The sequence below is a fragment of the Bacillus sp. HNG genome, from assembly GCF_003400205.1.
Classification (GTDB): domain Bacteria; phylum Bacillota; class Bacilli; order Bacillales; family Bacillaceae_L; genus Ferdinandcohnia.
In genome coordinates, this window is record NZ_QUQV01000003.1 from 57672 (window position 1) to 173014 (window position 115343).

Annotated in this window: 113 protein-coding genes, 1 other RNA gene, 3 pseudogenes and 3 other annotated features (2 of these 120 cut by a window edge); of the genes and pseudogenes, 16 read left to right on the forward strand and 101 right to left on the reverse strand. The window is 37.6% G+C overall.

What is annotated here, in order from left to right:
- The 3 genes in view from DZB84_RS06935 to DZB84_RS06945 are tightly spaced (at most 60 nt apart) and all read right to left on the reverse strand, a layout consistent with a single transcriptional unit that may run on beyond the window.
- Positions 1-1889, reverse strand: the 5' portion of a protein-coding gene (locus tag DZB84_RS06935) for a DNA internalization-related competence protein ComEC/Rec2 (RefSeq protein ID WP_116351545.1). The gene continues 484 nt to the left of window position 1, outside the view; 1889 of the gene's 2373 nt are visible here — the first part of the coding sequence; it begins with the start codon at positions 1887-1889; its stop codon lies off the left edge, out of view.
- Complete coding sequence (locus tag DZB84_RS06940) at positions 1852-2421, reverse strand: ComE operon protein 2 (RefSeq protein WP_116351546.1); 570 nt, start codon at positions 2419-2421, stop codon at positions 1852-1854. The genes DZB84_RS06935 and DZB84_RS06940 overlap by 38 nt, the downstream gene beginning before the upstream one ends.
- Positions 2422-2481: 60 nt before the next feature.
- A complete protein-coding gene (locus DZB84_RS06945; protein WP_116351547.1) occupies positions 2482-3087 on the reverse strand; it encodes a helix-hairpin-helix domain-containing protein in 606 nt (201 codons plus the stop codon).
- 100 nt (positions 3088-3187) lie between these two features.
- Between DZB84_RS06945 and comER the strand changes: the two genes are divergently transcribed.
- A complete protein-coding gene (comER, locus tag DZB84_RS06950) occupies positions 3188-4021 on the forward strand; it encodes a late competence protein ComER (protein ID WP_116351548.1) in 834 nt (277 codons plus the stop codon).
- A 156-nt stretch (positions 4022-4177) separates the two neighbouring features.
- Here comER and DZB84_RS06955 read toward each other — a convergent pair whose 3' ends face one another.
- The 8 genes from DZB84_RS06955 to DZB84_RS06990 form a co-directional block, all read right to left on the reverse strand.
- Positions 4178-4921, reverse strand: a complete 744-nt coding sequence (locus DZB84_RS06955) for a class I SAM-dependent DNA methyltransferase (RefSeq protein ID WP_116351549.1) — start codon at positions 4919-4921, stop codon at positions 4178-4180.
- Positions 4918-5274 (reverse strand): ribosome silencing factor, encoded by a 357-nt coding sequence (gene rsfS / locus DZB84_RS06960; RefSeq protein ID WP_116351550.1) that lies wholly within the window; start codon positions 5272-5274, stop codon positions 4918-4920. Before rsfS ends, DZB84_RS06955 begins: the two co-directional genes overlap by 4 nt.
- Positions 5275-5510: 236 nt before the next feature.
- Positions 5511-6089, reverse strand: coding sequence for a bis(5'-nucleosyl)-tetraphosphatase (symmetrical) YqeK (gene yqeK, locus DZB84_RS06965; RefSeq protein WP_116351551.1), 579 nt, complete (start codon positions 6087-6089; stop codon positions 5511-5513).
- A complete protein-coding gene (locus DZB84_RS06970) occupies positions 6079-6648 on the reverse strand; it encodes a nicotinate-nucleotide adenylyltransferase (protein WP_116351552.1) in 570 nt (189 codons plus the stop codon). Before DZB84_RS06970 ends, yqeK begins: the two co-directional genes overlap by 11 nt.
- Before the next feature lie 20 nt (positions 6649-6668).
- Positions 6669-6968, reverse strand: a complete 300-nt coding sequence (gene yhbY, locus DZB84_RS06975) for a ribosome assembly RNA-binding protein YhbY (RefSeq protein ID WP_116351553.1) — start codon at positions 6966-6968, stop codon at positions 6669-6671.
- Positions 6962-7807: a shikimate dehydrogenase gene (gene aroE, locus DZB84_RS06980; protein WP_116351866.1), complete on the reverse strand. Its 846-nt coding sequence runs from the start codon at positions 7805-7807 to the stop codon at positions 6962-6964. The genes yhbY and aroE overlap by 7 nt, the downstream gene beginning before the upstream one ends.
- A gap of 41 nt (positions 7808-7848) precedes the next feature.
- Positions 7849-8958 (reverse strand): ribosome biogenesis GTPase YqeH, encoded by a 1110-nt coding sequence (gene yqeH, locus DZB84_RS06985; RefSeq protein WP_116351554.1) that lies wholly within the window; start codon positions 8956-8958, stop codon positions 7849-7851.
- Position 8959: 1 nt separating this feature from the next.
- A complete protein-coding gene (locus DZB84_RS06990) occupies positions 8960-9478 on the reverse strand; it encodes a YqeG family HAD IIIA-type phosphatase (protein ID WP_116351555.1) in 519 nt (172 codons plus the stop codon).
- Between the two features lie 408 nt (positions 9479-9886).
- Between DZB84_RS06990 and sda the strand changes: the two genes are divergently transcribed.
- Positions 9887-10027, forward strand: coding sequence for a sporulation histidine kinase inhibitor Sda (gene sda / locus DZB84_RS06995; protein ID WP_116351556.1), 141 nt, complete (start codon positions 9887-9889; stop codon positions 10025-10027).
- A 68-nt stretch (positions 10028-10095) separates the two neighbouring features.
- Here sda and DZB84_RS07000 read toward each other — a convergent pair whose 3' ends face one another.
- Positions 10096-10875: a phosphatidylserine decarboxylase gene (locus tag DZB84_RS07000; RefSeq protein WP_116351557.1), complete on the reverse strand. Its 780-nt coding sequence runs from the start codon at positions 10873-10875 to the stop codon at positions 10096-10098.
- Positions 10876-11028: 153 nt separating this feature from the next.
- Between DZB84_RS07000 and pssA the strand changes: the two genes are divergently transcribed.
- A complete protein-coding gene (gene pssA, locus DZB84_RS07005) occupies positions 11029-11568 on the forward strand; it encodes a CDP-diacylglycerol--serine O-phosphatidyltransferase (RefSeq protein ID WP_116351558.1) in 540 nt (179 codons plus the stop codon).
- A gap of 203 nt (positions 11569-11771) precedes the next feature.
- Here the strand turns inward: pssA and DZB84_RS07010 are convergent, their stop codons facing one another.
- A complete protein-coding gene (locus DZB84_RS07010; protein ID WP_116351559.1) occupies positions 11772-13565 on the reverse strand; it encodes a M3 family oligoendopeptidase in 1794 nt (597 codons plus the stop codon).
- A 183-nt stretch (positions 13566-13748) separates the two neighbouring features.
- On the opposite strand from DZB84_RS07010, the gene DZB84_RS07015 reads away from it, so the two are divergent.
- The 5 genes and pseudogenes from DZB84_RS07015 (at position 13749) to DZB84_RS07035 (ending at position 20128) form a co-directional block, all read left to right on the forward strand.
- A complete protein-coding gene (locus DZB84_RS07015; protein WP_116351560.1) occupies positions 13749-15302 on the forward strand; it encodes a spore germination protein in 1554 nt (517 codons plus the stop codon).
- Positions 15303-15305: 3 nt separating this feature from the next.
- A complete protein-coding gene (locus DZB84_RS07020; protein ID WP_116351561.1) occupies positions 15306-16415 on the forward strand; it encodes a GerAB/ArcD/ProY family transporter in 1110 nt (369 codons plus the stop codon).
- Positions 16390-17646: a Ger(x)C family spore germination protein gene (locus DZB84_RS07025; protein WP_116351562.1), complete on the forward strand. Its 1257-nt coding sequence runs from the start codon at positions 16390-16392 to the stop codon at positions 17644-17646. The genes DZB84_RS07020 and DZB84_RS07025 overlap by 26 nt, the downstream gene beginning before the upstream one ends.
- A gap of 345 nt (positions 17647-17991) precedes the next feature.
- Positions 17992-18366, forward strand: a pseudogene (locus DZB84_RS07030) (sigma-70 family RNA polymerase sigma factor); the annotation flags it as partial.
- A gap of 235 nt (positions 18367-18601) precedes the next feature.
- Positions 18602-20128 (forward strand): recombinase family protein, encoded by a 1527-nt coding sequence (locus tag DZB84_RS07035; protein ID WP_116351563.1) that lies wholly within the window; start codon positions 18602-18604, stop codon positions 20126-20128.
- A gap of 97 nt (positions 20129-20225) precedes the next feature.
- On the opposite strand, the gene DZB84_RS07040 is transcribed toward DZB84_RS07035, so the two are convergent.
- Positions 20226-20471 carry a hypothetical protein gene (locus DZB84_RS07040; RefSeq protein ID WP_079509837.1) on the reverse strand — a complete coding sequence of 82 codons (246 nt, stop codon included), beginning with the start codon at positions 20469-20471 and terminating at the stop codon, positions 20226-20228.
- A 233-nt stretch (positions 20472-20704) separates the two neighbouring features.
- Between DZB84_RS07040 and DZB84_RS07045 the strand changes: the two genes are divergently transcribed.
- Complete coding sequence (locus DZB84_RS07045) at positions 20705-20887, forward strand: hypothetical protein (RefSeq protein WP_048009494.1); 183 nt, start codon at positions 20705-20707, stop codon at positions 20885-20887.
- A gap of 130 nt (positions 20888-21017) precedes the next feature.
- Here the strand turns inward: DZB84_RS07045 and DZB84_RS07050 are convergent, their stop codons facing one another.
- The 6 genes from DZB84_RS07050 to DZB84_RS07075 all read right to left on the reverse strand — a co-directional run bounded on the left by DZB84_RS07050 (position 21018) and on the right by DZB84_RS07075 (position 24297).
- The gene (locus DZB84_RS07050) at positions 21018-21263 is read right to left on the reverse strand and encodes a hypothetical protein (protein WP_079509838.1); all 246 of its coding nucleotides are present in this window, start codon (positions 21261-21263) and stop codon (positions 21018-21020) included.
- Between the two features lie 860 nt (positions 21264-22123).
- The gene (locus tag DZB84_RS07055) at positions 22124-22768 is read right to left on the reverse strand and encodes a hypothetical protein (RefSeq protein ID WP_116351564.1); all 645 of its coding nucleotides are present in this window, start codon (positions 22766-22768) and stop codon (positions 22124-22126) included.
- Positions 22769-22844: 76 nt separating this feature from the next.
- Positions 22845-23108 carry a hypothetical protein gene (locus DZB84_RS07060; RefSeq protein WP_116351565.1) on the reverse strand — a complete coding sequence of 88 codons (264 nt, stop codon included), beginning with the start codon at positions 23106-23108 and terminating at the stop codon, positions 22845-22847.
- A 1-nt stretch (position 23109) separates the two neighbouring features.
- On the reverse strand, positions 23110-23316 hold the full coding sequence (locus tag DZB84_RS07065; RefSeq protein ID WP_116351566.1) for a hypothetical protein: 207 nt from the start codon (positions 23314-23316) through the stop codon (positions 23110-23112).
- 85 nt (positions 23317-23401) lie between these two features.
- The gene (locus DZB84_RS07070; protein ID WP_116351567.1) at positions 23402-23998 is read right to left on the reverse strand and encodes a hypothetical protein; all 597 of its coding nucleotides are present in this window, start codon (positions 23996-23998) and stop codon (positions 23402-23404) included.
- A 71-nt stretch (positions 23999-24069) separates the two neighbouring features.
- Positions 24070-24297: a helix-turn-helix transcriptional regulator gene (locus DZB84_RS07075; RefSeq protein ID WP_079509844.1), complete on the reverse strand. Its 228-nt coding sequence runs from the start codon at positions 24295-24297 to the stop codon at positions 24070-24072.
- A gap of 769 nt (positions 24298-25066) precedes the next feature.
- On the opposite strand from DZB84_RS07075, the pseudogene DZB84_RS07080 reads away from it, so the two are divergent.
- A pseudogene (locus tag DZB84_RS07080) lies at positions 25067-25453 on the forward strand (sigma-70 family RNA polymerase sigma factor); the annotation flags it as partial.
- 621 nt (positions 25454-26074) lie between these two features.
- On the opposite strand, the gene DZB84_RS07085 reads toward DZB84_RS07080, so the two are convergent.
- From DZB84_RS07085 to DZB84_RS07175, 19 genes are all read right to left on the reverse strand, one after another.
- A complete protein-coding gene (locus DZB84_RS07085) occupies positions 26075-26215 on the reverse strand; it encodes a YrzI family small protein (RefSeq protein ID WP_116351568.1) in 141 nt (46 codons plus the stop codon).
- A 356-nt stretch (positions 26216-26571) separates the two neighbouring features.
- On the reverse strand, positions 26572-26805 hold the full coding sequence (locus tag DZB84_RS07090) for a YrhC family protein (RefSeq protein WP_116351569.1): 234 nt from the start codon (positions 26803-26805) through the stop codon (positions 26572-26574).
- Between the two features lie 141 nt (positions 26806-26946).
- Positions 26947-28080: a bifunctional cystathionine gamma-lyase/homocysteine desulfhydrase gene (locus tag DZB84_RS07095; protein ID WP_116351570.1), complete on the reverse strand. Its 1134-nt coding sequence runs from the start codon at positions 28078-28080 to the stop codon at positions 26947-26949.
- Positions 28081-28082: 2 nt separating this feature from the next.
- A complete protein-coding gene (locus DZB84_RS07100; RefSeq protein ID WP_116351571.1) occupies positions 28083-29006 on the reverse strand; it encodes a PLP-dependent cysteine synthase family protein in 924 nt (307 codons plus the stop codon).
- Between the two features lie 259 nt (positions 29007-29265).
- Positions 29266-29964: a 5'-methylthioadenosine/S-adenosylhomocysteine nucleosidase gene (gene mtnN / locus DZB84_RS07105; RefSeq protein WP_116351572.1), complete on the reverse strand. Its 699-nt coding sequence runs from the start codon at positions 29962-29964 to the stop codon at positions 29266-29268.
- A gap of 22 nt (positions 29965-29986) precedes the next feature.
- The gene (locus DZB84_RS07110) at positions 29987-30631 is read right to left on the reverse strand and encodes a class I SAM-dependent methyltransferase (RefSeq protein WP_116351573.1); all 645 of its coding nucleotides are present in this window, start codon (positions 30629-30631) and stop codon (positions 29987-29989) included.
- Positions 30632-30785: 154 nt separating this feature from the next.
- Positions 30786-31520: a YrrS family protein gene (locus DZB84_RS07115; RefSeq protein WP_116351574.1), complete on the reverse strand. Its 735-nt coding sequence runs from the start codon at positions 31518-31520 to the stop codon at positions 30786-30788.
- Positions 31521-31607: 87 nt separating this feature from the next.
- Positions 31608-33383, reverse strand: a complete 1776-nt coding sequence (locus tag DZB84_RS07120) for a peptidoglycan D,D-transpeptidase FtsI family protein (protein WP_116351575.1) — start codon at positions 33381-33383, stop codon at positions 31608-31610.
- A gap of 88 nt (positions 33384-33471) precedes the next feature.
- Positions 33472-33948 carry a transcription elongation factor GreA gene (gene greA, locus DZB84_RS07125; RefSeq protein ID WP_116351576.1) on the reverse strand — a complete coding sequence of 159 codons (477 nt, stop codon included), beginning with the start codon at positions 33946-33948 and terminating at the stop codon, positions 33472-33474.
- 163 nt (positions 33949-34111) lie between these two features.
- A complete protein-coding gene (gene udk, locus DZB84_RS07130; protein ID WP_116351577.1) occupies positions 34112-34747 on the reverse strand; it encodes a uridine kinase in 636 nt (211 codons plus the stop codon).
- Position 34748: 1 nt separating this feature from the next.
- Positions 34749-36026, reverse strand: a complete 1278-nt coding sequence (locus DZB84_RS07135; protein ID WP_116351578.1) for a peptidase U32 family protein — start codon at positions 36024-36026, stop codon at positions 34749-34751.
- 23 nt (positions 36027-36049) lie between these two features.
- Entirely contained in the window at positions 36050-36979 is a 930-nt protein-coding gene (locus DZB84_RS07140; RefSeq protein ID WP_116351579.1) for a peptidase U32 family protein, read from the reverse strand.
- Positions 36976-37626 (reverse strand): O-methyltransferase, encoded by a 651-nt coding sequence (locus tag DZB84_RS07145; RefSeq protein WP_116351580.1) that lies wholly within the window; start codon positions 37624-37626, stop codon positions 36976-36978. Before DZB84_RS07145 ends, DZB84_RS07140 begins: the two co-directional genes overlap by 4 nt.
- 131 nt (positions 37627-37757) lie before the next feature.
- Positions 37758-38897: an endolytic transglycosylase MltG gene (gene mltG / locus DZB84_RS07150; RefSeq protein ID WP_116351581.1), complete on the reverse strand. Its 1140-nt coding sequence runs from the start codon at positions 38895-38897 to the stop codon at positions 37758-37760.
- 182 nt (positions 38898-39079) lie between these two features.
- Complete coding sequence (locus tag DZB84_RS07155) at positions 39080-39367, reverse strand: DUF1292 domain-containing protein (RefSeq protein ID WP_116351582.1); 288 nt, start codon at positions 39365-39367, stop codon at positions 39080-39082.
- A 14-nt stretch (positions 39368-39381) separates the two neighbouring features.
- A complete protein-coding gene (ruvX, locus tag DZB84_RS07160; RefSeq protein WP_116351583.1) occupies positions 39382-39798 on the reverse strand; it encodes a Holliday junction resolvase RuvX in 417 nt (138 codons plus the stop codon).
- A gap of 5 nt (positions 39799-39803) precedes the next feature.
- A complete protein-coding gene (locus DZB84_RS07165; RefSeq protein ID WP_010678229.1) occupies positions 39804-40070 on the reverse strand; it encodes an IreB family regulatory phosphoprotein in 267 nt (88 codons plus the stop codon).
- A gap of 147 nt (positions 40071-40217) precedes the next feature.
- Entirely contained in the window at positions 40218-42851 is a 2634-nt protein-coding gene (alaS, locus tag DZB84_RS07170) for an alanine--tRNA ligase (protein ID WP_116351584.1), read from the reverse strand.
- Positions 42852-42904: 53 nt separating this feature from the next.
- Positions 42905-43124 (reverse strand) — a binding site (T-box leader).
- A 60-nt stretch (positions 43125-43184) separates the two neighbouring features.
- Positions 43185-44255 carry an AI-2E family transporter gene (locus DZB84_RS07175; protein ID WP_116351585.1) on the reverse strand — a complete coding sequence of 357 codons (1071 nt, stop codon included), beginning with the start codon at positions 44253-44255 and terminating at the stop codon, positions 43185-43187.
- Positions 44256-44380: 125 nt separating this feature from the next.
- Here DZB84_RS07175 and DZB84_RS07180 point away from each other — a divergent pair, with 125 nt between their 5' ends.
- Positions 44381-45313, forward strand: coding sequence for a nuclease-related domain-containing protein (locus DZB84_RS07180; RefSeq protein WP_116351586.1), 933 nt, complete (start codon positions 44381-44383; stop codon positions 45311-45313).
- Positions 45314-45890: 577 nt separating this feature from the next.
- On the opposite strand, the gene DZB84_RS07185 is transcribed toward DZB84_RS07180, so the two are convergent.
- The 9 genes from DZB84_RS07185 to DZB84_RS07225 form a co-directional block, all read right to left on the reverse strand.
- A complete protein-coding gene (locus tag DZB84_RS07185) occupies positions 45891-46022 on the reverse strand; it encodes a YrzQ family protein (protein ID WP_116351587.1) in 132 nt (43 codons plus the stop codon).
- Between the two features lie 24 nt (positions 46023-46046).
- Positions 46047-46235 carry a hypothetical protein gene (locus DZB84_RS07190; protein ID WP_116351588.1) on the reverse strand — a complete coding sequence of 63 codons (189 nt, stop codon included), beginning with the start codon at positions 46233-46235 and terminating at the stop codon, positions 46047-46049.
- Between the two features lie 31 nt (positions 46236-46266).
- A complete protein-coding gene (locus DZB84_RS07195; RefSeq protein WP_116351589.1) occupies positions 46267-46743 on the reverse strand; it encodes a PRC-barrel domain-containing protein in 477 nt (158 codons plus the stop codon).
- 104 nt (positions 46744-46847) lie between these two features.
- Positions 46848-49256: an SF1B family DNA helicase RecD2 gene (recD2, locus tag DZB84_RS07200; protein ID WP_116351590.1), complete on the reverse strand. Its 2409-nt coding sequence runs from the start codon at positions 49254-49256 to the stop codon at positions 46848-46850.
- A 20-nt stretch (positions 49257-49276) separates the two neighbouring features.
- Positions 49277-49939 carry a tetratricopeptide repeat protein gene (locus DZB84_RS07205; RefSeq protein WP_116351591.1) on the reverse strand — a complete coding sequence of 221 codons (663 nt, stop codon included), beginning with the start codon at positions 49937-49939 and terminating at the stop codon, positions 49277-49279.
- A 97-nt stretch (positions 49940-50036) separates the two neighbouring features.
- Entirely contained in the window at positions 50037-51149 is a 1113-nt protein-coding gene (gene mnmA, locus DZB84_RS07210; protein WP_116351592.1) for a tRNA 2-thiouridine(34) synthase MnmA, read from the reverse strand.
- An 11-nt stretch (positions 51150-51160) separates the two neighbouring features.
- Positions 51161-52303: a cysteine desulfurase family protein gene (locus tag DZB84_RS07215; RefSeq protein WP_116351593.1), complete on the reverse strand. Its 1143-nt coding sequence runs from the start codon at positions 52301-52303 to the stop codon at positions 51161-51163.
- Between the two features lie 51 nt (positions 52304-52354).
- Positions 52355-52768 carry a cysteine metabolism transcriptional regulator CymR gene (gene cymR / locus DZB84_RS07220; protein ID WP_116351594.1) on the reverse strand — a complete coding sequence of 138 codons (414 nt, stop codon included), beginning with the start codon at positions 52766-52768 and terminating at the stop codon, positions 52355-52357.
- A 12-nt stretch (positions 52769-52780) separates the two neighbouring features.
- Positions 52781-53452, reverse strand: coding sequence for a YczE/YyaS/YitT family protein (locus DZB84_RS07225; RefSeq protein ID WP_116351595.1), 672 nt, complete (start codon positions 53450-53452; stop codon positions 52781-52783).
- A gap of 165 nt (positions 53453-53617) precedes the next feature.
- Between DZB84_RS07225 and DZB84_RS07230 the strand changes: the two genes are divergently transcribed.
- Positions 53618-54919: a replication-associated recombination protein A gene (locus DZB84_RS07230; RefSeq protein ID WP_396232373.1), complete on the forward strand. Its 1302-nt coding sequence runs from the start codon at positions 53618-53620 to the stop codon at positions 54917-54919.
- A 28-nt stretch (positions 54920-54947) separates the two neighbouring features.
- On the opposite strand, the gene DZB84_RS07235 is transcribed toward DZB84_RS07230, so the two are convergent.
- Positions 54948-55901, reverse strand: a complete 954-nt coding sequence (locus tag DZB84_RS07235) for an ABC transporter permease (protein WP_116351597.1) — start codon at positions 55899-55901, stop codon at positions 54948-54950.
- On the reverse strand, positions 55894-56814 hold the full coding sequence (locus DZB84_RS07240) for an ABC transporter ATP-binding protein (RefSeq protein ID WP_116351598.1): 921 nt from the start codon (positions 56812-56814) through the stop codon (positions 55894-55896). Before DZB84_RS07240 ends, DZB84_RS07235 begins: the two co-directional genes overlap by 8 nt.
- Positions 56815-57098: 284 nt before the next feature.
- Between DZB84_RS07240 and DZB84_RS07245 the strand changes: the two genes are divergently transcribed.
- Entirely contained in the window at positions 57099-57770 is a 672-nt protein-coding gene (locus DZB84_RS07245; RefSeq protein WP_116351599.1) for an RsfA family transcriptional regulator, read from the forward strand.
- 26 nt (positions 57771-57796) lie between these two features.
- Here the strand turns inward: DZB84_RS07245 and DZB84_RS07250 are convergent, their stop codons facing one another.
- From DZB84_RS07250 to DZB84_RS24850, 5 genes are all read right to left on the reverse strand, one after another.
- On the reverse strand, positions 57797-58561 hold the full coding sequence (locus DZB84_RS07250) for a tRNA threonylcarbamoyladenosine dehydratase (RefSeq protein WP_116351600.1): 765 nt from the start codon (positions 58559-58561) through the stop codon (positions 57797-57799).
- A 199-nt stretch (positions 58562-58760) separates the two neighbouring features.
- A non-coding RNA gene (gene ssrS / locus DZB84_RS07255) (6S RNA) lies at positions 58761-58952 on the reverse strand.
- A gap of 226 nt (positions 58953-59178) precedes the next feature.
- Complete coding sequence (gene aspS, locus DZB84_RS07260) at positions 59179-60948, reverse strand: aspartate--tRNA ligase (RefSeq protein ID WP_116351601.1); 1770 nt, start codon at positions 60946-60948, stop codon at positions 59179-59181.
- Between the two features lie 11 nt (positions 60949-60959).
- Complete coding sequence (gene hisS / locus DZB84_RS07265; protein WP_116351602.1) at positions 60960-62228, reverse strand: histidine--tRNA ligase; 1269 nt, start codon at positions 62226-62228, stop codon at positions 60960-60962.
- Between the two features lie 234 nt (positions 62229-62462).
- Positions 62463-62724 (reverse strand) — a binding site (T-box leader).
- A 92-nt stretch (positions 62725-62816) separates the two neighbouring features.
- Positions 62817-62993: a hypothetical protein gene (locus DZB84_RS24850; RefSeq protein ID WP_189655176.1), complete on the reverse strand. Its 177-nt coding sequence runs from the start codon at positions 62991-62993 to the stop codon at positions 62817-62819.
- 318 nt (positions 62994-63311) lie between these two features.
- Between DZB84_RS24850 and DZB84_RS07270 the strand changes: the two genes are divergently transcribed.
- Positions 63312-65099 (forward strand): N-acetylmuramoyl-L-alanine amidase family protein, encoded by a 1788-nt coding sequence (locus DZB84_RS07270; protein ID WP_116351603.1) that lies wholly within the window; start codon positions 63312-63314, stop codon positions 65097-65099.
- Positions 65100-65172: 73 nt separating this feature from the next.
- Here DZB84_RS07270 and dtd read toward each other — a convergent pair whose 3' ends face one another.
- From dtd to DZB84_RS07305, 7 genes are all read right to left on the reverse strand, one after another.
- The gene (dtd, locus tag DZB84_RS07275; RefSeq protein ID WP_116351604.1) at positions 65173-65619 is read right to left on the reverse strand and encodes a D-aminoacyl-tRNA deacylase; all 447 of its coding nucleotides are present in this window, start codon (positions 65617-65619) and stop codon (positions 65173-65175) included.
- Positions 65620-65633: 14 nt separating this feature from the next.
- Complete coding sequence (locus DZB84_RS07280) at positions 65634-67823, reverse strand: RelA/SpoT family protein (protein WP_116351605.1); 2190 nt, start codon at positions 67821-67823, stop codon at positions 65634-65636.
- A 225-nt stretch (positions 67824-68048) separates the two neighbouring features.
- Complete coding sequence (locus tag DZB84_RS07285; RefSeq protein WP_116351606.1) at positions 68049-68561, reverse strand: adenine phosphoribosyltransferase; 513 nt, start codon at positions 68559-68561, stop codon at positions 68049-68051.
- The gene (recJ, locus tag DZB84_RS07290) at positions 68561-70915 is read right to left on the reverse strand and encodes a single-stranded-DNA-specific exonuclease RecJ (protein ID WP_116351607.1); all 2355 of its coding nucleotides are present in this window, start codon (positions 70913-70915) and stop codon (positions 68561-68563) included. The genes DZB84_RS07285 and recJ overlap by 1 nt, the downstream gene beginning before the upstream one ends.
- A 77-nt stretch (positions 70916-70992) precedes the next feature.
- Entirely contained in the window at positions 70993-71889 is an 897-nt protein-coding gene (locus tag DZB84_RS07295) for a cation diffusion facilitator family transporter (protein ID WP_116351608.1), read from the reverse strand.
- 129 nt (positions 71890-72018) lie between these two features.
- Positions 72019-74265, reverse strand: a complete 2247-nt coding sequence (secDF, locus tag DZB84_RS07300; RefSeq protein ID WP_116351609.1) for a protein translocase subunit SecDF — start codon at positions 74263-74265, stop codon at positions 72019-72021.
- Between the two features lie 150 nt (positions 74266-74415).
- Complete coding sequence (locus DZB84_RS07305) at positions 74416-74697, reverse strand: post-transcriptional regulator (protein WP_189655191.1); 282 nt, start codon at positions 74695-74697, stop codon at positions 74416-74418.
- Positions 74698-75017: 320 nt separating this feature from the next.
- Here DZB84_RS07305 and spoVB point away from each other — a divergent pair, with 320 nt between their 5' ends.
- Positions 75018-76580, forward strand: a complete 1563-nt coding sequence (gene spoVB, locus DZB84_RS07310) for a stage V sporulation protein B (RefSeq protein WP_116351611.1) — start codon at positions 75018-75020, stop codon at positions 76578-76580.
- A gap of 23 nt (positions 76581-76603) precedes the next feature.
- Here spoVB and DZB84_RS07315 read toward each other — a convergent pair whose 3' ends face one another.
- Complete coding sequence (locus DZB84_RS07315; protein WP_116351612.1) at positions 76604-77269, reverse strand: DUF421 domain-containing protein; 666 nt, start codon at positions 77267-77269, stop codon at positions 76604-76606.
- A gap of 205 nt (positions 77270-77474) precedes the next feature.
- On the opposite strand from DZB84_RS07315, the gene DZB84_RS07320 reads away from it, so the two are divergent.
- Positions 77475-77858 (forward strand): TIGR04086 family membrane protein, encoded by a 384-nt coding sequence (locus DZB84_RS07320; RefSeq protein WP_116351613.1) that lies wholly within the window; start codon positions 77475-77477, stop codon positions 77856-77858.
- Between the two features lie 39 nt (positions 77859-77897).
- On the opposite strand, the gene yajC is transcribed toward DZB84_RS07320, so the two are convergent.
- The 38 genes and pseudogenes from yajC to DZB84_RS07510 form a co-directional block, all read right to left on the reverse strand.
- Entirely contained in the window at positions 77898-78158 is a 261-nt protein-coding gene (gene yajC / locus DZB84_RS07325; protein WP_116351614.1) for a preprotein translocase subunit YajC, read from the reverse strand.
- 42 nt (positions 78159-78200) lie between these two features.
- Entirely contained in the window at positions 78201-79340 is a 1140-nt protein-coding gene (gene tgt / locus DZB84_RS07330) for a tRNA guanosine(34) transglycosylase Tgt (protein ID WP_116351615.1), read from the reverse strand.
- A gap of 55 nt (positions 79341-79395) precedes the next feature.
- Positions 79396-80421: a tRNA preQ1(34) S-adenosylmethionine ribosyltransferase-isomerase QueA gene (queA, locus tag DZB84_RS07335; RefSeq protein ID WP_116351616.1), complete on the reverse strand. Its 1026-nt coding sequence runs from the start codon at positions 80419-80421 to the stop codon at positions 79396-79398.
- 26 nt (positions 80422-80447) lie between these two features.
- Entirely contained in the window at positions 80448-80639 is a 192-nt protein-coding gene (locus tag DZB84_RS07340) for a DUF2905 domain-containing protein (RefSeq protein ID WP_116351617.1), read from the reverse strand.
- A 7-nt stretch (positions 80640-80646) separates the two neighbouring features.
- The gene (gene ruvB / locus DZB84_RS07345; RefSeq protein ID WP_116351618.1) at positions 80647-81648 is read right to left on the reverse strand and encodes a Holliday junction branch migration DNA helicase RuvB; all 1002 of its coding nucleotides are present in this window, start codon (positions 81646-81648) and stop codon (positions 80647-80649) included.
- 13 nt (positions 81649-81661) lie between these two features.
- Positions 81662-82264 carry a Holliday junction branch migration protein RuvA gene (ruvA, locus tag DZB84_RS07350; RefSeq protein ID WP_116351619.1) on the reverse strand — a complete coding sequence of 201 codons (603 nt, stop codon included), beginning with the start codon at positions 82262-82264 and terminating at the stop codon, positions 81662-81664.
- Between the two features lie 386 nt (positions 82265-82650).
- The gene (locus DZB84_RS07355) at positions 82651-83178 is read right to left on the reverse strand and encodes an intercompartmental signaling factor BofC (RefSeq protein WP_116351620.1); all 528 of its coding nucleotides are present in this window, start codon (positions 83176-83178) and stop codon (positions 82651-82653) included.
- 173 nt (positions 83179-83351) lie between these two features.
- Positions 83352-84254: a YhcN/YlaJ family sporulation lipoprotein gene (locus DZB84_RS07360; protein WP_189655177.1), complete on the reverse strand. Its 903-nt coding sequence runs from the start codon at positions 84252-84254 to the stop codon at positions 83352-83354.
- A gap of 1742 nt (positions 84255-85996) precedes the next feature.
- A pseudogene (gene safA / locus DZB84_RS25625) lies at positions 85997-86174 on the reverse strand (SafA/ExsA family spore coat assembly protein); the annotation flags it as partial.
- Positions 86175-86333: 159 nt separating this feature from the next.
- Complete coding sequence (gene pheA, locus DZB84_RS07370; RefSeq protein WP_116351622.1) at positions 86334-87188, reverse strand: prephenate dehydratase; 855 nt, start codon at positions 87186-87188, stop codon at positions 86334-86336.
- Between the two features lie 13 nt (positions 87189-87201).
- Entirely contained in the window at positions 87202-87642 is a 441-nt protein-coding gene (locus DZB84_RS07375) for an ACT domain-containing protein (protein WP_116351623.1), read from the reverse strand.
- A gap of 122 nt (positions 87643-87764) precedes the next feature.
- Complete coding sequence (obgE, locus tag DZB84_RS07380) at positions 87765-89051, reverse strand: GTPase ObgE (protein ID WP_116351624.1); 1287 nt, start codon at positions 89049-89051, stop codon at positions 87765-87767.
- Between the two features lie 33 nt (positions 89052-89084).
- The gene (locus DZB84_RS07385) at positions 89085-89624 is read right to left on the reverse strand and encodes a sporulation initiation phosphotransferase B (RefSeq protein WP_116351625.1); all 540 of its coding nucleotides are present in this window, start codon (positions 89622-89624) and stop codon (positions 89085-89087) included.
- Positions 89625-89788: 164 nt separating this feature from the next.
- Positions 89789-90082 carry a 50S ribosomal protein L27 gene (gene rpmA / locus DZB84_RS07390; RefSeq protein WP_010678277.1) on the reverse strand — a complete coding sequence of 98 codons (294 nt, stop codon included), beginning with the start codon at positions 90080-90082 and terminating at the stop codon, positions 89789-89791.
- A 27-nt stretch (positions 90083-90109) separates the two neighbouring features.
- Positions 90110-90436, reverse strand: coding sequence for a ribosomal-processing cysteine protease Prp (locus DZB84_RS07395; protein WP_116351626.1), 327 nt, complete (start codon positions 90434-90436; stop codon positions 90110-90112).
- 11 nt (positions 90437-90447) lie between these two features.
- A complete protein-coding gene (rplU, locus tag DZB84_RS07400) occupies positions 90448-90756 on the reverse strand; it encodes a 50S ribosomal protein L21 (RefSeq protein WP_116351627.1) in 309 nt (102 codons plus the stop codon).
- Between the two features lie 17 nt (positions 90757-90773).
- Positions 90774-90853 (reverse strand) — a sequence feature (ribosomal protein L21 leader region).
- 72 nt (positions 90854-90925) lie between these two features.
- Positions 90926-92395, reverse strand: a complete 1470-nt coding sequence (locus tag DZB84_RS07405; RefSeq protein WP_189655178.1) for an Rne/Rng family ribonuclease — start codon at positions 92393-92395, stop codon at positions 90926-90928.
- Between the two features lie 59 nt (positions 92396-92454).
- A complete protein-coding gene (locus tag DZB84_RS07410) occupies positions 92455-93321 on the reverse strand; it encodes a M50 family metallopeptidase (protein ID WP_116351629.1) in 867 nt (288 codons plus the stop codon).
- Positions 93314-94090, reverse strand: a complete 777-nt coding sequence (locus DZB84_RS07415) for a M23 family metallopeptidase (protein WP_116351630.1) — start codon at positions 94088-94090, stop codon at positions 93314-93316. Before DZB84_RS07415 ends, DZB84_RS07410 begins: the two co-directional genes overlap by 8 nt.
- A 211-nt stretch (positions 94091-94301) precedes the next feature.
- Positions 94302-98687, reverse strand: a complete 4386-nt coding sequence (locus DZB84_RS07420; RefSeq protein ID WP_116351631.1) for a S8 family peptidase — start codon at positions 98685-98687, stop codon at positions 94302-94304.
- A gap of 646 nt (positions 98688-99333) precedes the next feature.
- Entirely contained in the window at positions 99334-100134 is an 801-nt protein-coding gene (gene minD, locus DZB84_RS07425; protein WP_116351632.1) for a septum site-determining protein MinD, read from the reverse strand.
- A gap of 2 nt (positions 100135-100136) precedes the next feature.
- Positions 100137-100829: a septum site-determining protein MinC gene (gene minC, locus DZB84_RS07430; protein WP_116351867.1), complete on the reverse strand. Its 693-nt coding sequence runs from the start codon at positions 100827-100829 to the stop codon at positions 100137-100139.
- 69 nt (positions 100830-100898) lie between these two features.
- Positions 100899-101408 carry a rod shape-determining protein MreD gene (gene mreD, locus DZB84_RS07435; RefSeq protein ID WP_189655179.1) on the reverse strand — a complete coding sequence of 170 codons (510 nt, stop codon included), beginning with the start codon at positions 101406-101408 and terminating at the stop codon, positions 100899-100901.
- The gene (mreC, locus tag DZB84_RS07440) at positions 101405-102268 is read right to left on the reverse strand and encodes a rod shape-determining protein MreC (protein ID WP_116351634.1); all 864 of its coding nucleotides are present in this window, start codon (positions 102266-102268) and stop codon (positions 101405-101407) included. The genes mreD and mreC overlap by 4 nt, the downstream gene beginning before the upstream one ends.
- Positions 102269-102350: 82 nt before the next feature.
- Positions 102351-103367: a rod shape-determining protein gene (locus DZB84_RS07445; protein ID WP_116351635.1), complete on the reverse strand. Its 1017-nt coding sequence runs from the start codon at positions 103365-103367 to the stop codon at positions 102351-102353.
- Positions 103368-103589: 222 nt separating this feature from the next.
- Entirely contained in the window at positions 103590-104261 is a 672-nt protein-coding gene (gene radC, locus DZB84_RS07450; protein ID WP_189655192.1) for a RadC family protein, read from the reverse strand.
- Positions 104262-104411: 150 nt separating this feature from the next.
- Positions 104412-104978, reverse strand: coding sequence for a Maf family protein (locus tag DZB84_RS07455; RefSeq protein WP_116351637.1), 567 nt, complete (start codon positions 104976-104978; stop codon positions 104412-104414).
- Between the two features lie 214 nt (positions 104979-105192).
- A complete protein-coding gene (locus DZB84_RS07460) occupies positions 105193-106284 on the reverse strand; it encodes a hypothetical protein (RefSeq protein WP_116351638.1) in 1092 nt (363 codons plus the stop codon).
- 364 nt (positions 106285-106648) lie between these two features.
- Positions 106649-107461 (reverse strand): PRC-barrel domain-containing protein, encoded by an 813-nt coding sequence (locus tag DZB84_RS07465; protein ID WP_116351639.1) that lies wholly within the window; start codon positions 107459-107461, stop codon positions 106649-106651.
- Between the two features lie 77 nt (positions 107462-107538).
- Positions 107539-108858, reverse strand: a complete 1320-nt coding sequence (locus DZB84_RS07470) for a hypothetical protein (RefSeq protein WP_116351640.1) — start codon at positions 108856-108858, stop codon at positions 107539-107541.
- Positions 108859-108883: 25 nt separating this feature from the next.
- Complete coding sequence (locus tag DZB84_RS07475) at positions 108884-109672, reverse strand: hypothetical protein (protein ID WP_116351641.1); 789 nt, start codon at positions 109670-109672, stop codon at positions 108884-108886.
- Between the two features lie 2 nt (positions 109673-109674).
- On the reverse strand, positions 109675-110346 hold the full coding sequence (locus DZB84_RS07480) for a hypothetical protein (protein ID WP_116351642.1): 672 nt from the start codon (positions 110344-110346) through the stop codon (positions 109675-109677).
- A gap of 2 nt (positions 110347-110348) precedes the next feature.
- Entirely contained in the window at positions 110349-111320 is a 972-nt protein-coding gene (pilM, locus tag DZB84_RS07485) for a type IV pilus biogenesis protein PilM (RefSeq protein WP_116351643.1), read from the reverse strand.
- 10 nt (positions 111321-111330) lie between these two features.
- A complete protein-coding gene (locus DZB84_RS07490; protein ID WP_116351644.1) occupies positions 111331-112083 on the reverse strand; it encodes a prepilin peptidase in 753 nt (250 codons plus the stop codon).
- A gap of 63 nt (positions 112084-112146) precedes the next feature.
- The gene (locus DZB84_RS07495; protein ID WP_116351645.1) at positions 112147-112584 is read right to left on the reverse strand and encodes a prepilin-type N-terminal cleavage/methylation domain-containing protein; all 438 of its coding nucleotides are present in this window, start codon (positions 112582-112584) and stop codon (positions 112147-112149) included.
- A gap of 138 nt (positions 112585-112722) precedes the next feature.
- Positions 112723-113928 (reverse strand): type II secretion system F family protein, encoded by a 1206-nt coding sequence (locus DZB84_RS07500; RefSeq protein ID WP_116351646.1) that lies wholly within the window; start codon positions 113926-113928, stop codon positions 112723-112725.
- Positions 113921-114967, reverse strand: coding sequence for a type IV pilus twitching motility protein PilT (locus tag DZB84_RS07505; RefSeq protein WP_116351647.1), 1047 nt, complete (start codon positions 114965-114967; stop codon positions 113921-113923). The genes DZB84_RS07500 and DZB84_RS07505 overlap by 8 nt, the downstream gene beginning before the upstream one ends.
- Before the next feature lie 13 nt (positions 114968-114980).
- Positions 114981-115343, reverse strand: partial view of a GspE/PulE family protein gene (locus tag DZB84_RS07510; protein ID WP_116351648.1) — the 3' portion only. Its footprint extends 1293 nt past the window's final position; the window shows 363 of its 1656 coding nt (coding positions 1294-1656); the start codon falls outside the window, past its right edge; it ends in the stop codon at positions 114981-114983.

Here is a 115343-nt window from a genome sequence, read left to right on the forward strand (position 1 = left end):
TTCTCTTGGCTAGCATCATTTTTGTTTTTTCCTAGGACTATTTCCTTAATCCTTATATCTTCTAGAAGACCTTGCGCACCCCCAATATGATCTTGATCGCCATGTGTAACGATTAACTTATCTATACTTCTTATCCCTTTTGCTTTTAAAAAAGGAATGATGATGTTTTGTGCAGTCGAAAATTGGTTCCTTCTAATTTTCCATTGTTCTTGTTCAAATGGAATCGTCCCCCCAGTATCAATTAAATAAACCCCTTTCCTAAAAGGAAGTTCAATATAGATGCTGTCTCCTTGCCCAACATCAATCATTGTGACTTCTCCGTATGGATTTATGTATGGTGTGATAATATGGAGCAATAAAACCACTATTGGTGCAAGAAGTGCCCGTTGAAAAAGTACTTTCTTCCTCTCCCAACAAATTAAAAAATAAAAACAAGCACCACAATACAAAATCATAAGGACGAGCCCTGGCTTCCCTAATGTTAATACGGAGAAAGAAAATTGCGAGAACCAAACAGTGACGTGATTTAATAATTCCAGAAGCCACGTAAGAATGGTAGCAAACATTTCACCGATTGGTTCAAATACTCCTAGTAAAACCACTGTGAATAATGCGAAAGGCAAAATTATCATTGAATATAAGGGGACATACAGCATATTTAATGGCAAGCTTAACAATGAAAACTCAAAAAAGTGATAAAGTAAAATGAGCAAAGAGGCTATTTGTGATAAGAATGAGACAGCGAATAAGGAAGCAAGCGTATTAGAATAGTGTTTAAATATTGCTTTGGAGGATAGAATCAAGGATGCGCTCACCATGAAGGATAATTGAAAACCGATGTTAAATAAAAAGTACGGGTTAATTGCAAGCATAAAAATGAACACAAAACTAATCACATCTAACATACTACCCTTTTTCCACCATAAGATTGACGCAAATAAAAGCATACACATTAGCACTGAGCGAATAACAGAAGGTGAACCTCCAGCAATCACGATATAAGCTGGCAATAAACATAAGAGGAGAATGGATGTAGACTCGCGTGTGACTCCAAATCGAATACATAAAAAATAAAACATCCCCGTCATAAGGCTTACATGAAGCCCTGATATGGCTAAAAGGTGGATCAAACCTAAAGATTGATATGAATTTACAATTTCATTCTCTATATTCGTTCTTTCTCCATAAATTAAAGCTTGGATAATCCCTGCAGTCGACCCATCAAAATGAGAATCGATCTGATGAATTCCAGCTTCACGGATTTTTAGTAGCCAGCGACCTAACGACCATTTTTTCTGTAAAAAACACTTTTCAGGAGTTAGCGTGTTTGCCTCGAAAATCCAATGGATTTGTTGAGCATATAAATACTTCTGATAATCAAATGAATATGGATTTCTTGACACCTGTGGTTTTTTGAGAGTCCCGTTAAAGGTACATACTAACCCCATTTGTACTGATTGGCTAAGTTGAATTTTTTCTAACTCTGTTTGGATGTAGTAAACCATAAGTAGCTTTTCATTCTGTGAAGTGTTTACAATGACGGAAAATTTATCTCCATTGATATCAGGGGAATCAACAATTTCGGCTTTGATTGTTTTTGTGGTAGGGGCTAATGTTGTTTGATTAGTAGAGTCAATGAGAATGAACAAGCACATGAAGAAAAATAAAGTGAACAAACTGAGGACAATGAGCGAGAAATGGTGGCGGAAAATGATAAAACCTAATAAGAGGAGTGTGAGGAGGATACTAAGCCAAGAAAAAGAAGTATAGGGGACTAGTATACCCAAAACTGAAAAGAAAGCAAGATAGACAAGCCTTCCTTGTACATAATCCCCATAGTTCCTGATTACATTACCCAATATTTGAAAAAAGTGTGGCAGCCTGCTCATGCAATGCCCTTATTTCTTTATCATCCGCACCAGATTCCGTTATTTTCTCAATTAATTGATTAACAAACTCTAATTTTTCTTTTGAATTTAGGTCAATCACCATTTCTTGAAGTGGAACCTTTTGTACTTTTACCTTTGATTTCTCCAACAGTTCAATTGCGTATGGATGGTTTTTATAATCCTCTGCATAATAAACTACTTTAATTCCTGCCTGAATAATTGCTTTTGTGCATTGGAGACAAGGAAAATGCGTAACGTAGATCTCAGCATTTTCTGTTGGTACTCCAAACTTCGAACATTGCAATAACGCATTCATCTCAGCATGTACAGTTCTTATGCAATGATTGTCTACCACATAGCAGCCCTCATCAATGCAATGTGTTCCGCCTGATACAGACCCGTTATAACCCCCTGCAATAATTCGCTTATCACGAACAATGGTTGCTCCAACCGTTAATCGTGTACATGTACTTCTTAAAGCAAGTAAATGGCTTTGCGCCATAAAATACTGATCCCATTTAATTCGATTCAAATCTTCCCCATCCCTTCAACAAAATCTTACAATTATTTTATCGGTATCTCCCATAAGTCGTCAATTTAATTTAAGTTCGTCTTTAATCTTCTCAAAGGATTTTTCACCAATCCCACTCACTTGAAGTAGATCCTCAAGTTGTTTAAAAGGTCCATTTTCTTCCCGAAATGCTATAATTGCCGCTGCTTTTGATGGCCCGATGCCTGATAATGTTTCTAGTTCTGCTTGAGTTCCATCATTTAGCGATACCTTACCATCATTTTGTTGTGATTGACTGCTTATCTCCAATTCGATGTTCTCACCAATACGCGGAACATAGATGACCATTTCATCCTCCACTCGCTCGGCTAAATTTACTTGTGTTTTGTTTGCATCTTCAGTAAACCCTCCAGCCATGTCGACGACATCTTTGATCCTCATACCCGCTTGCGCCTCAAATACTCCCTCATTAAACACAGCACCCTTAATATCTACTAGAATGACCGTAACTTTCTCTTCTACAACATTTTTATCTTCAACAACTGACTCAAGTAATAACTCCTCTTCTTCAATGCTTGGCTCTGCTTTTGTTTCATGTCCAAAAATGCGATAGAACGCAATAAAAATAACAAGACAAATTCCACAAACCATAAACATTAATTTTATTTTTTTATTTTTTAAATTCATGATTTACCTTCCTTCTTTTTAGCTTAGGCAAATTGCAATCATATTTTGGGTTGGAATCACATATGGTGTTAGGAGAATAGTCTGTAAAGGAGGGACGAACTTGAATATAGGGTTTATTGGTACAGGAAATATGGGGAAAATTTTAATAGAGTCCTTTGTAGAATCTCTTGCTGTTCCGCCTTCAAAGTTAACCATTACAAATCGTACAATTGAAAAAGCAATAGCTATTAAGAACTCTTTACCAGATATTACGGTAGCAGCTACAAATGATGAAGTTGTAAAAGGCTCTGATTTAATATTCATTTGTGTGAAGCCTTTAGAGATTCACCCCCTTTTACACCAATTATCTTCTTCCTTAACAAGTAATAAATGTATTGTTTCAATTACAAGTCCTATTTCTGTTGAACAGCTTGAATCACTTGTGAACTGTCAGGTCGCTAGGATCATTCCAAGTATTACCAACCGTGCACTAACGGGTGTTTCCTTATTTACTTTTGGCAGGAGCATTAGCAGCCGGTTTAAGGAGTATTTAGAATTCCTTTTCGAACAAATTTCCACTCCGGTTCACATAAATCATGAGATCACAAGAGTTGCATCGGATATTGTTAGTTGCGGTCCTGCGTTTTTTACTTATTTGCTGAGAAGGTTTGTAGATGCAGCGGTAAGGGAAACGAAAATCACGGAGGAGCAAGCAACAAATTTAGCAAGTGAAATGATTATCGGTATGGGTAAACTACTTGAAAAGGAAATGTACACATTACCCACACTCCAGTCAAAGGTATGTGTAAAAGGTGGTGTTACTGGAGAAGGAATTAATGCAATGGAAGAACATATTGGTGAATTATTTGAAGAATTGTTTAGGAGCACTCATAGAAAATATGATGAGGATATTTCGGAGGTAGCTAGACAATTTAACGAGACTCCATCTCGCTAAATATACCACTTCGATTATAAAAGCACAAGCCAAACCCTGACAGAAGGCGTTTTTTGCCTTCCAAAGCGTTTGGCTTGTAACCTCGAGCTAATGGTTCCTATGTTTGACATTTGTAATTCTAAATCAAAAAAGGGCAGAGATTTCATCTTCTGGCCCTTATTTCTTTGCAGTTATTAAAATTCGTTCTGAGGTCTCCTGAACATTATCTGTAAAATCAGCACAAATATCTTGTACACGAAAACCTGTTTGTCCTAGCCAATTTCGATATGTTTCAATCGGAAAGGTACGCTGTTCGTGAAACTCGTCAAACCTTGTATAATCTTCATTATGTTCATTTTTTACAAAAAAGGAAAGTTCATGCTCGACACTATGAGGATGCTCCCCACTAAAACAATTCCAAATAAAACTGACCTTATCTTCAACACTTACAAACGGTCCGTTCATAAAAATGGAATCTATTTTATACACGGAATGGACATCGAATAGAAATAGACCATCTTCTTTTAAAAGCTGAAATGTATTTGCAAAGGTTTTCTGAACCTCTTTTTCGGTCTGTAGATAGTTTAGGGAATCACAGAAAATCACAATCAGATCAAACGGCTCAAACCCTGAGATATCCAGCATGTTTTGCTGGTAAAATTCAACTTTTACACCGGCTTCCATTGCCTTGTGATTAGCAACCGTCAGCATATCTTCTGAAAGATCGACCCCGACAACCTCAAAACCTTCTTGGGCAAGTCTAATTGCAATTTCTCCCGTTCCACAGCCAATATCAAGAACCCGCAGGCCACTCTTTTTAGGAAGTTGTGTTACTTTTTCCTTTACAAATGAAACCCAATGCTCATAATCTACATCACGCATCAGTTCATCATAGATATAGGCAAATTCACCATAGCTCATAAACTTAGCACATCTTCAACTGTTTCCGTAGGCGCATCTCCCCAAAGACGTTCTAAATTATAATAGCTACGTTCGTCTTTATGGAAAACATGGACAATGACATCTCCAAGGTCGACAAGAACCCATCTTGCTTCATCAAATCCCTCAAGACGCTTAATATGAATACCATTTTCATCAGCTTTATCTTTTATCTCACGAGCAATAGCTTGCACCTGTTTTTCAGAATTTCCGTGGCAAATAAGAAAATAATCGGCTACCAATGATAACCCCTTCATATTTAAAGCAATGATATTTTCTGCGCGTTTATCGTCAGCTGCTTGAACTGAAAATGTTAAAATATCTCGTTCATTCACCTAGAATTCCCCCTTTTTTAATTATCAAATGCGCCTTGGCGTATTTGCGCCCGATTTTTTCAGGCCCACAAGACGTGGGTCACAAAGACGTTGCCACAGGAGGTGGCGTTCTTAGTCTTTGATCTTACGACTCGAAAATTTCCTTTGAAAAATCGCGGCATCCGCCGGAGGCTTAATTTTATTCAGCATGACTTAACCTACAACTTAATTGGTTACCCAGATTGCAAATATTCCATCTATAAACGTTGTGAATTTTGGCTGGATAAAATTAATGAATTATATGTTCTCAATGTATCTGGATAGATTGCTTGACTTTTTTTGGCTAAAAACATGATTGTATTACTTAGTGCATAAATAAGCGCATTGTCTAAATCCTGTTTTGCGAGTTCTCGACCTTCTTCTACACCTGGAAAATGTCTTCCTGGCTCTATATAATCAGCTACAAAAATAACCTTTTCAAGGAGGGTCATTTTTTCACGTCCAGATGTATGGAAACGAATTGCATCTAAAATTTCCTCATCCTCAATTCCTACTTCGGCCTTTACAAGATAGGCTCCAACAGGTGCATGCCAAAGCTCTGTATTATGAATCAATAAATCGGAAGGCATGTGTTGGTTGATGATGATTTGTTTCATTTCATCTTTAGGTCTAAACTTTGCATAATCATGAAAAATGGCTGCAATTTCGGCTTTTTTTACATCTGCATGATAGCGTTTTGATAGTTCAATTGCCGTCTCCATCACACCAAGTGTGTGCTGATAACGGTGCTCTGTTAACTGTTCTTTGACTATCTCTAAAGCCTTTTCACGTTCCATATAAATGCTTCTCCTCTATATAGTTTCGTACTTTTTTAGGAAGTAAATACATTGTATTTCCCTTTTCTGATAACCTTTTTCGAATCATCGAAGACGAGATATCGAATTGTGGGATATCCACTTCTGTAATGGGATATTCTGTAGGAAATGAATAACCTGGTCTTTTGACTCCAACAAATGTAACCATATCAACAAGTTCATCAATTTTATGCCAATGTGGCAGATATTCGACCATATCTCCCCCAATGATAAAATAAAACTTTGTATCTTTATATTTTTCACGTAATAATTTAATGGTGTCGTATGTATAAGAGGGTCCTTCTCTTTCCAGTTCAATCAATTGCAATTTAAATTTTGGCTGATCGGAAATGGCAAGAGAAAGCATTTCAACCCGCTCCTCATCGGTCACATAACTTTTACGTTCTTTATGTGGAGGGATATGGTTAGGCATGAACCATACTTCAGAAAGATTTAATCTTGTTAATATCTCCGATGCTATGAATAGATGACCAATATGAGGTGGATCAAATGTACCACCGATGATTCCAATATGGTTCATTTATTTCCCTCCAACAAAGCCTATTTTGATTTTGGAAGCTCTAATTTCTTGTTTTCTTTTGATTCTTTGTAAAGCACAATTGTATTTCCAATGATCTGAACGAGTTCAGCTTTTGCACCCTTACTTAGCTCTTCGGCTACCGTATCACGGTCGTCCTCACAGTTTTGCAGGACACTGATTTTTAATAACTCACGCGCTTCAAGTGCGTCACTAATTTGTTTAATCATATTATCATTTACCCCGCCTTTTCCCACCTGAAAAATCGGGTCTAAATGATGAGCTTTCGAGCGTAAAAAACGTTTTTGTTTTCCTGTTAGCATGTTTTTCCTCCTAATAGCCTTGTTACAAGCCTTTCCATTCTATCTGTATCCGGAAACAATCCTGTCCATTTTTCAAATGCTAGGGCACCTTGATAAACAAACATTCCAATTCCATTTTGGGTAATTGCTCCACGTTTAGCGGCTTCCTGTAGAAGCTTTGTTTCAAATGGATTATAAATAATATCACTAACAATCGTTTTTGGAGTGATATTTTCAAGTGAAAGAGGCATCTCATCAACATTGGGATGCATTCCAACAGAAGTCGTATTGACGATCACTTGATATTTTCCTAAATCCGCTTCTGCCTCTACAAATCCTAATGCTTGCGAATCAACTGGGAACTTACAATCATCTTTAATTGATTTCGCTCGCTCAACCGTACGATTAACAATATCGATATTTTTCACACCCATTGCAGCTAATGAAATAAAGATCCCTCTCGCTGCACCACCAGCACCGATTATCAATACTTTAGCAGAACTTAATTCTTTATTACTAATCACTCGATTTAACGAACGGATAAATCCAGTTCCATCTGTATTATATCCAATTAATTTTCCATTCTCGTTGACAATCGTATTAACCGCGCCAATATTTGCCGCAACCTCTTCAACTTCATCTAAATATTCAATGACATCAATCTTATGCGGAATTGTGACATTAATACCTGCTATTCCAAGTGCTTTTATCCCTTCAATTGCAGCATTTACTCCATCTTGCGGTACGTGGAATGCATGGTATCTAGCCTTAATCTTATAATGTTCAAAAAGATCATTATGCATCATTGGTGACATTGAATGGGAGATTGGACTTCCGATTACCCCATAAACCTTTTCCATTTCCTCACCCGTAAACATCATTTTTTTTCTATTTCGTCATACTAGATTAACGACTTTCTTACAATTACTCCAACACCCTTTGGAAAATGAGCGACAACCTTCGTATTGGGTACGTTAATCGTTACCCAGCCCAAGCCAGAAAAAACAACGTCTGTCTTCGCTTCTTTAATCATATATTCATGGGCAACTAGAGGTGGGAATTCATCTAGTTCATTCTTTCCTGGTGGCTGTAATAACTCACCTTTATGGTTATCATATAATTCATCCGCATTTTCAAGCTTGGTTCGATGGATATTCAATAAATTAGAGAAATGACAAACAAATGACTGCCTGTCCCCACTTACAAAATCAAATCGGGCTAATCCACCAAAAAACAAGGTCTGTCGTTCATTTAATTGAAAGACTTTTGGTTTAATTTCTTTTTTCGGCGTGATTACCTTTAAGTCTTGTTTTGAAACAAAATGTGCCATTTGATGGTGATTAATGATACCTGGAGTATCAAACAAAGAGTGCTCATCATCAAGTGGAATATCAATGATATCTAATGTTGTTCCAGGAAAGTGTGAAGTCGTAATGATGTCTTCCTTCTCCCCACTGAATTCCTTAATTAAGCGGTTTATAAATGTTGATTTTCCCACATTTGTACAACCAACTACATATACATCTTTTCCCTCGCGATAATGCTCAATCGCATCTGCTACCTCTTCAATTCCAGTGCCTTTTTCTGCACTAATTAAAAAGACATCAACAGGCTTCAGTCCCAGTTCGCGGGATGATTCTTTCATCCAGTTAATGAGTTTCTTAGGCTTCACGGATTTCGGTAGCAAATCGACTTTATTACCCACTAATAATATATTGTTGTTGCCTACAAAACGATGAAGACCTGGTAACCAACTACCATTAAAATCAAATATATCAACAATTTTCACTATTAATGCATCTGTAGAACCAATTCCGTGTAGGATTTTTAAAAAGTCATCATCCGTTAACGAAACATCTTGTACTTCATTATAATGTTTTAATTTAAAACATCGTTGACAAATGACTTTATCCTTCTCTAAAGAAGAAGGTGGTGCATATCCTAATTTTGTTTTGTCTACCGTTTGGATTTCAACTCCACAGCCAATACAGCTAATCTTTTCTTGTTCCACTCTATTTATCCTCCCAATAAAGCATCCCGCGACGCTTCATCCAACTCAGTATTCTTCTTTCTGCAAAGCGATTAAACTTTGTGAAAAATCCATCTGTTTGCGCAACAGGAACAACTAGAATGGTATGTAAGCCACAGCGGTTACCACCTAATACATCAGTAAGGAGCTGGTCACCAATCACAACAACCTCATCCTTTTGTAAATTCATTTCCCTTATTGCACGTTCAAAAGCTCGTATCAAAGGTTTTCTGGCCTCATAAATAAACGGAATTCCTAAAGGATCAGCAAATTCTTTTACTCTTGGCTCATGATTATTTGAGACAATTGTAACAGTTATGCCATTTTTCTTAAGGTCATTAAACCATTCTACAAGCTCAGGTGTTGCACTTGGACGGTCCCATTCAACTAATGTATTATCTAAATCAGTTATTACCCCTTTTATTCCTAATTCCTTAAGCTTACTTGGAGAAATCTCAAAAACGGATTTCACATGTTCATTTGGTAAAAATTTCTTTAACAATATGTTTACACCTCACCGGACTTCTTCCTTATCTATACCTATCCTATCATAACGGAATAAAGCTATTTTCACAAAATCTAATACGTCAAATTTCGTCATAGATTTTGCAGTTTTAATAAAACAAAAAAAGTTTTCGACAAAAGTCAGTAAATTTCAACAGTTGTGGATAAACTTATACACATTTTACACATTGATATACATAGATTTCCAAAAATTATAAACAAAATACTCACAAGTTATCCACTATTCCCTGTGGATAACAGAACGGTTGTTCTATTATTTTTTTCGTGATAGAGTTATCTTACCAACTAAGAATAACGTATTAGTATATGACAACAAAAGATGAAAAAGAACGAATTACGCTTATAAATTTTTAGGAGGTGAATAGCCAACTTTTGGCTCAATGCTATGAAAAAATTATCAGATGACTTGTTAATTGAATCTTATTTTAAAGCTATAAAATTAAAGTTAAGTTCTGATTTTATTCACCTTATTGAAACTGAAATTAAACGAAGATCATTAGGACATAGGATTAGAAATATATCATAATGTATGATATTTGTAAAAGAGCCGCTTGAGGCTCTTTTTTTCTTAATGTCTAACTCCAGGCACCTTTCTTAGTTAAGTGTACCTAAGACTTCACCCATTTTAATATTAATAGATGAACTAATTTCAGGGCTAATCGTAAAACGATCTTTTTCAAATAATAGAATTACGGTTGAACCAAATGAGAAATACGCGATTTCCTCCCCTTTTTTCACAAAGTCACTTCTATGGGTTGTTTCTATACTATTGACAAACATTGCTCCCACCTTGACCACAGCAACATATGAGTTATTTGCGCGTATTTCTGTTATTTTCCGATAATTTTTGGATAAAGGGTCTTTTCCATATTTTAACCCGAGACGATTGACCGGATACGATTTCCATCCCAATTCCCATTGCTTTGTGATGACTCCAGAAATTGGACTATGAATTCGATGATAATGGCTTGGACTTAAATATAGAATAACGAAGGTACCGCCTATATATTTATCGAGTGAATCTTCATCTCCAAGCATTTCTTGAATGGAATAATGTTTATTTTTTACAATCATTTCCTTATTTGCGGTAATCATACCGGTCTCTTCAATAACAGCATCGACAGGGCTGGTAACTGTATTTTCGTTTGAATCTATGCGTCTGCTGTCTATTTTCAGCTGTCTAACAAAAAGGTCATGAAGGGTTACAAAATCAGATAAGTTTTTTTCCATTTCTGCTTGGTTAATATTGTATATTTTCGCATAACTCGGAATAAGTATAGCACTAACTCTTGATTGTGAAAATTTTCTTAAAAGCGCCGAAGAAAGGCGATGGTTCGTTAATTCTATAAAGAAACGGTAGAGCCATTTCTGCAAATCTAATTCCCCCTAAAAAATACAATTTCTCTTTGACTATACACATTTGAACGAATAAAATAAGATTATTAAAGCAATACTATCTTATTTTATTGATTTTTATTAGCTATTACAAAGACTTTTTAAAAATACTCTAAAGAAAGGAGTGAAGAAATGTTTTTATTAGATTATATAGATTCAACCCTAAAAAAGCTTAAAACCCAAACCGCCAATATACTTACATTAATCAACCTTAGCTTAGGTGGTTTTTCCATATTATTTGTTTTAAAAAATGAATTAAACTTAAGCTTATTACTTATCTTTTTAGCTGCCCTTGCCGATCGTTTTGATGGAATGGTTGCAAGAAAGTTTCAAATCGAATCAGAGCTCGGAAAACAACTTGACTCGATGTGTGATATTATATCATTCGGAGTTGCACCTGCGCTTCTTTTATACCAAGGGATCATCTATGAGTTCGGTGCCCCAGGGATGTTTTTCACCGTTTTCTATATCGGATGTGGAGCTTTTCGTTTAGCAAAATTCAATATTAGTGACAATAAAGGCTTCTTTGTAGGCTTACCAATAACAGCTGCTGGCTGTCTATTAACGTTAAGCTTCCTAGCAATCCCTTATGTATCTCCACAATTTTTCATTTACCTCATCATCATTCTTTCTTTCCTTATGGTTGGAACATTTAAATTAAAGAAAGTATAAAAAAACCTATCCACTCTTTTTCATGTGGATAGGTTTTTTTTAAAAAGACAAGAAAGTATAAAATTTTTCAAATAGTTTTCGTTGTCTAGCTCAAGGCGCCATCGGCTCTTTGGTCTAAGCCAATCGCTTCGGAAGGCAAGAAGCGCCTTCTGTCAGCGCTTGTCTTATGCTTGACGCCGATAGGCGGGCGCCTTGCGCTTTTCTTATTTCGTTAACTCTAAAAATTCTTCTACATCTTTAACAGAAAGCTTTACAGCCTTTTCCCAGAAATCACGTTTTGTTAAATCAACGCCTAAATGTTTGGCAGCGAGGTCTTCCACCTTCATGCTTGCTGTATCCTTTAGGAGTGCGATGTACTTCTCTTCATAGTCTGTACCCTCTTCTAACGCCTTTGCATAAATTCCGAGAGAGAATAAATATCCAAACGTATATGGGAAATTATAAAAAGGTACACCTGTAATATAGAAATGCATTTTGGATGCCCAAAATTGAGGATGATATTCATTTAATGCCCCACAATAGGCTTCCTTCTGTGCTTCGAGCATTAGTTCATTGAGACGTTCTGTACTTACAATGCCTTGCTTCCGCTCCTCATAAAATCTTGTCTCAAATAAGAAGCGAGCGTGAATATTCATATAAAAGGCAACACTTCTTTGAATTTTATCCTCTAATAAAGCAATTTTTTCTTCTTTGGACTTCGCATTTTTTACAGAAGCATCCGCGACAATCATTTCCGCAAAAGTCGATGCAGTCTCTGCTACGTTCATGGCATAGCTGCGGTTTAATGTATGAACCCCAGCCATTGCATGCTGATGGAATGCATGGCCAAGCTCATGAGCAAGAGTCGACACATTTGAAGGTGTTCCTGAGAATGTCATAAAGATTCTTGATTGATCACTTTCAGGAAAGCTTGTGCAAAAACCTCCAGGACGTTTTCCAGGTCGATCTTCGGCTTCAATCCAACTATCTTCAAACGCTTTTTGTGTAAATGTAGTAAGCTTAGGACCAAACTTACTAAATTGTTCTAAAATAAATTCAGCACCTTCTTGGTAAGTTACCTTGCTTTCCGTTTGACCTACAGGTGCATCAAGGTCGTACCAACTTAGCCCTTCAAGACCTAATAACTCTCCTTTGCGGTTTAAATAGTCCACAAACGGAGCTTTATTTTCAGTAATAACAGTCCACATCGTGTCGAGCGTTTCTTTAGACATTCTATTAATATCAAGCGGCTCCCCGAGAACATTTTCCCATCCACGTGCTTTATATACATTTAAACGGAACCCACCAAGATGATTTAAAGCTTCACCTATATAATCAGAATGCTTCTCCCATGCTTTTTCCCATTGCCCAAACATTGATTTACGGACATTGCGGTCAGAGCTTGAAAACTTGTTAAAGGCTTGGCCGACTGACAGCTGTTTTGTTTCACCATTTTCTTCAAATGGTATCTTGATATTACCAACGACCATATTATAGAGCTGACCCCATGAATGGTATCCATCAACACCTAAAGCATTTATTAAGCTTTCCTGTTCTAGAGATAGTTTTCCTTTTGCTCTTGTTCTTCTTTCCTCCAAAACATATGATAATTCATTTAAAGGCTCTTCCGATAAAAGTTCATCCCATACCGATTGCTCGATAGCGACGAGCTTTTGATCAAAGGCGGTTAAAATAGATTGAAGCTCACTACTCAACTGCGTTGTTTTTCCTTGTAACAGGCTAGCACCACGGTCAGATGTATCCTGAGCTGTTAAACAACTTACAAACGCTCCTGCTTGACGAAGCTTTTTAAAAGCGGATTGAAATGCATTCAATATGTGCGCTAACCCTTCTTTATCCTTTACATTTGAAGGAACTTGAAATTGGTCTACTAATGCATTAAATTCAGTTAGTTCCTTCTGTAATGCCTCCAAAAAGGACTGAAAAGCTGGTGAACTGCTTCCACCTTCAAAAAATACATCTAAATCCCATTGTTGCTCATATGTACGTGTGCTCACACTTATTTCCCCCTTCTTAATTATTTAGACTCACTAAATAATTCACATCATTCATTATAAACGGATTTTAAAAAAACTTCTATCATTTTAGATATTTCAAAATGAATTCCCGTCTTTTTTCTTTATTTGCATTAAATTCCACTTTTAGTGGCAAACTTAGGAAAAAGCTCGGAGCTGTCTGTTATGAAAAAGCACCCTATCCAAAATTATCTCGACAAATTTAAAAGTTCTAAATTAGATCCCGAACAATATCCTGAAAAATCTGCTGCAGAGGATATTAAAATCAAGAGTCAAGAAATTAATCAAGATCTTCAAATGAACATATCAACATTAGAGAAACTTTATTCACTTCCAGAAAACAATGATGTGAAAATCCATAATTTTATTATAAATGGATTGAATAAAATAGCAGCCGTCTTGTTTATTTCAACAATTACCGATGTTGATATGATTAGTGAGCATGTTCTTGAACCATTGTTACGTAATGAAGATCCAGAAAAAGAAGTTCAAAATATCATTCAGGTTCAATCATTTACTGAAGTTCAACTAATGGAAGATATTGTGAATGGTGCTAATCAAGGAAACACAATTTTACTTATTGATGGTGAAACAAAAGCTTTTGTAATAGGAACGGCTAAGTTCCAAAGTCGATCAGTTGAAAAAGCTGAAAATGAGGTTGTCGTTAAAGGACCAAAGGAAGCCTTTAACGAAAAAGCGGATACTAACATTTCATTAATTCGAAAAAAAATCAGGAGCGAAAATTTAATTGTCGAAAGTACAATGATTTCAAAACGCTCAAACAATGAACTTTTCATCCTTTATATAAAGGATCTTACCAATGAAAAAATGATAAAAAACATTAAAGAAAGAGTTAGTTCATTAGATGTCGACGCCATACAAAATCTTTCACTTTTGGAACAATACATCGAAGAAAGACCGAAATCAATCTTTCCTAGTACTTTATATACCGAAAGACCTGATCGGGCTTCTTCCTTTTTAGAGGATGGATATGTCGTTTTACTAATGAATAACTCACCAGCTGCTTTAATACTCCCCGCTACTTTTTGGTCCTTTATACATAACCCTGAGGACCACTATTTGCGTTTTATATATGGAAATTTCATTCGAATTCTACGAGTATGTGCCTTATTTATAACAGTATTTGGATCTGCGATATATGTTTCCATTACCAACTACCATTCTGAAATGGTTCCGACTGATCTTTTATTAGCCATTTCTGCAACACGGGAAAAAGTTCCCTTCCCGTCCCTTATTGAAATATTAATGATGGAAATTGCCTTTGAGTTAATAAGGGAGGCTGGACTCCGAGTTCCTAATCCAATTGGGCCAACAATCGGGATTGTCGGAGCATTAATTTTAGGACAAGCAGCAGTTCAGGCGAATATTGTTAGTCCAATTGTGGTCATCGTCGTGGCATTAGGTGGACTATGCTCATTTACACTAAGTGATGTAAGCATGAATTTTGCCATTAGAATTATTCGATTTGCTTTTATACTATCGGCTGGTTTATTTGGTATTTATGGCATGACAGCTTTGTTTACCGTGGGAATCATTTATATGGTATCACTAAAATCTTTTGGCGTTCCTTACTTATCACCAATGTCACCTAAATACATTTCTTCTAACGATACAATTATTAGAAAAATGATCAAAAGTGAAAGAATTCGTCCGGGTTATTTAAAACCAAAGGACGTCATAAAAAAGGCAGAGGAATAGGCTATGGAGCAATCAAGAGGAAAAATTGGGATAAGAGAATACGTAGCTATGGTCATATTAGTTGTTGGTGTGAAACTTTCAGATGACACACCCTCCATTTTAGTTGGATACCTAGACAACGCGTATTGGATGGCTCCTCTTATTATGGGAATGGAGTCGATTATTCCAATCTATTTGACAATCAAAGTCATTACAGCTTATAAGAATAAAAATTTGCATGATGTCATCCGTCACCTATTTGGTAAATATATTGGAACAGTTTTATCAAGTATTCTATTACTTACGTCTTTTATCAGTTTTACTTATGATTCAGCCATTTATGTGGATATCATTGGTACCATGTATTTTACACAAACCCCATATTTGATTATTTATACTGTGTTAATGTTTGTTTGTGCATATTGCGCCAAAAAGGGCATTGAACATATCGGTACTATTTCGTGGTTAGTGCTGTTCTATATAAAATTTTCATTAATCATCGCCCTACTTTTAGCACTGAAAGAAAGTAGCCTTGCCTTTATTTTCCCAATTTTAGGTCCAGGCTCCTTAGAGGTAATAAAAAAGAGCACTACACATGTATCCCTGTTTACGGAGTTTTTTTTTATGGGATTAATTGCACCCTATCTTGTATCCGCTAAGGCGTTTAAAAAAGGGACTTGGATTGCATTCGTCATAATTGTGATTGAAATAACATTAGCATTTCTTATCTATTTATTTGTATTTGATTATGAAGGTTTAAAAATGCTTGATTATCCTTACCAGGAGTTAATCCGCTTGATTAGATTGGGATTTCTAACAAATATTGAGACGTTTTTCTTTCCATTTTGGATTATAGCTGCATTTATTCGGTTTACTGTTTACTTATATTTGGTTTGCGTATTTTTGGGAGGGATTTGTAATATCAAAAACTTTGAATACTTACCCCCTACAATTGCCACAATTATCGTTATTTTAGGGTTAGGTCCTGAAGCTCCTACATTTACTGTCTTTAAAATACGAGAAACTTTATTACACATCCTAAGTCCTATGTTTCTATTTTTTCCTATCCTTATGTGGTTAATAGCAAAAATCAAAGGGGATTTGAAACATGAAAAGACAAGCCAAAATAATTAAATTTTCCTTCCTTTTTACAATTCTATTCATTTTGGTAGGTTGCTGGGATAAACAGGAAATTGATGAAAAAGCGTATGTGCTTGGGATAGGTCTAGATAAATCCGATGTTAAAGGATTTTTAAAAATCACGTATTTAATATCAAATCCAGAGGCTGGATCAACACAACAAGGTGGCGGAAGCAATGAACCCTCACATGAGATTATCACGTTGAATGCCTCAAGTTTTATTCAATCGGAAAACTTAGCAAATGCCGTAATCGCGAAGTCGATTACATATGATATATTAGACTTCTTTGTAGTCTCTGAAGAGCTTGCAAGGGATAAGGATTTTATTCGATATATCTATGATGGAACGAAGGACCGTGATGTTAGACGTGATACAAAACTTATTGTTTCAAAGGAAGAGGCTAGTACATTTATCGAACGAAATCAACCTAAGCTTGAAACAAGAAGACATGAGTATTTTGAAACGATTTTTAACAATGCAACTAAAATCGGCTTTATACCAAATTCTGAAATCAACAATTTTTTCAGAATTACAGAAGCAGATGCTGATCTTTATATTTCTGCCTATGCCACGACGGAACAGGACAAGAGTACAGCAAAGAGAAATGAGGATGATGATTTAATCGCAGGTAAAATGAAGGTAACTGGAAAAACAAACCCTGCTCAGTTTCTTGGTTCTGCAGTCTTTAAAGAGGGACAAATGATTGGAATTCTTTCAGTTCAAGAAACTCGAATAACCCAAATGTTAAATAAATGGATGTTAAAACCTAGCTTTTTAGTCACTCTTCCCGATCCATTTATGAAAAATTACTGGATAACGGCACGTTTCACACAAATAAAACCTCCAAAGATCACGGTGGATGTTTCGAAACCGGCACCAAAAATCATTGTTAATCTTCCAATTGAAGCTGCAATTTTAACAGACCACAGCATGGTCAATTATGCGGATGAGGAAGAAAAGAGAGAAGAATTAAAGAAGCATATTTCCAATGGCTTTGAAAGGAGAATTAATGATTTAATTAAACGAACACAGGAAGAATTTGAAGCAGATCTTTTTGGCTTTTCACTATTTGCTAGGAAGCATTTCTTAACCATTCCACAGTGGGAAAGCTATGATTGGATGAAAGCATATCCGACTGCAGATATTAGCGTAATAGTCGATATTAGATTTGACGAATTTGGGCGACAATCGAAATTACCTAGTTATGAAAGGATAAGAGATTAAGCGATGAATTAATTTATTTACCTGATGATGACAATCATTTTTGCCTATACGACCGGGTTCTCCATTACCCTCTGGAAGGTTAAGAACAAACCCGGTTCAATCGTTGTTTTTGGATTAGCGTTGATTGTAGCTGTTGCACCTTTTTTTACGATTTTAAAATAGAATAATCCTATAAATTAAGGCTGATGATGTAGTGGAAAATGGTCTTTTTTACTATCATCAGCTTTTTTCTATCGGACAGACACAAGCAAGCACCTTTCCTCATAACATTAAGTAATGGGCAAATGCCTAGATCATGTAGTGTACTAAACATACATACACTACGATTTATGTGGAGGTGAGCGAATGTCTGGACTGTTAGCAGCATTAGGTTATTTTGTAAAAGAATTATTATTTTTAGTATCCTATGTGAAAAATAATGCTTTTCCTCAACCGTTATCATCTTCTGATGAGAAGAAATACTTACAATTATTGGCCGAGGGGAATGAACATGCTCGGAATGTGTTGATTGAACATAATTTAAGGTTAGTCGCTCATATAGTTAAAAAATTCGAAAACACTGGTGAGGACACAGAGGATCTGATTTCAATTGGTACCATAGGGTTAATCAAGGCAATCGAAAGCTATTCTCAAGGTAAAGGAACAAAATTGGCTACGTATGCTGCACGCTGTATAGAAAACGAAATTGTAAAGTCAATAGTGTTGCGTATCACTTCGAAACAATCATTTCAAAAATATTTCCTCTTAACGTCACAATAACCGTTTTCACACAACACATTTAATTGTGAAGCAACCAAGAAATTGAAAACGGGAGGGACGACACCAATGAGTAAAAAAGGTTATATCTCCGCAAGTAAATTTCACTCCGAATTCATAAGAAGCGACGCAACCGACCGACTAATTGCTAATTGCTATAATGCAATTAAAGAAAAAATTAGAAGGGAACGACGGAACAATGATTGCACTATACGCACGGGTATCAACCGAAGAACAAGCTAAAAGCGGGTATTCACTTCAAGACCAAATTCGCCAATGCCGTGAAAAGGCGGGCAAAAATGCGGAATGTATTGAATACGTGGACGACGGCTATTCGGGGGGATTCCTTGAACGTCCGGCACTTTCAAAATTGCGGAATGACCTTCGGGAAGGACTAATTGACAAAGTTATTGTCTATGATCCCGACCGTCTATCACGGAAACTTGCGAATCAATTGATTGTTACGGAAGAAATCGAAAAACGGGCAAAATTAATCTTTGTCAATTCCGAATACAAGAATACACCCGAAGGAATTTTGTTCTACCAAATGCGGGGGGCATTCTCGGAATTTGAAAAGGCGAAAATCAAAGAACGTATGACTAATGGAAGACGTGCAAAGGCTCGCAAGAACAAAGTAGTCAAAGACGTCAAGGTTTATGGATACAAGTTCAACAAGGAATCGCAAGAACTCGAAATCTATGAACCCGAAGCAAAGATTGTTCGATTGATTTTCGAACTATTTACCGACCCACGGGGGCGGGTACAGGGTATAAACGGAATCGCCCACTATTTGACCGACAAAGGTATTCCGACCAAAAAACGAAAAGGCGTTTGGCATAGGCAAGTAGTCCGCCAGATTCTTATGAATGAAACCTACACGGGTGTATTCTATCACAACAAATGGAATACGGAAGGAATGCTCGTCAACAAATACAAGGATTCAGACGACGAAAAGGTTTCAATGACCTTACGACCTAAAGAAGAATGGATTCCCGTCGAAGTTCCTGTGATTATCGAAAAGGAAACATTCAAGTTTGCCCAAAAGTTGTTGAAGGAATCACGACGTCGTTGGGCTGGTACTTCAAAGAACAAATATCTTCTTTCGGGATTGGTTCGCTGTGGCGATTGTGGCAATACCATGACGGGGCGACGGGCGAAGAATTGGGGAACTTACGTCTTTGAATATTCCGACGCCAAGAACACCGCAGGGGCAAAGCATAAGGGTTGTGGCAATCGGGTCAAATGCGAAGACCTTGACGCTTATGTATGGAATCATTTTGTCAATGTCATAACAACCGAAGGGGAATCGGCATATTCCGAAGTCGCCGCAACAACCGAAACCCAAGATTCAATTCCATTCGAAGAATCGGAATTACAACGCATTGAAGCCGAACTCATTCGTATTAAATTGGGTCGGAAACGTCTTCTTGACTTCATGACAAACAATGCCGATATTGTGGACGAAGAAGATATTCGCAATCAATTGAAAGAGTTAAAAGAAAAAGAAGATCACTTGTTGAAGTTGAAGGAAGAAACCGCTGCTTTACTTGAAGAACGGAAAAACAACGAAGTCAATGACGAAATTCGGGCAAAGGCGGTTGAACGATATTTTGAAAACGAAAATCCCGAATCTATGTCGATTGAAGAAAGGCAAGAACTACTTCGAATGTTATATCGGGAAATTCGGGTATATTCAAACGGAAAAATTGACTTCATTTCATTGTAGGACGTTCCAATTAGAGGAGCGTCTTTTCTTTCGAACAAAAAACCGCCTTTCGACGGTTCAAAAAATCAAGTATAGCCCCTGTTAGTTGAAGATAACCCTACATATCTGAAATAGGTCTAATAGAAATATTCACATCATCAATGTCATTTTCGTTAGATACCATTCCGAATATCCTACAATTACCGCATTTTTTACATTCAAACATATATCTGATTTCCTCGTTATACTCATTTCCGTTTTCTTCGCTTTGAAATTCTATTTTTAGAGTGCTTTTATGCCATTGATTATCGGAACATAAATCACATTTAAATTCCTTACCCCAAATTTTTACTTCGTATAGCATTGAAAAGACACCTCTCAATTTTTAACAATCGCTTATAAGTTCAGATAATTCAGATGTTTTCATTCATTCTTATTGAACTCAAGCACCCGTTAGTTTAAGTGTATTTATTCACAAACTTAAGACCTTATTAGACACCTGCCTGTTTCCTTTCTATACGTCCGTCCTTTATTTGTTGGTATAAATTTAAATGCGGTTACAGATAATATCCCTATAACAAATTAGGGGGTTATGAAATGGAAGGAGCAACCACAAGTAATAATGGAATGAGCACTTCTAATAAACTAAACCTTTCAGGTCTTGGTGTTGGAGCAATTGTACTAACCACTCTTTATACTGCTGTTTTAGCTTCGCAGTTAATGGCTACCAAACATAAAGTCGATTACCTTTATTACAAAGAAATAACACAAAATAAATAGCTTATTATAGGCGGTGTTTTTTCACCGTCTTTTATTATACATAAAACAGCAATTTGAGCTAAACTGCCCTGTTAGTTGAAGAAGAATGTCTAATCTGGTGAAAAAACTCTACTTAGACTCTATCCTACGGTTATTCAACTAACTTCGAATAACCTCGTTTCCCCTTGACGACCCTTTTGTCGTCCTTTCTTAATCCCCACATAACGTGATTGATCTCACCAAAGCGGATGCCGAATTTCTCATATATGTAATCAGAAATTTCTTCGTGTGATACTTCCACACCTTTGCCTTTCTGCCGCATGAACTCAATTATTGCGGGTTGGATTTCTTCCTTTCCAACCGTTTTTCTTCCATTTAGATATTCGTTCTTTGGCATAATGGACTCCCCTTTCATATTTTTGTAATATTATAACATATCCTATCTACGATTGGTCGCTCGTTTGAAGGACGTTCCGTGACGTGTAGTGACCCGATATTTCAAAATTGTTGTGTATATTCTGAAAGCGTCTTCCTCCGCCAAAAAGACCCCCCGTCCCCCCGTGGGTGGGGTCGAATATTCCGTCCATTTCTTTCTGTGCTTGTGTGTAAAGCGATTGAATTCATTCCGAATAGTTATTGTCTTGGGATTAAATGTCGTTGACCATAAGGCTTATGTATGGTCTTGCAAAGATATAGCAATCGTTGTATAAACATACGGAAGACAACACGTCATTACAATTACTATCTTATGGACAAACCTATTGCTATTCGTCATATAATACAGATTACACGACCAATCGTATTTTGACGTTTTCAACAAATCCCTATAAACAAAGGGTTTGTCGATTTCGATTCGTCGTATATCAAAAATGTATTTTTATCATTCGTCGTATAATGCGAATATGTCCACTTGTATCATTACAAAAACGGCTGAATCCATTACGACTGAAAGTATTTTGCCGATTCCTTCCCGTGTAAATTTCGGACATTTCGGAACGCATAAAGCAATGTTTACGAAGGAATCAATCCCTTTCGTTCGGTTCACTTTGTATTGAAAGCAATGTCACTTTTGGTATTCGTGTGACATGGCGAAAAGCCGTTCAATCCCTTGTGCGCCAACACTTTAATACAGTAAAGAAATGAAGCGAGATTTCTATAATCGGACATATAACGACAGGTTTGCGGCTATTTTACGAAATCAATCTACACGGACTTCATATGTATTAGGAACGACGTTCTTGTCGTCCCAAGTTCAATTTAAAAATGACCTTTCGATTTCAACCAATTCATTCGTATTTGTTCCAATCGCTTTAATTCCGCCTTGACCGCTTTGACGTATGCTGCACGGGCATCTGATTCTGTTTCAAACGTCCCAATATGCTTTCCACAAACTCCAACCTGGTATTTACCGCTTGACGTCTTCGTAAATCCTTTTGCATGGTTCAATTTATATTTCAAACAATTCTCACGGTCGGTAACCACTTCAAGGTTTTCGTCCCGATTATCAAGAGTTTGTTCGTTTTTATGATTGACTTGAATTGACATTCCCGTTTCTTCGAAAAATCCGTTGTATTTGGCAAGTTCCTGACGCATGATGAATCTATGCAATTGTTCCTTTCTTCGAATTCCTTTCCCAACGGCGATATTTGCGTAAATTCCATTGTTCCCTAAGAAAGCGGCGACTTTTCCTTTCTGCAATACTTCCGACAATCTATGCTTCGAAATTAGTGTTTCCCGCCCGTCCTTCAAGAATATTGTGACACTTCGGTCGTCGTTGAACTTGAAGTCATTGAATCGGCGACAACCGTGCAAACCGTTCTTTCTCTTAATATAATTCAACAATTTGACCTCGTTTTCATTTATTGGTTCAAATCTAATATTTCCATCAGCTTCAACAAACATATTGATGACCTCCTATCCCAAGTTCGTTTTGGTGTGTTCATTTTGACCAATCAAAAAGACGCCCCGAAGGACGTCCTTACATCTTTAATTCGATTGTTGTTAATTCTCCACTTTTTTCACGTTCCTTCTGCTGGCGGATCTGCTCGTCGTACATTCCAATTGCAATTAAACAAATTGGTGGAAGATTGTGTCCTTCATTAAGCAATTTACGCCAATACTCAATTTGCTCGACGTTATGCTTTTCATTTTTCTTAGCTTCCTCGACTATCTTCTTTGACTTCGGACTTTCCGCATAACCTTTCGCAATTTCTTCTAATGCTTTACGTTGTGAATATGCCATATTAATTCAACCCCCTTTTATCTCGTTCAAGACGTTCCTTTGCCCGTTCCAATCCCTTAGGTCGTGCGATACGGACTTCGGTTGTAGATACGCCAACTTCTTTCGCAATATCTTCAAGCGACTTACGTTCACGTTTCATGCGAAGAATCATATCAAGCGTTTTCACTTCATATTCAGTCTGTTTCACTAACATTTCGAGTGCCGTCATTTCGATACACCACCAAAATGTTTTTCAATTATGACCAATGACCAAACTGCAATCAAAAAATGAATCATTGCAAGAACATTCATAATTACTTCACCCAAGCGGGAACACGACCGCTGGAATATGCTCTTTCTTGCGTTTCAGTTTTTAATCCAAGACAAAATTCTTCGGGAGTATAATCCTTTGGTGAATAGACTTTTCGTTCATTAATAGTTCGACCATACTTTTCGGTAGGAATCCCTAAGTCAAACAGCGTTTTGTTGTATTCTTGATTTACATTCCCGATTTCGTTCTTAATTTGACCAAGTTCGGCTAATTGCTTCAATAATTCATTTCTTGCAGCAATCACGGATTCAACCTTTTTATCATATCGGGATTGGATTTCCTTCAACCGTTTTTCACGGTGTTCTTTTGCGAAAGGAACAAACTTTTCAACCGCTAATTTTTTGCGGACTGCATAGGCACGTTGAAGAAGTTCGGTTGTTTCGGCAAGTTCAGATTTCTTTTCGTTCAACAATTCCTTTGCTTGTTCAACGTCCGATCCTGATACAATCCCAAGAAGTAATTGTTCGGTTGAATCTTCGATTGCTTGCGTTAATTCAATTACTTGATTCGTCAATTCGTCTTGCTTGTTTTCCAATTCTTGAATTTTAGACTTGACCGCTTCCAATTGTTGCTTTGACATAGATCAATTCCCCCCTTTGATATACGGGACGTTTTGTCCCGATTAAATTTTTAGTTCAATTTTGATTTTTTTCATTCACTTTCAAACCTACGCATGATTTTCAAATTGCGAATTGCTTCGATTTCTTCTGGCTTAACGTTGAATCGGTAAATGATTCGTTGTTTAAGTCGTTCGGAAATTGGCATTTTGTCTGATTCAATAAGCGAAATCATTTGTTGAGATACGCCAACTTCACGGGCAAAATCGCCTTGATTCAGTCCAAGATTCGTCCGCAATGCTTTGACAACAAATCCTTCCATACGTTCAACCTCCTTTTAAATTAGTAAAAAACAAGTTCTTGACCAAAAAGAAATGTCCCGCCAATAAGACGGGCAATCGCACTACTGCACGCTGCTTCGATAGGTCAAATCGAACTTGGGTCGGCAACCAATATTCAGTTGTAAAAAAGCGGATTCCCCCGTTAAAGAACCCGCTTCTAATTATCAATTGTTCTAAATCGTCCCTTGTAAGTTACAATTGGACTAAATTCGTAAAAAACAAGATAGAATGTATAAAAAAATGCGACGGTCACGGTAAAAAGCTCGCAACCAATCGCATTTTCTCAGAGGAATAACCGATTGTATGTCAATGCCGCATACGGAAACGGCAAGGATTAATTTTATGTATTTTCGTTTAATCTTCTTTGACTTCTATTTCGTATTAACGTTTACTTCGTAATTTGCGACAATATTATCGAATCTATATTGCGAATATCTTTGTCGTTATCTAATTAACTTTGTCACTTATGTTCCAAAGTTAAGCAAGCTTTGCTTGCACCGTTCTTGAGGAACTTGATTTTTAGTTCCGAAAGAATGGTTACTATCAAGCGAAGTATTGTATCGAAGTTTCGTTGAAACTAACGAAATACTAACGTTATCTAAGCGACTTCTACTTCGTAATTCAACCGCAAAATCCCTTGACAAGCGTCATAAATACGATTTAACACAATTTTAATATTTCTGTAACATTTTTGTAATATTTATTTGCATAACTTCGAAAAACTTGTCCTTGACTATGCACACATTTGACATTAGAATCGAGATCCTAATGCACCTAAGAGCTTTAAAGAAGACGAAAAAGGATGTTTCTCTGCATGATCCGATTGGTCAGGATAAAGAAGGCAATGAAATTAGTTTAATTGATGTTTTGAAATCAGAAACAGAAGATGTGATTGAAACAATCCAACTAAATATGGAACTTGAGAAAATCAAAGAATATATTGATGTTCTTGATGACAGAGAAAAAGAGGTGATTGTGGGTAGGTTTGGACTTGATTTATCAAAGGAAAAAACACAACGTGAGATTGCAAAAGAGTTGGGCATCTCAAGAAGCTATGTATCACGCATTGAAAAGCGTGCCTTGATGAAAATGTTCCATGAGTTTTATCGGGCAGAAAAAGAAAAAAGAAGATCATAAGAAAAGCGCAAGGCGCGCAGCCTTAGGCGACAAGCATAAGACGAGCGCTGACAGAAGGCGCTTCTTGCCTTCCGAAGCGATTGGCTTAGACCAGAGAGCCGATGGCGCATGGAACTAGACATCGAAAACTACGTAAAAAAAGTTTTTTTAAAAAAGGTGGATTGCACATTTATTTGCAATCCACCTTTTGCTTTATTTTATAAATCAACACTTACTTCAGTTCCAATAATTATTGCAATAACAGACGTGATCACAAGCCCCATAACGATCATAAACATCTTTATCATCCTCCATCAAAGAGATGTACTTCTTACTTTTACTTTACCACTTACATACTGTGTAAACGTTATCCACTTTTGAACATTGTGTTAAAGAAATTTGACAAAATTAAGGCATTCATACAAAGCAAAAGGGCGCCCTAGTTGGCGCCCCTATTGCTGACTATTTATTATGCTTTGTAAATAAAATGGTAAAAATCAGTACGTGAACCGATAGCATTCGTAACTCCTCCTATCATTCAAATTCGTTAGGTGGAATCCTTCTCCACAGATAACCAAGCTACAATCGGACAGATTTTCATTAACATTTTCATTCTCCTCTCTTCCTTTTATTTTTTGTTGATTAGAATAAGCGCATCATTGAATATTGACGTTCCTTCATTTCTTCCATAAGCTTATTGACTCTTTCCTCACGTTGATACTCTTCAATTGATTTTTCACGCTTTGAAATCGAGATCGTTAAAAAGAATAAATTGATGGTCATTATTTTTCACCTCCTTAATTAAAAAATCGGGTAAATCTGTGTAGGAAAAAAAGACATAAAAAGGCCACAGGCATACTAGTCCTGTGGCGTTAAATGGCATAATAAAGCCACAGGCGAACTATTCCACCTGTGGCATGATTAACGTATCTTAAATTAAAAATTAATCACCGGTATGGTCGAATAGATTGTTACATATGAAGTTTTTGTGTTTGTCATGTCAATAGATACTTTCATCATTTTATTCGACCTCCTTTTAAAATTAATTTTTTCCTACTGTGGTAATTATAACCAATATCGCTACTTATGTAAACACTTTTTTTGTAAAAAAAATCCTTCACCTTAATTTAGGTGAAGGACTATTGTTCTTCGAATTGTTTTTTATATTTAGTAACTAATAAGAAAAAGGTAAACGACAAGCATAAAAGAATGAAAGTTGAACCCATCATTATATAAATTTGAAACGGAGAACGTTCCTCCGGTATGATGACCCCGATATATAAAAATACACTTAGCACAAGAAGGATGTAACCGTAGTTAGTGAAATCTTTGATTTTATTACGCAGGTTTTTAAATTGTTTATCTTGATCCATCTTGAATCACACCTACCTAACTAGTAAACTTCCATCCTATGATAACATACATTGAAAGTGCGAGTAGAATGTAAATTTTAGCAGTATCATTCAACAAAAAATAAACCTCCAACCTGGATTTAGGCTAGAGGCAACACTTTATTATTGTAAGCTTTGTTCAAGATCTTCAATTAGGTCTTCCGCATCTTCTAAACCTACTGATATACGGACAAGTCCATCACCTATACCTAGTTCTTCTCGACGATCTTTTGGAATAGAAGCATGTGTCATTTTTGCAGGAACAGAGATTAAGCTTTCAACAGCCCCAAGGCTTTCTGCCAAAGTAAAGTATTTAACCTTACTTAGTAGCTTATCAGCATTCTCAGCACTCCCAACATCAAAGGAAACCATTCCACCAAACCCTTTTGCTTGAGCCTTAGCGATTGCATGATTTGGATGTGTCTCTATACCCGGATAGAACACCTTTTTAACCGCAGGATGGTTTTGAAGGAAATCCACAATTTTTCGTGTGTTTTCTTCATGCTCCTCCATACGGACTCCAAGTGTGCGTATCCCACGAATCAATAACCAAGAATCCTGTGGACCAAGTACCCCACCTGTTGAGTTTTGAACAAAATGTAAGTCCTCACCTAATTTTGCTGAATTTACAACAACAAGACCTGCGACTACATCGCTATGCCCACCAATATATTTGGTTGCACTGTGTAGTACGATATCGGCACCAAGTGCAATTGGATTTTGCCAATATGGAGTGCTAAAGGTGTTATCTACAATGGTTAAAAGATTATGCTTTTTGGCAATTTCAGCAGCACCCTTAATATCTGTAATTTTTAATAACGGATTTGTTGGTGATTCGATATAAATTGCTCTCGTATTTTCACGAATTTCACCTTCAATATTTTCAAGGTTGCTTGTATCAACAAAAGTTGAATCAATGCCTAAGCGATTAAGAACTTTTGTCATCACCCGATATGTTCCACCGTATACATCATCCGTTAAAATGACATGGTCACCGCTGTTAAACAACATCATTACAGCCGTGATTGCAGCCATACCAGAGCCAAATGCAAATCCTCTTTCTCCACCTTCTATATCCTTTATCAATTCTTCCAGGGCATGTCTTGTTGGATTTCCAGTTCGTGAGTATTCAAACCCCTTATGACCGCCGATTCCTTCTTGTTTATACGTACTAACTTGGTAAATTGGTGTATTAACTGCACCAGTCTGTGGATCTTCGCCTACTCCACCGTGGATAAGTAGCGTTTTACGTTTCATTCCTATATCCCACCTTCATATATTTTTTTGCTTAAATAACGCTCACTGCTATCTGGAAAGATCACAAGGATGTGAGATCCAGGCTTTGCTTGTTCTGCTTCTATTAATGCCGCATGAAGGGCAGCACCAGATGAGCTACCAACAAGCAATCCTTCCAAACGTGCCATTTCCTTCACCCGGTTAAAAGCATCCTCATCCGAAATGGTGTGAATGGAATCGAAATAGGACGTATCCATATAGCCTGGAAGAAATTCCATGCCAATCCCTTCTGTTTTATGTGGTCCAGATTCACCACCATTTAAAATGGATCCAACTGGCTCAACAATCACTGTTTTTATGGAGTGATTCATTTCTTTTAGATACTTCGCTGTCCCCATAAACGTCCCACCAGTCCCAGCACCAGCTACAAACATATCAATTTGTCCATCAAGCTGTTGCCAAATTTCTGGTCCAATCGTTTTATAATAAGTATCTGGATTAGCTGGGTTTGCAAATTGCTGTGGACAATAGGAATTTGGTATTTCATTAAGAAGCTCGTTTGCCTTCTCAATCGCCCCCGTCATCCCGGCCTCTGTTGGCGTATTGATGACGGTTGCCCTTAATGCCTTCATTAATTCTTGTTTTTCAGTGGAAAACTTCTCTGGTACACAAAGAATCACTTTAACATTGCGGTTGATGGCTGCAAGTGCAAGTCCAATCCCAGTATTCCCAGCAGTAGGTTCAATGACTGTTCCTCCTTCGGTTAACTGACCCGTTTCAAAAGCATGTTGAAGAAGTTCGACTCCTAATCGATCCTTGATACTTCCGCCGGGATTAAAGAATTCAAGCTTTGCAAAAAGACGAACCCCATTTCGTAATGGAAATTTCGTAATTTCTACTATCGGAGTATTTCCGATTAGCTCATGAACATTTCGATACACTTGCATGACAAATCCCCCTAATCAAATTAGCCTTGGCGAATTTTTAGGCCCACACGAGGTGGGTCATAAAGACATTGCCACAGGAAGTGGCGTTTTTAGTCTTTAACCTTATTCCTCGAAAGTATCCATTAAAAAATCTGTGGCATCCGCCGGAGGCTTGGGCCCACACGAAGTGGGTCACTCAGATGTTGCCACAGGATGTGGCGTTATTAGTCTGAGTTCCTTAATTTCGCCAAGGTTCATTGGCGAATAAAGTTATAATGATTTATTTATTTATTTCCTCTACCATTCGTTCAACAACTTTAGAAGAATTTACTGCAGCGGTTTGCAGGAACTGTTCAAACGACACATCTGATTCTTTACCTGCAATATCAGATAAGGCACGAATGACAACAAATGGCACATCAAATTGATGACATACCTGTGCCACCGCAGCTGCTTCCATTTCCACTGCATATAAATCACCAAATTTTTGACTAACAAACGAAACACGTTCAGGGTCATTCATAAAGGAATCACCTGTTGCAATTAATCCAGTTACAACCTGAACATCTGTGATTCCTTCTCCACTTTTTTCGGCTAACTCAATTAGTTTTTTATCAGCTTTAAATGCAGCAGGCAACCCTGGTACTTGCCCATATTCATAATCAAAAGCAGTAACATCTACATCATGATGTCTAACCTCTGATGAAATAACAATGTCACCTACATTAAGAGTTTTTAAGTGCCCACCTGCTGAACCGGTATTCACCACATAATCTGGTTTGAATTGCAATAATAAAATCGTTGTTGAAATTGCGGCATTCACTTTACCGATCCCAGACTTAAGTAAAATCACATCATAGCCATTGAGTGTTCCAGTGTAGAACACACTTCCAGCAACTGTAGTTTCCTGTTTATTTTCAATTTTCTCCCGTAAAATGGTTACTTCTTCATCCATTGCTCCGATAATTGCTACTTTCATAAGTACGTATCACCTTTCATTTTTACTGTTTTGTCGCCTCCATCACCCATACAAAATGATTAAAACGTTTAAATTCAACGATAAAACCATTTTGTTTTGCAATTTCTTTTAAAACAGGAATAGTTGTGTAATATTCCGTTTCTAAATCATTTGCTAGATTCAAGAAGCCTTTTTGTGTTGCGGACTCAATCGTCATTGTATATTCTTGTTTATTTTCGAACATCGTATCCGCAAACACTATTTTACCACCTTTTTCAAGAATGTTTCTATATTGCGAAAAAGCTTGGTTTTTCTCGATATCATTCAAGTGGTGGAAGGCATACGTACTAACGATTGTATCAATTTTATCATCAGGTTTTTTAAAATCGATAAAATCCCCATCTTCAATTGTTAAAGAATAGTTTTGAAGCTTTTCCTTCGCAATCTCTCGCATGGGTACGGAGGGTTCAACACCATATACTTTCTTATTGTCGTCAAGTAGTTTTTGAGTCAGGTTGCCAGTGCCCACTCCAAACTCCAAAACGGTGAGACCGGATTTTTGTACAACATCATTTAGAATATCGTCATATCGTAAAAACACTTCTTGATATTCCACATCATTTCCAGTTACTGTGTGATCATATGAGTTTGCCCAACCCTCAAAAACCTCTAAAAACTCTCGCCCCATTTTTTCTCACTCTCCACCATAATATATTATTCCTATCAGTATACTATGAATTTAAAAAAGAACTGTTCTCAATTTACCATATTCATCTTATTTTTTCAATTCATCTTCTTTAAAAAAAAGGCACAAAAAAAACGCAGGATTACCTGCGTTTTAATTAATCACTACCATTTTCATCAGGTTCTGATTTTTTATAGTCTTTGTATGTCGGAGTGTCATTTTCCTTTAATTCTTCAATTTTTGTTGGTTTCCATCCTTCATTCGGAATCCAATCTAAGTAAACTTTTTGAACTTGTTTTGTAGTTTTTGAAGAAACAGTTGCAGTAATGGAATTTTCTCCATTTCTTCCTAACCACCAAACGACCATATCTGAACGATCAAAACCAGTTGCATAACTTGCGGCCATCTCCATTTCATTTCGGTCAACCGAGTCTTTCGTATAATCAATACTATGAGGCTCCGCCTGTGTAGTACCAATTGGTTTCCACGCTGGATTAACAATTGATTTCAAGATATTTGATTCCGGGTCACCCTCAGTTTCAACAACAGCTTCATCAGATTCTGGTTCTTTTTGCTCATTGTTCGTTTCCTCAGTTGGTTTTTCCTTTGATGTTTGATCATCCGATTTGTCAATTGTTTGTTCTTTTTCTTGCTCTTTATCCTGTGAATCATCCGAGGCCGCTTTTCCCTCATTGTCTGCGGGTTGGTTCGTTTGATTTGAAGACACAGATTCATCTACATTTTTGTCTCCAAAAATGAGCTTTCCACCAAAAAAGACAATCAAAACCACAACAAGGACAATTAAAATATTTAAAATTCGATTTACCTTTTTTCGTTTCGCTCTTCTTTCTGATCGAGGCCCTTCATATAGTTTGTCTAAATCATACCCCATTTTACAGTACCTCCTAAAAACGACTTACTCATTCAACTATCTTCTTATTCTAGCATGTGTGAACGAAAGGTTGAAGAGATTTCTTTATTAGTCGTTCGATTTGGTACCTTTTTCCTGTTCAATTTGATATATTCCTTTGACAATTTCATAAAAGATTGAATTGGCCACAGACTGAGAGCCTGTCTGCTCCAAATCGACTACTACAAGTGCGTATTTAGGACTTTCAAACGGAAAATATCCGGCAAACCAACTGTTAACAAGGCCAACTTCTCCTTGTTTTTTTCCTGTTTGAGCTGTTCCTGATTTACCGGCCACTTGATAAGGGAGGTCGGCAAACCGTTGTCCAGTTCCAGATGTAACCACTCCACGAAGCAATTCCTGGAGTCTGCTAGCTGTATAGGGTGCAATCTTAGGTCCTTCCATATCCTGTTTTGAAAAAGAAAATAAGGTTGTACCGTTTTTATATAAAACGTCACTAACAGTTCGAACTTCTTTTTTTGAACCTCCACGTGCAATGGTTGCCATCATATTCGCGATACCTAATGGTGTTACCCTCACATCCTTTTGCCCAATCGCAGTCTGAGCAATCGCCTTCGGAACATTTTTATCCTTTTCATCCGTCCAAATTCGACCATTATATTCATTTGGAATCTGCTTGAAATCCTGAAAACGAAACACATCGCCATTCCAGCCAACTGGTCCAAGTAAGCCCAGCATTTCGGAATACTGTTCAATTACATCTTGGTCCTTCTGTAACATCTCTTGCGCCAGGGTAGCAAATGTGTAATTACAGCTTTTTGCAAAGCTGTTATGGAAATTTAGCATCCCATGTGGATATTCGGCTTGCCCTTCCCCATACAAATCTTTGTCGCAATTAAACATTCTATCATTTGAGATTTGCTGTTGTTCGATTGCAGCTGCAGCAATTACCGTCTTAAAGACAGAACCAGGAAATTGTGGCATGATCATTTGATTTTGGGCACTGCCATCCTCAAACGGATTAGACGAATTAATATCTGGTTTACTAACCATGGCAAGTAAGTCATTGGATTCTACATCAAGTAGGACAATTCCGCCTTTTTTCAAACCATTCTTATCAAGAATTTCTTCCGCCAAAAGTTGTAAATCTTTATCCAAGGTTGTTTGAATGGCGACCGGGTAATATGGATTTGCAGGCGCTGTGTATTTAACATCAATGCCAAATAAAGGTCCACCGTCCCCTGCCACATGATATAAAAGTTTCGCCTCTCCTTCCGGCAAAAGGAATTCATCAAACGTAGATTGCAAACCAGTAATTCCTAGTTTTGTATTCTGAGGTAAATAGGTTTTCTCAGGATAACGCTTTTGGAATAAATCCTTATTTTCTCTTATTAGCCCAATTAAATGTTCTGCAATATCATGATCAAGTTCATATTGACGATGGACTGCAAAGACACCTGGAATTTGGAGATTGTTAATTTTGTTCATCTGCGTTTCAGTTAATTCTACGGGCTTGTCTCCACCAACGATTACCGGTTTTTTAGCATCCTCAATTTCTTTTTTTAAGGAAGTTGAGGAAATATTTACGATTTCTGCGACTTCCTCAGCTGGCCATTCAATGTTTTTTAAAAAAGGAAACAATACAAGTGTTGGATAATATTCATGGGTTAATGCTTTTTTATTACGGTCGATAAATCGCCCACGGCCTTGGTCTATTACAAGTTCTTGTGTTCGCTGCGTTACACTCGCTTCAATTAAATTTATATCATGATTCGTAAAGGATTCAGTACTCACGAGTTGCAATTGCATAAGTCTGCCGATTAACCCTGTTAAGGTTAAAAGGATAACGATTAAGATGATAATTGCACGTTTTTTAATTACCATAGAAAAACACCTCGTCTACAGTTTCGACGAGGTGTCATACTATTTATACCTATAGAGATTGTTCAAAATCCCTGTAAAAGTGACAATATTAGTCAATTTTTGTTATTTCAACAAGCATATCTCCACCTGGAGTTTGAACCGTTACTTTTTCTCCAACATGTTTTCCAAGTAGGCTTTTTGCGATTGGAGAGTCATTTGAAATTTTACCTTCAAACGGATCGGCTTCGGCACTTCCCACAATCGTGTAGGTTTCTTCTTCCCCATCCGGAAGCTCAATAAAGGTTACTGTTTTTCCTAATGAAACCTTACCAGCGCTGTCCGCATCTTCTTCAATAATTTTTGCATTTCGAATCATATTTTCAATTGTTGTAATACGTCCTTCAACAAATGCTTGTTCATCCTTCGCTGAATCATACTCTGAGTTCTCAGAAAGATCTCCAAAACTTCTTGCTATTTTAATACGCTCTACAACTTCTTTACGCTTTACTGTTTTTAAATGTTCTAATTCCTGCTCTAATTTTTGTTTTCCTTCTAATGTCATTGGAAATACTTTCTCTACCATAATCCCTTCACTCCTTGTAGTCGTTACAATCCCCCTGTGATTGCTTTACATATGTAGTACGAATTGTTTTCTTTTTAGTATAGTAAGGAAAGGAATGGTAGGGAATTTCTACCATTCCTTTCCTTATAATTTGTACTATCATAACATCGTTTTCTCTGTTATGTTATTACAAAATGACATTTTGTTCAAGAATTGTTTGAATTTTTGTTACCATTAAGTCAATTGCAACGTGATTTTGCCCACCTTCAGGGATGATGATGTCGGCATATCGCTTCGTTGGTTCACAGAATTGATTATGCATTGGACGGACCACCGTTTCATATTGCTCAATAACAGATTCCAACGTTCGACCACGATCTTTAATATCCCGTAGCATTCTCCGGATAATACGGATATCGGCATCAGTGTCAACGAATAGCTTTATATCCATTAAATCTCGCAGTCGTTCATCTTCAAGAACGAGAATTCCCTCTAAAATAATAACATCCTTTGGTTCAACGTGAATAACTTCAGAAGACCTTGTATGAAATTTATAGTCATAAACCGGCTTACTTATACCTTTGTAATCAAGAAGATTTTTAATATGTTCAATGAGTAAATCATTATCAAAAGCTAACGGGTGGTCATAATTTGTATTTAATCTTTCTTGAAAAGGCATATGGCTTTGATCTTTATAATATGAATCTTGCTCGATCATTAAGATTGAGTGACCCGTAAAATGCTCAAATATGGCTTTTGATACACTTGTTTTACCAGATCCTGAGCCTCCAGCAATGCCAATGACAATTGGCTTCTTGCTCATCTTACTTCCCCTTTCGCATCATGTTTTTCGGATATACAGGCTTGTCTACTTTAAACGAAACAATTTGCAATGGATGTTTTGCAGCATCAATCTTGTTTCCGTCCTCATCCCAAATCGCCTCAACTGTTTGTGTAAAGTTGTCAATTTCAGGGCCGAAAAACTCAACCTGGTCTCCTTTTTTAAAGTAATTTCGCTGCTGTAACGTTACAATCCCTGATTCCTTATCATAGTCTAACACCAGACCAGCAAAATCATAAGTTGTTTTTTTACTATGAGTGCCATACATTTGTTCTTTTACACCAGGAACTCCTTCAAAGAAGGCAGGCGCAGTATCACGATTCGCACATTTATCAAGCTCTTTAAGCCACTCTTCATTGATGACAAAATTGTCAGGGTCGGCACTATATGCATCGATTACTTTTCGATAAACACTTACTACCGTTGCGATATAGTGAATCGATTTCATTCGTCCTTCGATTTTTAAACTGTCAATTCCCAATTCAATCATTCGTGGAATTGATTCAATAAGCTTTAAGTCTTTTGGACTCATCGCAAAAGGTGCGTCCTTTTCATCAAATAGGGCTACTTCATTTTCACTTTCATCTAATTTGAATAAATCGTAATCCCATCTGCATGACTGGCAGCAGCCACCACGGTTGGAATCGCGAGCTGTCATATGATTACTTAATGTACAACGACCAGAATAAGCAATACACATAGCACCATGTACAAATGTTTCGATTTCGATATCGACCTTTTCCTTCATTTCTTTAATCTCTTCAGCACTCGTTTCACGTGCTAGCACGACACGTTCTAACCCTTCTTCCTTCCAAAATTGAACAGCCTTCCAGTTGGAGAGGGATTGCTGTGTGCTTAGATGTACTTCCATTTTTGGAGCGACTCGTTTACATGTTTCAATAATAAGAGGGTCTGCTACGATGATACCTGAAACTCCAGCTTTTTCAAGCCCCATTAGATATTCATCTATTCCATCCATGTTTTCGTTATGGGCATATATATTTGTAGTCACATAGATTTTGGCACCATATTTGTTAGCGAATTCTACACCTTCTGCGATTTCTTCTAGTGTAAAATTATCAGCGTTGGAACGTAGTCCATATTCTTGACCACCAATAAAAACAGCATCTGCACCATAGTGAACAGCAATTTTTAATTTTTCCAGGTTACCTGCAGGTGCAAGCAATTCTGGCTTCTTGATAATTACACGCTTGCCGTCTACTATTTTTGAAATCGGTTCTCTTTCAACTGCTGTTGACATGCATTTTCCTCCTCTTTGTCTGATCAGTAGACCGTTTCTTTAAAGTAGAAACCTGTGTCTAGTGGGCGATTGATCGGTTGAAGTTCTTCAAGTTGCGCTAATAGATCATCCTTGATGTCCTCATATTCATCACGATTTTCTACACATAAGTCTATTGCTTTTCGATAAATTTTGGTTACTTCAAGGAGATATTCAGACGATTTTAAAATCCCTTCAATTTTAAAGCTGTCAACACCAGCATCAATCATTTCTGCCAATTCATCGATAATACAAACATCATTCGGGCTCATAATATGTGTGCCATTTTCATCTTCAAAAATCGGGTATTTATTGTTACGCTCTTTATCAAATAAGAACATATCTTTTTCTTTTTTGCGGTTTTCGATCGCCATCACATTGCCTTGATATTCAAAATAGTTTCCAACTAGTGATCGCTTTGATTGGAACATACACATCATGCCATGTACTTGAACCTCAATTTCAACCTCAGCATTTTCTTTTATTTCAACTATTGCATCCATATTTAATTCACGAGCAAGCACGGCACGCTTTGCACCTTTTCTTCCCCAGTAATTACATGTATACCAGTTTGTCGCAGTCGTTTCAGTATTCCAGTGAAGCTTCATTTCTGGAGCAACCTCACGGACAGTCATTAGTACTGCTGGGTCTCCAAACACAATTGCATCTACGTTACTATCCCGTAAGAATGCGATATAGTCTGCTAACTCATCCACTTTTTCATTATGGTAAATGGCATTCATCGCAACATAGATTTTTACATCATGAGCATGGGCAATTTCAACCGCTTGAACGATTTTCTCTCGATTAAATTCCCCTGCAAGACGTAACCCATATCGTTGTTCACCTATTATAAACGCTGTTGCCCCAGCCTGAATCAATGGTTCAATATCTTCTACACATATAGGCGTGACCAGAAGTTCTGGTTTCTTCATTCCTTAACACCTCTTCTTTTACTTAATGCAACCCCATCCCCTACGGGTAAGATGGTCGTTTGATAATCTGGGTGTGCGAGAAGCCACTCGTTATACGATTTAATCTTTGTTACGAGATTTCGAATTCTTTTATTCTCGATTTCTTCCTCCGCCACAAGCCCTTTAAATAGTACATTATCAGTCACAATTAAGCCATCCTTTGAAAGACATTTTTCATAGATGTCAAAAAAATGTCGATATTGGCCTTTTGCTGCATCAATAAAAATACAATCAAATTCACCATGTTTTTTTATTTCGTCTGCAACTTCTAGAGCATCTCCAAAAATCACTTCGATTTGGGAGCTTGTCCCAGTACGTTCAATGTTTTCAAGGGATTTTTCATATCGTTCTGCGTCCCTCTCAAGAGATACGATTTTAGTTCCAGGTAGTGCCTGTGCCATCCGAATTGCAGAATAACCAATCGCAGTACCAATCTCGAGAATTTGCTTTGGTTGAGATATTCGCAGTATTTGAAGCATTGTTTCAATGCCAACTAGTTCCATAATTGGTACATTATTTTCTTTAGCATAATGTTCAATTTCTTCAACGATTTCGTTCCTTTTTGGAAGCAGGGCTTCTAAATATTGGGTTATTTTACTTGATAACAAGAAAAAAACCTCCATTTCAATATGGTGGTGTGAGAAATAATATAGTCTTTTGTTTTTGTATGATAATAATTTTGCAAAGTTTATTTTATCATAAAAGAAAAGGGAACGCCATATTGCGTTCCCTGGAAACGTTACTCTTGTTGATTTGTAATATATTGTGCTTTTTTGGCATTATGTTCTTCCAATGTCTTCGAGTAATATACTTCCCCTGTTGGGGCTGCTAGGAAGTATAGAAAATCTGTTTCAGCAGGGTTTAGTGCAGCTGATAAAGATGATTCTCCGGCATTGGCAATAGGACCTGGTGTTAAACCTTTAATTTTATAGGTGTTAAACGGTGAATTCACTTCAAGATGATCGTATAGCACGCGCTTCTTATGCTCTCCTAATGCATAAAGAACAGTCGGGTCTGTTTGAAGTGGCATATCAGTATCTAAACGATTATAAAACACGCTAGAAATTGTCTCACGGTCTGTTTGTGCTGTCGCTTCTTCCTCTATTAATGAAGCCATGGTTAATAGTTTATGAGTTGAATCAATATACTTATTTCCTTCCATAAGCCCTACATATTTTACGAGAATTTTTTCCGTTTGATCTAGCATTGTTTCAACAATTGATTCAATTGAAGGCTTTTTCTCGTAAAACGGATAGGTAGCAGGGAATAAATATCCTTCAAGTGGATGTTTAATATCCTCGTTTAATATTTCTTCCGTTAAGATGCTTGGATATTTACTGATTAGACTACGAACATACTCAGTATCATCCATTTTATTTATGACTTCCTCTTGTGTATAGCCTGTTTGTTCAGCAATAATTATTGCAATTTCCTCAAGCTGTTTTCCTTCTGGGATTACCATTTTAAAAACTGGTTCACCCATAAAAATTCCGGATTTCAAACTTTCAATAATTTCATCAAAGTTCATAGATTGATTAAGCGTATATTCCCCAGCCTGAAAACCAGATTCATTTTTAAACTTTGTGTAGTAACGAAATACCTTTGCATTTTTTACAACATCATGTTCCTCAAGAATTCGGGCGATTGCTGTTGGTGATGAACCGATTGGGATAGTAACCTCGATAGGTTCTTTGTTTGTAGGGTCTACTGGCTCAAGTGCTGATTTTATATATAAATAGCCTCCGCCGATTATTCCAGATATAGCTACTAGTAATATGATAAAAATGATGAATACGATCTTACGGATTGTTTTGGCTTCACTATGCCGTTCTTGTAGATTCTTTTTATATAACTCTTTTTTCGAATCGTTATCTGACATGTATCGTAAATCCTCCCCTCACTCGAATTATTATACTACATTTTTTTATCTAATTCGTCAATTTTAGGAAAGAATTCACTAGAATTTTGTAGTTTTTTCTAAAAAATCTAGTTGTTTTTAAGTAGTTGGGGGCTATATGGGGAGAAGTTTTTGGGAAAAAGAAAAAACAGCGCGCGGCTGTTTTATTCTTCTCCTTCTTCATCAAGGAATGTATTTAACATTTCTTCAACAAGATCCCATTCTTCTTCTGTCTCAATAGGTTGAAGTTCTCCATCTTCTCCATCCTCAGATGGGCTAAAGCTTGAAGCGTGAATCTCGATATCTTCTTCATCCTCATTTTCATCACTAACTGGATAATATAGGACATAAGACTTTCCAAATTCTTCTGACTCGAATGTAAATAATACTTCACAAAGAATTTCATTTCCTTGTTCATCAATTACCGTTATTTGCTTTTCACCATGTTCCATGTAAATCCACCTCATTAATTTTTACTATCTAGATACCCCTGAAGAATCATGACTGCGGCCATTTTATCGATTACTTGCTTTCGCTTTTTTCGACTTACATCTGCGGATAATAAGACCCGTTCGGCTGCTACTGTTGAAAGACGCTCGTCCCATAAAACAACCGGTAATCCAAATTTCTCATTAACCATATTAGCAAAATGCTGACTAGCCTCGCCACGAGGTCCAATTGTCCCGTTCATATTTTTCGGTAAACCGATAACAACCGATTCTACCTCATAATCCTTGATGATTTCACCAAGACGTTCTAAACCAAACTGCTGACGTTCTTCATTGATCTTAATTGTTTCAATGCCTTGAGCAGTCCAGCCCATTTCATCACTGACGGCGACACCGACTGTTTTTGAGCCGACGTCTAAACCGAGAATCCTCATTCGTTTTACCCCTCACGATGGATCTTTAAGTATGATTTAACTAGCTCCTCAATTATTTCATCTCGTTCAAGCTTGCGGATAATATTCCTCGCATCATTATGACGTGGAATATATGCAGGGTCTCCAGATAATAAATATCCAACAATTTGATTGATTGGATTATATCCTTTTTCTTGAAGAGCATCATAGACATTGAATAATACTTCATTTACATTTGTTTCAACTGGTTCCTCTGGAAAGTTGAATTTCATTGTTTTATCAAATGAGCTCAAGTTCTGCACCTCACTCTTTAGATTCTGATGTTTGAATCCGGGCATGTAAATCTTACCATTCATTGTACACTAATCACAACTAAATAGAAACAAGAAGTGACAATTTGTATCATCCTTACAACTAGGATGATACAAATTTGTTGATTTTTAGATATTTTTTACCCATTCTTCTACAAATTGCAATGCTGATTCGAGCTGGTCTGGATTTTTACCGCCTGCTTGGGCCATATCCGGGCGGCCACCACCACCACCGCCACATCTAGTTGCAACTTCCTTAATTAGTTTTCCAGCATGGAATCCTTTTTCAATCAAGTCCTTTGTTACTCCTGCCGTTATGTTTACTTTATCATCGTTTACAGAACCTAAAACAATTACTGCTGAACCCAGCTTTTGTTTTAAATCATCAACCATTGCACGAAGATTATTCATATCTTGGGCATTTACCTTACTATATAAAACTGTTGCACCATTAATTTCTTTGGCTTTGTCGACAAGGCTACCTGCTTCAATATTGCCAAGCTTCGCTGAAAGTGATTCATTTTCACGATGTAAATTACGAATTTCATGCTGTAATGCTTCAATTCTGCTTGAAACTTCAGCCGGCTTTGTCTTAAAAAGATTTGCCGCTTCATGAAGCATTTTAACTTGGTCATTGATAACATGGTATGCTGCTTTACCAGTTACGGCTTCGATACGGCGTGTTCCTGCCCCAATACCTGTTTCAGAAACAATCTTGAATAACCCAATTGTAGAAGTGTTCGGTACATGGCATCCACCACAAAGTTCCAAGCTATAGTCGCCAACCTGAACGACACGTACAATTTCACCATATTTCTCACCAAATAGTGCCATAGCCCCCATCGCTTTTGCTTCCGTTAATGATTTATAATCAATATTTACAGGGATGCTGCTCCAAATTTTTTCATTCACAATTGATTCAATTTGCTCAAGCTCTTCAGGCTTGATTTGACCGAAATGGGAGAAGTCAAAGCGTAAACGATTTGAAGTTACGAGTGAACCCGCTTGGTTTACATGAACTCCAAGGACATCCTTTAATGCTTGATGTAAAAGATGTGTTGCCGTGTGGTTTTTAATAACACCACCTCGGTTTTCTTGGTCAACCTTGGAATGTAGTTGGTCACCTTTGGCTAGACTTCCTTTTTCAATCACAACACGGTGAAGATTTTGACCATTTGGTGCTTTCTGAACGTCTTTTACAATCAGCCTTGTTTTTTCATTTTCAATGGTACCTTCATCAGCGATTTGTCCACCACTCTCGGCATAAAAAGGTGTTTTGTCTAAAATAAGTTGAATTTCTTCACCCTCGTTTGCCTTCTCAACTACTTCTCCATCTTTTACGATTACAAGAACGGTTGATTGTGCTTCAAGTTCATCATAACCAACAAACGTACTTTCTATTTTTATTTCCCCAAGAACACCACTTTGGACTTGCATGGAATCGACATCTTGACGAGCAGATCTAGCTCTTTCACGTTGGTTTTCCATTTCGCGTTCGAATCCATCGTGATCCACCTTCATGCCTTCTTCTTCAGCATATTCCTCTGTAAGTTCTACAGGGAAACCATACGTATCATACAAACGGAAAACATCAACACCAGCAATGGTGTCACTACCTTTTGCTTTTTCCTTTTGAATAACAGTAGATAAAATAGCTAGTCCATCATGTAATGTTTCATGGAAGCGTTCCTCTTCTGTTTTCACAACTTTTTGGATGAATTCTGTTTTTTCTTTGACTTCCGGATAAAAATCAACCATGATTTCCCCTACAACAGGAACAAGTTCGTACATAAACGGACGATTAATTGAAATCTTTTTTGCGTAACGAACAGCACGTCTTAATAATCTTCGAATGACATAGCCTCTTCCTTCATTGGATGGAAGTGCTCCGTCACCTACCGCAAATGTAACTGTTCGGATGTGGTCAGCAATAACCTTGAATGCCTCATCTTTTTCGTTTTCTTGTCCATATTTTTCACCAGAAATGGACTCTGTTGCCTCAATAATTGGCATGAATAGGTCTGTATCAAAATTGGTAGGCACATTTTGAATAACAGAGCACATTCTTTCAAGACCCATACCTGTATCAATATTTTTCTTAGGAAGTGGAGTATATGTACCGTCTGGGTTATGGTTAAATTGTGAGAACACAAGATTCCAGATTTCTAAATAACGTTCATTTTCTCCACCTGGATATAATTCAAGATCATTCGGGTCATTCCCAAATTCGTCACCGCGGTCAAAGAATATTTCTGTGTTCGGACCACTTGGACCTTCACCAATATCCCAGAAGTTTCCTTCTAAACGAATAATGCGCTCTTCAGGAATTCCAATTTTTTCATTCCAAATTTTATGTGCCTCATCATCTTCCGGGTGGATTGTAACGGAAAGTTTCTCAGGATCGAATCCAATCCAGTCTTTGCTTGTTAAGAATTCCCATGCCCACTCAATTGCTTCTTCTTTGAAATAATCACCAATTGAAAAGTTTCCAAGCATTTCAAAGAAAGTGTGGTGTCTTGCTGTTTTCCCTACATTTTCAATATCATTTGTACGAATGGATTTCTGTGCATTACAAATCCTAGGGTTTGCGGGAATAACACGTCCATCGAAGTATTTTTTTAATGTAGCTACACCACTATTGATCCAAAGTAAAGATGGATCTTCATGTGGAACTAAGGAAGCACTTGGTTCAACAGCATGCCCCTTTGATTTAAAAAAATCTAAAAACATTTGTCGTACTTGAGCTGATGTTAATTGTTTCATTTTATAACCTCCAATATCATTTTAGACATAAAAAAATACTCTAATCCCTAAAAAACAGGGACGAGAGTATGCTCGCGGTACCACCCTGATTATGGACGTCAAAAAATAAGACACGTCCATCACCTTCGTATATTGATAACGGTATTCACCGGTAGGTTTTCCTACACTCAGGAGTAGCGTTCTGTTACCCTTCATCCGAAATTCCTCTCAGCCATGGAAATTCCTCTCTGGTTCGATGGTCCTGTAACATACTGATTCCTTCATTGTTTTCGTTTGTAATACATCATTTCTTGTCAATTATATTCAAGTCAAAAATGTTTGTCAATCCTGGTGCTATTCCTTACGAATAACAGTAAAATGCTGCTTGGCATGGATGATAAATACCTTTAAAATAGCCACAACCGGTACGGCGATGATGAGTCCTACAACCCCACCTATTTCTCCACCTAATAAAAGTGCCGCAATAATTACAATGGGATGTAGTCGTAGGCTTTTTCCTACAATCATGGGTGACAGCAGGTTTCCTTCAATAAATTGAAGTCCGAAAACGACAATGATAACAATAATCACCATCTTCATTGATATTGTGGCGGCAATTATGACTGCAGGAATGGCACCAATAATCGGTCCAAAGTAAGGGATAATGTTTGTAACCCCAACAATACTTCCAAATAACAACGGATACTTCATTCCAGATATCCAAAAAGCCAAGGACGCTGTTGTACCGACAAGCAGACATACGATGAGTTGCCCCCTTATATAATTCCCCAATGACTCATCAACATCTCGAAAAAAAAGCTGCCCCGCTTTTCTTAGCTTTCTAGGAGTCATGTACCAAAGCGCTTTTATCATTTGGTCATGGTCCTTTAACATATAAAAAACAATGAACGGAATGATTGCAATAATAAAAATGGAATTGAGGAGAGCTTTTAAAAAGTAAATCGTCCTCGAAAGCAGATAATCTACATAGTTTTCAACTGAATTTAGCAAATCATCAAGCTGCGCGTGAACAAAAGCTGGAAGCTGTGATGTTCCTGATTCGATTTCTTTTAACCAACCCCTGTACGTTTTACTGAATTCAGGAAAACTTTCGGCAAGATCCCTAAGCTGCCCAAGAATAACCGGTATTCCTTTATATATTCCGATTCCAATTCCGCCGAAAAAAAGGAAATAGATAAGTAAGATAGCGAGTGATTTCGGAAGCCCTCGATGGTTGAGTTTGTCTATAATCGGATGAAGCAAATAGGTGATAAAAACAGAGATGATAAAAGGAATTAAAAATGTTTTTAAGAGTGACACAATCGGGAGCCAGATCGGAGCCAATTTTAAAAAAATATAAATTGTCAAAAACGCTATTAATAATAGTGATATTCTAAAAATCCATTTGACTCGATTTTCATTCAACTGTTCTCACTCCCCTCACTAGTAGTTTTTGGATTCTAAATGGTTTTATACAGACGAGGTGTTGGTAGATTGCATTGTAAAAATACTGATTATTTTGTAAAATGTTGTTGAGAGGTTGTGGTTATTTGATTATTAAATCACGTGGTGAAAATGATGAATTAGAGCTATTTCGCTTTTTACGGGTTCGCAAGAAATTAGATGTTGAGGACGAAAACAGTTTTGCTTATCTCGAAAAGGGCTGGCTCGGTGAAAAACAATTTGACAATTTGCTTCTAGGTCTTCCAAATGAATGCCTCATTTTGAACAACCTTCTCCTAAAAGTAAACAACACCTTATTCCAAATCGACTCCCTGCTAATCACACAAAAGAAAATAAACATTTTTGAAGTGAAAAATTACGAGGGAGATTATTTCTTCAGAAATGACCGCTTACACATGATTTCTGGTAAAGAGATCAAAAATCCGCACATTCAAATAACCCGCAGTGAATCATTATTTAGACAACTTCTCCAAGAGTTACGATTTAATATCACAGTTGAATCTCAAGTAATATTCATAAACCCTGAGTTTTATCTATACGAGGCTCCAGTTAAAGCACCATTTGTATTTCATGCACAACTCGTTCGTTTTTTGAAAAATTTAGATGAAATCGTTTCAGCTTCTACGATTTCTGGGAGTCATATGCGATTTGCGGAAAAATTAGCTTCGTTGCATATCACCAAAAATCCCTATTCCCGGTTGCCAGCTTATACATATGAAGAGTTGGAGAAAGGGATTGTGTGTCGGGGAGGGTGTGGATGTCTTGACCTTGAAGATACAAATAGACATACTTTAATTTGTAAAAACTGTGGGTTTGTTGAGGACAAAGAGTCAGCAATTTTAAGGAGTATAGAAGAGTTTAGGTTTCTTTTTCCTGAAAAGCGAATAACTGTAGACGTTATTTATAATTGGTGTAAGGTAATAAAGTCTAAGAAAGTAATACAAAAATTACTATCCAAGAATTTTGATTTGGTTTTGTTTGGTAGAGGTTCTTATTACGTAGATAAAATGAAAAGATAAGATTGTGAATGAGGGCGGCTTCAGTGTTAATAGCAAGCCCTCTCGTTTTACCTGGTTCGCTGTCTCCTAATTTCACCCAAATGAATGCTTCTTTCTTGCCTTACCTAGTTTGCAATCTCCTAATTTTATCCAAGCGCATGCCTTTTTCCTGCCTTATCTGGTTCGTCATCTCCTAATTTTATCCAAGTGCATGCCTCTTTACTGCCTTATCTGGTTTGCAATCTCCTAATTTCACCCAAGTGCGTACCTCTTTCTTGCTTTACCTGGTTTACCATCTCCTAATTTTATCCAGGTATATACCTCTTTCCTACCTTACCTGGTTCTCAATCTCCTAATTTCACCCAAGTGCGTACCTCTTTCTTGATTTACCTGGTTCACCATCTCCTGATTTTATCCAGGTACATACCTCTTTCCTACCTTACCTGGTTCTCAATCTCCTAATTTCACCCAAGTGCGTACCTCTTTCTTGATTTACCTGGTTCACCATCTCCTAATTTTATCAAACTCACACCTCTTTCCTGCTATTTTTACGTGTGACATCAAAAAACCCCACAACCGTGGGGTTTTCCCTTACATATCAAAACATTTTCGTAATTCGTTTACGCATTTTTTTCATGTTGCGGGCAGACATAACATCTGTTCTTTGCATAATTCCGTATGCCGCAGCACCTAGACCCATCGTGATTAGAGAAGTCATAGCTCTATTCATAACCTCTTCACTCCTTGTTTAGGATTACATACTGATCCTTCTATCGTCGTCAGCAAACAGATCATCCAACGAACTGAGCGTGCCATCTTCCTCTACCTGATGTGTGAATATTTGTCCTTTATTTATAGATAACTCGATAAAACATCCCCAGCAGTAATATTGGTTAACACCAATTTTACCGATATCCTTACTTTTACAATTTGGGCACTTCACAGGGTACACCTCACATCATGGAATTCCTAAGTTAAACATCAACGACGATGACATCTTCGCCAATTTTTAAAGGTTTCTCGGTTTTAACAACCTTTTTTCCTTCAGTAATATCAGCAAAAAAGCCATCCGTTACTTCATACCCTATAATCGTGCCCACTTCTTCTGAAAAATATACATCTTCAAGTAAGCCTAATTTTTGTCCTTCAGCAGACAATAATGGCTTTCGGAATAATCCATGATGGGTGTGTAAAAAATAAGTCGGTGTATCGGCCTCGTGATCTAGATGCTCAAGCATCTGCACATCCGAAACCATGATACCATCATCTCCTATGGCAGAGATGCTTTGGATGGGGACTACTCGATCTCGTTCAAATAGTCCTTTTCCTTTCATAATCAAGGCATTTACCTTACCATCTGATGTGATACAAAGATCAGCAACTCGACCGATTACCTCGGCAGAATTTTCATCATAAATCGGTAAATTCTTGAGTAGTGAGAATGTCCGCAAAGATAATCGCCACCTTTCCGAACATTACTTATCATTTACTTTCAGGCATTTAGTCATACTGCACAAGAGTTACCAATAGAAAAAAGCCGGGGGTCCCCCGACTTTTATTCAGCCTCCAAAAAATCATAAGGTGATATGCCCGCCATCCCGATATTCGGATCTGTTTGAAAAAGCATATCATAATAGGACAAAGCCTCTTCAGGCTCCGAATCAGACTCTGTGCCACCTTCCATGATACCAAAGGTTGCTTTTAATTTTTCGCATAAGGTAGTTTGGCGGTTTGTATCATTCGCACGTTGAACACCTTGGCGTAAGGCATCATCTTCACCACAAAGGATTAAAAAGTTTTTAGCTCTTGTAATGGCTGTGTAGATCAAATTTCGGCGTAACATTCGATAATACCCTTTAACAATCGGTAAGATGACGATTGGAAATTCACTACCTTGTGATTTATGGATCGAACAACAATAGGCATGTGTGATTTGATTTAAGTCTTGTTTTGTATAGGTAACTTCATTTCCTTCAAAATTGACAACAACCATGTCCTGTTTTTCTGTGTTTTCTTTTGCATAAAAAATTGATTCAATTTCACCGATATCTCCATTAAACACATTATTTTCAGGCTGATTAACTAATTGGAGTACCTTATCTCCCCTACGGTATGTGATATCTCCATATTTTAGTTCGCGCTTCCCATGTACTGGTGGATTGAAAAGCTCTTGCAGCATGACATTTAAACTGTCGATCCCTGCAGCACCACGATACATGGGTGCCAAAACTTGAATGTCCCTGACAGAGTAACCCTTCTTTTTCGCATTGTCAGAAACCTGTCTGACAACCTCGAGAACCTGATTTTGATAACATTTTATAAAGGACCGGTCTTTTTTAGGCGCAGAAATATCTTGTGGCAGATTGCCTTTTTTAATTTCGTGAGCTAATTCGATTATCGAAGAACCTTCAGATTGTCGATAAATATCTGTCAAACGTACTGTTGGTAAAACGTCTGAAGCCAATAAATCCTTTAGAACTTGTCCAGGACCGACCGATGGCAACTGGTCTTCATCCCCTACTAAAATGACTTGAACATGCTCTGGTAGTGATTTAAATAACTGATTGGCTAACCAAATATCCACAATTGAAACTTCATCGACGATCAACAATTTACCACTAATGGGGTTGTCTTCATCATGGCTAAAACCTTCAACACCGTTCCATCCTAACAACCTGTGAATGGTGACAGCTGGAAGTCCGGTTGATTCACTCATTCTTTTTGCCGCTCGACCAGTTGGTGCAACTAAAACAACAGGAAAAGGATTTTCAGAATTATAATCCTTCGGGTCCAAAGAGCATCCATGCAACTCCCCGTATAATTCAACAATTCCTTTAATGACAGTTGTTTTTCCTGTACCTGGGCCTCCTGTTAGCAGTAACATTGGCGACATTAAGGCTTTTTGAATCGCATCTTTTTGTGAAGGTGCATATTGGACTTTAATTCTTTCTTCAAGTGCACCCAGTGCTAATAAAAATTCTGACTCTGGAAAAATATCTTCGTATTCGGTTTGTTCCATAATCCGCTTAATATTGGTGACGAGTCCTTTTTCTGAAAAATAAAGGGACGGAAGGTAGACCTTGTCCTCTTCTATGACAAGTTTGCTTTCTTCTGTTAAGTTAATCATTTCCTTTGAAATATCGGTCGCAATGACTTCTTCTCGGGAATTTTGCTCTAATAACTGTTGGACCCGCGTGATTAAATCTTCGACTGATAGATAGACGTGTCCATCTTGCAATGAATCTTGTTCAAGTATGTATAAACAACCCGCTTTGATTCGATTTGGGTGGTTTCCAGATATTCCCAATTGACGTCCTAATTCATCGGCTCTTCCAAACCCGACTCCTTCTATATCCTCGACTAATTTATAGGGACTATGTTGAAGAATTTCAAGGGTTTGCTCTTTATACATTTGGTAAATTTTCATCGAAAGCTGAGGTCCAAATCCATATTGGGAAAGGCCAATCATAATTTGTTCAAGTCCTTGGTGTTCTTGAAGGGTATCGTATATCTCCTTCGCTTTGTCCGCTGAGAGCTTATCAACCTCCTGCAAGATGGCTGGATTCGCAATAATTTTTGATATGGCCCCTTCCCCAAGTGTTTCAACAATTTTTTCCGCTGTCTTTTTCCCGATTCCTTTAAAAAGATCACTTGAAAGATACTGGACGATGCCTTGTTTTGTGTGGGGAATTTCTTTTTGGAATTGGTCGACGTGAAACTGGATCCCAAATCGTGGATGCTCTTTTAAGCGGCCAAAAAAGATGTAGGTTTCATTTTCATGAATGCGAGGGAAATACCCCGTTACAACTGCTTCTTTTTCATGATAATCTTCATTAGTCTCTTGAAGCCTAATACGAACAACAGAGTATAAATTTTGCTCATTATGAAATATAGTAACTAAATGAGTACCCTTCATGTATTTACGTTGTTCATTAAATAAATCTAAAGATTCCTGTTGTTCCACAAGTATTCCCTCCCTATCATTTATTCGCTTAAAGCTTCACTGACAATTTTCTTTCCATTTGCAGCCAACATATGGTCTGGTTGAATTTCCAATGCTTTTTCAAACATGTTGAGTGCTTTTTCATAATCATTTTTAAAGCCAGCATAAGCTACCCCTAAATTATAATAAGCATCTGAATGTTCTGGTTCTAGTTCGATGACACGATTAAATGTTTTAATTGCTTCATCAATAACTGATTCTCCCGCTAAGCAAAGTCCGTATTGGAATAAAGCATCCACATCTTTTTCGTTTAACTCAACTGCTCGTTTCATATAAGGCATTGCAAGCTTTGGTTGACCTAACTGATTCAAAGTCATACCTAGCATAAAATAAGTATCACTATTGTCGACTCCCGCTTTTAGAGCTTTTTCGAACATATCCTTTGCCTTGATAAAATCATCTTGGTTGTAAAGAAGGCTACCAATTCCGTAATAAGCAGTTCCCATTCCCTCATCAAGCTCTAGTGCTTTGGTAAAAAAAGCAATAGCTCTTTCGGGATCTCCAACAGCTGATAAAAGATTACCGAAATTTATATAGTAAATGGGCTCTTTAGGATTTTCTTCGATTGCTTGTGCAAAGCATTTTGCTGCTTCCTCGTATTTTCCCTCTTGCATATATTCAATACCTTGTTTATTTAAATCCAATGATATTCAACTCCAATTAACTTTTGTGCAGTTCATATTATAACACAGGAAAACCCCAACCCTAAATATAGAGTTGAGGTTTGAATGAAGTTTCACTTTATCCAACATATGTTAGACGTTCGCCATTTTTAAAGACTTTATCAATCGTGGCACCACCAAGGCATTCATCCCCATTATAGAAGACAACAGCTTGTCCAGGCGTAACCGCTCGAATTGGCTCGTCGAAAATTACTTTTACTGTATTTTCGTCAACCTTTTGTACTGTTACAGCATTATCCTGTTGGCGATAACGGAATTTCGCTGTACATTTAACATCTTGCTCTGGTTTGTTATCTGATACCCAGCTGACATTGGTAGCTAAGATGGAATCAGAATAGAGGTATTCATTATGGAAGCCTTGGTCAACATAAAGAATATTCTTCTTAAGGTCTTTCCCAATGGCAAACCATGGTTCGCCGCTTCCACCAATACCAAGTCCGTGACGTTGACCAATCGTATAATACATCAAACCGTCATGCTTACCTTTTACTTCTCCAGAAAAGGTCACCATATCACCCGGTTGAGCAGGCAAATAATTGCCTAAGAATTCTTTGAAATTACGTTCACCGATAAAACAAATCCCCGTACTATCTTTTTTTGTAGCGGTAGCAAGGTTTGCTTCTTTTGCAAGCTCTCTCACTTTTGGTTTTTCGATATTACCGATTGGAAACATTACTTTTGATAGCTGTTCCTGGGTTAGCTGATTTAGAAAATAGGTTTGATCCTTATTTTCATCGACTCCACGAAGCATTTTATATTCTCCGTCTCTAAATTCAACACGTGCATAATGCCCAGTCGCTAAATAATCCGCACCAAGTGTTAAGGCATGCTCTAAAAAGGCTTTGAATTTGATTTCTTTGTTACACATGACATCCGGATTTGGCGTTCTACCTGCTTTATATTCATCTAAAAAGTAAGTAAACACTTTATCCCAATATTGTTTTTCAAAATTGACCGCATAATAAGGAATACCGATTTGATTGCAGACCCGGATTACATCCTCATAGTCTTCTGTTGCTGTACATACGCCATTTTCATCGGTATCGTCCCAGTTTTTCATAAAAATCCCGATGACATCATAGCCCTGCTCCTTCAATAATAGCGCCGCAACAGATGAGTCTACTCCACCAGACATCCCAACAACCACACGGGTATCTTTTGGTTCTTTCATGTTTCCACCTCCTATTTCGTTAATCGTTTGACAATTTTTGCTGTTTCTAATGCAGCCGTTCTTATATCTTCAAGGGTGTTTCCAAGACCGAAGCTAAATCGGATTGACGAAGTAATTCGATCAGAATCTTTACCGAACATAGCTACAAGTACATGTGATGGGTCAATCGAACCAGCCGTACAAGCAGACCCGCTTGATGCGGCAATCCCAGCCAAATCAAGGTTGACCAACATGGACTCAACATTCGTTCCAGGAAAATAGATATTTAATACATGTGGCAATGACTTTGATAAATCGCCATTAACTTCAAAACTTACATCTTGTTCCTTTAAGACAGAAACAAAAGTCTGTTTAAATTCCTGGTATAACGAATTTTTTTCACTCATCTTTCGTTTTGCTAATTGAACAGCCGTTTGTAGCCCGGTGATTCCAGCAACATTTTCCGTACCAGCACGACGTTTCTTTTCTTGTTCGCCTCCAAATAATAGTGGCGCCACTTTATTACCTTCCCTCATAAATAAAAATCCGGTTCCTTTAGGACCGTTGATTTTATGAGCTGAAACGGAAAGAAGGTCAATTTTGTACTCATTTACATCTATATCAACCAGTCCATATGCTTGGACGGCATCTGTATGAAATACTGCCTGATGGTCTTGAAGAAGTTCGCCAATTTCCTTAATCGGTTGAATGGCACCGACTTCATTGTTGCCAAACATAATTGTGACAAGAATGGTTTCTGTCGTAAGGGCTGCCTCAACATCACTAACAGAAATAAGTCCAGCCTCATTAACCGGCAAATACGTTACTGTGTAGCCTTGTTTTTCGAGGTGTTCACAAGTATGAAGGACAGCGTGATGTTCAATAGCAGACGTGATAATATGTTTGCCTTTTCCATGCATCGCAAAGGCCGTTCCCATTATGGCTAAATTATCGGCTTCGGTACCACCGCTTGTAAAAACAATCTCATTTGGCTTTGCATGAATGCTATCGGCAATTGATTGTCTTGCTTCATCAACGGCATGTCGACCTTTTCGACCGAAATAATGAATGCTTGATGGATTGCCAAAAATCTCCGTCATGTATGGGAGCATACTCTCCACAACATCAGGGTGCATGGGCGATGTAGCTGCATGATCCAAATAAATATGTTGCATCAATGCGCCCTCCTTTTTTTAAAAAGTACCTATGATTATGCCATGTTTTTCTTAAATATAAAACATATATGCATCATTGCCATCGCTATAGCTTGCGAGGTCTTCAAGTGTTGTATTGTCTAACACTTCTTTAACAGCGTCTCTTATTCTTATCCATAATTCCCTTTTAGCTGGCTCTTCATCCTCTAAAACCTCTACAGGGCTAATAGGCCCCTCTAGAACAAGAATAACGTCACCCGCTGTAATTTTGGTTGGTTCGTCCCCAAGAACATAGCCGCCATAAGCTCCGCGAATGCTTTTCACCAAGCCTGCATTGCGTAAAGGAGAAATTAATTGCTCTAAATAATGCTCAGAAAGCTCATGTTTTGCTGCAATCGATTTTAATGAGATCGGTCCTTTTCCATGATTCTTTGCAAGTTCTATCATGATTGTCAGACCATATCTGCCTTTTGTTGATATTTTCATTACATCACACCCCTAATTACTAAAATGATTCGCTTCAATCACTGGTGCTTTATCCAGTTTGCGTTTTAATCCATCATGCATTTTCTGACATTGTGGCAATGCAAAACCTGCGATATACCCAATTCCTACACAATATACTAAAGTTCCTACGAAAACAGGACCACCTAACAACCAACCAATCGTTAATACAATAATTTCCATTCCAAAACGAATATATTGCACTTTCCACTTAGAAATTTCAGTTAGTGCTAACATCAAACTATCCCTTGGACCTGCGCCCACCTTTGCGGAGATATAAATTCCCATTCCATAGCCATTAATAAGGAGCCCTAACAGCAACATCATCAGTTTCCCGATAAAGGTTTCAGGTGTAACGAGGAACGGAACCATCATGAACATATCTATAAAAATACCCACCGATATCATATTTAAAAAAGCACCGATTTGAGGCAGTCGCTTTAATAAAAATGAGGAAAGAAACAAAATAAAAAAGCCGACAATGATCGACCAGGTACCAATGGTAAGACCAATTTGTTTATAAAGTCCGATATGCAAAACGTCCCAAGGGGATGCCCCAAGATCTGCTTTGATAATCATGACAATCCCTAAAGACATAATTAACAAGCCGATAAAAAAAGTTGACCATTTCAACATTGGGTGGTCTAAACTAGTCTGAACTCGCATTCTCTCACTCCGTCTCTCATGTCTCTACATGCTGTATCTCTCTCTAATTACTCTAAACTCACGACATTATATCATAAATTGCATTGTATTTGAATTTATCAATCGCAAAACGTATGATAAAGTTGGAGTATCGACTCTGACTGTTTAGATAAGGGGATGAATCATTTGCTTTTTGAATCACTTATCGAAGCACCTTTATCGTATCGAATGCGCCCGAGACATATTGAAGAAATTCTTGGACAAAAGCATATTATCGGTAAAGATACGGCTTTATATAAAATGATTATGAATGGACATGTTCCCTCGATCTTACTCTATGGGGAACCAGGTATTGGAAAAACATCGATCGCAACTGCAATTGCCGGAACTGTTGATATGCCCTTTATCTCAATTAATGCCACAACAGCAGGAAAAAAGGATATCGAGGATGCTGTTTCGACTGCTAAGGCGGAAGGGAAATTGATTTTGTTTATCGATGAGGTCCATCGTTTTAACAAAGCACAACAGGATTATCTACTTCCACATGTGGAGCGAGGTCTCGTTTCGTTAATTGGGGCGACAACTGAAAATCCATTTCATGATGTAAACCCAGCGATTCGCAGTAGATGTGGACAGATTAAAGAGCTTCGTCCTTTAACCAAAGAGGATATAAAGGAATTAATTCAACGTGCACTTAAAGATTCAGAACGTGGTCTTGGGCATTTGCAAATTTCAATAAGCGAGGAAGCAATTGACCTGATTTCATCTTCTACAAAGGGTGATGCAAGGTCTGCAATGAATGTTCTAGAGGATGTCGTGTTAGCTTCTAAAACCAGAGATAGTGACGAGGTTGAAGTAGATATAGAGCTCGTAAAGGAATGTGTAGAAAATAAGGGTTTCTCCCACGACAAAGACGGGGATCTTCACTATTCTTTATTATCCTGCCTTCAAAAGAGCATCCGGGGTAGCGATGTTAACGCTGCTCTGCATTATTTAGCAAGATTGATTGAAGGTGGAGATTTAGTATCGATTTGTAGAAGATTAACCGTTATTGCCTATGAAGATATTTCAATTGCTGCACCCGAAGTTGGAGTGCATACTGTAGCGGCTTGTCAGGCGGTTGAGCGACTAGGGCTGCCTGAAGCGCGAATCCCACTGGCAAACGTCGTGATTGAACAGTGTTTGTCACCAAAAACAAACAGTGCGTATAAATCTCTTGATAAGGCGATTGAAGATATTCGAAAAGGAAATATCGGGGAGATCCCTGATCACCTCCGTGATGCGCATTATAGTGGGGCGAAAGTGCTTGGACATGGGATAGGATATCTTTACCCACACGATTACCCGAATGGCTGGGTAAAGCAGCAATACTTACCAGACCTTTTGAAAAACAGAAAATACTTTAAACCAAAAGAAAATGGACAAGAAAAATATTTTTCAAAAGTATATGACCGGCTTGAACAACTACAAAAAGAGGGGGAGAAATAGACTTTACTATTTCTTCCCCCTTTTTGTTTTATGCAGCAACATCACGTTTCGTAAAGACAAACCACGTAAGTGCATTAAAAATGACAAAATAGATGATTAACATGATGATCGAAAATTGCATGGTCATTCCCTCAACTAATACATATCCAGTGAGGTATTGAGATAAATCTGTGTTCGCAAATAGGATATATTTTGCCCAATCGAACTTCATAGCCAAGAGAGCTGTTGCATTTACACCTGCAAACATTAGGAAGATTGCTAATCCAATCGCAAGTCCACTATTTCTAAAAATGGTGGAAATCATAAAAGCAAATGTTGACATCATGATTAAGTTTATTGATTTTAATCCAAAGATCCCTAAAATATGAGAAACCATATGAACTTCTTGTACTGCACCATCTCTATATACAAGATGTGGAGTCGAACCGTCAAACCCAAAGAATATACTTCCTATTAAAAATGATGTAACAAAAAGTAGAACCAAGGAAAATAACGCAAATAAGATAGTTGCCAAATATTTTGATAGAAGAATCTTTGATCTTGATACAGGTCGGATTAACAATAATTTAATCGTTCCCCATGTAAATTCAGAAGCAACACTGCTTGCACCGACAACAATTGTAAATAAGGTGATTAACGAAACAATTTCCGCAGCATATCCCATATAGGTCCAAATCGACTTAGAATTGGTGGTTGGAGCTATATCATGTTCAAGGCGGTATTCATTAATGGCAAGTTCTTTTTCAAAGGTATCCCTTGCTAACTTTGGATAATCTTCATTCTCAATATTTGCTTTCAACATTTCGCTGTCTTGTTGTACACCCTGTTTCCAATTTTCATCCACAGAATCTGGAGCTGTTGCGTTCGTGAAGATGCCGACAACTAGTGCTGCTCCAATCAGAATTATTAGCATGATCCACGTTGATACACGACGGTAAATTTTCATATTTTCATTCTGAATAAGTTTGAAGATATTACCCAATTCCACTACCCCCTGTTACCTCTAAGAATCGATCTTCTAGTGATTTCGAAAGCTGCATAATTCCATATACCTGAATCTCATTTTTTACAAGACTAGCATTTATTCTTGGAGTCATTTCTTGATCTGTTAGAATTTCGATTCCTTTTTCTGTTTGTATTACTTCAAGCGCTGGGTATTCAGTTGATAGAATTGATAAAGCTTTTTCTACATCATCCACTTGAAATTGAACACGAATGCTAGCTTCTTCACTCACGAATTCCGTAACCTTCTGCACACCCACTAAGCTACCATTTTGAATGATTCCAATACGGTCACACATCATTTCCATTTCAGAAAGTAAGTGACTGGATACAATAACAGCAAGCCCTTCTTCTCTTGCAAGCTTCCTGACATAATCACGAACCTCGCGAATACCTGCAGGGTCCAACCCATTGGTTGGTTCATCTAGGATCAAAATGGACGGGCTATGCAAGAGTGCTTGCGCAACTCCTAAGCGCTGTCTCATTCCCAGTGAATATGTTTTCACCTTATCATGAATTCTTTTTTCAAGCCCAACTAATTTTGTTACTTCAAGAATTCTTTCTTTTGTTACCCCTTTTACCATCCGAGCATAATGAACAAGGTTTTGATAGCCTGTTAAAAACTTATACATTTCCGGGTTTTCAACAATGCCCCCAATATGCTGTACAGCTTGTTCAAAATTCTTTGCAATATTTGTCCCTTTTATTATGACTTCGCCATCTGTAATAGACATGAGTCCAACTAGCATCCGAATAGTAGTGGTTTTTCCGGCACCATTTGGTCCTAAAAAGCCAAAAACTTCTCCTGGATATACATCAAAGGTGATTCCCTTAATAATATCTTTTCTACCAATCGTCTTTTTAACATTTTTCAATTGTAAAACTGGTTGCACATTTTCTCCTCCTTACAGTTTGTGAGATTTGAATTTGCTAAAATCTCATTCACATCTTCTGGATTATGCGATATTACTACCTACGTATTATAAATGAAAAAGTTCCCATTTTTTTAGGTTATGAGAAAACTTCACATACTCTTTACATTGCAAATCTCAGTCATAATACGCCTTTAGCTGTAATTTTTTTCCTCAAAACTATTAATGTATAAAACAAATTTAACGTGGTCATGCTAGATATAAAGAAAAAATCTAGCATTTAAATTTAATAGGGAGTTGGTATTATGAAAGTGAGACAAGATGCATGGTCACATGAGGATGATCTCTTATTAGCAGAAACAGTTTTACGCTACATTCGTGAAGGTGGAACACAATTAGCCGCATTCGATGAAGTCGGCGATAAATTAAATCGTACATCAGCAGCATGTGGGTTCCGATGGAATGCAGAAGTTCGCAATAATTATGAGCAAGCAATTGCAATTGCGAAAAAGCAAAGAAAAGAAAGAAAACGAGCACTTGAAAGAATGAACAAAGAAAATGAACAAGCAATTGAAAAACCAGTACTGAAAGAAACATTTAAAGAAGAAACACCTGCACCACAATACGTGGAAGAGGTTTCGGCCGAGTTAATCCTATCGTCAAACTCCATTACACTTGATGATTGTATTTCTTTCTTGTCGTCCTTACGCAGTCATGATCTTCTTTCAAATCAATTGGAGATGGAGAATAATCGTCTACGTCGAGAAAATGAATCTTTAAAGCAGCAAACAAAAGAGCTTGAGAAGAAGCTTGAAAAATTATCTGACCAACAGACTATCATTCAAGAAGACTACCAAGCACTTGTGCAAATTATGGATCGTGCAAGACGCCTAGTCATGTTCGAAGATTCAGAAGACCGTAACTCTCCTGCTTTTCGGATGGACAAAAACGGAAACCTTGAGCAATTGGCAAAATAAAAACGTGGCCACCTGGCCACGTTTTTTTATTCGTCCTTTACTCTTTTGATCTTAATGTCTTTTAGCAATTCGCGAACAACAAAACTTGCCATAATCAGTCCACAAGCAGATGGTACAAATGCATTTGAAGACGGCGGCATTTTCGCCTTTCGAATTTTAGCATTTTCATCCGTGATTTCCTGACGAATATCTTCCCGAATCACAATTGGACTTTCATCAGAAAATACGACAGGGATTCCTTTGCGAATTCCTTCTTTTCGTAATTTCGTACGAATCACCTTTGCGATTGGGTCGGTATGTGTTTTGGAAATATCCGCAATCATAAAACGCGTTGGATCCATTTTATTTGCAGCACCCATACTTGAGATGATTGGAATATTTCGTTTTAGGCATTCTTTCATAAGATGAATTTTATACATAATGGTGTCTGAAGCATCAATGACAAAGTCTAAGTCATAGCTAAAAAATTCCTCATATGTTTCTTCTGTATAAAACATTTTAAGTGCAATTACTTCACATTCAGGGTTTATGTCAGCAATTCGTTCTTTCATAATGTCTACTTTTGACTGACCAACTGTAGAAAGTAAAGCAGGTAATTGTCGATTAATATTTGTGATATCAACATTGTCCTTATCAACAAGTATTAAGCGTCCTACTCCTGAACGCGCAAGCGCCTCGACTGAGAAGGAACCAACGCCACCGACTCCAAGAATAGCCACTGTACTATTCTTAAGGATCTCTACGCCAGTTTTTCCTATTGCTAATTCATTTCTTGAAAATTGGTGTAACATCTCTTCAACTCCATCGGGTATCAAAAAATAAAAGTTTCCTGTATTTTAACCAGAATAAGAATATAACATACTCCGCCTAAATTCAAGAATTTCTATATGAAATTAAGTATTTTTTTAAATGAATTTTCTTATAAAAGGTAAAAAAACCCTGTTTACAAATAAGTAAACAGGGATTCGTTTATTTATGAGGTGAATCTGTAGAAGTCCCAATCGTGCCGTCGATGCCTTAGTTTTGAACCCGCTCTCCGCAGGTGGGCACCCTGTTTCGACTTTTGTAAGTCCTCTTTTAGCGAAAGATGAGGCATTTACGCACGTTCGAAAACTCCGGGCTCCCGTATAAACTATTGTTCGGTCAAAACAATAGGTTATACGACAAACACATCAGGACTCCTAACTTAGAGGATGTTCAAAAAGTCCGGTGAAAATGACACATCGAATTTCTTCGTTGGCTTGCTCTTGCGTTCCTCACGTATTAACTACATACGTTCCGGTACTCAAAGCCGCGCCGCCTCGAACTTCTTGGTCCTTTTCATCCTCCTTTTTGAACACTAACTTTATGTCACAATATTAACACACGAAATTCGTGTTTACAAGTTGACCAAAAAGGGTTTTGTTCGCTATTTTCGAACATTTAACGACAAATACAAGTCGTTCAATTGTGCTTTACTAACTTCACTTGGCGCATCTGTTAAGAGATCACTTGCACTAGCTGTTTTAGGGAAAGCAATCGTGTCACGAAGATTGGTTCTTCCTGCTAAAAGCATCACAAGTCTGTCTAGACCTAAGGCAATACCACCATGTGGTGGTGTTCCATATTCAAAAGCTTCTAATAAGAATCCAAATTGTTCGTTTGCTTCCTCTTCTGTAAATCCTAAAACTTTGAACATCTTCTCTTGGATGTCACGTTCAAAAATACGAAGCGAGCCTCCACCTAACTCATAACCATTTAATACAAGGTCATATGCTTGTGCCTTTACTTCCCACGGCTTGCTCTCTAATTGCTCGATATCTTCTCTAGCTGGCATTGTAAACGGGTGGTGAGCAGCATAATAACGTCCATCTTCCTCATCAAACTCAAAGAGTGGCCAATCAGTCACCCAAAGGAAATTAAACTTAGATTCATCAATTAACTCAAGCTCTTTTCCAAGTTTTAATCTGAGTGCCCCTAATGCATCTGCTACAACATTTGGTTTATCCGCTACAAAGAAGAGTAGGTCTCCCGCTGAAGCATCTAAAACTGCTCTTAAAGCCTTTTGCTCTTCTACATCAAAGAACTTAGCGATAGGACCTTTTAATTCATTCTCTTCAACCTTTAACCATGCAAGACCTTTAGCACCGTATCGATTCACATATTCTGTGAGACCATCGATGTCTTTACGCGTGTATTTATCAGCAGCACCCTTAGCGTTGATTGCTTTTACTTGTCCACCGGTAGCCACTGCATTGCTGAATACTTTAAATCCACTGTCTTTGACAACTTCGGATAGGCTGATTAATTCCATTTCAAAACGAGTATCAGGTTTATCAGAACCATAACGGTTCATTGCATCTTCGTATGTTAAACGTGGTAATGGAAGCTCGATGTCCATTCCTTTTACATCCTTCATTAGCTTTTTCATCATTTGCTCTGCCATGGCTATGATGTCTTCCTGACTCATAAATGATGTTTCAATATCGATTTGTGTGAATTCTGGTTGTCTGTCAGCACGTAGATCCTCGTCTCTAAAACAGCGTGCAATTTGGTAATAACGGTCAAATCCACTCACCATCAAAAGCTGTTTGAAAATTTGTGGTGATTGTGGAAGTGCATAAAACTCACCTGGATGTACACGGCTTGGTACAAGATAGTCACGAGCACCCTCAGGTGTGCTTTTTGTTAAAATTGGAGTTTCGATATCTAGGAACCCTTCGCCGTCAAGATATTCACGAATTGATTTTGTGACATTATGACGCATTTTAAACGTTTCAAACATAGCCGGTCTGCGAAGATCTAAATAACGATATTTTAAACGTAAATCCTCTGAAACTTCTGTGCGGTCTTCAATCATAAATGGAGGTGTTTTTGCTTCGTTTATGATTTTAACATCAGTCGCTTTGATTTCGATTTTTCCAGTTGTAATATTATTGTTTATAGTTGCTTCATCACGAGCCACTACAGTTCCTTCAACATCCAAGACATATTCACTTCTTACAGTCTCAGCAATTTCTAATGCTTCTTTTGATTCTTCAGGATTAAATACAATTTGGACAATTCCAGTTCTGTCTCGTAGGTCTATAAAAATCAGCCCACCAAGGTCTCTTCTTCGTTGAACCCAACCTTTTAATGTTACTTTTTCGCCAATGGCTTGCTCGGTGACTTCACCGCAATAATATGTTCTTCCAAACATGTTTCCCACTCCTAGTGACTTTTTTCAACTATATACGAAATAAATTGTTCAATTTGGACTTCTTCTTGATTTCCAGTTTCCATGTTTTTCACGTTAATCACGTTTCTTTCTAATTCTTCATCGCCTAAAATGGCAACAAACTTAGCCTGTAATCTATCAGCTGCTTTAAATTGACCTTTTACTTTTTTATTTAAATAGTCTTTCTCAGCGACTAAGCCAGCTTTTCTTAGTTCATTTACTAATAAAACAGATTTCGCGGATGCAGCATCCCCGATTGCAGCAACATAGCAGTCCACTTGCTCTTGAATTGGTAATTCGATTCCTTCTGCTTGTAAGGCTGCTAAAAGTCTTTCAATACTTAAAGCAAATCCAATACCTGGTGTTTCAGGACCGCCAAGTCCTTCTACTAATCCATTGTAGCGTCCCCCACCACATAGAGTCGTAATTGCTCCAAATCCTTCTGCATCACTCATAATTTCAAATGCTGTATGGTTATAGTAATCCAATCCCCTTACTAGACCTGAATCGACTTCGAAATCAATCTGTAAATCTGTTAAGTAGGATTTTACTTTATCGAAATACACACTTGAGTCCTTGTTTAAGTATTCGAGAATAGATGGTGCAGTCTGCATTAATTCGTGGTCACGGTCCTTTTTGCAATCAAGGATACGCATTGGATTTTTCTCAAGTCTTGATTTACAGTCTGAACAAAATTCATCAATTCTAGGAGAAAAATGTGCGATTAGTGCATCACGATGAGCCCTTCTACTAGATACATCTCCTAAACTGTTTATTACAAGTTTTAGTTTTTGCAATCCAAGTGATTTGTAGATTTCCATTGCGAGTGCGATGACTTCCGCATCAATAGCAGGGTCATTGCTTCCTAATGCCTCGACACCAAATTGAACGAATTGACGGAAACGTCCAGCTTGTGGTCGTTCATAACGGAACATTGGTCCACAATAATATAGCTTTGTTGGCTGTGCTGGGTTCCCATACATTTTATTTTCCACATATGAGCGAACAACAGCTGCAGTGCCCTCTGGTCGAAGTGTTAAGCTACGTTCCCCACGATCTTCAAAGGTGTACATTTCTTTTGTCACGATGTCTGTTGTTTCACCAACACTTCGTAAAAATAGTTCTGTATGTTCAAAGATCGGTGTCCGGATTTCTTTGTAATTAAATCTTTTGCAAATATCACGAGCTTTTTCCTCGATATATTGCCATTTCTCCACATTACCTGGAAGAATGTCTTGCGTTCCTCTAGGAATATTAACCATTTATTACTCCTCCTTACTCTTAACAAAATCAAATACGCCTTGGCGTATTTGCGCCCAGATTTTTTAGGCCCACACGAGGTGGGTCACAAAGACGTTGCCACAGGATGTGGCGTCCTTAGTCTTTGGTCTAGTACACAAAACGTTTCCTTTGAAAATCTGTGGCATCCGCGGAGGCTTTTATTTTATTTAGTTATAACTGAATAAAATAAAAAAGCTCCCATCCCTACAATTTCTTGTAGGGACGAGAGCTTGGATTCCCGTGGTGCCACCCTAGTTAAGACTAATTATTCTCTACTTGTTTAGAGACGATTGTTTAGTCTTCACTCTGTCAGTTAACGCCTGAAACGTTCAACTCCTACTAGAGCATTTGCTTTTTCAGAGAGAAACCTACGAGGTGTTCATTCAATAAGTCATCATGTAGGAATGCTCTCAGCCTATGACATTCCCTCTCTATTCATGTGTAATCCTATCTACTTTTCCCCATCACTGGTTCTGGTCTATTCATTTTGTAGAATTTTATATAATCATACGTATGAACTCAGTTCATGTCAAGTTTTAGCGATCATTTTTTTAAAAATAATAATTATATCAAGAACGATGTAATTGTTTTTTTAGGTTTCTAACATCTCTAACCGAAACCCCAAATTCACTCGCTAATTCAACATACGTTGATGACTGCTCTTTTTGAATAAAATCGTGAAAATCCACTCCGAATACATTACCACCTGTATTTTGAATGTTATTGCTTTTTTCGCTAAATCTCATCCTATTCGCCCCTTTTTCTTGATAAAATCAAATACGCCTTGGCGTATTTGTGCCCGATTTTTAGGCCCACAGGAAGTGGGTCATAAAGACGTTGCCACAGATGTGGCGTTTTTAGTCTTTGATCTTACTGTTCGAAAAGTTTCCTTTTAAAAAATCGTGGCATCCGCCGGAGGCTATAACTGTTCAGTGGGGTTAATCCGACTGAATCTAGTTATAGCTTTCCCTTTTTTTAGATTTTCTTTCTAAAAAAAACAGGAATATTTTTATTTATGGCGAATTCTTATAAAGCTATGTTTTTTTACTCAAGGAGGCTTTTAAGTGTTACACAAGATTTTAAAATTGGGACTAGCGTTCCTACTCGCGATTATTTTTTCAGTTACAACAACCCCTGGCAAACTCACAAAGGCTGAAACTATCGCAGTCATTAATACTCCTGTTTTGAATGTAAGAGAAGGTCCTGGTCTTTCCTACGGAAGAGCAGCTCAGGTCAAACAAGGAGAAAAGTATACAATCATTGATAGGAACAATGAATGGGTTAAACTACAGCTTTCTTCTGGAAAAACAGGCTGGGTTGCATCATGGCTCATAAAAGAAAACCAATCAACCTCATCACCAACCACTTCATCATCAACCGTTGTATCAACCGTAGATGGACTTAGATTTAGAAGTGGTCCAGGAACAAGTTTCCAAGTAATTGGCTCGTTAAATAAAGGAAACGAGGCCAAGTTTCTTGAGGCAAATGAGAATTGGTCTAAAATTTCATTTAATGGACATAATGGTTGGGTTTCCTCACAATTTATCACTGCAAAGCAGTCATCTGGTTCAACGAATTCGAATTCAAACTCTGGTTCAAATTCAACTACCACTAAAAAAACTGGAACAATTACTGCTTCTATCTTAAATGTGCGGGATCAACCTAATTTACAAGGTAGAATCATTGGAAAGCTAAAACAAAATGCTAATGTTACGATTACCAATGAGAGAGAAGTATGGTTAGAAATTGTATTTGGAGGAAGCTCTGCTTGGATACATAGGGATTTCGTTGCAGGTATTTCTTCAACAGAGGAAAAACCCTCTCAACCTGCTGCACCACAAACTCCAACAAACCAGGGTAAAATTGGAGTTGTTACAGCATCTAGCTTAAATGTTCGAGACAGTAGTTCCCTTTCAGGTAAAGTTATCGGTAGCCTAAAGCAAGGGAATAAGGTAACAATTGAAGAGGAAGTAAATAATTGGAGCCATATTACATTATCAAACGGTACGAATGGTTGGGTTGCCAGCTGGTATTTAGACATTCAGTTAGATACACCAACTACCGAAGAACCGAGCTCAGGAAAAACCGCTGTAAAAATCCTTTATAATGGTACAAATATTCGTTCAGGTTCATCTACTTCACATTCAGTAGTTGCTCGGGGGAACGAAGGCGATTCTTTTACGATGGTGGCTAAGGAAGGGGATTGGTATAAAATAAATCTCCCCGGAAATAAAATTGGCTATGTCGCTGGTTGGCTTGTTTCAGTGAATGGAACAGAAAACATTGTAGAACGACCAGGTGTCAATCAATATTTAAAAGGAAAAACAATCGTCATCGATCCTGGTCATGGTGGTAATGATAGTGGCGCTATTGGAGTAAGTGGCACCTATGAGAAAACGTTAAACTTGCGTACTGCAAGAATGGTTGTTGATAAACTAAATGCTTCTGGTGCAAATGTCGTAATGACACGTAACAGTGATAATTATGTTAGCTTACGTTCAAGGGTCAGTATCTCTCATTATCGAAATGCAGATGCCTTTGTGAGCATCCACTATGATAGTACTTATGACCGTAATGTACGGGGAGTAACATCTTATTATTATAAAAATATTGATGTTGGACTTGCTTCAACACTCCAATCAGAGCTAGTTAAGAATACTGGCTTCAAAAATAGACAGCATCGTCAAGGCAATTATCAAGTTTTACGGGAAAACCGAAATCCATCAGTCTTATTGGAATTAGGGTTTATTAGTAATCCGACAGAAGAATATACCGTAAGTACAAATACTTTCCAAGAAAATGTTTCAAATGGAATTTATTATGGACTTGCTCAATACTTTAAAGGAAAGTAGATTTCCACAGAAAAATGCCTCAAAAGCAAATAGCTTTTGAGGCATTTCTATTATCCAGCACAAGTGCCTTGCGCTAATTTTTATTACTCTCAATAATTAATGTGACTGGTCCTACATTTGTAAAATGGACGTCCATCATCGCACCGAATGAACCAGTTTCGACATTTATACCTTTTTCACGAAGTTCCGCATTAAAAAGATTGTACATCTTTTCGGCGTATTCAGGTTTTGCTGCATCCATAAAATTGGGACGTCGTCCTTTTCGGCAATCCCCGTATAATGTAAATTGTGATACGGAAAGAATATCTCCTTTTACATCTAGTAGTGATAAATTCATTTTCCCTTTATCATCCTCAAAAATGCGGAGATTGGCTACCTTGTCTGCCACATATTTTATATCCTCGATTGTATCTGTATGTGTGATCCCGACCAAAAGCATTAAGCCATTTTTGATGGAACCCACTTCTTCATTTTGAACGATTACACGTGCATCCCTTGCACGCTGAACGATGACTTTCATGACAAATCCCTTTCTTAACTCATTACACGGCGAACAGAATAAATGTCTCGAATTTGTTTAATCCGTTCCACAACTTTATGAAGATGACTGACATTTTGAATTGAAATGGACATATTTATTGTTGCCATTTTATTACGGTCCGATCTTCCTGAAACAGCCGAAATGTTTGTCTTTGTCTCGTTTACTGCTTGAAGAACTTCATTCAATAAACCTCGACGATCAAAGCCATTTATTTCAATTTCGACATTAAACTCTTTACGATCATTTAGATTACTTTCCCATTCAACCTCAATTAATCTCTGTTGAGCATCCTTTGTATGGACATTTTGGCAATCTGCACGATGAACGGAAACACCTCTGCCTTTTGTAATAAAACCGACAATTTCATCTCCTGGTACCGGGTTGCAGCATTTCGATAAGCGGATTAGTAAATTGTCAATTCCTTGAACTTGTACACCAGAATCACGTCTTTTAGAACGATTTGGAACTTGTTTTACCTCTGATATTGTTTCAGCCACTTGTTCAAGGTCTCGTTGCTTCCGAAGTTTATCGGTTAAACGATTGGCGATTTGCGCTGCAGTAATTCCGTTATATCCGATCGCGGCATACATGTCTTCTTCGTTTGAAAAATTGAATTTCTCAGCAACCCTTTTGATATTTTCAGGTGTTAAAATTTCTTTCACTTCAAATTCAAGGTTGCGGATCTCTTTTTCAACAAGTTCTTTACCTTTTTCAATATTTTCTTCACGACGTTGCTTTTTAAAGAACTGACGAATTTTGTTTTTTGCCTGGGATGTTTGAGCCAGTTTAATCCAGTCCTGACTTGGACCATAGGAATGCTTCGATGTTAAGATTTCTATGATATCCCCTGTTTTCAGTTTATAATCCAAGGTTACCATTTTTCCATTTACTTTAGCACCAATTGTTTTATTTCCAATTTCAGAGTGAATTCGGTAGGCAAAATCAATAGGAACAGAGCCAGATGGAAGCTCCATAACGTCTCCCTTCGGTGTAAAGACAAAGACCATATCGGAAAACAAATCAATTTTTAAAGACTCCATGAATTCTTCTGCATTTGATGCATCGTTTTGCCATTCCAAAATTTCACGGAACCATGTTAATTTTTCTTCAAAAGAAGACTGTTGATTTACTTGTTTGCCTTCTTTATATGCCCAATGCGCTGCAATCCCATATTCTGCAATCTGATGCATCTCAACTGTACGTATTTGTACCTCAAGTGGGTCCCCCTTCGGACCAATTACAGTTGTATGAAGAGACTGATACATATTGGGCTTCGGCATTGCAATATAGTCTTTGAATCGACCTGGCATTGGCTTCCAGCAAGTATGAATGATTCCTAGAACCGCATAACAGTCCTTTATACTATTTACGACAATTCGAACTGCAAGCAGATCATAGATTTCATTAAATTGCTTATTTTGAAGAACCATTTTTCGATATATGCTGTAAATATGCTTTGGTCGCCCCGAGATTTCCGCTTTAATTGAAACCTCTTCGACATGTTGCTTAACTTCTCTAATAACTTCGTCAAGATACTCCTCACGTTCTGCACGTTTCTTTTTCATCAGGTTGACGATACGATAATACTGCTGAGGGTTTAAATAACGTAAGGCTGTATCTTCAAGCTCCCATTTAATCGTTGAAATACCTAGTCGGTGTGCCAATGGAGCAAAAATTTCAAGCGTCTCATTCGAAATACGGCGTTGCTTTTCTGGTGGGAGATGCTTAAGGGTTCGCATGTTGTGCAAACGGTCTGCTAGCTTGATTAAAATCACCCGAATGTCCTGGGCCATAGCTACGAACATTTTTCGATGATTTTCAGCCTGTTGCTCTTCCTGCGACTTGTATTTAATTTTCCCCAGTTTTGTGACTCCATCAACGAGCATAGCTACCTCAGGAGTAAACTCATCGCTAATTTCTTGAAGAGTGACATTCGTATCCTCTACAACATCGTGTAAAAAGCCACCAGCAATTGTATAAGGGTCCATTTCAAGATCCACTAAAATACCCGCTACTTGTACAGGGTGGATGATGTAGGGTTCACCTGATTTACGAAATTGCTCTTTATGAGCTTCCTCTGCAAATTTATATGCACGTTTAATAAACTCGATATCATTATCGTTCAAATATACTTTTGCCTTTTCTATCACTTGCTCAGGAGTTAGGACCTGTTCGTTTGCCATAGATTTTATCACCTTTTTAGAAATTAAAGATTCAAAGAAAGAATTCTTTGAATCATTTTTTACATATAATTTAGGTTATTGTTACTATTATCTTGAAAATCTCGAAAGTTGTAAAGGGAAATAACAGAAATATTGCATATAGAGCTTAAAAATTCTTATTTTACGAGTAAAAACTAAAAACTCTACTAAAAAAAGCACTCAAAACTGAGCGCTTTTTAATGAAAATTAAAACTGCATGAGAGTTAAAACATCATAGCCATCTAACTTTTTACGTCCATCTAAGTAAGTTAGTTCGATTAGGAATGCAATCCCCGCTACAATGCCACCAAGTTGTTCAACTAGATTGATGGTTGCTTCTATTGTTCCACCAGTTGCTAATAGATCATCTGTGATTAATACACGTTGACCTGGTTTGATCGCATCTTTATGAATGGTTAGAACATCTTTTCCGTACTCTAGCCCATATTCTACTTTAATGACGTCTCTAGGTAACTTGCCTTCTTTTCTAACGGGAGCAAAGCCGACACCATGTGAGTATGCGACAGGACAACCAATAATGAAGCCACGTGCTTCTGGTCCAACGACAAGATCAATTTCTTTTTCTCTAGCATATTTTACAATTTGATCTGTAGCATATTTATATGCTTCACCGTCATTCATTAAAGGTGTAATATCCTTAAATTTAATTCCTGGCTTTGGATAGTCATCCACAATCTCGATAAATTTTTCTAAATCCATTATTTAATTGCCTCCTCAAGCGAATGCGAACCTTGATTTATTGCATCAAACCAATGCTTTAATTGTTGATATGATGAATACAATAATTGCTTTTCTAATTCAATTCTCTTTGCTTTCAATTGATATGTTCTTGATTCAGTCAAATCCCTTTTCTTAGCTTGATTTGATAAAGATATAAATCCATTGTTTATTTTAACAAAATCTAAATCAAAAAACACCTGTGACATAAAATCAATTGTTTCAGTTGACCATCCTCTATATTTTGCTAAATCATGGGCATAGCGATTCATATCAAACGGACCTTTTTTTGCAAGAAATGCATAAAACCATTTAAAATGCTCTCGTGTTGGGATTGTGCTGAAGAAATGATCCTGCTCATGGAAAAATAAAGTATAAATGCGATTTGGAAAGCTATTCTCAAACAAGACCTTGATCCATTCAGCTTCCTCAGGTAAATCTAGAAGAACAACATGCTTTGAATCTAATTGAATCTCAGTTGCTTCTACAAGCGATGAAACAATACTAAATTCATGATTTGATAATTGAAGCTTATCTATTGTCAATTCAGAGAATGCAATTAAATGGAGTTTGTCATCCCTTAATTTTTCTATATATGAAGAAAAATCACGCATGCCCCGTATATCAAATAATTGCCATTCATTAACAGCTATATCCTGAAGCATAATTTGCGGCTTTCGGCTATTGTTCCATTCATTTATGGATAGTTCTCCAATTACCGACACCTTTGATAAGGGTGAAATTCCATCACAGGTATGTCCTAAACCAAAACCAACTCCATCAAGTGTATGTGGTTCATCCTGAAGAACGATTTTTAAATGGCTCTGATCTGCACCAATTCGGCGAATTGTATTGACCCCAACATCATTAATTTGCACGATTGGTTTTGGATTTCCCATTCCATATGGTGCTAATTTGTTCATTTCAATAATAGATTCAATTGAAATATCATCAATACTACAAATCGCATCAACGGATGTAACTGGTTGAAAGTCTTCTGCTGTTAATACTTCATTCGCAATCACATTCAGACGATCCCTTAGGTCATTTACATCGTCGACTTTAAGGGTCATTCCGGCAGCCATTGGATGTCCACCAAAATGCGGTAAAATATCACGACATGTCGATAGACTCTCATAAAGGTTAAAGCCTGCAATACTTCTTGCGGAGCCCTTTGCCAATCCTTTTTCAGAATCAATGCTTAAGACAATCGTAGGCCGATAGAAACGATCAACTAATCTTGAAGCAACAATTCCAATAACACCGGAGTTCCAACCTTCTTTTGCTATGACCAACACGGAATTTGAAGAAGGTGGAAAATTTTCTTCAACCTCTTGAATGGCTTCTTGTGTCATTTGATTAACCAATTGCTGTCTTTCTTTATTTAGTTCATCAATTTCATCGGCAATATATGAGGCTTCCTCGGGATCAGTTGTCATTAATAAATCAACTGCGGGATCAGCTGACTGCAGACGACCAACTGCATTAATCCTTGGTCCAATTGCAAATCCAACTGTTTCCTCAGAAATATCATTGTTTTCGATTTTTGCTTTTTTTAATAATGCCTTTAATCCTGGTCGCCCAGTATTTTGTAAGGCTCTTATTCCCTTTTTGGCTAGGAGACGATTTTCTCCATGTAAAGGAACTAAGTCTGCAATTGTCCCAATTACAGCCACATCTAATAAATCAGTAGGGACTTCACCACGTAAAGCATGTGCAACTTTAAAAGCAACCCCAACCCCTGCCAATTCTTTGAACGGATACTGACTATTAGGTTTTTTCGGGTGAATAATGGCCGTTGCAACTGGTAGTTCAGGACCAACTTCATGGTGATCTGTAATAATTAAATCAATTCCTAATTCTTTTGCAACCTCCGCTTCATGCAGAGCTGAAATTCCTGTATCTACAGTAATAATTAGCGAAAATCCTTCTGATTTTGCCCATCGAAAAGCTGTTTCATTCGGTCCATAGCCTTCAGTGAATCGATTTGGAATATAAAAATCAACATGTGCACCTTTTTCTTTTAAGGCAGTAACCATAACGGTCGTACTGCTAACACCATCGGCATCATAATCACCAAACACCAAAATTCGTTCGTCATTTTCAATGGCTTTCATAATCCTCTCGATCGCAATATCCATTTGATCAAGTAAAAATGGATCATGGAACTCAAGATGTTCTGGTTCTAAAAATTCACGTGCTGATTCGACGGTTGTAAGCCCTCTATTCACAAGTAGGGATGCTACTAGAGGTGTAATCTGTAGTTCTTTGACTAGTAGATTTGTATATATCTGGTTGTATTCATTTACCTTCCAACGAGTTTTAGATTGTAACAAAAGCTTCACCCCTTAACCACACTATTATACAGGAGGTTAAGGTGCGTTACAATGATTGACATTTTCCATAAGTTGCGTTAATCATCGTCTGAGTATGGATTAATATGGACAAACACATTTTGTACTTGTGCATATTCCATAAGCTTTGCTTTAACTTTTTTACCGACTTTATGACCTTCTTCCACCGTCATATAAGGGTCAACAGAAATTTTTAAATCGACAATCACGTAATGCCCATGTTCACGTGCATGAAGTTCGGTAATTTTCATTACTTCCGGAACAGACATAACCAGATTTTTAAATTCCGTGGTATCTTCATCATGTAATACATGATCTAACGTATTATGTATGGCTTCCGTTCCAAATTCCCATGCCATTTTGACAATGAGAACAGCGACAACAAGTCCTGCAACAGGGTCGGCGTAAACAAGCCAATCAATCCCTAAATAGCCACCTAGAATGGCCCCCACAATCCCTATTAGGGTTGCAATTGATGCAAATACATCGGAACGATCGTCATATGCATTGATAATAAGCGCATCACTCTTAATCTTTTTTCCAAGATTGTATTTATACCGAAACATGATTTCTTTAATAATGATTGAAAAAAGGACGGCATAAATAGCCATTGTCTTAGGGACCTCAATAGGCTTAAAAAATGCCCCAATGGAGGCTTTCCCGATTTCAAAACCAACGAGTGCAAGCAGTACCGCAACAATAATAGCAGAAACTGACTCAGCTTTCCCATGTCCATATGGATGATCTTCGTCTGGAGGTCTTTTAGCAGCTCTCACCCCTATGAATACAGCTACTGAACCTGCTACATCTGATGCTGAGTGAACTGCATCAGCAATAAGCGCTCGGCTATTGGATTGAACCCCAATGACCCATTTAATGATAGCTAAGATGATATTCCCCACAATACCAATAATGATGGCTTTTTCTGCTTGTTTAAAGCGATCATTCTCTTTCAAAAAATCCTCATCCTCCCCATATACGTTTGAGAATACGACACATGCTTTTTAGTGTAACCAAAAGCTGATTAACTCATCAAGTCTAAAATAGAAAATAAAAAGCCGTGAAAAATTCACGACTTTTACTGTTTACACTTGTGGCTCTGTTTCAGCTTTTACAGATTGTTTTTTTGCGATTTGTTTAGACTTCCATATTAACCAAAGCTGTGCAGCAATGAAGATGGATGAATACATACCGGCCACTAAACCAATTGTTAATGCAAATGAAAAATTAGTGATTGCCTGTCCACCTAAAAGTAATAATGCAACACTTGTAAAGATTACGGTAATTGCAGTATTAACAGAACGTCCTAACGTTTGTCTCAATCCACTATTTACAACACTTGCAAGATCTTCGTACGTTTTAATACGCTTTTTCTTCTTTAACAGTTCGCGTATTCTATCAAAGGTTACAATGGTATCGTTGATGGAGTAACCAATAATTGTTAAAACAGCCGCGATAAATGTAACATCCACTTCAAGACGAGTAACACTAAAAAGAACAATCATAAAGAATGCATCATGGACAAGTGCTACAATTGCTGCTAATCCCATTAGCCATTCGAAACGGAATGCAACATAGATAATAATACCTAGCATCGCGATTAGGCTAGCATAAAATGCGTTACGTGCCAATTCTTTTCCGACAGTTGGAGAAACTGTACTTACGTTAGGATCAGCCCCATAAAGATCATGGAAATGTGCCTTCACTTGAGCCACTTCATCTTTTGATAGCTCGTCAGCGAATCTTGCAACTCCAATTTCATTATTATCCCCGGAAATAACGATTTCCTTAGCTTCTAGATTTAGCTTACTAAGCTCTTCTGTAAGTTCCTCTTGGGAAATCGGATGATCAGCAAGTACATCCATACGGGTACCAGCAACAAAATCAATTCCAAGATTAAGTCTAAAAATGATTAATACTATAATCCCCACTACAACCATTAGGCCCGATGCAACAAAGAATTTATTCTTATGCTTCGCAAAATCAAATCGATCAAATCGAGTTGGAAAATTACCTTCTGGATCTGCATCGGCTAGATTTCTAATCTGACTTTGTTTTACACCAAACCAGCTAGGTCTCTTATTTAAGAATTTACTATTAACCCAAAGTCCGAGTAAAAGTCTACTTCCATATACTGCAGTTAAAAAGCTTAATAAAATACTAACGATTAACATCGTTGCAAAACCTTTTACAGCACTTGTACCAAAAATAAATAATACGACACCAGCCAAAATAGTGGTTATATTTGCATCAAAGATAGTTAAGAATGAGTTTTTACTACCTGTACGGTATGCAGATAAGATTGATTTCCCAGACCTTATCTCTTCCTTAATTCTCTCGTAAGTAATAATATTGGCATCGACCGCCATACCTACCCCGAGGATTAAGGCTGCAATACCTGGAAGTGTGAGCACCGCATTCATCCAGTCAAAAACAAGTAGGTTTAAATAAACAAAAATACTTAAAGTTACGGCAGCAATTAAACCAGGGAAACGGTAAAATACAAGCATAAATAATAGCACTAAGAAAATTCCAATTGCCCCTGCAAAAACCGTTTTATCTAATGCTTGCTCACCAAATTTTGCACCTACTGATGTTGAATAGATTTCTTTCAGATCAACAGGTAGTGCCCCAGCGTTTAGCAATGAAGCAAGTTCATTTGCAGATTCAACAGTAAAATTACCACCTTCGATGGATACCGATTTTGTGTTGAATACCTGGTTTACACCAGCAGCTGAAAGGTACTTAGGATTTTCCTTTTTACTCTCAGCCTCAAATGAATCTACACCTTCTTCAAAGTCTAACCAAATCACCATTAAATTGTTTGGAGCCTGGTCAAGAACTTTTTGTGTGGCATTTTTTAGATCGTCAGAATTTTTAACTGTTAAGGCAACAGATGGTTTGCCCATTTCATCAAATGATTGTTTAGCACCATTTTGAGCTAATTGAGAACCATCAAGTAATACATTATCATGTACATCCCTAAAGGTAAGCTTCGCTTGGGTTGATAGAATTTCACGAATTTTATCCTGATTTTCAACACCCGCTAATTGCACACGAACACGGTCTTTACCTTCAATTTGAATATTTGGCTCGTTTACCCCTAGCACGTCAACACGGTTATTTAAGGCGTTTACCGTACTTACTAGAGCTTCCTTATCAATGACATCGCCCTCTTTTGCTGGCAATACCTCATAAAGGATCTCAAAACCACCTTGAAGATCGAGTCCCAATTTAATATTTTTTGCGGTGTCAGTACCGGTAACCCCGATTAAGGCTCCAAACAGTAGTACCACTACGAAAAACACCACGATGCGGCCTTTTTTAACCATAAGTATGTAGATCCTCCTTTATCTAGCTTAAAAAACAGAGCCTGTCCTTTAAGCCCTCCATCACAATTATGAAACAATGCTTTTTTCATGTCAATTACAGCTTTCTGTAAATACCCCGCCACACTATAAATATTTTTTTAATATAACAGATTAGAGTAACTTTTCTAGTACGTCTTTTCCTTCACCTTCAAACCAATTTGGTGCTTTAAAAGCCTCTACGGTTGCATAATTCATATAATCTCCAACTTTAACAGATAAAATATCGTTCACTATTTGATATAAAAGCTTCTCTTCTTTCTCTTTTCTCCATTTTTTATTTTTCAAGAACTTCCATAGTTCATCCTCTTTGACACTGTCATATCCGTACAGTTCAAATTCCTCCAATTTACTTTTTAAAACTGGACGAACCGTTTCTCGAAACTTGTCATACATGTGAGTCTCAGCTTGGTTCACTCGTCATCTCTCCTAATAATCAAATACGCCTCGGCGTATTTGCGCCCAGATTTTTTAGGCCCACACGAGGTGGGTCACAAAGACGTTGCCACAGGAAGTGGCGTTCTTAGTCTTTGATCCTACTCTCGAAAAGTTTCCATTGAAAATCTGAGGAATCCGCCGGAGGCTCAACTTTATTTAGTAGAAGTGAGAGCTTCTACTAAATAAAGTTAACGAATACTTGTCATGCTTGGCCACATACCGTGCATATAGTTAATTGTAAATGATATCACCTTTTTTGAGAAGGTAGGGAAAATGAATTGTCAAAGCAAACATTCCTTAAAGGAACATTAATTTTAATTATCGCAGGACTCATTACAAGAATATTAGGATTTGTAAATAGAATTGTTGTCGCTCGATTAATTGGTGAAGAAGGTGTGGGGCTTTATATGATGGCAATCCCCACATTTGTACTCACCATTACCTTAACCCAGATGGGACTTCCAGTAGCTATTTCGAAGTTAGTAGCGGAAGCCGAGGCACAGGGTGATAAGAGAAAAATCAAGAAAATCCTAGTGGTCTCTCTTTTAATAACAGGTACTCTAAGTATTATCTTTACACCATTGATGATTTTTCTTGCACCGCTTTTATCCGAAACCTTACTTACAGATCAAAGGACCTATTATCCTTTATTAGCCATTTCACCAATTGTTCCAATTGTGGCAATTTCGTCTGTTCTCCGTGGCTATTTCCAAGGTCGTCAAAATATGAAGCCTCCTGCCTATTCACAAGTCATCGAACAAGTCGTAAGGATTACGTTAGTGTATGTATTCACGAAAGCATTTTTACCGATGGGAATTGAATACGCCGCAGCAGGTGCAATGCTTTCGGCTGTTATTGGAGAATTAATGTCATTAATCTATTTATTCTTTATGTTTAAAATGAAAAAACGAATTAGAATCCGAAAGAACTTTTTCAAATCGGCTAAGCACGGGAAAGAAACCTTTCATGATTTAACACGAATCGCAGTCCCCACATTGGGAAGCAGATTAATTGGGTCCATCTCGTGGTTTTTTGAACCGATTGTTGTGGCACAAAGTTTAGCGATCGCTGGTGTGGTTACTCACCTCGCAACAAGGCAATATGGAGAGTTAACAGGATTTGCGTTACCACTGCTCATGCTTCCATCTTTTATCACAACTTCCTTGTCAACAGCACTAGTTCCTTCAATTAGCGAAGCTGCAGCAAAAAAACAAACATTATTAATTGAATATCGTCTAAAACAGGCATTACGTTTATCACTAGTGTCAGGTGGGTTGGCCATCGTTATATTATATGTGTTTGCCTCCCCTGTTATGGAGCTTATGTATGGGAATAGTAATTCGGCGATTTATATTAAGGTAATGGCACCGTTTTTTATCTTTTATTATTTTCAAGGACCTCTTCAAGCAACACTGCAGGCGCTTGATTTAGCAAAGGCTGCGATGATTAATAGTTTTATCGGTAATATCATCAAAACAGCCGCTATCTTTGTTCTTGCAACAAGACCTTCTCTTGGGATTATGGGCGCTGCACTTGCCATTGTCATTGGAATGATGCTTGTAACCCTGCTGCATTTTTCAACGATTGTAAAAGTGATATCTTATAGCTTCTATATTCGAGATTATCTTAAGAGTGGTATCACAATGGTTTTAGCTGGGGTTGGTGGTCACTATTTTTATCAACTATTTCTTACAGATAGCGCCCTTGCCACCCGAACGCTTGTAGCAATCACCGTAACATCATTCATTTATATCGTATTCCTGTTTGTGTTTAAGCTGTTAACAAAAGAAGAAGTGAATAAAATACCGTTCATTGGTCCAAAACTTGCATTACTGCTTTAAAGATGAAAAGGTAACCGAACTGGTTACCTTTTCTCGTCCTTGATATCTACATGTAGTTTTCCATGATGATAGCTACAATAGGAAATTTTCTTAATATCGGTATGCCCCAGCTTCTTCATTTCAGAACGCAGCCAAAATTCTGTTTTATTGATTTGATTTAAATGTTCATCCTGGATTTGACCATCAAGGATGAGGGGTAAATCAATTGAATAATCCGTTGATTGAGAAGGTTGGTTTTGACCCTTTGTTAAAACAGACAAATCACCTGAAGATTCTAATATGGCAAACTCTACATCTGCTAAGTTTTTCACATCTTTTTCTCGTAGCTGCATCATTAGGTCATCAAGATTATAACGTTGCTTTCTCATGGCATCTTCATCGATTTTTCCTCTATTAATAATTACAGTTGGTTTACCATCAATGATTTCCCTTACTTTCTTACTTTTTAATGAAAGAAGGGCAAGAGAGTATTGGATCACCATTAGTAATCCCATCGGTATGACGGAATGCAATATTGGATCATCTGGGGATTCAATTGCTATGACAGCCATTTCGGCAATCATCATAGATACAATTAAATCCAAAAGACTAAGTTCACCAATTTCACGCTTACCCATAAACCGAAAAATCAAAAGAATAATGACATAAAGTAAAACAGTCCTCCCCATAATGATGAGGTATTCCTCCAAGTGAAACCCTCCTCTCCTATGAGAAATGATTAGAAAACATGGTACATTTTAGTTTGCACAAATTGAAGAAAAAGTTTTTTCATAAGTTTTTCCAGTCCGCTTTAGTGGACAAGAAAAGTTTGTACTTTTTATTCTAATTCATAATGGACATGAATATGCTCGTACTAAGGGAATTCTGTATGAAAAAGAGGGGGAGAGAAACGGAATGAGAAAAATGGGTGTTGCAATGGTTTATGGAGTAGTGGCAATTTTTGTAATTGTTATCGTATCTAGTTTACTTATTTCACTATTACTGCGATTTACTTCACTTCAAGAATCATCTATGTCTTGGGTGATTTTAGGTGCTTCCTTCCTTGCACTTTTTGTTGGAGGTTTTGTATCAGGAGGAAAAGGAAAGGAAAAAGGTTGGCTAATTGGTGGGGGAACAGGGGTTTTATATTCGATTATTGTGTTTATTGTTCAATTCTTAGGCTATGATACTACTTTTACAGCAGAGCAAACGATGTACCATGTTGGCTTTTTAGCTGCTGCTGTCATTGGTGGAATTTTCGGTGTGAATATGACTACACCAACAAAAAGGGAAGCATAAAAAAAGAGCGTTCTAGACGCTCTTTTTTGCTGAAAAAAATTAGTCCTTAATCACATCACGTACTGCTTGTCTATCGTATGTAAGATTCGCATTGCCTGATTTAATGACTACCTTGTTTTCATCGATTGAATCAATAATTCCGTGTAAACCACCAACAGTCACGACTTTATCTCCTTTTGCAAGGTTTGACTGCATTTGTACAGTAGCTTTTTGACGCTTTTGTTGTGGACGAATTAACAAGAAATAGAAAATCGCAAACATTAGAATTAAAGGACCAACTGTTCCTAAAATACCTTCCATTCATTTCACCTCCCACTTTATTTCTTTTACATTTTTTCTTTATTAGAAATTTTTCGCGTTTGGTTTGTTGAAACCATATCGCTCAAAAAATTCTTCACGGAAGTCTCCAAGTCGATCTTCTCGAATCGCTTGTCTGACTTGCTCCATTAATTTTAACAGAAAATGCAGGTTATGATAAGTAGTAAGTCGAATTCCAAATGTTTCACTTGTCTTTATTAAATGTCGAATGTAGGCACGACTGTAATTTTTACAAGTATAGCAATCACAATTTTCATCAAGTGGCCTAAAATCACGGGCATATTCTGCATTCTTTACAACTAATCGACCTTCACTTGTCATAAGAGTTCCATTACGAGCAATTCTCGTCGGAAGAACACAGTCAAACATATCGATTCCACGGATGGCTCCATCAATAAGAGAATCCGGTGAACCTACACCCATTAAATATCTCGGTTTATCAGACGGTAAATGTGGTGTTGTAAATTCAAGAACTCTATTCATCACGTCTTTAGGCTCACCAACAGATAAACCACCGACTGCATAGCCAGGAAAATCTAAGGATACTAAATCTCTTGCACTTTGCTTACGAAGTTCTTCATATTCTCCCCCCTGAACAATTCCAAAAAGTCCTTGGTCTTGAGGGCGACTATGAGCTTTTAAACATCTTTCAGCCCAACGGCTTGTCCGCTCAACAGATTTTTTCATGTATTCGAAGGTAGCTGGATATGGAGGACATTCATCAAATGCCATCATAATATCGGATCCTAGTGCATTTTGAATTTCCATCGCTTTTTCAGGAGATAAAAATAACTTATCACCATTTAAGTGATTTCGAAAATGAACGCCTTCTTCCTTAATTTCTCGAAATTGACTTAAGCTAAATACTTGGAACCCTCCTGAATCAGTTAAAATGGCTCTATCCCAATTCATGAATTTATGTAAGCCACCAGCTTCCTTAATAATGTCATGGCCTGGTCTTAACCATAAATGATAGGTATTACTTAAAATAATTCCAGAGCCCATCTCTTTTAGGTCTTCAGGTGACATTGTTTTTACCGTTGCAAGAGTTCCAACTGGCATGAAGGCAGGTGTTTCAAAAGAACCATGTGGTGTATGCACAATTCCAAGCCTTGCACCCGTTTGCTTACAGGTCTTAATATGTTCGTATCTTATTGCTGTCACTGATAACTGTCTCCTTTATCAAAGGTAGTGGTATGTCACCACCCGAAATTCAAATTTATTTAATAAGCATTGCGTCTCCGAAACTAAAGAATCGGTAGCGTTCTTTTACTGCTTCGTTATAGGCATGAAGGATATTCTCGCGCCCTGCTAACGCGCTAACAAGCATGATGAGTGTAGACTTTGGAAGATGGAAGTTTGTGATAAGTCCATCAATCGCCTCATATTGAAATCCAGGATAAATGAATATACTTGTCCAACCACTTGATTCTACAAATTTCCCATGTTTTTTCACAATGGTTTCAAGTGTTCTTGTTGAGGTCGTTCCAACAGAAATAATTTTTCCGCCATTTGTCTTCACATCATTTAATAGTTTAGCTGTTTCTTCATTCATTTGATAAAATTCCGAATGCATATCATGATCTTCAATTGTATCCGAACTTACCGGACGGAAGGTTCCTAAACCAACATGCAAGGTTATAAATGCTGTGTGTACACCCTTTTCACGTATTTCCTGAAGAAGTTCTTCTGTAAAATGAAGTCCAGCAGTGGGTGCAGCAGCAGAACCACGATGCTTCGCATACACAGTTTGATATCTTTCTTTATCATCTAATTGTTCATGTATATATGGTGGCAGCGGCATTTCACCTAATGCATCCAAAACCTCGTAAAAGATGCCTTCATAGTGGAATTCCAGCATTCTACCTCCATGATCACCGATGTCTGTGCAAGTTGCTGTTAATCGGCCATCACCAAAGGTTAACATAGTACCTTCCTTCACCCGTTTTGCAGGCTTCACTAGAGTTTCCCATGTGTCCCCATCTTTTTGTTTCAATAGCAGCACTTCCACTTTTGCGCCTGTATCCTCTTTTACGCCGTAAAGTCTTGCTGGAAGCACACGTGTATCGTTTAAGACCAAGCAATCCCCTTTATTGAGGTATGAAAGGATGGAGCGAAAATAAGTATGAGTAATTTCACCCGTCTCCTTGTCTACTACCATTAACCTTGATGCCTCTCTATTTTCAAGTGGGGTTTGTGCAATTAATTCCTCTGGTAAATCAAAATCAAATAAATCTACTTTCATGTTTTCACCTTATTCCTAATAGCTTTCTAACGAAATCGACCAAACACGTAAAAAATCAATGATAATATAATGCTAATTACAATAGATGTAACAATTGGAAAGTAAAAGGTTGTGTTTCCTTTTTTCACAACAATATCCCCTGGCATCTTCCCAATAAAGTGCATAAAAAACCCAACAGCCAATAGTATAATCCCCATTATCATTAGCATTTTTCCCATGTTTCATTTACTCCTTTGGAACCTCAATTTGAAAATGTCGATAAACAAGCTCTGTTACGACACGACCACGTGGGGTTCTCTGCAAGAAGCCAATTTGAAGAAGGTAAGGCTCGTATACATCTTCTATCGTATGAGCTTCTTCTCCAATTGTCGCTGAAATCGTCTCCAACCCAACTGGACCACCGCGAAACTTTTCAATGATTCCTTTAAGTAATTTATGGTCAATATGGTCAAGTCCTAAACGGTCAACCTGAAGTAATTCTAATGCTGTACTTGCCATTTTAGTCGTAATTGTACCGTCTCCACGTACCTGTGCAAAATCTCTAACCCGCCTTAGCAAACGGTTGGCAATACGAGGTGTTCCTCTTGACCTCCTGGCAATTTCATGGGATGCCTGGTCTTCGATTTCAACCTCTAATAGTTCCGCTGTCCTTGTTACGATATCAGCAAGTTGATTTTCATTGTAATATTCAAGTCGACTAAGGACGCCGAATCGATCCCGGAGTGGTGCAGATAAAGAACCAGCTCTTGTTGTTGCTCCAACTAGTGTAAAGGGTGGCAAATCAAGCCGGACCGAACGTGCCCCAGCTCCTTTTCCTATCACAATATCTAAACAAAAATCCTCCATTGCTGGATATAATACTTCCTCGATTGAGCGTTGTAGGCGATGAATTTCATCAATAAATAGAACATCACCTGGTTCAAGGGCTGTTAAAATGGCTGCTAGATCTCCAGGTCTTTCAATCGCTGGTCCTGAGGTTGTACGAATATTTACGCCCATTTCATTTGCAATAATGGTAGCAAGCGTTGTTTTCCCTAGCCCTGGGGGTCCATATAATAATACATGGTCCAATGTTTCCTGCCTCATTTTTGCAGCTTCAATAAAAATCGATAAATTCGATTTTACCTTTTCTTGTCCGATGTATTGGGATAAAGTTTGTGGTCTAAGGCTTTGCTCGATTGCTGACTCTTCGTAATTAGTACTACCTGAAACGATTCTGTCCTCCATTCAAGCAACCCCCTTATTTTAATAGCTTTTGTAAAGCCTTTTTAATATATAAATCTGTTGATAGTTTTTCTTTTCTTAATTCTGGCAATACTTTATTGATTTCTCTTTCTGCATATCCTAATACTTTCAAAGCTTCCACAGCTTCATCAAGTTCTGTATGGCTCATATCTGCCTCAAGTTCATGATCTTCTGAAAATAGATCTGGATGTAATGAAGGCATCAGGTCATGAAGTTTTCCTTTTAAATCTAAAATGATTTGGCGTGCTGTCTTTTTCCCGACCCCCGGGAATTTTACTAGATATTTTTCATCCTCATTTTCAATTGCTCGAATAACCTGTTCCGGTTCACCAGAGGCAAGAATCGCTAGCCCACCTTTTGGACCAATCCCTGTAACATTTAACAATTTCAAAAATAAAGCACGTTCTTCACGTGTCTTAAAGCCATAGAGAGCCAATATATCCTCTCTAACGTGCTGATATGTATAAACGGTTTCCTTACTCTCCCTTTTAAAAACAAATGGATTAGGTGTATAAATGAGATATCCAACTCCGTTGTTTTCAACTACAATGTATTCAGGATTGATAGAATCAACCGTCCCTTTAATAAATTCAATCAAACGTCTTCTCTCCCCTACTTTGCTGTACATCATTTTATCATATTCATCAAAAAAAGACTAAAAAGGATGTTCAAAAAGTCCGGTGAAAATGACACTTCGGTAGAGGAACTTCGACTAACTACCGACACGTCCTGTGTCGAACGTCGAAGTCACCACATCCTGTGGAAGCTCGTTTGCTTGTTTTTCCGTTGCTCACGTATCAAATACATACGCTCCGCTACTCAAAACTGCGCCGCCTCGAACTTTCGACGCACAGGATGTGCTAGTGCCGGCGACGCCATAGGACGTGGCGTTTTTAGCCGGCGTCCTTTTCATCCTCCTCTTTGAACTCATAATAAAATAAAAGAGAGACTAGCAGCTTTCCTAGTCTCTCAAATGTTTTATTATTAAGGGGAGGATGTATATGTTTTATACGTTTCAATTACATTAATATATTCATCCTTTGTACCAATTTTAATGCCTTTTTTTAATAAATCATGTTGGTAACTCTCAAGCTTTTCAACATCGATTTGAAAGAATGATTGAATGACTTTATCAGATTCATCAGGTTTCCCATTAAAAATAGATAAAATCCCATCTTCTGTTAAACCAAAATAGCCATTTGTTTTAAGTAATGGCGAAATATCATCTATACGCTGTTGGAAAACAACTTGATCTTCATCCTGATGAACTAAACTCCAATCCTCGTATTGTGCCCAAAAATCTTCCATTGATAGGATTGTTTCTTTCAATATTTCTTCGCTTACCTCACCATCCACATAAACGCGTTCAAGAATAACCGTGACTTCTAACGGACCATCCACCTCTTGAACTGGATCATTATTTTCCTCGTTTAATTCGGCTCCGTTCCCTGAAAAGCTTGGCAATATGAATACAACCGCTAGACAAACGATCACTTTTGCTATCGTTCTCATTTTGGCATCACCTCTTACAATTAGTTGCCAACAACTTTACCATTTAAAAATGCAATGACTGCCCTACACCCATTAGTGTGACCAAAATTAACAGGTTTATCCAATAAATTTTCACCTTTTCTTATTCATTAAAAAAGGATGCCCAAAAGGACATCCCATATACCATACTAAGCTTAACCCCTATTATCATTTGTGAATGGTGCTTTAATCGTATTGCCAATGTTGTTAAAAAGGTCTTTTATGTCAGCATCGATTGTTTCGCGTCGGTTTCCATTTCGAATATCATTATCGATATCACGGACTCGAGTAAAAGTACCTTCATCTGTTACAACATTAACATTTCGATTACCAGCAAGTGGTGCAACCGCTTTTTCCACCGCATTTTGGACATTATTGCGGTTGTTATTATCATTTGTATTAACTGCAACCAATACATTATCGTCTGTCACGATTACACGAGCATCTTTGACATTTTTAACCTTAGCAGCACGGTCGGAAATCTTACGGACTAAATTTCCTTTGTCATTGTAATATCCATACGTTTGTACTTTATGGTTATTGTCATTAAGATGGCTGCTATAGTTGCGGTCAGCATATCCATGTTTATTATAACCAATTGTATTTGGGTTGCCGTCATTAAAAGGGTTTATTGTACGGCCATCACGATGATTCATGATGCCGTTTCGGCGCTGTTCATCGCGATAGTTCATAATTCCAGGACGGTTTTTCATCGTTTTGTCGTTGTTTAATACACCCATTCCGTTATTTCCGCCTGTTCGGTTGTTCATGGTACCGGTTCTGTTATTTCTGTCATTTCTGTTGTTCATTACCCCGGTGCGATTGTTCCCGTTGAAATTGTTGCCATTACGATCCATAATCTCTGTTAATGGACCATCGTTGTCGCGTAGACGACCATTTCCATTCCGGTCACGATCATTTTCGTTTGAGTAATACCCAATTGGTCTTGCGTTATCATTATAATCCTTATTCGGTGCAGCCCCTTGGTTAGTATTACAAGCAGTTAGGCCCCCAAGCAATAATGCTGCAGTTGAAACTGAATAGAGTATTTTCCTCAATACAATAACCCCCTTTGACCTTTTGAACATAATTTTATGTTCATCTTTTAGCTTGGCTCATCATAGGGGGATTATTTCTGTTACTTATTTGCAGGATATAAAGATTTTGGGCAAATATTTTTGATGTATTTCTATTTTTTCTCAAACATTTTTTGATGATACATGACAAAAAATAAAAGGACGAACTTTTTATTCGCCCTTGCAAAGTTATTTATATTTTTAATCGTCTAAGTCATCATCGACATCAGGCATGTTAAACATTGGGTTAAATGCCATTTGTTGATTTGGATTCACGCCAAATGGTGCACCTTGATATCCTGGGAATCCACCTTGGAATTGAGGTTGAATTTGTCCTGGAAAGCCTTGTTGTGGAAATTGTCCAGCAAATGTTTGCTTTGGTCCACCACATCCACAATCTCTTTGATTATAGAATTGTGTTGGCATCATTTGAGGATTCATTGGTCCCGCAAAACCTGGTGCTTGAGTTCCAAATGGATTATAACCCATCGCTGGACCTACAGCTTGTGGTGCAGCTTGCATGGGGAAACCGGCTCCATATGGCATTGGTCCCGGTCCAGGAAATCCTGGATTAAAGCCAGAACCTGGCATTACCGGTGAAATTGGTACACAGGGGCCCATCGGCATTGGTGGTGCTTGCATTGGACCCACTTGTGGCATTACAGGCATTTCGCCCATTTCCTCCTCTACACCTGCCACCATTTGTGGCATTTGCATTTGCGTCTGCATGACATTTAAATTGTTAATATCAATTTCTAATGGATGTTGCTGTGGCATTTGAACAGGTACCATTTGTTCTTTTACACCTTCTGTTCGTGGAAATCCGCCCATTGGACTAAATGGAACCTGTGACGGAAATCCTCCCTGAAACCCCGGTACAAAATTAAAGCCAGAACCTGGCATTACTGGCGAAATTGGCACACAAGGTCCCATCGGCATTGGTGGTGCTTGCATCGGAGCCCCCAGTGGCATTTCTGGTACTTCCATTTCTTCCGCTACACCTGCCACCATTTGTGGCATTTGCATTTGCGTCTGCATGACATTGAAATTGTTAATATCAATTTCGAATGGATGCTGCTGCGGCATTTGAACAGGTGGCATTTGAATAGGTGCCATTTGTACAGGTGCCATTTCTTTAACTTCCTCTTTTACACCTTCAGTTCGTGGGAATCCACCGAATCCACCCATTGGATTAAAAGGCCCCTGTGGAGGAAATCCTCCTTGAAATCCTGGAACGTAATTAAAACCATAACCAGGCATTACCGGTGTCATAGGCACGCAATTATTAAACATTGCAGGCTGTTGGAACGGCATTTGTGGCATTTGTGATTGTGGCATTATAGGCATTTGTGCTTCAAAATCTTCCTCTAGTTCCTCTTCTTCAGGTGCGTACATCCCCGGTAAAACATTCTGTGGTGGTGTTGGCAACATTTGTTGTTGCATCACATTATAATTATTAATATCAATTTCTAGTGGCTGATATTGCGGCATCTGTGGCATAATAGGCATTTGTGGCGGCGCTGCTGGCATTTGTGGCATTACCGGCATCTGTGGCATTTGAGGAATATACGGTCCAGTTTCCACTCCTTTTACCTCCTCTTCTTCTTCCTCTATTTCCATCACTGGAAATGGCTGTGGAGCAATATTAGCAAACGGATGCTGAATTTGTGCTTCCTTTTTAGGTGCTACATGAATTTGTGCTTCCTTTTGTTTAACTCCACCAATTTGTGCTTCTTTTTTTACATGTACAGTTCCGGTAGGCACTTTAATTTTCATACCTGGCATAATCATATCCGGATTGCTTAACTGGGTATTTACAGCTTTTAGTTCTTGAAAGTCGACACCATATTTTTTCGCAATTTCCCATAAGGTGTCGCCTTTTTGAACGATATGGATCTTCACGCGATTTTCCCCTCCTATACATAAGTCAATACATACTATGACAAATTAGGCAAATTGCCACTATTTCTCATCACAACTTATGCGTAGGCTTCACAAATTATGTACAGCAAAGATGATGGCCATGCGTAAAAAAATAAAGACTCAACCATTGGTCAAGTCTTACATTCGATAATATGGATAGCTTCCCAACACGGTGACACCACTTCCCAAAGCCTCTAATTCAGCAATCGCGCTAGGGATTAGAATTTCATCCATTTTTTGTTCAATATCAATTAAAAAGAAGTAATTACCAAGCCCTGTTTTCATAGGTCTTGATTCAATTTTTGATAAATTTAATTTTCTCCATGCAAATACAGATAATACTTGATGCAATGCTCCAGCTTGGTCTGATGGCAATGTAACCATTAACGTGGTTTTATTTCCTGTATTGTTTCTTTTAATATCTAAGTCTAGCATCTCTTTATGTAGGACAACAAACCGCGTGTGATTGTTGTTAAAATCATGGATATCATGTCTAACAATCGTTAAACCATATTCCTCGGCTGCAAATGAGTTTGCAATCGCAGCTAGTTTTTGGTCTGGATGTTCACTGACAAACTTTGCTGCTGCACCTGTTGAACTAGCTTCAATCGGCTGTATATTCGGAAAGCTATTATATAAAAATTTATGACATTGTGCGATTGCATGTGGATGTGAATAAATGCCTTCGACTCTTTCCCAATCGTTTGTATTCTCCGGGTGCACCATTAAATGTTGCTTTATCGGGATGATCACTTCACCCACAATTTTCAATTGTTTTTCGTGAATCAAGTAGTCAATTGTTAAATTAACAGTTCCTTCAATCGTGTTTTCAATCGGAACAACAGCTACATCGACTTCCCCATTTTCTACTGCATCAATACATGCAGGAATTGTACGGTATGGTTTGTTATTCTTACCAGGAAATAATGCAGAAACCGCTTGTGCTGTAAATGTAGCGTTGGGACCTAAAAATCCCACGTTCGTTATTGTCATCGTGTGTCTCCCCCTATGCCCCTGTTCCAAGAATTTCAACTTTATCAACAAATTCGAGCTTGCGAAGTTTAGCAAGGAGGTCAGTTACTTCACCATGCATGCCTGATGTATTTAATGAGAGTGTTACATTCGCCTTTCCTCTTAGCGGAATTGTTTGGTGGATTGTTAATACATTACAACCGGTGTCTGCTACCGTTCTTAGTAATTGTGAAAGTGTACCAGATCGGTCTTCCAAATGAAAAAACAAAGAAATAATTTTTTCTTTAACCGTTGTGTGAAAAGGAAAGACAGTGTCTTTGTATTTATAATAAGCACTTCTACTCAAGTCTACTTTTTGAGTAGCTTCAGCAATTGACTGTGCTTGCCCACTGTCTAATAGTTCCTTTGCATCCAAGGTTTTTCGAACCGCTTCTGGAAGAACATCTTCACGAACCAGATAGAATTTGCCATCCATGTAAGCTACTCCCCCTACTACCTTCTTTTTTAATGAAGTTCAAAATGCGGTAAAAGTGATATAGGAACCTTCGACTAAATGCCGAATGGGTCCTATTCATCCCCCTTTTTGAACACGGTATTTTATTCTATAAATTCAAATTCATATTCGAGTAATTTTACGATATCCCCGTGTTTTGCACCTTTTTCACGAAGGGCGTCGTCGATTCCCATTCCCCTTAATTGGCGGGCAAATCGTTTTACTGACTCATCCCTTGTAAAATCAGTCATTTTAAAGAGTTTTTCAATTCGTTCCCCAGTAATCACAAATGAGCCATCGCTTTCACGTGTGATCACAAAATCAACTTCTTCTTTTTCGTGACGGTACATTACGCGATGAGTACTTGTATCTTCCTCCACCTCAAGCGGAAATTCTGGTGTGTTTTCAAGTAAGTCGGCAATGGTAAATAGAAGATCACGAAGACCTTGTCTCGTAATTGCAGAAATCGGAAAAATTTTCACATCGTCCTGAAGTTTCTCTTTAAATACTTTTAAATTCTCTTCCGCCTCAGGAATATCCATTTTATTTGCCACAATAATTTGCGGACGTTCAGTTAAGCGAAGATTGTATTCCTTTAATTCCTGATTGATTGTGCAATAGTCTTCGTAAGGATCTCGACCTTCCATCGCAGACATATCAATGACATGAACAATGACTCTTGTTCTCTCAATATGCCGTAAAAATTGATGTCCAAGGCCTACACCTTGATGTGCACCTTCAATTAGACCTGGAAGATCAGCCATCACAAAGCTACGTCCATCTTCGGTTTCCACAACTCCAAGGTTTGGAACAATCGTAGTAAAGTGGTATTCAGCAATTTTTGGTTTGGCTGCTGACACAACGGATAACAGGGTTGATTTTCCAACACTTGGAAACCCAACAAGACCAACATCAGCCAACACTTTTAGTTCAAGTCTTACATATCGCTCCTGCCCAGGCTCACCATTTTCAGCGATTTCCGGCGCTGGGTTGGCAGGTGTCGCAAATCGAGAGTTACCTCTTCCACCACGACCACCTTTCGCAATCACTGCTCTTTGACCATGCTGAGTTAAATCCGCAATGACTACACCTGTATCATCATCTGTTACAACGGTTCCAGGTGGTACTTTTACAACCATCGGATCCGCATTTTTACCATGCTGATTTTTAGACATTCCGTGTTCTCCACGCTTTGCCTTAAAATGCCGTTGGTAACGGAAATCCATCAAGGTTCTAAGTCCTTCTTCTACCTCAAATATGACGTCAGCACCTTTTCCGCCATCTCCACCTGCTGGACCACCCATTGGAACATACTTTTCACGACGATATGCAACCATTCCGTTGCCACCGTCACCACCTTTTACATACACTTTGACTTGATCTACAAACATGTCTTACCTCCGCTTATTTATGCACTTTAAAATTTATGCAATATGTAATGTTAGACTTACTTCTTCATTATGTACTTTGTATTCCGTTAGTTTCGGGAATTTTTTTGATTGGCTCATTGTTGTTAGCCAATTTGTTAGATTTTCCTTATTTTTTAGTATTCCACTAAAATCGAAAAAGAATCGAGTTTCCTCAGTCGAACAGTCTATCGTGAGCGATAAATGATTTTCTCCCCAATCGTCTACTGCTTCTTCAAGTATGGTAAAAAATTGTGTGGCCCATTCAGCTAAATTCTTATCGTGGTTTGATAGGTTTCGAATGTCACCGACTAGATCGTAGTCTAATTGATATTTATGTGGTTCCCAATTAAAGGTCATGATAAGTGCAGCAAAGGATGGAATTTGTAAATTTGTTAGATGCGTTTCATTTTGAGCATCGATTACAATCTCTTCGATAATCGTTTTAACCCGTTCAAGTTTATTTAGTGAGATATTCCCTTTAATCAATTGTATTTTATTTAACCAATCGTGACGTGTATGTTTTAAAACATCAATCGTACTCCAATTTTTATTCATGTCATTTCCCCTAAAATACAAATGTCGTTAAAAACAACATTTTTGATTTCGAATCTTGTCTAAAAATTATATCAAACCTTGAAAAATAACACTACATTCAAAACGTACAATTGTTCATAAAAATAAAAACTCTAACCATGTGGTTAGAGTTTTATGTGCAACGATTACGCTTCTTGCGCAGCTGGGTATACACTTACTTGTTTGCGGTCACGGCCTAAACGCTCAAATTTAACAACTCCGTCAACTTTTGCGAATAGAGTGTCGTCACCACCACGGCCAACGTTTACTCCTGGGTAAATTTTAGTACCGCGTTGACGGTATAAAATAGATCCACCAGTAACGAATTGACCATCAGCACGTTTTGCACCAAGACGTTTCGCGATTGAATCACGACCGTTCTTTGTACTACCTACCCCTTTTTTAGAAGCGAAGAATTGAAGGTCTAATCTTACGAACATTTGTTCCACCTCCTGTAAATGAAGTTTTTATGATTGAATTTTCATATATTGTCCATAATCAAGTTCAATCGTTTGTAGGGATACAAGCATTCCTTCTAGAAGAAGCTGTACTTTTTCCTCAATTGTCTCATCCTTAAGAGAAGGAATCTGACAGCGGAGGAAACCATTTTTTTCTTGCTCCAATATCGGCTCTACTTTACATAAAGCATATATGGAATTAATGGTACCGAAAGCAACCGCTGAGGCACCTGCACAAACGATATCCTTACCAGGAACATCATATTCGGCATGTCCACTCATTGTGAATGAATCTATTCTACCAGTACTATTACGATTAATAGTTACCTTTATCATGATAGAAAGCCTTATGCGTTGATTTTTTCGATTACAACTTTAGTGTAAGGTTGACGATGACCTTGTTTTTTACGGTAGTTCTTTTTAGCCTTATATTTGAAAACAATGATCTTCTTAGCGCGACCTTGCTTTTCAACTTTAGCTGTAACAGTTGCACCTTCAACAGTTGGGCTACCAACTTTCACGTTTTCGCCACCTACGAATAAAACCTTGTCAAATGTAACTGTTCCACCTTGTTCTACGTCAAGCTTCTCAACATAGATTTCTTGGCCTTCTTGAACTTTAATTTGCTTACCGCCAGTTTCAATAATTGCGTACATACTTGCACCTCCTAATAGTTTGGACTAAGACTCGCCACTACACAGGCGCTCCACTTAAGGAAACTTAAATACCTGGAATGTGCGGTTGTAGCAATGGGTGCTACAAACAATAACATGAAAATATTATCACAAAGCCGAAGTGGAGTCAATATTAAATATCAATGTTGAATTAGGATAAGGGATGAAGTCTTGCCCTTATTTCGTCATTGCTACCTATTTGTCTAATAGTATAATCATGTCGTGATGAAACGAGTTCTGTTATGTAAATCTTAATAGACAATGCTTCTTCTAATCGTTTCTTATGTACATTATGTTCTCCAAGAAAAACATGTTTCACTTCTTCAGTTGCTTCAATCCATACAGCATCATGGTCCATTCCTTGTTGCTCCCATAGTTCTCTCTCAAGCTTAAATACAACAGTTTCAGGAGAATCAATCCGACCAGTACCAGAACAAGTTGGACAGTTCGTCTGTATAATAGCGGAAAGATCATTTCTTGTTTTCTTACGAGTGATTTCTAAAATACCAAGTGAAGTAAAGCCATGAATTGTCACCCGATTTCGGTCTTTTTGTGATACAGAGCGTAATGCTTGAATTACTTTTTGACGTTCATCAATTATCTTCATATCAATAAAATCAATTAAGATAATTCCACTAATATCACGTAGCATTAGCTGATATGCTATTTCTTTTGCTGCAGCTAAATTCACTTTAAACACGGTGTCTCGTAAATTTTCTTTTCCTTGAAATTTACCGGTGTTTACGTCAATTATGGTTAAAGCTTCCGTTTGCTCAATTAACAAATAGGCACCATTTTCAAGCCACACAATCGATTTGAGACCTCGTTCAATTTCTTTCTCTATCCCATAGAAAGAAAAAATATTTTCTTTTCCACGATAATAAGAGACTTTTTCTTCACCTAGCTGTTCCTTTAATTGTCGATACATTTGCGCATCATCTATCACAATTTCTTTAATCGTTTCGAGCCGATGCTCGAGTAAAATTTTATCTACAAGATTATTCGCATCAAATAATAGACTTGGCGCTTTCAATTGTTCTTGTTGTTTTTGCAAAGATTGGTAACGACTTCGGCCAAATTCGAGCTCCTTCAAAATTTTCACTTCATCTTGATTTTCACATGCTGTTCGAACAATTAGCCCCTCTTCGTTTTGAAGATAGGCTTTTCCAAATCTGCGCCATCTATCCCTTTCTTCTTCCTCTTTCATTTTCCGAGAGACAGCTACATAATTTCCAAACGGCAAATAGACAAGGGAAGAACTAGGAAATTCAATAAGACCAGTTAATTTAGGGCCTTTCCTATCTGCCCCTTCCTTCGTTACCTGGACAATAATTTCCTCACCTTGTCTAACTAATTGGGATATACTTTTTTCTTTTTCATTAGGGGGGGCTAGATGATAAGACACAAGCTGCTCTCGACCAATATAACCGTTTCGGCCTAAGCCTATATCAACAAAAGCAGCCTGCATTCCCGGAAGAACATCAATTACACGACCCTTATAAACATTTCCGACGATTTCTTTATGTTTGGGTTGTTGAATATTTATTTCTAAAACTTTATTTTCCTCTAGCACTGCGACACGCTTTTCACTTGTTTTTACATTAATGATAATTGTTTTCAAACCTTTAATCCTCGCTTTAACGTTACACTTTCTTTTCTAATGTACCCTAACTAGTAACGTCAATACAAGTAGAGAAGCTCACCAACCGGTTGAGTAATCTTTTTATCATTAAAATAGGCATGTAAAAGCTCATTTTCATCAAGAGGCTGTTGATTTTCTCCATCCTTTTGGATCACAATCGGATGCTTGCATCCCCGTTGAAACATGGATAGAACGGTGTATACCATCTCTGATTCATCTACTACCAATGGCTTTAATTTCGTAAAGGTGTCTTGCTTTCCATAATAACGCTCCAGCAAGAATCTCATAAACACGAAGTGTCGCTTCCGCCACTCCATTACAATCGAAAAGAAAAGGAAGGATAGGATGACCCAGAGATTAAGATTAGTAGGACTATAGACGACCATCCCCAGTAAAATGATCACCGCAACCATGCTTGATACAAAAAGCATTCGTTTATGAGCTTCAAAAAAAGAATGTCTATATGAGAAAAATAAATATAAAAGTTTCCCTCCGTCTAGTGGCCATATTGGAAGGAGATTAAAGAAAAAGATAACTACATTATGATAAAAAAAGAGGTCAAAGGTCTTTTCGGAAATAACAGACCCAACTGTTAAAAAATAGGCAAGTGCCACCATCCATATATGCTGAAGAGGTCCTGCTACTATAACAAGAAGCTCCTCTTTCAGGGGACGATTACCGTGCTCATCCATCTCCGCCACACCACCAAATGGAAGGAGTTGTATCTTTTTAATTCTCCATGAAAAAAAATGGGCACATGCAGCATGTCCCATTTCATGGACCAATATGATAAAAAATAACATCAATAGCTCTCTGAAATGTGCAGTAATGACTGCCACTCCAACGATGAGCCAAAGCAATGGATGTATTTCAATTTTTCTGAGGAGCTTTACATATTTATTCAAATTTTATCACCTGTATCGGATCAATAAATGTTTCACCTTGCTTTATTGCAAAATAATAAGTTCCTTTGTTATCACCCTCTGGTTCTTCAACCTTACCAACTTCCTGCCCTTTTTCCACATAATCATAAAGTCTTACATCAACTGATCCTAAATTTCCATACCACGTTTCGGACCCATCACTATGCTTGATGACAACTGTTTTTCCTAGTTCTCCCTTAACCGAAACCTCTTTTACATAACCTGAATTCATTGATTCAACAACCTTGCTATCTGTTTCAACAATAACGCCTTGACCATTCGCTTCAAAGGATTCAGTCACTTTTCCTGCTGCAGGAATCGCGTATTTACCTGGAGTAGCGGTGTTACTTTCTTCTTTATTTTGATTGATTGGGATCAATGTAAGTGGACTACCAAAAGTATCTTTATACCATTCAGTAACAGCTGCAAATTGAAATTCAGTCTCCATCGTACTTGTTACAAAATGCCTCACATTCTCAAATGTCGGGGACTGATTTTTAAATATAATGCCGATCGATAATACAAGAATTGCTGAAAGTAATACTTTAAAAAGAAAAACTTCCTTACGAAACAGTGGATGCCCACCTTCTCCTGGTCCACCATCGAAAGATGAGTATGTACTGCCTCCATATCGCTCCTCATCACTTGCCAAAAAGGGAGGAACTGCTTTTCGGGGAGTAACAGAGGTGGAGTATCTCGCACGCTTTCTTTTTTCAATCCGCCTTCTAATTTCGTTCGCTCGATTACTCATATTTCCACATCATTCCTTGTCCATATTATTTGTACAAGTCTATGACTGAAGGGCTTTAGATATGACAGCATGAAGCTTTTTATCGATTAAATTTGATGATTGATAACTAAGGAAGACAAAACTTAATATTAGTAACACCCGCAAAGACTATCTATAAAAAAAGAAGGGTGTGGTTTTTCTCCACATCCTTCTTTCTATTATTGTTTCCTGTTTACTTCTTTCCAGGTTTATCCGGCTTACCCGGTTTGCCTGGTTTGCCTGGTTTACCTTTTCCAGGTTTTCCATCATCTTCTTGAACATTAATGTTTAGTTTACCCGTTGCTATTTGTCGAGCTTCGTTACCAAACTCATCTCTAACTATTACTTCAATCTCAGCACCTTCAGCAACTACACTAGAAACTGCTGTCCAGTAGCCTTCATAGACACCAGGTGAGACTTCTTGTAGAGGTAGTTCCGTAACATCGCTAACACCTGCTGTATTTGTTAACGGTAAACGAATAGCGTAGGAAGCAGTAAGTCCTGGTTCACTAGTAAATTCAATCTTCACACTCTCACCAGATTGTAACTGTACATCCTCTGCAGGTTTCAGATCTGCTATTGTTAATTCACCAAATTTGGCAAATACAGTCACTTGATTATTAGTTGAATTACCCGCTTTGTCAGTTGCAACTACTTCAATTTTATTTTCACCATTATTAACTAGGATACGCTTTGAAAAGCTTCCATCTTTAATCGTCGCACTCTCACCATTCACTGTGACAGTATCGATATTCTCATCTTGAACAGTACCTGTAACCGTTACAGCTTCTTTATTTGTCTTTAAGCCATCTTCTGGACTAGTGATGGCAAGTTCAGGCGCTGTTTGATCAAGCACTACAACAACAGCTTCTGATGGGTCCGTAATACCCGTATCAGTTGATGCCTTAGCTGTTAAAGAATTCTCACCTACTTGTAAATCAACATCTACAGAGAACGTACCTTCAGCGGTTGTATCCGTTGTCGCAACCTCTTCACCATTATTAAATACATGAACCGTTGTAGTCGGAGCAGCCTTACCTTCAACTGTTACGTTCGGATTATTTGTAAATGATCCTGTTACTGGTGAAGTAATAGTTGGTGCTGTTACTTCATAATTAACTGTAGCACGAATCATATAGTTACCTTCTGCTTCTGGTGATAATGACCAACCACCACCAACAAATTGCCAGCTACGGCCTGAATATTCACCATCTTCGTCAGTTGCAAGACCTGGAGCATTAGGATTTGGGTTTGTCTGAATGTACACCATATAGAAGTCTCCTTCTACAATGATACCTTCAGCAGCTAGGTCAACATTTGTCCATTCGCCCGTACGAAGTGCTGTTGCATCTATTGGTCCAGCGAGTTTTTTACCTGGAGCACCATCTGTTCCGCTTGCATCCCAAACTTCTACTTTAAAATCAGTACCACCTGGTGTTGGCCATGTGGTATCCCAGAAACGGAAGATTCCTCCTGTTACGAGAGCTGTATCATGACCTTCTTCTAAGGACATTTTCACAGCCCAGCCATTTCCTGCATCATAGAATGCACGAGCATTTTCCGCAGTACCATCGTCATAACCAATTTCCCCAGGAAATCCGATAAATGGTCTTAACTCAACGTTTTGTTCTAACGATCCTTCTCCTTCAAGGACAACTTCAAATGAATCACTGTAATAAGAAGGCGCCATTACCCGAACAGTATACGTGCCTTCATAAGCTGTAAGTGAATATTGACCATTTTCATTTGTCTCAACAGGAGTTACATTTGCATCTTCTACAAGCAATAAAGTGGCACCTGAAACTGGTTCACCTGTTGCCGAATTTGTAACTGTACCGGAAACTGTGCCTTTTGCTTTTTCTTCTAACACAAAGTTTGCTACTGCCTCACCATCAGCCTCAACTGTTACAGTTTGTTGTGCTGAATGGTATCCATAGCTTTCCGCAACTACTGTAAAATCTCCTGTTCCGTGAATGAATTCATATGCTCCAGTTGCAGGGTTAGTTGTAACCGATCTACCTGATTCAACAATACTCACTTGAGCATATATTGGTAATGCCTGTGGGTTAACTTTATCAACATCAACTTCCTTCATGTCAATGTGGGAACCTTCTGGCTTAATTTTTGCAGGATCGACTTTTTCCCCTTCTTTAGAGTCAACAGAGCTTTCACCTTTAGTAGGCATAACTCCTAATTGAGTTGTATTTCCTGCTGTAAGTTGCTCATTCGATAGACGCACATCATCAATGTACCATCCATCACGAACTACACTTCCATCGGTTGTTACGTTAAAGCCAATATATATTCTTTGACCTGCATACGCAGATAAATCAACTTCTGCAGACTGCCAGCCTGAAGAAATATCTGTGATACGTCTTAGTTGTGTCCAGTTTTCCATATCAGTTGAGACAAATACATGACCGAAATCCCAGTTACGTTCAAGATTGTACCAGTTCATGTATTGTAGGTACGTAGGACCTTCTGCTGGCAAGTCTATTGGAGGCATTACCAGAGTCATATTAGCTCGACTAGCATACGTACCTGATAAATTGGTAGCATAAACCTTCTCACCTGAATAAGCACCATTTGGTCCACTCGTAGGAGTTCCCCATTGCCAAGAATTTTCAGCACCATAGGAGAACCAACCTACAGGAGTAGATTCAAAGTCTTGGAAATATCCTACTGAAATTCCTGGTTTTACTGAAACTTCATAAACGTCTGTTGTTACATCGTTTTGGCCAAAATCAACAACCTGCCAACGGTAAGAAACTGATGGCACTGCAATTTCTTCCCCTGGAATAACTGCCTCGTAAGTTCCTTCTTTGTAATTACCTGATGTTTGAGTAGCGGCTACATTCACCCATTCACCATCTTGATTCAGGTATTGAAGAACCACAGAAGTGATGCTTACATTATCTTGAACAGAGATAGAAAGTGGTAAATCCATACCAGCATACGTTTCGCCCGGCGCTGTATGCTCAAAAGTTGGGGCTGATTCATCTACACCGTTTTTTGCAACCTGACCTTTAATTTTCCCTAGCCCAGTAGCAACGGAGGATACAGCTAGATATGCATTAACTAATCCATAACCGTAACCAAAGTTTGGAGAGCTTGGGAATGTACCGTCAGTTAAAGGAGTTGCAGTTGTTGTGATAATTTCTTCGATTTGTTCAACCGTTAATGACGCATTTGCTTGTTTTAATAAGGCTACTACAGCAGAAATATGAGGTCCAGCCATTGATGTTCCATTCCATCCACCCTCATAACCACTCCCCGGTACCGAAGATCGAATGTTCACTCCTGGAGCTGAAATATCAGGTTTCATATCTCCTGGATATGGTGATGGACCTTGTAACGAGAAGCTAGCTAAACGATTATTGATATCCGTAGCTCCTGTCGCAAATGATTCAGGGTAGTTTGCTGGATTTGCAATCGATCCAGGGCCACCCGGATTCGATAATGTTGTATTACCTGCAGAGAACTCTGGGAAAATTTCCGCTGCTCTCCAGTTTTGAACCATTGGACGATACCATTCATCTAATCCTCGTCCTCCACCCCACGAGTTATTTACTACATCTGGAGCCATATCCGGATTGCCACCTGGAGCAATGATCCAGTCCCCAGCTTCTAATAGGTCAAAATCTGATCCACCAGCAGACGTAAATGCCTTTACAGCAATCCACTTTGCACCTGGAGCAACCCCAATTTGATTTGCACCATTTGGCTCAGCTCCAACCATTGTACCTGTAACGTGTGTTCCATGTCCGATATCATCATATGGGGCAGAACGGCCAGCCGTTGCATCAAACCAGCTGTATTGATGATTCGGATTGTTTGGATTGGCTGGATTATATCCACGGTACTGTTCCATTAGTGCCGGATGATTCCATTGAACACCCGTATCAATACTAGCCACAACTGTACCTGATCCATCAATTCCCATTTCCCAAACTTGCGGAGCACCTACACGATCAATATTCCACTCAATGTTTTGAGGGCTTGCTTTTGATTCAACTGCAACCGATGTCTCCACTTTAGCTGGAGTATGCAATTGGCGTATTTCATTTGGTAACACCTTCTCAACCTCAGGGAATGATGCGATTTTTTCCATAACTTCCTTAGTAGCAGTTAATCCCATTCCATTTACAATGAAGAAGGATTTAATATCCTTTGCGTTACCAGCAGCTTCTTCTTTTTTCAAAAACTCCTTTACATTGCCTTGTGATTCAATTGCAGTTGTTCGAAGTTCTGAAACAATAGCATTTCGCTTTATCGATTTTGTTTGTGCGACAGTCGCTTTTTGCAAACTTGCTTTTTTAGTGGCCTCGTTTGCTATTTTCTTAGAATCAACCTGATCCTTGAACTTGATTAAAAATGTAACCATTTTGTCATTCGCAAATTGGTCTTGTAAGCTCTTCGAAATTTTACTTGAAGTTACTTCTTTTTTACTTTCTAGATAGGAAATTGAAGAATCTTTTGTTTGTGCAGATGCCTGTGATGTTACACCTGGAACAAGTAAAAGCGCACACATGAATGCTGTTGCAACCTTCGTTAACCTACGTTTTCCGTTCCTCCTCATAAAACTTCCTCCCTTTTAAATTTTTTAGAGATTGATTAATTAACCTCCTTCTTTTGAATTCCTGTACTCCAAATGCTTTGGGAAACTCCCCATTTCTCTCTGGTTGGAAATCGCGATTTTCAGTAGAAACCGCATTATGTAGAAGTACAGGTATACGTTAACTGTAGCCTGTTTTTATGGGAAAAAGTGTCGAATGGTGAGGTAATATTTTGAATATTAAGAAATTGGTATTTTTTACTTATTTTGTCATAGACAAATTAGGAGTTTTGAACGAAGTAATATATATTCGAAAGAATTGTATTTTTATAGGGGTTTTTACCAATAAAATGTGTTTTTACAATATATTTACAATTATTTTACTCATAACTAACATGATAGGTAGAATGGCATAATTGTTACAAAAGGATAATTTATGATTAAAAAATGATTATATTTTCCTTACTTTATTTTTACGAATAAGCAGAATAGACATTAGTTGGTAACTTATTCTCTCTTTTTTGTTTTCATAATAGGCAATGCCACCTAGCAAAAAAATCATTTAGAGAATAAACAGGACCTAATCCTTATAAAATGAGAATAATTTTCTAAAAATCTTGTTTTTTCATTCTCGACTACATAAGAAAAACCACCCTATAATAAGAGTGGTTTAACGGACGCCAAAGAATTTCTTAATCTTTGTAAACATACCCTTTTGGTCGTTTTCAAGAGACTGTAGTGGAATTGATTCACCTAAGATTCTTCGTGCAATATTTCGATATGCAATTGCCGTTTTACTGTTTGAATTTAATGCGATAGGTTCACCGCTATTGGAAGCTTTAATGACTTCATCATCATCTGCAACAATCCCAATCAAATCAATTGAAAGATGTGTAACAATTTCATCCAGATCAAGCATTTCGCCAGTTTTCATCATATGATTTCGTATACGATTTACGATGAGGCGTGGTGGCTCCACTTCCTCTTTTTCTAGTAAACCAATAATTCGGTCAGCATCACGAACTGCTGATATTTCAGGTGTTGTTACAACAATCGCTTTGTCTGCTCCAGCTACAGCATTTTGAAAACCTTGCTCTATACCTGCAGGACAATCGATAATAATATAATCAAAATCTTGTTTTAACTCTTCGACCAATGTCTTCATTTGGCTAGGTTCTACTGCAGTTTTATCACTGGTTTGGGCAGCTGGCAGTAAATAGAGATGGTCATCGAATCGTTTATCCTTTACTAAAGCTTGTTTCAGCTTGCAACGACCTTGTATAACGTCAACTAAATCATAGATGATACGATTCTCTAATCCCATGACTACATCTAGATTTCGAAGGCCAATATCTGTATCTATTAAACACACACGTTTCCCTAGCACAGCCAAGGAAGTGCCTACATTAGCAGAAGTAGTCGTCTTACCGACTCCACCTTTTCCTGATGTAATAACTATAGCCTCTCCCACAGCTAGATTCCCCCTTCTAACCTTGTTAAGTTAGGTCTTAAATGAGTTAACTGTTGCAATCTATCTACTACAATTGTCTCATTATCGTCCACATATGCACATTCCATTATATTTGTTTCTGTTTGAATAGAGTCTGGTGCTCTATTCATTATATCACCAATTCGTAATTGTGTAGGTTTCATTACTGACGCCGCAATGATAGCATCCTTTCTACCATAGAAACCAGCATGTGCAATTCCACGTAACGAACCTAAAACAAAAATATTACCACCTGCAATAACAGTTGCTCCAGGATTTACATCTCCGACAAGCAAAAGGTCACCATCTACTTTTAGGACTTGTCCAGAACGAACTACCTTTGTAACAGAGACGATTTCATGCTTTTTTTTCATCTCTTCGGCTTCTTGCTTCGTAATCACATTACTGTCAATTACATCTACAACTAAATGTTTTTTATTTCGAATGATAGAGCGTATTTCTTCTTCTTGATCTTGAGTTAAAAAACGATTACCAATTTTCACTTTAACAGGAACAAACGGAACATCATCATTCCGTTTCTGATTCAACGAAAGCTTAATCTCTAAGTCAGAGATCAGTTCTTTAAATGAACAAGAATCATCGAGATGTAACGTTAGTCCGTCTTTTGTCCCTTTTATAGTAACATACTGTTGTTTTTGTCCTTTCACGCCGTTCACCTCAACGATAATATACTTCAACAAAAGACTCCTTTTTTCCTGTTAATTCTTAAAAATTTTTAACTTTATTTACTCTTCTATATGTAACTTTCCTAGTAATTTCTTAAATGGGTAAGCAAATACTAGTAAAAATATACTATTTAAAAGAAGTGTTGGTACAATTCGAATTTGAAGAAATTGTTCTATTGAAAGAGAAGCTGTTCCGATTGCCTTGTTTACTGCAAACACACAAAATTCCAAAGCTATTATCCCAATCAGACTTAAAAGTGAAATAACTATAATATTTGTCTGAAGAATCCGACTTGCCCAGGAAATAAGATAGGCAATAAGTGTGTATAGGAATAAATAAACCCCTAGTATTTCAGTGTATACAATATCGTATAGAAGACCAAAAATGGCACCATAAACAAGCCCCATCGGTTTATTAAAATAAACGGTTATAAAAGCAATTAAGACAAACAAAAACCGAGGTACATACACATTATCTTTATGAAATATGTCTGCCGGTACTAAATCTACAAAGCTGCTTTCAAATAAAAAAACGAAGGATAAAATAAAAGGAAGAACGAAACGCTTCACGATTCTTCCTCCTCTTCATTTGGAACAATCATCGTTCTTTCAACAATTATAACATGATCAATTTCATAAAAATCAGCTGCAGGCTTAATATATGCTGTTTTTGTTAAACCGTAATCATCAGGGACAACGTCCATGACCTCCCCAATATAAAGCTCACTTGGGAAAATCCCACCAAGTCCGGAAGTAAGTACTTTTTGGTCCTTTTCGATTTTCGAGTCTGGTGTATTGATTTTAAATAAAAGAGCTTCTTTTTCTTGGTCATACCCTTCGATTAGTCCCATAATCTTGTTATCCCCTTGAATATATGCTGAAATCCGATTGATGCGATTTGGGGAGCTCAATAACTGGATGGTGGATGTAAATGAATTTGCATGTTTAACTTTTCCAATTAAGCCTTTTGAGGTGATTACAGCCATGTCAACTTTAACCCCATGCCTGGTTCCTCTGTTAACCGTGATAATTTCATGCCACTGATCAGGGTTACGTCCAATAACCGTTGCCTGTATTTTATTAAAATGATCGAGTGATTCCGTTTTTTTCAAAACATCGCGCAATTTTTCGTTTTCTTTTTCTAATTCTTGTACTGTTGCTTCTAATTGCCCATAGGAATCTAGCTTTTCCTTTAAGAGTTTGTTCTCTTCAAATGTGTTTTGAATATGATTGACATTATCAAAAAATCCAGCAATAGCCTGAGAAGGTTGATGAAAGATACTTTGAACCCATCCAACCGAATCTTTTAAAAACTGTTCCGGCCACGATAATTTTTCACGCTCTTTTAAGGAAAATCCAATCAATGCCACTAGAACGATGATACAAACTAGTAAAATAATTAATCGCTTATTGAGTAAAAATTGTGGCATGTGTTACACCCTCTAACTAAACTTTAAATTTCAACACATATAGTGGGGAAACGAAAATTCCCCACTATATTAGATTCTTATCTTAAATCCTTTGTTTTCCTTTAAATAAATGAATATGGTCAAGGGCCTTACCTGTACCAATCGCTACACAATCTAATGGATTTTCAGCAATAAGAACTGGCATGCTCGTTTCTTCACTTATCACTTTATCCAAATTGCGTAATAGGGCTCCTCCACCCGCTAAAACAATCCCGCGATCCATAATATCTGCTGCTAACTCAGGTGGTGTCTTTTCAAGTGTATTTTTAACTGCATCGACAATCGCATACACAGTATCATGAAGGGCACGAGAGATTTCTTCCGCCGTAATTTCAATGGTTTTTGGTAATCCCGTTAATAAATCTCTTCCGCGAATTTCCATGTTTTCTACACCCTCAGGAGCACCGGCAGAGCCAATCTCTACCTTGATTGCTTCAGCTGTACGATCGCCGATCATGAGGTTATAGGTTTTACGAATATATTGGATAATGGCATCATCCATTTCATCTCCAGCAATGCGTATGGACTGGCTTGTTACAATACCACCTAAAGAGATAATTGCGACTTCTGTTGTTCCACCACCGATATCCACAATCATACTGCCCGTTGGTTCCCAAACAGGAAGATTTGCTCCAATAGCAGCTGCAAATGGTTCTTCAATAGGATAAGCATCTCTTGCACCAGCCTGCCTAGTAGCATCAATTACTGCACGCTGTTCCACAGCTGTAATACCAGATGGTACACACACCATAATATATGGTTTTCTTGAGAAGAAGCTCTTTGTTTTCACTGCTTGATTAATGTAATATTTCATCATTGTCGCAGTTGTTTCATAGTCCGCAATGACACCGTCTTTCATCGGACGAAGTGCAACAACATTACCTGGTGTACGCCCGATCATGTTTTTTGCGTCATTCCCTACTGCAACTATCTGTTTTGTATCTGTTTGCATCGCAACAACAGAAGGCTCTCTTACTGCAATGCCTTTTCCTTTAATAAAAACAAGTGTATTTGCTGTACCTAAATCTATACCAAGGTCTCTTGTACCTATTCCAAACATAATATGTATCTTCCTTTCTGATACGCGAATAAAATGGGTTAGCATGCGAAAAACTCATAACCAATATTATATCGTACAAAATTAAAAATTAATAGAGGATGTTCAAAAAGTCAGTCGAAAATGACACATTGAATTTCTTATTTGGCTTGCTTCTGCGTTCCTTACGTATTAACTGTTTACGCTCCGGTACTCGAAGCTGCACCGCCTTGAAATAATAATATGTCACACATAACCTTTTTCTTTGAGACTGACGTATTTGTGTTCACCGATGATTAAATGGTCCAATAGCTCTATGCCAATAATCCTGCCACATTCAACAAGCCTTTTTGTAACTTCGATATCTTCCCGACTTGGCGCCGGATCACCTGAAGGGTGATTATGAATGCAAATGATGGATGCTGCTGATCTTCGAAAGGCCTCTTTATAGACCTCCCTAGGATGCACAATTGATGCATTTAAACTTCCGATAAAAATGGTTTGACGATGAATTACCTGATTTTTCGTATTCAGATAAAGACAAACAAAATGTTCCTGAGTTAAAAATCGCATATCCTCCATCACATATTTAGCACCATCCTCCGGAGATCGAATCACATACCGATCTTCGTATTGAAGTTTGCCAATTCTTCGGCCAAGTTCTATTGCCGCCATGATTTGTACAGCTTTTGCTGTTCCGATTCCTTTAATCGAGGTAATTTCTTCAACAGATGCGTCCTTTAATAATCGAAGTCCTTCAAAATGATGCAGTAAGCGGTTTGATAATTGAATAACCGATTCTTCCTTTGAACCTGTTCGCAGAAGAATCGCTAAGAGCTCATGGTTTGAGAGGCTATCGGCACCGTCAGATACCAATCGTTCTCGCGGTCTTTCGTCTTGCGGATAATCTCGAATCATGAGTGCTGATGATTTCAAATAGGTTCCTCCTATCCATTGTATTAGATACTCGGATCCCACTCGGTGGTAAAGTCACTAATTACTATGGTATTTAGCCTACTTTTTAGCACAGTAAAAGAGTTGCATTCTTACTACATATATGGATAATTTTTAGCCGCGAAACCCAAGATCTCTAAGTTCACGGAGGGTTCGTGATACAGGCAATCCCACTACAGAAAAATAGTCACCTTTTATATGTTTTACGAGTGCAGATCCTAGTCCTTGAATTCCATATGAACCTGCTTTATCCATTGGTTCGCCTGAAGCAACATATGCTTGAATTTCCTCATCTGTAAGATCCCAAAACGTCACTTCTGTTCTTTCAAAAAACAATTTTTGAGTGTCTTTAAAAAGAATCGCAACTCCTGTTACGACTTCATGTGTTTGATTTGATAAAGTTTTTAAAACATGTATAGATTCCTGTTCGTTTTTAGGTTTACCTAAAAATTGGTTTTGAAACACAACAGCTGTATCTGCTGCAAGAATATAGGAATCCGGAAATTGTTTCGCAATTGCCTTTGCTTTTTTAGAGGCAATCGTCATGACCTTATCTTCAGGAGTGAGAGTTTCGTCAATGGATTCATCAATATTACTGACGGAAACATCGAAGGAAAGTTTCACATTTCTAAGAAGTTCTTTTCGTCGTGGAGAACCTGAGGCTAAAACGAGGTGTTGCATTTGATTTCACCCTTTTCATTTTTTTCAGAATGGAAGATACCTGTTTATCGTAACAAACAAATCAGCCGTCTACAATTATGTAAAATTGAATTTTCCAGATGGTTTATTATTTGAGAAGACTTTCCTTTTTATGTAAAAGCTTTGATTATCTAGCCATAAAAAAGAAAAGGAGAAGATATCCCCTTTCCATTTTCACTAAAAAATTGAATTTTGTCTAGCTTAACTCAGAAATCCAAACGGCATAAGCTTGATATGCATTTAATAATGATTGCTGTGTTTGCCATAATGATTTTTGGTCGCCACCATTTTTATATTCCTGTAGTTGTGTAAAGGCAGACTGTATGTCTGAATGAAATTTCTGAAGTTGTTCATTTAGGTTGTCCGTCTTGATTTCTTTTACCGCTGCGATTTGTTTCGAAAGATTTTCCCATTGTCCATTATCAATTGCTCCCGTTCCGAAAGCCTGGGAGGAAAGAGCTGCTAATTCCTTAAACACGGGCAGATCTACTTTGATTGCCTCAGAGTCTACTTTTCCTGCATTTGCATAGGACCCACCAGGGACTTCATAAGTCTTTGGGAAAAATTCAGGAAATGCTTCTTTGTAAACCGTCTTCATCCCACTTACAGAACTTTGTTCAGCCCCAATACCGGCAATAACATAATACGCACCTTCCATTTCAACGGCAGTCGCCGCAAAGCCCTTGTCCTTGATTTCATTTACAGTTGTCTTCGCAGAGTCAGCAGTTGAAAATTTCCCACCTTGAATGACACCCATAGATAGCGTCTCTAAATCAATTGAAACTGGCTTACTGGCAGGCGTATCCGGAGTATCCTCCTGTTTCCCCGAAGTTGGAGGAGTTTCATTAGTTGGCTGAGAGGGGGACTCATTTTCTACAGGTCCCGCATTGACATCTTCCACTATTTTTAAAATCATGATTCCAAATCCGATGCCAAGGACAATTGCCAAAACAATAGAAATGGAGAATTGCTTAAGAGAAAATAGTTGAAATCCTTTTTTCTTTTTCGGTATATACTCCATTTTGCTAGGACCTTTTGCGTGTCGTAAATCTTCAATTGGAATGACTGGAATTTCTGTTTCCTTTGAAGAATGATTTTTCAAGTTTTCATCTGGTAAAACCCAGCTAAAATCATCGTCCTCTTCCTCTTGTGCCGCTGCAACCTCATCATTCTCTACGATAATAAGAGGTTTTTCAGATTCGACAAAATCAGTTGTTTCTTTCTCTTCTTTTTGAATCGTTGACTCCTTACCATTAATTTTAATTGAAATCCGATTATGCTTGTCCATATTTTCACCACCTATTAACATTATTCAGCAGTAGTCCCCTTTTTAAAAAGTGGGGAATGAATGCCAAAGGTAAACAATTCAGTCAGATGATTCTTTGACTGAATAATGTTAAAGCCTCCGGCGGATGCCACAGATTTTCAAAGGAAATTTTTCGAGCTCGCTCGAAAAAATCTTGGCGCAAATACGCCAAAGCGCATTTGATTGAAACGCTCTACTTTTTTGTCAATCCTATCATACCTAGAAAAAAAAAGAACAAGACATTTGTCGGCTTGTTGCTAAAGGTTATCGTCAAATTCTTACAATAAAAAACATAGGGTGTCTTTGGAACTTCTATAAAAAGAAAAAACCCACTTAATTGTGGGTTCTATTCTTCAACATTCATCGATAATTCTACGAATACACTTGGACCTTCTTCTTGAGCTTTAATAATGTCGTCAACAGATAAGTGAGTTCCTGCTGGAATGATGACATTTCCTTCACTGTCCAGGATATCTTTTGTGACAACTTTACCATAAAGTAGATCAACTTGTTTTAAGCGCAATGCCTTTGCTTCAGATTCTTCATGCTGATCAATGGAAGCATTAATTTCATCAAATGGACTTTGTGTTTCTGTTGATTCAGGTAGTAATTCTTCAATGTCGACATCTTGTTGGTTTTCAGTAGACTCTATTTGTGGATTTTCTAATGACTCTACTGAATCAAGGAATTTAGAAGAAGCATCCTCTCCAACAATGATAATGTCTTTTCCATATGTAAGAACAAACTCTGATGCTAAGACAACTTCCTTACCAGAAACATTTAATAATGTTCCTAATAAATTTCCTGTTTCGTCATCAACATAATATTCAAGGACTTCTCCTAATAACTGACCTTTTCGAGTCATTACTTTTGTATTTGTTATTTTAATTTTTTTATTTACTAGTGAATTTGCAATTGGAATTTCATTAAGGTCAATGACTGAGCTTTCACTTTCAATCGTAACAGCGTACTCTCCGATTCCGACTACTCTTTTGAAAGGAATGGCTTTAACACTTACCTGCCAATCTTCATGTTCAATTGTTAGAAAATCAACTGAGCCTTTTTCGGGGTTAATAACTAATGATTTTACTTTTCCTACTTCTATTCCATCTATAATACTAATGATTGGTAAACCAACTATCTCAACACTTTTTTTCATAAATCATTCACCACACCTATTTATTTTTAAACAACGGCTTTTTCCATTCATTTTACCATGCTTTCCGCTATTTTTCGTCATATTTTGCAATATTCTTCTAATAAAAAGTTAATTTCCTGTAAAATAACCGGGTATTTCTCAAATCTGCTCTTATTTTGAGAAATTAATGTAAACAATCCGTCATATTGCTCAGTCTTTATATAATGGTCAATTAATAAGCTTACAAAAGTATAATAATCATGATCAGATAATTTCGGATGAAGGTGGCCTACTATCAATTTTTCATATTGAGAAGTTGTTAATTTGTTCCGAGATAGTTTGATTTGAGAAATCATGGTTGTAAAAAGTTGTTGCCTTAAATCATTTTGATTGTCACGCTCTTCTTGAATATCGGTCTCTTCATCCACTACATTAGTACTTACATCATCTATATCTAAATCGTTGTTTTGTTCGTTCTCAGATGTGTCTGACTGACTGTCCTCTATCCAGTCTAACTCAGTGATGCCTTCTATTTCATCCTGTAGTTCTTTTTCTATTTGTAGTTCATCATCTTCTTCTGTTAAGTCAACCTCTATCTCTTCTACTTCATAATCGGTTGATTCAATCATTGGAACTTCTATTTCACTTTGTTCATTCTGTTCCTCATCAGATTCCTCATCATTCGTTACTTGTAAACTATCAAATTGAATTTCTTCATGTACTGATGGGGCTATATTTACATCTTTATCTTCATTTTCAGCTAGGTCCATCGGCTGTATTTCTTCTGTTTTCTCTGTAGCCTCAACCATTTCAGCATGATCTTGTTTTTCATTGTTAGTATCGTTTAATTCCAATTCGATTTCTTTAAGTAAATCATCAAAATCAGAATCGGGATTTTCATCTTGTGTATGAATCTCATATGTATTTTCAAGTTCTTCAGTTTCTACGTATACATTTTCTAATGCATGATCATCTTCATTTTGATGGTCCGTTGCTTCAATATCCTCAACTATTTCCTCCTCAACCTCTTGCATTGGAGGAGAGTCCTCTTTTTGTTCAGTAACTGAATCCTTGTTTTCTTCAATCTTTAATTGACTACGTATTTCTTCTTCAACTTCATCTTCAATTTCAAATTTGATGACCTTTTCTTCTATTCCTGATGCATTTTCTGGATGAAGAAACAATTGTGGTCCAAATCTTTTACCGATTAAATATGAAAACCCTATTGCTAGCAGTATTAACACTAACCCTATTTGCCATACGCTCATCACCGTCTTCCCTATGATTCCAATGACAAAAACGATAAATGCACAAAAAAGTATAAGTAATTTCCCCTTCCTAGTAAAACCAAGTGGTAAAAAATAAATAATAGGTAGAACAAGTAAAAGAGATATAAGTGCAATTACAAAGGATTCCAAGCTGTTCTCACCTCTTTCTATTGTATTACTGATTGTTCTCGTTTTTCTTTTCCAGTCCTGGAGCTAAAGGATTCTTTTTATTGCTAGGAGGTGGAACGGTTAGTTTGGGTGCCTCTTCAGCAAGTTCCGTATATTTCGGCATATAGAACGTTGAAATGGTTACATCGTACACAAGCTGTTCAGCTACTTGACTCACTGACACGAGCTCTGGAGTACCTGTAAAACTCAATGAATTCACCCTTGTTATGCGTGTTTGATGCTCGAGAGCTGATAGGAAATTTTCCAATTCTTCATAATTTGGTGATTGAACGTGTATCGTGACTGTAATTTGGTTGAGCCCATCAATTAGCACTGGATCTATTATTTCCGCTTCCTCAATCTGCTTATCAGTACCATTATCAATTGTTTCTTGGTTAGTTTCCGTCGAATTGTCAGTATTCGTTGCCTCTTGTTGCCCTTCAGGTTGAGTTTCATCGATTAATGTAAACTCACTCTGACTATAGGACATATTGAGCACTCTACTTTCTGATAAGGTTTCAGCACGTTGCACATCCATAACAATTTGTTCCACTAACGGAACTACTGGTATTCTCTTTTGAATCTCAGTGGAGCTGATAACCGGTATTCCATTTGGCCGTTTATCAGAAATGACCTCTAATAGTCTTTGTTCTGTTTTGAGACTATTCTCTAGTTGCGAAACTTTTAGCTTTACGGGTTTTACTAGAAGGAGATAAGTCAAATAAAAAACTCCTACTAAAAAGACGATCGCTAGTACTAAATATGTGATTTGTTTACGTGAAAAATGGAGAGTCATGTTTATTTCCCCTCCTGCATTGACTTTATGGCACTCTTGTCAAAAATGATTTCATATTGAGCATAATACCTCGGTAAAATGTTATTATTTTGCTCGGATTCTATTTTATTATCGGTTGCAGCCTCATTTTCTTTAGCATTATTGTTTGTATCAGTTGTCTCGGTAGTTGTAACTGTCCCATTACCTGCGTCGGCAATTGGGGTAGTCGAAACGGTCAACAATTGAGCTGATTTGATAAGTAGAGAATCAGTAAGTAACGCTAAATATTGAGCATTCTCAGTATTTGTATCAAACTGAACCTCTAAAGTAACAATTCCATCCTCCGTATATGAAAAGTTTTGAACAAAGCCTCGTTCAGGTAACAATGTTGTTAAATGATTTAAAATCGGTACTGTCTCTACAAAATAACTGTCTGCCCATTCAACAGTTTTTTCTAAGTTAATCACATGATTAGACTGATTGGCTGAATCATTTTTTTGCTCTTCAGCGACTCGAGTTTCTTGTAAAGTTGTAATATGCTTGGTTAGCTGTTCTTCGAGCGTGGTTGCTTTTTTGTACTGAATCAATAAAAATAAAAAGCCCATTAAAGCTACACTGATCATAATGATGAGGAGTAATAATTTTGCTCGGTTTTTAAATTCTTTTCTTGGAAGTAAATTAATATTTACAAGCATACTCACACCTCTTTAAGAGCTAATCCTAATGGTAGAAAATATTGTCTAGGCAGTTTATCAAATGTATCAATTTTATGTATCGGAATTTCATATCTCTCAATGAGTGTAGACGAGATGTCCGGAAGATTTGGATGATCCCCGCTAACAAGAATTTTTGTAATTCGTTCTTTCCCCTGTGTCATATTAAAACTGTAAAAATTCATCACATGTTCAATCTCTTTCGTGATTTCATCAATGAGAACCTCTAATTTACTACGATGACTATTCCATTTTATATTCGCTAGAGTATGAGAGGAATTTTCTTTGATGTCCCAATCCTCAATCGATGTATCCAGATTAAGATGCCTCATAAACAAAGGAAGATCCTGATGAAAAATGCTCAAGTTGGCGGATTGTAAATCAAATTGAAGCAATAAAAAATGCTCCTCTTCATTTGTTTTTTGACAAAAATGAAAGAGTCGATACAAACAAAGTGGTGTAATATCGGCTGCAATTGGTTTTAAAGAAGCATCTTCCAATATAGACGAATATTCTAATGCAACCTCCTCAGGAGCTGCAAAAATAAGAACCTCTTTTACCTTTTCATCTTCTGAAAGTACTTTGAAATCGAGGACAGGCTCATCAAAAGGAAGATGTATAGTTGTCCCCATCTCCAAATAAATATATCCTAAAATCTCATCATCCTTTACTTCATTTGGAATCGAAATTTTTCGAATCACCACAAACGGATCTGGAATAACGAACTGAACTTGTGCGTTTTTTATCCCCCATTCTGTTACACATTCTTCTAGTATTAAGTGCAATGTGTCTCTTTCAAGAATTCTCCCATCTTGAATAATACCCGGAGGTAAATATTTTTCGCGAAACTTTTGTACAGTAATAGGGTTAGACCGTTTCACACCCACATATCGAATTACGTGATCTTTGATAATAATATTTGCAATTTTACTTGGTGAAAATAGAGTCAAAACCATTATGTATCCCCTATCCAATTAAATCGATATACAAAGCGATAAGCTCATGGCCGAAAAAATAAGCGATAAGCGTACCAATGACAATGGAAGGACCAAAGGGCATTGGTTTTCCTTTTTTTACTTTTCCAATGACAATCCCAATTAATCCTAGGATTGTACCGATGAGAGTGGCAAGGAAAAATGAGAGAAGGACTAGCTTCCAACCTAATGCAATCCCTAGAACAGCATATAACTTTATATCCCCTCCACCCATTCCACCTTTGCTAACGATGGCAATCAGATAAAGAAGTAGGAACCCAACGAAACTTCCAACAACCATATCCCACCACGGGTCGAGTGGAACGAAAATCCGTTCAATGAGAAATACTGGAGCAAAGAATAATAAAACCTTGTCTGGGATAATCATGTAGGTAAGATCGGAAACAAAAACAATTACCAATAAAGAGATCAAGGTCCAAGCGATGATCAATTCTTTTGACCATCCCACCAGCATTGGTGAAATCGTGAAAAGAATTGCAGTGGCAAGCTCAATCGAAGCATAGATGGGTGATATGCGTTTTTTACAATTTCTGCACTTTCCCCCTTGAATGAGATACGAAAATACAGGGATCAGTTCAATCGCAGTTAGCTGGTGCTTACAAGTCGGACATGCTGAACGAGGACGAACGATTGATTCTCCAACTGGAATGCGTAGGCCTACGACGTTGAAGAAGGAGCCAAGAACTAAACCCAGAACTAAAATATACAAGTATAAATATATCAAAAGTTTTCACCTCTAATAATAAGTGCAGTCCTCAAAATATAGGACTACACTTATCATTAATTTTTAATCTCCGGTAGTTGGTGTGATATTATCAAAATAATTCTTTGATTGAAGTTGAGCTTTTGTTGCTCCAGTTACTGTATAAGTTTTATTGTCTAAAGTTACTACGAAGTCTATAGTTGTAGGTACACCATTAGTAATATGAACAGCATATGAACTAAACTGTGTATCATCAATATATTCTTGTAAATCATTTACAGCGTTATCACCAGTTGAATAGTTGAATTGATTGTCAGATGGAACACCTTCACTTGTAATTGCTAAAGATGAAGCTTCAAATACTTGTAACGCATCAGCCCTTACAGCGTCTAACTTAGTTTTATTAATCACATTCCCTATTGTTGGAACTGCAATCGCCGCAATAATCCCCAATATTACAATTACCGCTAATAACTCAATTAATGTTAATCCTTTTTGATTCTTCAAATACTTTTTCAGCATTCATTTCCTCTCCTTCATAGGAACTAGTCCATTTCTACTACTTATTATAATAGCAAATGCTGTTGAAAACACTAGAATTTTGTTTGAAATGACATAGTTTTAAACATTTCTTTACAAAATGATGGATTTTTTTACTTTTTATTGAATTTGGTTGAAGATATCGAACATTGGCACTAAAATAGCTGTGACTATAGTCCCGACAATGCCACTTAAAAAAACAATCATTAGTGGTTCTATCAATGACTTTAACTGATCTGTTGCATTGTCTACTTCATCTTCATAAAAGTTTGCCACCTTACCAAGCATTTCATCTAATGAGCCTGTGCTTTCACCAATTGCAATCATATGGGTGATTAGAGGTGGAAATGCCCAATGCTTTTTCATCGGCTCCGTCATTGACTTACCTTGTTCAAGGGCTTGCCTAGATTGTTTTACCACTTTCGCAATCACTTCATTTTCCACAATTGTTTCAACTACTGCTAATGCTTGTAAGATAGGAACTGAACTATTCAACATCGAGCTTAATGTTCTTGTCATTCGAGCAAGAACAGCCTTTTGTATTAGCTTCCCAAAAATCGGCATTTTTAATAGTGCATAATCTAGATAAAATCTTGTTTCTTGTTTTTGCTTAAGGAAGACAAAAAGCAAATAAATAAACAGGGCAAGAAGGATAACAAGCCACCAAAACTTTTGCATAAACACACTTGAATTTAAAACAAATTTCGTAATACCGGGTAGTTCCGCACCAAAATCTGCAAACATGTCTACAAAAGTTGGAACAACTGAAACTAATAGAAAAATGACGACCACGACGGCAATAATTCCAACAACTGCTGGATACGCCATTGCTGACTTCACCTTTTGTCTAGTTTTATTCTGTTTTTCATAATAAACGGCAAGATTTTCTAATGTATCATCAAGATTTCCGCCAACTTCGCCTACGCGAATCATATTCGTAAAAAGTGTAGTAAAAATCCTCTTATGCTTGGCTGTTGCAGTAGATAAAGGGATCCCCTCTCTCAAATCTGCTCCCACCTCTAGTAGAGCTTTCTGAAGTGGCTTACTGCTCGTTTGATGCGCCAAGATATTTATCGAATCTACAATTGTTACACCCGCTTTAATGAGAGTTGCAAATTGTCTTAAAAAAATGACAAACTCCCTTAGCTTAACCGGCTGACCAATCGATATATCCTTTGTCAAAAAGGTTTCTGGTACTTCATTAATCGTAATAACCCGAATTCCTTTTTCGTGAAGAGATCTAACAGCGTCCTGCTTAGAAGTTCCTGAAATGGCACCTGATTTCTTACCAAATTTATCTCTACCTTCATATTTGAATCTAGGCATTTGTATTTAACTCCTGCAAAAAAGGTTGTGCAATTTCTCTTGAAATCACTCCGGCACGAACTAAGTCTAAAAGATTAGTTTCCAATGTATGCATTCCTTCTGCACGGCTTGTTTGCATCACATTCTTTATCTGGTGATTTTTTTCATTTCGAATTAAATTCGCGACTGCAGAATTATTGAGTAAAATCTCAGTAGCAGCCTTGCGTCCTTTTTTATCAACCGTTGGGAATAACCTCTGGGATATGACACTTACTAGCACATTTGCAAGCTGGATTCTGATTTGTGGCTGCTGTGCATATGGAAACATATCAATGATACGGTCAATCGTAGAAGGTGCGTTTACTGTATGTAAGGTTCCTAATACAAGGTGACCGGTCTCTGCAGCTGTTATGGCCGTTTGCGTCGTTTCTAAGTCCCGCATTTCTCCGACAAGGATAACGTCCGGGTCTTGTCGTAAGGCCGCTCTTAGACCATTTGCAAAATTATGTGTATCACTCCCAACCTCTCTTTGCTCAATGATACTCATTCCATGCTTATGCAGATATTCGATTGGATCCTCTAATGTCACAACATGCTTGCTCATTGTTTGATTAATGTACTGAATCATCGCAGCAAGAGTTGTAGACTTCCCGCTACCCGTTGGACCTGTTACAAGGATTAAGCCCTGTGGCTTTTGACTAATCTTTTTTAACACCTCTGGTAGTGCAAGATCCTCAATTGTCGGAATAGAAGTAGGAATCACCCGAAATGCAATGGCTGGACATCCCCTTTGCATATAGATATTGACACGAAATCGTGACACACCTGATATGCCATACGAAAAATCGAGCTCTCCTTTTTGTTTAAAACGATCCCACATTTCTTCTGGCACTATCGCTTTCGCTATTTCCTCAATGACTGGTGGTTTTAAGATGTCTTTTCCGTATCTTTTTAAATCCCCATTTATACGAAAAATCGGAGGAACACCAGCTGTAATATGAATATCAGAAGCTTTATGCTCATGTGCTGAATGTAATATTTGATTAATTTTATCCTTCATTTACGCGTCCCACCTATTCAGCAGTTGTTACTCTTAATATTTCCTCTGTAGTTGTTAATCCTTGTTTTACTTTTAATAGTCCATCGTCTATTAAAAAGATGGTTCCGTTTTTAATAGCTAGTTCACGGAGAGTTGTATAAGACTCTCGATTCATAATTGCTCTTTTCATAACATCATTGATCACCAATAACTCATGGATAGCAACTCTACCTTTATACCCTGTCATATTACAGGTTCCACAGCCTTTTCCTCGGTTCACCTTTTCAATGGTAATTCCACGTTTCGCGAAAATTTCTAGTTCACGTACAGTTGGTTCCAGCAAACGACCACAATCTCGACATACACGGCGAACCAATCGCTGAGCGACAACGCCTGA

Excerpts from the sequence above, each read along its gene's own strand:
- DZB84_RS06945 (WP_116351547.1), bottom strand. The coding sequence starts at position 3,087 with ATGAATTTAAAAAATAAAAAAATAAAATTAATGTTTATGGTTTGTGGA.
- DZB84_RS06955 (WP_116351549.1), bottom strand. The coding sequence starts at position 4,921 with ATGAGCTATGGTGAATTTGCCTATATCTATGATGAACTGATGCGTGAT.
- yqeK (WP_116351551.1), bottom strand. The coding sequence starts at position 6,089 with ATGGAACGTGAAAAGGCTTTAGAGATAGTCAAAGAACAGTTAACAGAG.
- DZB84_RS06970 (WP_116351552.1), bottom strand. The coding sequence starts at position 6,648 with ATGAACCATATTGGAATCATCGGTGGTACATTTGATCCACCTCATATT.
- yhbY (WP_116351553.1), bottom strand. The coding sequence starts at position 6,968 with ATGCTAACAGGAAAACAAAAACGTTTTTTACGCTCGAAAGCTCATCAT.
- aroE (WP_116351866.1), bottom strand. The coding sequence starts at position 7,807 with ATGGAAAAGGTTTATGGGGTAATCGGAAGTCCAATCTCCCATTCAATG.
- sda (WP_116351556.1), top strand. The coding sequence starts at position 9,887 with ATGAAAAAATTATCAGATGACTTGTTAATTGAATCTTATTTTAAAGCT.
- pssA (WP_116351558.1), top strand. The coding sequence starts at position 11,029 with ATGTTTTTATTAGATTATATAGATTCAACCCTAAAAAAGCTTAAAACC.
- DZB84_RS07015 (WP_116351560.1), top strand. The coding sequence starts at position 13,749 with ATGAAAAAGCACCCTATCCAAAATTATCTCGACAAATTTAAAAGTTCT.
- DZB84_RS07020 (WP_116351561.1), top strand. The coding sequence starts at position 15,306 with ATGGAGCAATCAAGAGGAAAAATTGGGATAAGAGAATACGTAGCTATG.
- DZB84_RS07025 (WP_116351562.1), top strand. The coding sequence starts at position 16,390 with ATGAAAAGACAAGCCAAAATAATTAAATTTTCCTTCCTTTTTACAATT.
- DZB84_RS07035 (WP_116351563.1), top strand. The coding sequence starts at position 18,602 with ATGATTGCACTATACGCACGGGTATCAACCGAAGAACAAGCTAAAAGC.
- DZB84_RS07040 (WP_079509837.1), bottom strand. The coding sequence starts at position 20,471 with ATGCTATACGAAGTAAAAATTTGGGGTAAGGAATTTAAATGTGATTTA.
- DZB84_RS07045 (WP_048009494.1), top strand. The coding sequence starts at position 20,705 with ATGGAAGGAGCAACCACAAGTAATAATGGAATGAGCACTTCTAATAAA.
- DZB84_RS07050 (WP_079509838.1), bottom strand. The coding sequence starts at position 21,263 with ATGCCAAAGAACGAATATCTAAATGGAAGAAAAACGGTTGGAAAGGAA.
- DZB84_RS07055 (WP_116351564.1), bottom strand. The coding sequence starts at position 22,768 with ATGTTTGTTGAAGCTGATGGAAATATTAGATTTGAACCAATAAATGAA.
- DZB84_RS07060 (WP_116351565.1), bottom strand. The coding sequence starts at position 23,108 with ATGGCATATTCACAACGTAAAGCATTAGAAGAAATTGCGAAAGGTTAT.
- DZB84_RS07065 (WP_116351566.1), bottom strand. The coding sequence starts at position 23,316 with ATGACGGCACTCGAAATGTTAGTGAAACAGACTGAATATGAAGTGAAA.
- DZB84_RS07070 (WP_116351567.1), bottom strand. The coding sequence starts at position 23,998 with ATGTCAAAGCAACAATTGGAAGCGGTCAAGTCTAAAATTCAAGAATTG.
- DZB84_RS07075 (WP_079509844.1), bottom strand. The coding sequence starts at position 24,297 with ATGGAAGGATTTGTTGTCAAAGCATTGCGGACGAATCTTGGACTGAAT.
- DZB84_RS07085 (WP_116351568.1), bottom strand. The coding sequence starts at position 26,215 with ATGACCATCAATTTATTCTTTTTAACGATCTCGATTTCAAAGCGTGAA.
- DZB84_RS07090 (WP_116351569.1), bottom strand. The coding sequence starts at position 26,805 with ATGGATCAAGATAAACAATTTAAAAACCTGCGTAATAAAATCAAAGAT.
- DZB84_RS07095 (WP_116351570.1), bottom strand. The coding sequence starts at position 28,080 with ATGAAACGTAAAACGCTACTTATCCACGGTGGAGTAGGCGAAGATCCA.
- DZB84_RS07100 (WP_116351571.1), bottom strand. The coding sequence starts at position 29,006 with ATGCAAGTGTATCGAAATGTTCATGAGCTAATCGGAAATACTCCGATA.
- mtnN (WP_116351572.1), bottom strand. The coding sequence starts at position 29,964 with ATGAAAGTAGCAATTATCGGAGCAATGGATGAAGAAGTAACCATTTTA.
- DZB84_RS07110 (WP_116351573.1), bottom strand. The coding sequence starts at position 30,631 with ATGGGGCGAGAGTTTTTAGAGGTTTTTGAGGGTTGGGCAAACTCATAT.
- DZB84_RS07115 (WP_116351574.1), bottom strand. The coding sequence starts at position 31,520 with ATGGGGTATGATTTAGACAAACTATATGAAGGGCCTCGATCAGAAAGA.
- DZB84_RS07120 (WP_116351575.1), bottom strand. The coding sequence starts at position 33,383 with ATGGTAATTAAAAAACGTGCAATTATCATCTTAATCGTTATCCTTTTA.
- udk (WP_116351577.1), bottom strand. The coding sequence starts at position 34,747 with ATGAGCAAGAAGCCAATTGTCATTGGCATTGCTGGAGGCTCAGGATCT.
- DZB84_RS07135 (WP_116351578.1), bottom strand. The coding sequence starts at position 36,026 with ATGTCAACAGCAGTTGAAAGAGAACCGATTTCAAAAATAGTAGACGGC.
- DZB84_RS07140 (WP_116351579.1), bottom strand. The coding sequence starts at position 36,979 with ATGAAGAAACCAGAACTTCTGGTCACGCCTATATGTGTAGAAGATATT.
- mltG (WP_116351581.1), bottom strand. The coding sequence starts at position 38,897 with ATGTCAGATAACGATTCGAAAAAAGAGTTATATAAAAAGAATCTACAA.
- DZB84_RS07155 (WP_116351582.1), bottom strand. The coding sequence starts at position 39,367 with ATGGAACATGGTGAAAAGCAAATAACGGTAATTGATGAACAAGGAAAT.
- ruvX (WP_116351583.1), bottom strand. The coding sequence starts at position 39,798 with ATGAGGATTCTCGGTTTAGACGTCGGCTCAAAAACAGTCGGTGTCGCC.
- alaS (WP_116351584.1), bottom strand. The coding sequence starts at position 42,851 with ATGAAACAATTAACATCAGCTCAAGTACGACAAATGTTTTTAGATTTT.
- DZB84_RS07185 (WP_116351587.1), bottom strand. The coding sequence starts at position 46,022 with ATGAATAGAGCTATGACTTCTCTAATCACGATGGGTCTAGGTGCTGCG.
- mnmA (WP_116351592.1), bottom strand. The coding sequence starts at position 51,149 with ATGAAAGAACCAAAAGATACCCGTGTGGTTGTTGGGATGTCTGGTGGA.
- DZB84_RS07215 (WP_116351593.1), bottom strand. The coding sequence starts at position 52,303 with ATGCAACATATTTATTTGGATCATGCAGCTACATCGCCCATGCACCCT.
- cymR (WP_116351594.1), bottom strand. The coding sequence starts at position 52,768 with ATGAAAATATCAACAAAAGGCAGATATGGTCTGACAATCATGATAGAA.
- DZB84_RS07225 (WP_116351595.1), bottom strand. The coding sequence starts at position 53,452 with ATGCGAGTTCAGACTAGTTTAGACCACCCAATGTTGAAATGGTCAACT.
- DZB84_RS07245 (WP_116351599.1), top strand. The coding sequence starts at position 57,099 with ATGAAAGTGAGACAAGATGCATGGTCACATGAGGATGATCTCTTATTA.
- DZB84_RS07250 (WP_116351600.1), bottom strand. The coding sequence starts at position 58,561 with ATGTTACACCAATTTTCAAGAAATGAATTAGCAATAGGAAAAACTGGC.
- aspS (WP_116351601.1), bottom strand. The coding sequence starts at position 60,948 with ATGTTTGGAAGAACATATTATTGCGGTGAAGTCACCGAGCAAGCCATT.
- hisS (WP_116351602.1), bottom strand. The coding sequence starts at position 62,228 with ATGGTTAATATTCCTAGAGGAACGCAAGACATTCTTCCAGGTAATGTG.
- DZB84_RS24850 (WP_189655176.1), bottom strand. The coding sequence starts at position 62,993 with ATGAGATTTAGCGAAAAAAGCAATAACATTCAAAATACAGGTGGTAAT.
- dtd (WP_116351604.1), bottom strand. The coding sequence starts at position 65,619 with ATGAAAGTCATCGTTCAGCGTGCAAGGGATGCACGTGTAATCGTTCAA.
- DZB84_RS07280 (WP_116351605.1), bottom strand. The coding sequence starts at position 67,823 with ATGGCAAACGAACAGGTCCTAACTCCTGAGCAAGTGATAGAAAAGGCA.
- DZB84_RS07285 (WP_116351606.1), bottom strand. The coding sequence starts at position 68,561 with ATGGATTTAGAAAAATTTATCGAGATTGTGGATGACTATCCAAAGCCA.
- secDF (WP_116351609.1), bottom strand. The coding sequence starts at position 74,265 with ATGGTTAAAAAAGGCCGCATCGTGGTGTTTTTCGTAGTGGTACTACTG.
- DZB84_RS07305 (WP_189655191.1), bottom strand. The coding sequence starts at position 74,697 with ATGTATGACAAGTTTCGAGAAACGGTTCGTCCAGTTTTAAAAAGTAAA.
- DZB84_RS07320 (WP_116351613.1), top strand. The coding sequence starts at position 77,475 with ATGAGAAAAATGGGTGTTGCAATGGTTTATGGAGTAGTGGCAATTTTT.
- yajC (WP_116351614.1), bottom strand. The coding sequence starts at position 78,158 with ATGGAAGGTATTTTAGGAACAGTTGGTCCTTTAATTCTAATGTTTGCG.
- queA (WP_116351616.1), bottom strand. The coding sequence starts at position 80,421 with ATGAAAGTAGATTTATTTGATTTTGATTTACCAGAGGAATTAATTGCA.
- DZB84_RS07340 (WP_116351617.1), bottom strand. The coding sequence starts at position 80,639 with ATGGGAAAAATGCTAATGATAATGGGGATTATACTATTGGCTGTTGGG.
- ruvB (WP_116351618.1), bottom strand. The coding sequence starts at position 81,648 with ATGGAGGACAGAATCGTTTCAGGTAGTACTAATTACGAAGAGTCAGCA.
- DZB84_RS07355 (WP_116351620.1), bottom strand. The coding sequence starts at position 83,178 with ATGAGAACGATAGCAAAAGTGATCGTTTGTCTAGCGGTTGTATTCATA.
- pheA (WP_116351622.1), bottom strand. The coding sequence starts at position 87,188 with ATGACAATAACGAACGTGGGATTTTTAGGTCCCAACGCTACATTTACA.
- DZB84_RS07375 (WP_116351623.1), bottom strand. The coding sequence starts at position 87,642 with ATGGATGGCAAATTCTATCTGGTTCGTGAAGATGTTCTTCCAGAAGCG.
- obgE (WP_116351624.1), bottom strand. The coding sequence starts at position 89,051 with ATGTTTGTAGATCAAGTCAAAGTGTATGTAAAAGGTGGTGACGGTGGC.
- DZB84_RS07385 (WP_116351625.1), bottom strand. The coding sequence starts at position 89,624 with ATGAATAAAAATTGGAGTACGATTGATGTTTTAAAACATACACGTCAC.
- rpmA (WP_010678277.1), bottom strand. The coding sequence starts at position 90,082 with ATGTTCGTAAGATTAGACCTTCAATTCTTCGCTTCTAAAAAAGGGGTA.
- DZB84_RS07395 (WP_116351626.1), bottom strand. The coding sequence starts at position 90,436 with ATGATAAAGGTAACTATTAATCGTAATAGTACTGGTAGAATAGATTCA.
- rplU (WP_116351627.1), bottom strand. The coding sequence starts at position 90,756 with ATGTACGCAATTATTGAAACTGGCGGTAAGCAAATTAAAGTTCAAGAA.
- DZB84_RS07415 (WP_116351630.1), bottom strand. The coding sequence starts at position 94,090 with ATGAGTAATCGAGCGAACGAAATTAGAAGGCGGATTGAAAAAAGAAAG.
- DZB84_RS07420 (WP_116351631.1), bottom strand. The coding sequence starts at position 98,687 with ATGAGGAGGAACGGAAAACGTAGGTTAACGAAGGTTGCAACAGCATTC.
- mreC (WP_116351634.1), bottom strand. The coding sequence starts at position 102,268 with ATGCCACAATTTTTACTCAATAAGCGATTAATTATTTTACTAGTTTGT.
- DZB84_RS07445 (WP_116351635.1), bottom strand. The coding sequence starts at position 103,367 with ATGTTTGGAATAGGTACAAGAGACCTTGGTATAGATTTAGGTACAGCA.
- radC (WP_189655192.1), bottom strand. The coding sequence starts at position 104,261 with ATGATTCGAGATTATCCGCAAGACGAAAGACCGCGAGAACGATTGGTA.
- DZB84_RS07455 (WP_116351637.1), bottom strand. The coding sequence starts at position 104,978 with ATGCAACACCTCGTTTTAGCCTCAGGTTCTCCACGACGAAAAGAACTT.
- DZB84_RS07460 (WP_116351638.1), bottom strand. The coding sequence starts at position 106,284 with ATGGACAAGCATAATCGGATTTCAATTAAAATTAATGGTAAGGAGTCA.
- DZB84_RS07465 (WP_116351639.1), bottom strand. The coding sequence starts at position 107,461 with ATGAAAAAAAGTGTTGAGATAGTTGGTTTACCAATCATTAGTATTATA.
- DZB84_RS07475 (WP_116351641.1), bottom strand. The coding sequence starts at position 109,672 with ATGACTCTCCATTTTTCACGTAAACAAATCACATATTTAGTACTAGCG.
- DZB84_RS07480 (WP_116351642.1), bottom strand. The coding sequence starts at position 110,346 with ATGCTTGTAAATATTAATTTACTTCCAAGAAAAGAATTTAAAAACCGA.
- pilM (WP_116351643.1), bottom strand. The coding sequence starts at position 111,320 with ATGGTTTTGACTCTATTTTCACCAAGTAAAATTGCAAATATTATTATC.
- DZB84_RS07495 (WP_116351645.1), bottom strand. The coding sequence starts at position 112,584 with ATGCTGAAAAAGTATTTGAAGAATCAAAAAGGATTAACATTAATTGAG.
- DZB84_RS07500 (WP_116351646.1), bottom strand. The coding sequence starts at position 113,928 with ATGCCTAGATTCAAATATGAAGGTAGAGATAAATTTGGTAAGAAATCA.
- DZB84_RS07505 (WP_116351647.1), bottom strand. The coding sequence starts at position 114,967 with ATGAAGGATAAAATTAATCAAATATTACATTCAGCACATGAGCATAAA.